Here is a 115,343-nt window from a genome sequence, read left to right as displayed (position 1 = left end):
AGGCTTTTAAAATCTCAACTCTTTGTTGTTGACCTACTGAAATATCCTCCACTTTTGCATTTGGATCTATCATTAGTCCATATTCTTCAGAAAGTTTTTCGATTTTTTCACGTGCAGTTTTTCTATCTAAAAATAGACCCGTATCCTCTTCGTAGCCTAATATAATATTTTCTGTGACTGTAAGAGGTTCTATTAGCATAAAGTGCTGGTGAACCATACCAATACCTGCGTCTATGGCCATTTTCGGAGTCATATTTGTATATGTTTTTCCATTTATATTTATACTTCCTTCACTTGGTGGAAACATTCCATATAAAATATTCATCAAGGTGGTTTTACCAGCACCATTTTCTCCTAATAAAGCATGTACTTCAGACTTATGCAAATCAAAATTTACATTTGATAATACTTTTTTATCTCCAAAGGACTTGCTAATATTTTTCATAGATACCACAGGATTTTCGTTTAAATACTTATCCATAATATCCTCGCTTTTTAGTGTATATACATAATAATATCATAAATGTAAGTTTTATAGTAGGATTTTTCGCAAATAAAAAGACCCCTATAAGAGGTCTTTAGTTTTTATATTATTTTTCAATCCATCCTTGTTCGATAGCTTGATCTTCGTTTTCTGGAACTTTGATTTTGCCATCTATGATGTCTTGTTTAATGTCTTCTACTTTGTCTTTAATCTCTTGGCTAACAATACCATTGTCTGCATAAGCAATTGTCACTGCATCCCCATCAGCTAGAGTAAATGTCTTATCTCCACCTTCAAAGTTGCCTTCATCATATTCATCAATAATTTGTCTTACTGCATCTCCAACGCCTTTTACAGTTGAAACTAGCATATTGTCTGGAGCTTCGTCTTGTTGGTCACGGTCTACACCGATAACCCATTTATCATTTTCTTTTGCTGATTCGATAACACCAATTCCTACTCCACCTGCTGCGTGGAAGATAACATCTGCACCCTCTTGATACATTCTATCAGCTATATTTTTACCTGCTGCTTGGTCATTAAAGCTATTTGCATATTGAACTTGAACTTTGATTGGTTCGCCTTTTTCGCGTGATGCTTGTTCAACACCTGCTCTAAATCCATATTCAAATCTATCAATGATTACACCTTTGATACCACCAACAAATCCTACATTGTTTGTTTCTGATTGCATACCTGCAATATATCCTGCTAAGAATGAGTTTTCGTGGTCAGCAAAGCTTACTCCTAGTAAGTTTTCTCTGTCATTTTCGTTTGCATTGTCGATAATCACATAGTTTTGTTCTGGATTTTCTTCTGCAGCTTCATCTGTAGCTGGGAATAATGCATATCCTACTGTAAGGATAAGGTCTGATTCTGAATCTAGAGCTGATTCTAGATTTGGTACAAAGTCTGCCTCTTTGTGACTTTCTATATAATCAAATTTTGCTGCTCCATCTTTGTCAGCTTTTTGTAATCCTTCATAAGCTGATTGGTTAAATGATTTATCATTTACTCCACCAAAGTCTGTTACCATAGTAACGCTAACTTCTTCTCCTGTTGGATTTGCAGCTTTTTCATCTTCATCCTTTTCTTCTTCTGGAGCATCAGCTGTATTATCATCCGTTTGGTCAGCATCTTCTTTTTCTTCCTTATCAGCTTTATCATCTACATTTTCTTCAACTTTTGTATCATTATCAGTCGAAGTATCTTTATTAGCATCATCTTTATTTGCTCCACATGAAGCTAATACTAATGAAAGTGATATTGCTGCTGCGATTGGCATAAAGTTTTTAATTTTCATCTCTTCCTCCCAAAAATTATACTCTATGCCTTAATTTTAATACACGAAAGCGATTTTGTCTATAAATAATATTTTTTTAACTTATTTCTTTATAGTTTTTAAGAATTGCATTGCTAATTTGCCATTAATATTCGCTAAAATAAAATCCAAAAAATCTTATAATAAACTATTGATAAAAACTGTCATACATGCTATACTTAATACAGAAAAGGTTTCCACAAATAAATATTTGGACGAGAGCGAGTTATTATTTTGCTCGCTTTTTGTGTTTAAAACTAGGAGGTTATTATGAGAGATATTTTTGTGGCAGAATTAGTTGGTACCTTCCTTCTAATCTTATTAGGTGATGGCGTTGTATCCAATGTACTAACTCGTAGATCAGGAATGTATAATGGTGGTCCTGTACAAATAACCCTGGGTTGGGGTTTGGCAGTTATGATTCCAGCAACTATTTTTGGAGCTATTAGTGGAGCCCACTTTAATCCAGCTTTAACTATTGCTCTTGCTTATAAAGGTGATATAGCTTGGAATACAGTAGGATATTATATCCTTGGACAAATGCTTGGTGCTATGCTTGGTGCTTTATTGCTTTACTTACTATTTAAAGATCACTATAATGATACTTGCGAAGTAGATCCAGCTATAGTACGTGGATGTTTTTGTACAGCTCCTTCTATTAAAAATACTTGGAGAAACTTCTTATCTGAAATGGTTGGTACTTTTGTTTTAGTATTTGCAATTCTTGGATTTGGCAATGTTGAAGGTGCTGCTAGCGTTGGAGTAAACTACTTATATGTAAATGGAATTATAATATCAATTGGTATGTCATTAGGTGGACTAACAGGTTATGCAATAAATCCTGCTCGTGATCTTGGACCAAGAATAATGTATCAAATCTTACCTTTTAAAGAAAAAGCTGATGTAATGTGGAATTACTCATGGATACCAGTTGTGGGACCTATAGTAGGCGGATTATTAGCAGTAGTTTTATTTAATGTGGTATTCTAAACAATAATTGATAATTTTTCTCACTTACGATATAATATTTTTGTAATAAATATCAGGTGAGAGCAAGGCAAGTATAACAATCTATACTTGCCTTTTGTATATTAGAAAGAAGGAAAGTATGTATGATGTTTTAGTAATAGGTGCAGGAGTTTCTGGTGCAGCCATTGCCCGTCGCCTATCGAGATATAAACTAGATATAGCTATAGTAGAAAAAGCAAATGATGTTAGTATGGGTGCCAGCAAAGCAAACTCAGCTATAGTTCATGGAGGATATGCTGAGCCTCACGATGAACTAAGAGGAAGGATTTGCTATCCAGGTCGTAGCCAATTTGAAGAACTAGAAAACGAATTACACTTTGGATTTGTTGCAAACGGTTCTCTAGTATTAGCCTTTGAAGAAGAAGAAATACCTACATTAGAAAAACTTTATGATATGGGTATAGAGAATGGTCTACCAGATATGGAAATTATCGACCAGGAAAAACTAAGAGAAATCGAACCAAATGTATCAGATGATGCCATTGCAGCTTTATGGTGCAAGGGAGCTGGAGTTTGCTCACCATATGAATATGTAATAGCTTTAGTAGAAAACGCTGTAGCAAACGGATCCGAACTTTTCCTTAACTCAAGAGTATTCGAAATTAAAAAAGATGGCGACCATTTCCTAGTAAAAACCGAAGATGGTAAAGAATTTGAAGCAAAATATGTAGTAAATGCCTCAGGACTAGAAGGTGCTATAGTATCAGAAATGATTGCAGACACCGATTTTGATATCCATCCTAGAAGTGGAGAATATCTAATATTCCAAAAAGGCACAGGAAAAAAATTAAACAATGTTTTATTCCAAGTGCCAACCGAAAAATCAAAAGGAATACTTGCAACAAGAACCTTCCATAATAACCTATTATTAGGTCCAGATGCAATTGATGAAGAAGAGATAGACCTATCAACTCACGAAGATAGACTGATGTATATCTACGAAGAAGCCCAAAAATCAGTAAAAGATGATGTAATAAATCTAAGAGAATTTATCAGATCATTTACAGGTCTACGTCCAGCAAGTTCAACCCATGATTTTATCATTGAAGAATCAAATGTTGCTGGCTTTATAAATGTAGTAGGTATCCAATCTCCAGGCCTAACATCATCCCCAGAAATAGCAAAAATTGTAGAAGGTATTTTAAAGAAAAGTGGATTAGAACTAGTAGATGATCCTAACTATAACCCAAACAGAGAACCAATTATCGAGTATAAAGAACTTGAAGATATGAATAAAATAAAGGACAAACTCGATTTGCCACTTGGAGATCCAGATAGGATTGTTTGTAGGTGTGAACAAGTCAGTGAAGCAACAATTAGAGACGCAATGAATCGTGGCATCCCAGTAGAAACCCTAGATGCAGTAAAAAGAAGAACAAGAGCAGGAATGGGCTTTTGCCAAGGCCAATTCTGCAAACCAAGAGTCCTAGAAGTAATGGAAGATGAACTAGGCAAAAAACCTCTAGATGATATGTACGATAGCGAAAGAAATGGTTTATCAAGACTTAACAAAAAAAGAATAAACGAACTAATAAAAGAAATGCAAGATACTTCCAGAAAAGAAATAGAAGAAAAAGAAGAAGAAGACTAATATATAATAAAAAACCTCCATATATGTGGAGGTTTTTATGATTTATCAAAGAAAAACTCGGGCTATAGCCCGAGTTTAACTAGTCATATAATATTGTACAATTCAGAAATTTACTTATTTATATTTAGCTTATAAAGTTAAATTAGTCTTCTTTCTTTTTTGTAGCAACAATACCTGCCATTGATACAGCTAGAGTGTTTGCTACTGCTGATAAACCTGCTAGACCTGTTTTTGGGTTGTTGTGAGCTGCAACTGCTTGAGCTGGAGCTTTAGCTTTATCACAATCTTTTATAACTTCTTTTACAACAACTTTTTCTTCACATGGTTAGCAATTACATTCTTTATCTTTTCCTGGTTTAGCATCAGTTTCTTCATCTTTATTTTCGTCAGATGGTTTTTTATTTTCATCTTCAATTATTGAAGAGTCAACTTTTTTTCATTTCTTCAAGGATTTCTGCATCTTTTTCGTCAATATCATTAATTAATTGATCAATTTCTTCACTAGTAATTAATGCTGTTTCATCTTTTTCTTCTTCATCTTTTGGTGCAGTAATAATAGGTACTATTATATGTGAATCATCTTCAATTGTTTTAGCAATATCTTCGATTTTAACCCACTCTTTAGATTCTTTTTCTTCTTTATCGCCGTCAGCTGGTTTTTCTTCTTCTTTGTCGCCGTCAGCGGTTGGTGGTGTTACTGGGTCTTTATCTTCTACTGATGTAGTATCATCTTCTACTGAAAATGCAACGTTATCTGTGTCAAGGGCAAATGCTCCAGTAAGTACTAGACTGCTGAAAGTGCGATTGCTAAAGCTTTATTATTTTTCATATTATTCTCATTACTAAATTATTATTAATAATATATCCGACTATCTAAATTATAGTATAAATGTAAACGATTTGCAATAAATATGTGATGATTTTGTATTAGAAAAATTGGTACCTTTGGGCTAAAAAACTAAAAAAAGGGGGCTGTTGCAAAAGTCCTAAGATAGAAAAAAGACGAGGAAACTGAAATCCTCGTCTTTTTCTGATAGAATGTATTTATGATAAACGTTAAAAACAATACATCATCATTAACTAATTTTACACTAGTTGATGATACAGTTCAATTAAAACTGAATTTTAACACAGAAATATACGTTTACGATGATGTTAAGTTAAGGCTTGTAAAAAATATAATCGAAAGGATAGACCTAACAGAACTAAAAAAAGTCTACTCATCATTAGGAAGAAAACCAACAGTAAACCCAGTAACAATGCTTCAGATAATAATATTCTGCTACTCAGAAGGAATATTCTCATCAAGAGCAATAGAAAAATCATGCTCATATGATTTAAGAATAAGATATCTTTTAGATGAACAGACCCCTCCAGACCATAGTACAATCAATAGGTTTAGACAAAAAATAGTAGAATTAGCTCCAGATTTACTAAATCAAATGTTGCAAATACTAATAGAAGAAAAACAAATAGACCTATCCAGTATATACATAGACGGAACAAAAATAGAAGCATATGCAAATAGATACAGCTTTGTGTGGCGAGGAAGCATTGAAAAATGGCAAGAGAAACTAAGAATAAAAATAATAAAACACTTCAATTTAAACAAAGACCTAACTCCGATCCAAGTATTAGAAGTAGTAAAAATAGTATTTGATCAAGTTAGTCAAGAATGCATAGACAAGAAAATCAACTTTTTGTTTGGCCAAGGCAAAAGAAAACACCAACTCCAACGAGACTATGAAAAACTCAAAGAGTGGAAAAGCAAACTAGAAAGCTACCAAAAACACCTAGAAACAATGGGATATCATAGAAACTCCTACTCAAAAACAGACCATGATGCAACCTTCATGAGAATGAAAGAAGACCACATGAGAAATGGTCAATTAAAACCAGCATACAACATTCAGCTAGCAAGTGCATCAGGCTTCATCATAGGAGAAAATGTATCCCACCATCCATCCGACATGTACACCCTAAAACCATTTCTAAATAAACTACTAAAAAACTATCCAAACAAACTAAACAAAATAGTAGCAGATGCAGGATATGAAAGTGAAGAAAACTATGTATACCTTGCAGAAAACAAGCTAACATCATATATAAAACCATCAAACTACGAACAATTAAAAACTAGAAAGTATAAAAAAGAAGACGAATTCAGAAAGAGCCTTAGATATGATAAAACATCAGACAAATACATATCAGAAGAAGGTAAGGAATTCATAAGGTGCACAGATAGGTACAGAGAAAGAAAAAGTGGATACACAACTACTACAAAAGTCTATAGATGTTTTGATTGGAACAAAGATGGACAAAAGACCAAAGGAATCTACATATCAGAAATATTCCAAAAATATAGGAAAGAATCCTTAGAAAACATAAGATCAGAGCAAGGAATAGAAGAAAGAATAAATAGGTCAATCCAAGCTGAAGGAGCTTTTTCAAAAATAAAGTCAGGACTAAACTACAATAGATTCCACCATAGAGGAAAAGAAAATATAATAAGTGAGATTTGCCTTTTATCAATGGCTTTAAACTTAAATAAATTAGCAACAAAAATAGAAAATAAGCAATTAGAAATCATAAAATACAAAGCTGCTTAAGAAAAAAAGATCGAAATAGCTAGCTCTATTAATTGAGCCCACTTTTAAGCAAACTATTTATAAAACAAAAACAGTTTAAGAAATAATCGTATTCTCAACTAGCTAAATATAGATAGTTAATAAAAAAGATGATGCGCAGGATAGATTTAACTATTCTGCAACATCACCTTTTCCTTATGCTCTCTCATCAGTTGCTACTATATTTACTCCTGTATCTAGGACATTTGCTATAACTACATCTCCAATATGGACTGGAGCTTTTATTTCTGCGTTGTTTATTTCTTTCATGCAGTCAAATATGAGTCCTTTTGGAATGGCTGTTTCTGTTTTTACTGGAACACTATAAGTTTTACCACCATCTACTTTTACAGTTGAGCAAACCATTCTCTTTGGATCTTTTACTTCATCTCTTACGTAGTTTTCGCCACGCTTACAGTTATTGCCTTCTATACTTGTTATTTCTTCTCCATCCATAGTTACTACTATTTGGCAACCCATTGGACAGTTTATGCAGGTAAATTGTTTTTTCATATCTCCTCCAATTTTACTGTGATTTGTTTTGTATTTGGATCTATGTCTTCTTTTTTAAGCTTCAATATCTCCATTTCCCCTGGAGCAAGCACTCTTTTTTTGCGTTCTAATATGCATTTGTCATCTGCATATATAGCAATTTTTCTAGATGGATATACATTATTAACTCTAAATTTGATTTTTACTGTATCATCCATATTATCATAATCTAAATATTGAGGCATGGTATATCCTATACCATCTCCAGCCACCATATCAATTTTCTTATCACCTATTTTTGTAAATTCACCTTTTATATATTGAGCCGCACTTACTGCTGCTTGTTCACTTTCTTCTGATACAAAGTCTACTAGGTCGTGAACGTGTAATACGTTTCCTGCTGCAAATATACCATCTACACTTGTCATTAGTTTGTCTGATACATAGGCACCTTTTGTTTTTGGGTCTAATTTTATATTTGCTTCTTTTGTAAGTTCATTTTCTGGCAATAGTCCTACTGATAGTAAAACTGTATCACATTCTACAAATTTTTCTGTGCCTTCGATGACTTTCATATGTTCATCTACTTTTGATAGATAAACTCCTTCTACCCTGTCTGTTCCTTTTATCCCAGAAATAGTTGTTGAGTAGTAAAGTGGTATATCATAGTCGTGGAGGCATTGGACTATATTTCTTTTTAGTCCTCCTGAAAATGGCATTATTTCTGCAACACATTCTACTTTTGCTCCCTCAAGAGTCATACGGCGGGCCATAATTAGACCTATATCACCTGATCCTAGGATAACTACTTTTTTGCCTGGTAAATATCCATCTATATTTACAAGTTTTTGTGCTGTTCCTGCACTATAAACTCCTGCTGGTCTACTACCTGGTGTATTTAAGGCTCCTCTTGGTCTTTCACGACAACCCATAGCAAGGATTACTGCTTTTGGTTTTATTTCAAACATGCCGTTTTCTTCGTTCATTAGTAAAACCGATTTGTCTTCACGAAGTTCTAGAACTATTGTATCCATCATGATATCTATATCACGAGCTTTAGCTTCTTTTATAAACCTTTGGGCATATTCTGGACCTGCTAATTCTTCTTTAAATCTTTGTAAACCAAATCCATTATGGATACATTGGTTTAATATCCCACCTAGTTTGTTATCACGTTCTACAACTAGGATATTTTTTACTCCTTCATCATAGGCTTTTACTGCTGCTGAAAGTCCTGCAGGACCTCCACCTATTATTACTAAATCATATTCGCGCATTTGTCTCTCCTTATTTAGCTCTTTTTTCAATGTAGAATGAATCGTTACCTTTTTTAGTAATTTCTTCTTCGTCTACGCCTAGTTCACGTGCCAAAATTTCAATTATTGATGGCAAGCAAAATCCACCTTGACATCTACCTGCTGTTGCACGAACGCGTCTTTTTACTCCATCTACTGTTGTTGCACCAAGTGGTCTATTGATTGCATCTACTATTTCACCTTCTGTTACTTTTTCGCATCTGCAGATGATTTTACCGTAGAGTGGATTTTCTTTGATAAGTTCGTTATGAGCTTCTGTGCTCATTTCACTTGTTTTTGGTATTGGGTTTCTACCAGCTTTAAATTCTTTATTTTCTGCTAAATCTAGAGATTCTTTTACTAAATTTGCCATATATTTACCTATGGCAGGAGCTGAAGTAAGTCCTGGAGATTCGATACCTACACAGTCAAAAAATCCTTTTTGTGTTTCTTCTAGGATAAAGTCTCCGCCTGATTCGTGGGCTCTGTTTCCAGAAAAAGATGTAATAACTTGTCTAACTGGCACATTCGTTACTGTATCTTCTACCTTTTCTATTACTTCTTCGATTCTTTCTTGAGTTGTAACCAAGTCTGATTTATCATCTACAAAGTCAGATGTAGGTCCTATTAGTGTATTGCCATCGATTGTTGGTGTAACTAGGATTCCTTTTCCTTTTTCTGTTGGGAGATTAAATAATACGTGATTTACAAATCCACGAGTTGCTTTATCTAATAATAAATATTCCCCACGGCGAGCTCTTACTTCAAATTTGTCATCATGCATTATTGCATCATGGATAGCATCTGAATATAGTCCCGCTGCATTTACAACTGCACGTGTTTCTATTTCTTGACCATCATTAGTAGTTAATTTGTAATGGTCATCCATTTTTTCTATTTTTGTAATTTCTGTATTAAATTTATAGTCTACTCCATTTAGGTTTGATCCTTCTGCATAGGCAATATTCATCATAAATGGATCTACAATTCCTGCTTCTTCACAAAGTAGGGCTGCATATACATCTTCTTCTACATTTGGTTCCATAGCTAGTATTTCTTCGTTATAAATGATTTTCATACCGCCAACGCCATTTTCTATACCCTGGTCATATAAAGCTTGTAATTTATCGAAATCTTCTTCTTTGTGGCATAGAACTAATGTACCGATTCTATCATATGGAAAATCTAATTCTTTTGAAAGCTCCTCCATCATATGATTGCCTTCTACATTCATTTTTGCTTTCATAGAGCCTGGCTCAGCATCGTAACCACCATGGCAGATACCAGAGTTTGCTTTACTTGTTTCTTCGCAAACATCTGAGTGTTTTTCTACTACTAGAAAATCACCATCGTATTTTGATAAATTGTAAGCTACAGATGTACCTGTAACACCTGCACCTATTATTACAACGTCTTTCATTATTTTCTCCTTTATGTACTAAATAACAAATAAAAAGAGCTACTTTTCTATCGGTCTTTTTGGGTAAAGATCACCTACATCTATCAAAGTAACTCTTCTCTCTAAAATATTTTGTTTTATATTATTATTCTACTTCAAATCCTTTGCCCAGTCCACTGATCTTGAAATTGCTTTTTGCCAGTTGTAATCTTTGGCATCTCTTTCTTCTTTGCTAATTTCTGGTTTGAAAACTTTATCTACTTGGCGGTTTTCTATAATTTCATCTAAGCTTGTGAAGTAATCAACTGCAAGTCCTGCTAAGTATGCAGCACCTAGAGCTGTTGTTTCTAATGTTTGTGGTCTTTCTACACTTGTTTGTATCATATCAGCTTGGAATTGCATCAAGAAATTATTTGCGCTAGCTCCACCATCTACTTTTAATTCTTTTAGCTCATTTCCTGAATCTATACTCATTGCTGCAAGTACATCATGAGTCAAATATGCAAGTGATTCTAGTGTTGCACGTACTATATGATATTTGCTAGTTCCTCTTGTAATACCAACTATTGTTCCACGAGCATATGGATCCCAGTATGGAGCACCTAGTCCTGTAAATGCTGGTACTACATAGCAACCATCTGTATCATCTACTTTTGTTGCTAGGTATTCTGTATCGTCTGATGCATCTACTATTCTTAGTTCATCTCTTAGCCATTGAATAGCAGAGCCTGCTACGAATATAGAACCTTCTAGGGCATAGTTTACTTTTCCTTCTTCTAGTCCCCAAGCAATTGTTGTAATTAGACCGTTATCACTTTTTACTGCTTCTTCACCAGTATTCATTAGTAGGAAAGCACCTGTTCCGTAAGTATTTTTTGCTTCTCCAGCATTAAAGCATGTTTGACCAAATAATGCTGCTTGTTGGTCACCTGCTATACCTGCTATAGGAATTGGAGCACCAAATAATTTTTCGCTAGTTTCCCCATATACATAAGATGATGGTTTTACTTCTGGAAGCATGCATTTTGGTATATTTAGCATTTCTAAAAGTTCGTCATCCCATTCTAGTGTATGGATATTATAAAGCATGGTTCTTGATGCATTTGTATAATCTGTTATGTGAACTTGTCCACGAGTTAAGTTATAAACTAACCATGTATCTACAGTACCAAATAATAATTCGCCATTTTCTGCTCTTTTTTGACCATTCTCAATATTATCTAAGATCCATCTAATCTTTGTACCTGAGAAATATGGGTCAACCACAAGACCAGTTTTCTCTTTAATCATTTTGCCATAGCCATCTTCTACAAGTTTATCAGCCATATCAGCAGTACGACGACATTGCCAAACGATTGCATTGTACACAGGTTGACCTGTTTTTTTTTCCCAAACTATAGTTGTTTCACGTTGGTTAGTAATACCGATACCTGCTATTTGAGATGCATCGATATTTTTCTTTGCCATAGCTTCTGTACAAACTCCAAGTTGTGTTGACCAGATTTCAGATGGGTCATGTTCTACCCAGCCTGGTTTTGGGAAATGTTGGGTAAATTCTTTTTGTGCAACAGATATAATTTCGCCTTTTTTGTTAAAAATAATCGCTCTATTGCTGGTTGTTCCAGCATCCAAGGCCATAATGTAATCTTTCATAAATATCCTCCTACATTTGCCATACATAATAGTTTGATGATGAGATTGCAAGCGCTCCAGAATTTATGGCAGCCATAACCTCATCTTTTGAAGTAATAAGACCACCAGCTACAATCGGAATATTTGTTCTTTTTTTTATATCTACTATTGTATTTGGCATAACACCCGGAAGTATCTCTATAATATCGCAGTTTATATCTTTTATGGTTTGCTTCATATTTTCATAACTCATACTATCAAATACAAAAAATCTTAGAACTGCAAAAAGCCCAAGTTTTCTAGCATAAATAACGTTTGCAGGCTTGGTAGAAATCACTCCATCAGCCTCTGTATATTTCTTTATAAAACTAGCAGCGAAAGTTGAGCTTGATAATCCTTCGATAAGATCTTCGTGAACTATTACAATCTTGCCATAGGCTTTAAGTTTTTTAACAATCATCGGTATAGTTTCAAGGTTTCCATATAATACAAATACAATTTTATTTTCACTATCCAAACACTTGTTAAAATCTTTATTATTTTTTATAGCCATTATGACAGGATTTGTATATAACTCTTCGAAAATACTTTCGTTTGTCATAAATCCTCCTAATAATAGACAAACGAGCCCCTTAATAAATTGGTCGGCTCGTTCTCATCACGTATATTATTATATTATTACTTTATCATAATCTGCTGGTTATTGCAAATATTTTCCTTAAAACTTTAGCCTAAAAATTTTGCTTGCCTTCAGTAACACCATCACTTGATAAAACTTTAGGAATAGTTTTTAAAAATATCTTTAAATCGTTGATAAATGTAATATCCTTGGCATATATGCCATCTGTTTCCGCTTTTGTTTTTGGGGGTAGATTATCCCTACCAGATATTTGCGAAAGTCCTGTAATGCCTGGTTTTGCAATATACGCTCCATTTTTTTCTCTTAAATCTAAAAGTTCATGTTCTTTTAATATAACTGGTCTTGGCCCTATAAATGACATCTCACCTCTAAGAATATTTATCAGCTGGGGAAGCTCATCCAGGGAAGTTTTTCTTAAAAATTTGCCAAGGGGAGTTATAAATTGTTCTGGATTTTCTAGCTCCCATGTGGAAGCGTTTTTTGGGGCAGACATTTTCATAGATCTAAATTTAAAACACAAAAACGGCTTGTTATAGACCCCTGCTCTTTCTTGCTTAAAATACACAGTTCCGTCAGGTTCTTCTATTTTTGAAATAATTGCTATTATCAAAAATAAAGGACTAAGAAGGATTAGTAGTATTAAAGCAAATAAAAAATCCAATATATTTTTTATATATTTTCGATACATATAATCCTCCTTTTTATGTATCTTAGTTAATAAAAAGTGCTAGCTCCTCATCATGTAGCTCTCTATAAGATCCTTCTTGTAAAAATGGATCTAGTTTTAAATCTCCTATAGCAATGCGTTTTAAGCTAACTACTTCATTACCTAGGTTTGAAAATAATCTTTTTACTAGGTGAAATTTGCCCTCACTTACCTTTACTATAGCTTTTTTATCGTCTATTATTTCAAGCTTGGCTGGACGAGCTATATAATCTTCTTCTTTTATTTCTACACCATTTTTAAATTCTTCGATAAATAAAGGATTTATAGGATCCCTGGTTCCAACTTCATAAGTTTTTTCTATATTTGAATTTGGACTGGTAATAGTGTGAACAAATTTGCCATCAGTTGATAAAAGCAATAAACCTGTAGTATCCTTATCAAGTCTACCTGCTATTGATAAGTCTAATACTTGATAAAAATCATCTAATAAATCTATTACTGTTTCATCCTCATCCATAGTAGCAGATAAAACCCCTTGTGGTTTGTTCATCATTATATAAATATTTTCAAAATATTCTACATATTGACCAAGGTAGTAAACCTCATCCATATTTGGGTCAACTTGAGTGGATGTATCTTTTACAATATCACCATTTATTACTAAGGCACCTTTTTTTGCATTTCTTTTTATATTTCGCCTAGTATCTAGTTTGGCATTGCCTATCATTTTATCTACTCTCATTTGTTCCCCTTTTCTATCACCTTATAAACTGCTTGGTTAAGTTCATTGTAGTTTTCGTAAAAATCGGTCAAATATTCTCTACCCTTTGCTGTAATATAATAATACTTTCTTTTGGGACCTATTTCCGATTTTTTATAGCCACCTAATATATAACCTTTTTTTGTAAGTCTGGTCAAAATTGGATATACTGTTCCCTCAGTCATAGTATAAAAACCGCTGCGTTTAAGTTCCTCTACAATTTCGTATCCATAGGTTTCGTTATTTTTTATAATATGAAGGATCACTCCTTCTATAACGCCTTTTAACATTTGAGATTCTATCATAAATATCACCTAGCTATATTGTATTACATAGTAGAAATTAATCAATATCTGTCACAATAATATTTCATAGGGCAATACTTGCACTTACTTGTATCCGTAGTTTTTCTGTAGATATCGGCATTTATAATATTTTTTGCAATATCATCTATAAAATCAATGTCAAAGTAACTTGGTTTTACTTCTAATAATTCATCTTTATTTATAAAATAAATAAACATTTGTTTTATATTTTCCTTATTATACTCCATTAAATACTTGTAGGTAAGAAGCTGATTTTCATAGCTCTCTAAAATTTTCTGATCATAGGAACCAGTTTTTATATCCAAAATAGAATTGTCAACTAAAACAATATCTATATTCCCTTGGAGTATATAAAAATTCCTATCCGCCTTATAGTTTACCTCGCTTGCTTTTAAATTGAAACTTCTATTTTTAAAATTTTCTAAAGGTAATTTATAATTAGGATTTGTTTTAAATAACTTTTGAAAAAAATCATCATCCAAGTCTCTATTAGGGTTTTTCGCTATGTATTCACTAAGATTATGAATATTTGTACCAAATTCTAAACTTTTACTTAGAGGAAGTCTAAATGAAAGTTTCCTTAAAAATTTATATTTTAATGGACAAGTACTGTATATTTCTATATCAGTGGTATAAGCAAGGATCGGTTTTTCTTTTTTAGGTATCTCTTTTTTAAAATCAATAGTTTTTAAAGCTGAACTATCTGCTAGAGTATTGGCAAAGTTACTTAGCCTATAATCTCTAGAATTATCCAAGATAACCAAAAGTTTTTTGGCACGGGTAAAGGCAGTATAGTATTTTCTATAAAAATCGCGCTCTGCCCCATCATCTGTGCTTATTTTTTCAAAGTCTGATAGGAAAGTTTTTTTATCAGCACGTGGATAATCATTTAATCCTGATACAAAAACAACATCAAACTCAAGACCCTTGGCATTGTGAATGGTCATAAAGTTTATAGCTTCATTTTCTTCTGGTAAGTCCTCAGCTTCTTTTATAGCCTTGGTCTTATAAAGGTAAAATAAATATCCGTAGATAAATTCTATATAGTAGTTTTTATTTTTTTTATCAAAAAGCTCCTCATATTCACTTACTTTTTGTGTAAAAATCGCTATATTATTTAAAGCTTTTTGATTCTTAAGAGTATCTAATTTTTCTTTTAATATATCCTTTAAAATGGGCAGATTAAATGACTTATATAAGACTTCACTTAGGCTTATATTTTTAGTATTTTGAAATCCATCTATAAATTTATCCATCTCCATAGATTTAAATGACTGATCATCAAATATATTTGCTATATATCTTCTAAAATAAAGCTTATCTAGCTCATCTTTGGATAATCCATCTTGGTAGCCTATATTCGAAGGATAAGATGTAAAAATTTTGGCAAAAATATAAATCAATACTTTTATTTCATAAGCATCAAAAAACTTTGTACTAGCCTTATTTAAAACTGGCAGATCTTGACTTTCTAAGTAACTTTGCAAGTTTTTAGCATAATCATTATTTAAAGTTGGAAATAAAAAGGCTATTTGATTTAAATTTATTTCTTTATTTAATAGTTTTATTATCTTTGCTAGATTTTCAAAGTTGCCGGCCTTTGCCCTTACTATGGTATTTTGATTAAATTCGCTATCATTGGCAAGCAATTTTTTTGAAAATTCATCTGATTTTTTTTGAAAATTTATAAATTTTTGAGATAGATCAATTATAGCTTGGTTGGACCTATAATTTATATTTAGCTTATAGAAATTAGCAGGAGTATCTAATTTTTGCCTGCAAACTTTATCAAATTCTAATAAATTTTTAGGATCTGCCCCTCTAAATCTATAAAGAGCTTGGTCATCATCGCCAAAAACCATAATATTTTTATTTTTTAATAGTTTAAAGGCGATTTCTTGCTGGATATAATTGGTATCCTGGTACTCATCGATAATAACATAGTCTATATTTTCACGAATCTCTTCTCCTATAATAGGATCTGCCAACAAATCATAAAAGTTTTTTAAAAGTAGCTGAAAATTTAACAACTGATTTTCTTCTAAAATATTTAGCTGAGTCTTATAAATTTCATAAGAAAGTTTTTCTTCGATATTATCAGAATTTTCAAGAATATTTACATCTATAAGATTGTTTGTAATCTTGGCAAAAATATTTTGAATGGCATAAATCTCATATTCTTTTATATTTTCCTTAAATCCTTGTATTTGATAAAATCTATCTATATTTTTTTCTAGCAAATAACCTTCTGTTTGAGTATCTATAACTTTATTATAGAAGAATTTATCATCTAGCTTTTTATAATCTGCCAGAAAAATATTTGCCAAATTATGAAAATTACCTATTTTTAAATCTGCAAGATCTGTATTTATCCCTTCTTTATTAAACTCACTTATAATTCTAGTATTTAATTCTGCTGCCGCTTTCTTGGTAAAGGTAGTTATCAAAATTTTATTAGCAGGAATATTATGGTTTTTTACTAAATCTACTACTTTTTTTACAATTGTAAAAGTTTTGCCAGTACCTGGTCCTGCAATAACTGCTGCTGGGGTTTTGCCTTCTTGTATTATTAACTTTTGAGATTCATTTATCATAGCATTAATTCATAGGCAATACGTGCTTTGGTCAATCCATTATCTCTAATGTAGATTTGTCCTAATTCTTTGAAACCTAATTTTTTAATAAGTCCACGCATTTTAAAATTATCCTCGTGGGTATCAATTCTCAGCGAATCTTTACCATTTTCCCTTGCATAATCTATTATTTCTTCAAAAAATAAACTAGCAACTCCTTTGCCTTTGGCATGGTTTGCTACACAAAAAGTATGAATGGTGTATGCATCTACTCCTTTAACGATATTCATCACAGCTACATAAGTAGGTTCGTATTCATCTGAAAGATAAGCATAGGCTAAAATTTCTTCATCTTCTACAATTATATAAGAATTACCAGAAGAAATTTGCCTGCCAATAAGTATAGTATCTGGGCTACCATTTTGCCACTGGTCTACACCATCATCTTTTAGAGATTCTTTTGCTTGATCAACTATATTAATTATATTTTTTAAATCACTTAATTTTGCTTTTTTCATACCTATACTATACCTTTTTATTAAAATATAAATTTCCTAGTAAATAGGGTATGTATTAGATATATGATATATGAATTTTTAGAGGGGATTAATTATGTATGATTATTTAATTATAGGCAATGGTATAGCAGGTCTTTCTGCTACAGAAGAAATAAGAAAAAAAGATAAAGATGCTACAATATTAATAGTATCAGAAGAAAAATCTAGTACTTATTGGAGAACTAGACTTTCTCATTTGATTAGCCAAGAATTTGAAAAAGATGATTTATTTGTAAAAAAACAACCTTGGTATGATGAAAGAAAAATAGATGAGAAATTAGAATCATGTATAGAAAAAATTGATTTTGATAAAAACGTTGCCATCCTATGTGATGGAGAAGAAATCGAATACGGTAAGCTTCTTTTAGCTACAGGGGCAAGACCATTTGTACCACCAATTACAAATATAAATAGTAAAGGTGTTTTTGCTATAAGAACCATCACTGACTTAATGAACTTTAAAGATTATGTCAAAGATAAGAAAAAAGTTGTTGTAATTGGAGGAGGTATATTAGGTCTTGAAGCAGCTCATTCTGCCTTGCTTTTAGGAAAAGATGTGACAGTTATAGAAAGTTTTGATTACCTACTATCTCGCCAATTAGATAGAGAATCATCAGAAAAGTTAGAAAAAGAATTAAACGATATGGGTATAAAAACTTTCACTGGTAAATTTACAGAAGAAATCCTTGCAGAAAACGGCATTGTAAAAGGTGTAAAACTAGCTGATGGCACAGAAACAGCTGCCGATGCAATAATGGTACAAGCTGGTATCCGTTCAAATATAGATCTTGCAAAAAATAGCGGACTTGATACAGAGCGAGGAATAATTGTAGATGATAGTTTAAAAACTAAGTATGACAATGTTTATGCTGCCGGTGACTGTGCACAAATAGGTGATTTTACTATAGGTCTTTGGACAAGCAGCCAAGAAATGGGTAAAATCGCTGGAAATAATATGGCTGGTGACAAGCAAATGTATGAAAAACCAAAGCCTTTTTCTACACTCACAATTGGCGATATAAAAATATTCTCAGCAGGAATGAACTCAGGAGAAGGTGTAGAAGAAGTAAAATCAGAAAAAGATGGCAATATATACAAATTATTTAAACTAAATGATAAATATGTAGGCGGCATCCTTTGGGGAGATATAAAATACCAAAATGATATTAAAGATATAGTTTTCTTTGGCAAAGATTTGCAAGAAACTAAGCTTGGAGAAATTTTTGAATAGTTAAAAATTTTGTTAAATACTAATATTTACACTTACATTTCATTATGTAAGAAAGAATTTTTATAGCAATTAATTACTTCGGATATTAGAGGCTAGTTTTGAGAATTTTGATTCCTGTTTTAAAGCTTAATCCAAGCTAAAGTACAAAAAACCGAAATGGATTGCCATTTCGGTTTTTAAATTACAATTTCATTGAATTTTGTCTTCTTCTTAGTCTTGTTACTGTTGCTCTATCGTCTACTTCTACCATTGTCATATCTATAAGGCTATCTTTTGGAATATCAACAGTTGCTATTGTTTTTTCTGTGATCATTCCTATTGGTAATAGATCTTCTTTCATTGATCTTGTGTGGCTAGTTATTTTTCCATAAACTTTTTCGCTACCTATACCATCTAAAGTTTCACCTTTTTTAATATCTCTTTTTGCAATAGTCACTGTATCTGCCACTTGACCTTGGATTGGTGCAATTGTAGCTTCATTTTCTACTACTGCTTTATAAATAGTAATTGGTGCTTCTAGACTTGTTAAGTGATATGGTCTATACATTAGATAGTTTGGACCATCTCCAAATCCTAAAAATTTCATAAGATCACGAACATCTTCTTTATCACTTGTTACTATGATAAATACTCCTGGCGCCATGCCTTTTGAAAATTCTACAACCTTGTAATTATCTAGATTCCCACCATCTTGCTTTAATTTAAAATCTTCAACAGCACTTTCTGGCGAACTTGCTATACCATGACAGCCAAAGGTATCTGGTAAAAATCCTAAGGCATTGCAAACACTCGTTAGCTCAATCATAGTATTTGTACCATCGACAAAACTTGTTAGCATTTTGGCAGATAGTTTTTTTTCTTTTGCTTCTTCTTTTAAATCTTCTGGTGTAACGTACTCATCAAGTCTATTATTTTTACCCTTACCAGCAACTAATACATCTAGTCCCATTCCGAAGGCATTCTCACAAAGATCGATAATTGCACCAGGCTCATCTCCTAAAATTCCTGTATAAACTACACCAGCTTTTTTTGCCATATCATTTAATACTGGACCAACTGTTGCTTCACATTCTACATTAAAGGAAATCATGTGTTTATGGTATTGGATAGTTTTTCTAGCTATTACTGCACCAAAGGAAGGATTGCCTGTACAATCTACAACCGCATTTATTTGTAAAAGCTTGTAGCATAGTCTATAGTTTGTTGACACACAAACATATCCTTTTTCTAAAACTTCATAGCCTTCATTATAGTCATCAGTATAAATAATTTTATCTTCAGCAACACCAGCTTTTTTTAAAGCTTCGATTGCTTTTTGAGGAGTTCTATCAAATACAAGTTTTACTTCCATAGCATCCATATTAGATAATTGTGAAATAAGGCTTGTACCCATTTTTCCTGCACCCATAATTGCAAGTTTTATAGAATCTCCGTTATATTTCATTTCATTAAGATCTCTACTAATTTTAAACATCTAAGCTCCTTAAATAATCGCTGGCTACTTTTGCACTAGAGGCTGCCCAAGATATATTATATCCTCCACAATCGCCAGCTACGTCTTGGCATTCTCCTATAAAAAATACATCTTTTACTTTTGTAGATTCCATAGTTGCGGGATTTATAAAGTTACTATCTACCCCACCCAGTGTGACTTGGGCATTTTCCTTATCATGGATTTTTGAAATTTTAAAGCTCAAAGATTTTAAACTATTTACTAAGTTTTTAAAATCCTTGTCATTTATTTCAAAGCCTCTTTTATCTGGCTTTATATGTGATATTTTTAGTATATCTTCTAGTAACTTTTCATTTATCACACCAATTAATATATCTTTTATAGACCTTTTGGCAAATCTTGTTAAAAGACTTTCTAAGTATTTTTCAAAATCTTTTTTGGAAAATTCAGGAAAAAAATCTATATATATATATGAAGATCTTTTCTTAACCAAAGACTCAGATAAATCATTAGATATATCTAAAATAGCAGTGCCAGTTAAGCCATAATCTTGGAAAATCACATCATCTATTGAAGATTTTATGAAGTTGCCATCAACGATTAAGCTAGCTTTTGCAGTTACTTTTGTTCCCTTTGCTTTTTTTGAAAGCTTTTGTTCTGTTTCATAATTTGTAATGGCATAGGTCATTTTTGTAAGTGGGATATCATTTTTTATCAAATCAAAAATCTTGCCATCGGATCCAGAATTTTTTAAGGTAATCCCACCTGTTGCTATAACTAATTTGTCATAAATATAAGTATCTGATTTAGTTTTTACTTTTTTATTTTTAAAGTCTATACTAATTACTTCTTCATTAAAAATAAAATCAGCATTTTCTTTTGCTTGTAAAAACAAGGCATTTCTAACAGTTTTTGAACTCATAGTTTTAGGATAACATCTACCAGATGCTAGATTTGTGGTAGCTATGCCAATCTCATTTAAATATTTTATTAAGTCTTTGTTAGTAAAATATTCTATAGGATATTGTATAAAATATTTGTTGTTTGCCTTAAAATTTTTAGCTGAGAAGTTTAAATTTGTAAAGTTGCAACGTCCATTGCCTGTGGCCAAAAGTTTTCTTCCTGCAAATTCATTTTTTTCTATAAGTCTTACATCATGCTTATCCATAAAAGAAGCAAAAAATAAACCTGCAGCTCCTGCTCCTATTACTAAAATATTCATTGGGCGTCTATAGCCTTAAGAACTGTTTCCATTTCATTGTAAGGAGTTTTTTCGTTGCCATGCAATTTTATAAAATGTTCTTCACCTTTACCAAGCATTAGAATATAATCTCCAGGATTCGCTTTTTTAATTGCATATGTCATAGCCTTCAAACGATCTTCTATTCTTTCGTATTGACCACCAATTTCATCAATACCCGCTACAATTTCATCTGATATATGATCATAAGTATCAAATTTTGGGTCATCGGTTGTTATTACTGCAAATACATCATTTTTTGCACAAGCATTTCCTATAAGCCTTCTAAATTCTGTATTTCTGTCTCCTTGGATTCCAAATACAGCGTAAGTTTTAACATTTTTTGGTATAGATTCGAAAATCGCTTCAAAAGCTCTTGGCGTATGGGCAAAGTCTATGATAATATTTTTTCCTAAATCATTTTCTACATATTGAAATCTAGATGGTAATCCATTAAACTTTTTAAGTTTTTCTGAAATTTCTTCTAGAGATGCCCCCATATTATTTAACGTAGCTATGGCTGCAAGCTTATTATAGATTTCATAGTCTGCTATGGAATTTATAGTAAAATCTACTCCATTTACCTTAAAATCAGTGGTTTTTTCGTTTTTAACTATTTCAGTAGCCCTATAATCTGCCTCTTCACTTTTACCATATGTTATAGCATCTTTAAATCTTTCTTTGGCTTTTTTACCATATGGATCATCTATATTTACAATTTTATTTTTAGAATTTTCAAAAAGTATCATCTTTGCTGCAAAGTAATTATCCATTGTTTTATGGTAGTCAAGATGCTCTGTAGAAAGATTTGTAAATATACCATAATCAAAGTCAATCCCATTTAATCTATTTTGCACTAGACCATGGCTAGATGCTTCTAAAACTACATGGTCTATATTTTTTTCTAAACTCTCATTAAATATTCTATTTAAAAGATAACTATCTGGGGTAGTATTTGATGTTTCTGAATGTTCATCACCTATAAATGTTCCATCGGTGCCTATATTAGTAGCATTGCCATAGATTTCTCTCATCAAATAATAAATAGTAGTTGCAGTTGTTGTTTTTCCATTAGTTCCTGTAACACCCACTACTGTCATTTTTTTTGATGGAAAATCTTCTAAGACATTTGAAATTTGTGATAAAGCAAGTCTAGTATCTTTTACTTTTATATAGTTTATCCCTTCTTCAATATCTATATCATTTTGATAAACTACAGTACTTGCTCCATTTTTTATAGCATCATCTATATATTTGTGACCATCGCTTAGTTTTCCTACAATAGCTACAAAAACATCTCCATTTTCTATATCTTTTGAATTATTTGTAACATTTTTTAATTCTTGGTCATTTTCTTTTTTTATATCTATATAGTCAATTTCTTCAACTAAAGTTTCAAAGGTCAATGTATTATATATCCTTTCTTAGCTATAACATCACGGATTTTTTTGACATGGTCAGGTCCGTTTGTTTCTAAGGTGATTGATACATTTATATTTTTAAATCTGCTGGCTTCTTTCAAGCTATCATGGTCAATTGATATGATATTTGCTTTTGTATAAGCAATATCTGCTAATAAATCTTGAAGTTTGCCTGGTATATTTGGTACTTCCACATTTATTCTAGTTATACGGCCTGTTTCAAATAATCCACGATTGATAAGTTGGGAAATAAAACTCATATCGATATTGCCCCCACTTATGATTGAAACTACATTTTTGTTATAAAAATTTAGTTTATCAAGGGCTGCCAAAGATAAAGCACCTGATGGTTCTGCAACTAATTTATGCTTTTCCATAAGATTTATAAAAGCCATCAGTACTTCCTCATCAGTTACTGTTATCCAATCATCTACATAGTCTTTGGCAATGTCATATGTGTAGCTTCCAACTTCTGCAACGGCTGTACCATCGGCAATTGTATCAACACCTTCTAATTTAATTATTTTACCTTTTCTAATAGACTCTTGCATTGAGCGAGCTGAGTATGGTTCAACCCCTATTACTTTTATAAGAGGACTAATTTCCTTTATACATTTGGCAATACCAGCTATAAGTCCACCACCACCAACTGGAACTATAACATAATCTACATATTCAAGTTCATCTACTATTTCAAGACCTATAGTTCCTTGACCTTCTATTACATCCAAATCATCAAATGGAGGTATAAATGTATAACCATTTTCCTCGGCAAGTTTTATGGCATGTTCTTTGCAAGCATCAAAATTATCTCCATGCAAAACAACATTTGCTCCATATTTTAAAGTACCATCTACTTTTATCATAGGAGTTTGTTCTGGCATACAAATTGTCGCATCTATTCCTAATTTATTTGCAGAATATGCCACCCCTTGGGCGTGGTTACCAGCAGAAGCTGTAATAATCCCTACATCCTTAGAAGCATCATCGAGCTTTGATAACTTGTTGTAGGCTCCTCTAATCTTAAATGATCCAGTTTTTTGTAAATTTTCTGGCTTTATGTAAACGTTATTTGAAGCAATATCAGAAAAAAATTCTGAATAAAACAAGTGTGTTGGTGTTATAACCTCATCTAATCTATTTTTTGCATTATTAAAATCAAACATAATATCCATCCTTTCTATAAATGATTATAACAATTAATTGACAAATATAAAACAGTTTTATAATTATCCTAATTTTGATAAAATAGAAATTATGAAAGGTGTAGATATGAAAGTACTTTTGATAATATTTATGGTCCTGTCTCTAAGCTCCTGCCAAGATGCCCAAGACTTTATGTATGAAAATTTTTCTTTACAAAAAAACATAGATAAGGCCGATGAAAATAGCAGAAAAAATATAGAGGGCGATTTTAAACTAGATGAATTTGGATATGTATTCCCACCAAATATAAGTCGCTTTATAGAAAATGGATTTACTTACTCAGCTTCCTTAGAAGGAGAAGCAAAAAAAGAAAATTTACAAACAATTCCAGATGGCAAGACTGCAGACATTTACTTAAAAAAAGATGATAATCAAATATTTGTAAAAACAACAAATAACAGCAGATCTGATATAAATATTTTAGATGCTCCTATAAATTATATTGAAATCTCAAATTTTGAGCTAAGCAATATGGATTTTAGCCTAGGAAATATAAAATTTGGCGATGCTCTTTATGAAATGGAAACAAAAGTTCCAGATAAGGAAATCATAGAATTAAGACAAAATACAAAAGATGCCCAAAACGACCAATACTACATGTATTTAAACGGAAAATATGTGGCAATTTTTACCATGTATCAAGGAAAACTTGCAGAAGTCGAAATTATTCCAAATGACGACTTATATAAGTATGAACAAAATCTATAACGAAATAAAAGGCTATGAGCTTTAATGCTCATAGCCTTATTTGTTATCTTTTTTTCAAGTATAAACATATCTACTCTAAACTTCTTATTCTAGAAACAAGACTATTACAACTGTGCTTTTCATAAAATTTGCTAGTAAACAATATTCCTATTATTATATTTGCTAAATTTACGATAAGAAGCGGTGTAATTATGAAACTAAATGTTGTCCACTTAGTCTCTGCCATAAAATCTATCAGTATAAATTTATCTATAAGTAGCATCACTATAAAAGAAAATACTAAGCTTGAAATTGAATAGATTAAATTCTTTTTAACTAAATATTTCTTAATATTTTTCTTTGTCATCCCGATAGCTTCAAGGATTGATAGATTAACCATGTTTCTTATAATTTCTGTAGCAATAATATTTATAAAGTTTAGTACAGAAATTAAAAACAAGACTATAGATAAACTATAACCTACAAACTCTATTAAATTTTTAAAATCTTTAAAAGACTTTATCTGAAGACCTCTGGAATCATAGGAAAAGTCTGGGTCATTTTCAAAAGATTTTAATAACTTATCAAAATTTTCCTTTTCACTATCTTCTACATCAAATCCATAGGACATTATACTATTATCGCCTGTGAGTTCTTCGTACAAATTAGGATTTAAATAAAGATATTCTTTATCTAACTCAGGGCTAGACTCATCAAATTGATTTTCCTGGATAATAGGATAATATCTCAATCCATCGGAAAAATTATAATTAATTTTTCCCATAATTTGGACTTCTTTAATGCTATCTTTTACCTTAATCTTTATTTTATCGCCTGCTTTAAACGAAGATTTCTTATCACTATCTTCACCTACAATGGCATACGATCCATTATCCCATTTATCTTTATTAAATTCTCCTTCTAAAAACTTCTGTTTATTTATTAAATAATCATCTACACCAAGTAAGAGTGGGGCAATCTTTTTTCCTTCGACTGTTATGTCTGGATAGCGGTATTCATCACCATAATAGTATAAAGCTCCACCATCTTTAAATCCTTTATGTTCTCTTACCTGATCAATAAATGTCTTTTTAAGTCTATCTTCTTTATCGTAATACCTATATCTAAAATACTTAGGACTTGCAATATTATAATCAGTTACTATTACATCTGATAGTCCTTTCTCCAAATCTATATTACTTGTATAAGTCAAAACACCATTTAAAATAACGGCTGATAGACTCATAGAGAGAACAATTGAAGCAAATCTAAATTTATTTGAAAAAACCTGTCTTTTTGCAAGCTTTCCTAAAGAAATATTATCACTTTTATATTTCTTTTTTATCTCGGTTTCGTTATATTTACTAGCATCTATCGGTGAAATTTTAGCTGCATATCTTGCCGGACTCATAACTGATAAAAAAACAGTTAATAAAGTAAATATGGTAGAGAATAGTATAGCTAATAATATTAAAACTAATGATAGATTTATATTTGCTAATACCATATTAGTAGAAAATATTTTATTTAAAATTATTTTCCCAATAGAAATTCCTATTATATTGCCCATTATTATAGATGGAATTGCTATTATAAAAGACTCTAAATGAACAAGCTTTCTTATTTGTACCTTTGTCATACCTATAGTTTTAAGTAATCCAAGTAAGTTTATATCTTCATTTACAGATATTTTAAATATATTGTTTATAATTAAAAATCCTGCTACCATTACTAAAATTAATAAGAGCAATGCGGGTAAAAAAATCATAAAGTCTGTGTTAGCAGCTCCGGATAAAATATAGGCGAAATTAACTCCAATTCTTAATTCCTTATCAAATAAATTTCCAGGACTATCTACTACTCTATATCCATTTCTCTCAGCAATTTTTAAAAGTTTATCCTTTATCATAAAGGAATTTTTTAACATTACTTCCAAATCACTACTAGCTTCTGGAAGTGATAATTTATCTATATAGGCTTTTGATAAGTATATTTGTCCTACACCAACATTGGAATCTATTGGACTTTGATATGTTCCAGATATAACAAAATCTCCGATTTTCTTTTCTATGAGTTCTCCTGTGTAAGGTTTTTCTATCTTAAATGGTACTTTTATTTTTTCTCCAATTTCGCCTTTATAGCCTAGTTTCTTTGCAGTTGCTATATCTATAAATACTTCGTTTTCTTTTTCAGGATATTTTCCACGAACATTGTCAAATAATGACCAGTCAAATCCATTTTTATCACTATAAGATAGTTCTGCTCTTATTTTATCATCATCTAGAATACCAATGTGTTTTATTAATGAATATTTCTTTATATCTTTATCCTTGGATAAAACTTCTATATCTTTGTTAGAAAGCTCTTTAAATGATCCGTGACTGATTGTGCCAACAGATTTCATTGTCTGAACTTCCATACTTTTCCCAAGTCCCAACACTACTGAAAATAGACTTGTAAATAATATAGATGTTAAGGCAATGGCTAATAAGAGAATATTTCTTCTACTTTTATTCACATTTAAAATATTTTTTGCAAGACGTCTTATATAAGCTTTATTTTTTACTTTCATTATTTCCTACCAGCCTTCCATCTTCTATTCTTAAAGTTTTTTCTGCCGCTTGTGCAACAGCATCATCGTGAGTAATCATAAGAATAGTATTTCCAAGTTCTTTATTAATCTTTTTTAATAAATAGACAACTTGAGATGATGATTTTGAATCCAGATTACCGGTAGGTTCATCAGCTAAAATTATAGATGGTTTGGTAACTAAAGCTCTTGCTATGGCAACTCTTTGCTGTTGACCACCAGATAATTCGTTTGGCATCTTATTTTTTTGATCGCTTATCTCTAGAATGTCTATTACAAAATCAACATATTTTTTATCTACAGTATCCCCATCAAGACCAAAGGGAATAATTATATTTTCATATACATTTAGCATTGGCAAAAGATTATATGCTTGAAAGACAAATCCAATATTTCTTCTTCTAAAAATGGTTCTCTCATCATCTTTTAAAGCATAAATATCAGTATCATCAATAATTACTTTTCCACTTGTAGGATAATCAAGTCCACCTAGTAGATGTAATAGGGTAGATTTACCAGATCCAGATGCTCCAATTATAGAAATAAATTCTCCCTTTTTTACTTCGAAAGATACTCCGTCAAGAGCTCTTACTTCCACATCATTTGTTTTATAATATCTTTTTAAATTTTCTACTTTTAACATATCTATCACCTCTTTATATTTAATATAACATTCATATCTTACAAAGTGCTTACAAGACTTCTTACAGTTTTGTAAGAAAAAAGACTTCTCACAAGGGGAAGTCTACTGAAAATTTTATTCTGTTTTCGTACAAAGATGCTTTTATATTTCCGCCATGTTTTTCTATAATTTCTCTGGCTATAAATAGACCTAAACCCAAACCGTCCTTGGAAACCGAATTTTTTCCTCTATAAAATCTTTCAAATATTTTCGGCAAAGTTTCTTCTGATAAGTCTTTGCACTCATTTTCTATGTCTAAATTATAATTTAGGTAAGATTTATAGATTGAAATATTAATAGTAGAACTATTTGGCGAGTATTTTATAGCATTATCTACTAGATTGTGGATAGCTTCTTTAAGCCATCTTTCGTCTAAATCGAAAAATAAGTCTTTGTCTTTTAAATTTATGCTTATATCTTTTTCATCTAATATGACTTTGAATTCTCCTAAAACATCTTCTACTAGGTCTTTTAAATTTGCTTGATTTTTTTGTAGTCCTATAATATCAGCTTCAAGTCTAGAAGATTTTACGAGAGTTTGTATTAAAAATTTTAATTTATTAAGTTCATATTTTATAATTTCAATATACTCATCTTTTGGCTCATCTTCTAAGAGACTAATGTATAAAGAGAGATTGGTAATTGGAGTTTTGGTTTGATGAGATATATCTGCTATCAAGTCTTTTGTTTTATGTTTTTCCGTATTAATTTTTGCTTCTTTTACTTGGCTTGCATATAAAAATTTAATAAGTTTTGACTTTATTTTAGAAAGTTCTTTTTCATCAAATTCAGTAATTTCTAAATTTCCATCCAAAGCCTTGTCAATATAATCTGAAAATTCACGCATCTCATTACTCAAAGTTATATACTTGTATGAAAGTATTCCTATTATAATAAGTAAAAAGCCTACTAATAATTCCATTTATAACCAGCTCCAAAGACTGTTTCTATAGGGTCATAGGGTTTTAATTTATTTCTTATTCTAGAAATATTGACACTAAGAGTATTTTTATCTATAAACTCATCATCTATTCCCCAAACAAAATTAAATAGTAATTCCTTAGTTATAACTTGAGATTTGTTTTCTATAAGATAATATAAAATTTTCGTCTCTGTTCTAGTGAGGTCAATATTTTTGTTATCCACATAGAAAGTATTTGTATTAAAATTAAAGTCTAGACCATCTTGTTTATAAAGACTTAAATCATTAGAAGCTACCTTTTCAAAAACTCTTTTAATCTTAGCTTCTAGAATCCCTAGAGAAAACGGCTTGGTTAAATAGTCATCTGCGCCTAAATTTATGGATGAAATTATATACGCTTCTAAATCTATAGCCGATAAAACTATGATAGGTACCGATGAAATTAATCTTGCGTATTCTATTATTTCAAGTCCATCTCCATCAGGAAGATTCATATCTAGCAAAATTAGATCAACTTTATCAATATATTTTTTTGATTCACTGATTGTATTTAGAGAAATAATTTCATACTTTTTATTCAAAGCTATGCTTAGACCCTTATTTAAATTTTTATCATCTTCAATTATAAGTATTTTTTTCATATGTATTTCCACTCTTAGTATAAAAACAAAGCTATAAATATATTAAACGCTAACATTATATATCATTCATTTTTAAACTCCAATATTTATTTTTTATCTATCAACTTATTTAACTAAAAAATCAGATTAATTTGAGTCTTATAAAAAAGTGTAAAAATAAAAATCGGCACAAAGACTATTGCCTTCATGCCAATCAAAATTCAGGTTTCAAATTCCTAATAAAAACCTTTACAAACCAAGCTTTGCTTCAATAGCTGGTTTATCAAATCCTACGATGTCTTCGCCATCAATATTGATAACAGGAACTCCTCTGTATCCTTTAGATACTAGATATTCTACTGCATCTGGATTTTCATCTATGTTCATTTCTGTAAATTCAATATTGTTGTCGTTAAAATATTGTTTAGCTGCTTTACAGAAAACACATGTATTTGATGTATAAATTTTAATATCTGCCATCTTAAACTCCTTAACTATTACTTTACTTATAACTTTATACCCATTTAGGACAGTTCATTAGTTAAATTTATAAAATCATCTATAGAAAGATTTTCTGCCCTTAGATTTTCTTTAAGGTCTACTTTTGCAAAAGCTTCTTTTAACTTATCTTTTTCCACTACATCAAACATAGAATTTAATATAGTCTTACGTCTTTTATTAAAGCCTGCTCTTATTAACTTAAAGAGCAAATCTTGATTTACATTTTCATCATAAATCCTAAGCTTTAAATTTAATATAGTTGAATCTATCTTTGGTTGGGGTATAAATACTGATTTAGGCAAATTTGCTATAACTTTTGCTTCAGTATAAAATTTTATAAACACTGAAAGTGAACTATACTCTTTATCAGATTCGCTTGCAACCATACGTTCTGCCACTTCTTTTTGTACCATAATGGTCATATCATCGCAAGGTAAGCCTGTTGTAATTAGCATTTCTATAATTGGTGTTGTAATGTAATAAGGCAGATTTGATACCACCTTAAAACTTTCTCCATTAAATTCATTATCAACTAATCCCTTTAAATCAGTTTTTAAAATATCCTGCTTAATTACTTTTGCGTTTTCAAATTCTGATAAATTCTCTTCTAAAATAGGTATTAGTGTTTGATCTATTTCTATGGCTACTACTTTTTTAGCAATCTTAGCCATTTCATAAGTTATAGTTCCTATCCCCGGTCCTATTTCCAAGACATTTTGATCTTTTATATCTGCTGCGTCTACTATTTTATCTACAAAATTTTTATCAATTAAAAAATTTTGTCCAAGGGACTTTTTAAAATTAAAATCATAAAGATCTATTATTTCTTTAACTACCTTTGGAGAATAAAGCTTTTTCATAATTTTTCTACCGCCTTTTCAAACTCTTCACGGCTGATACCAAAAGAATTTAGCTTGCTTAAAAGTTGTTTAGAATTGTAGTAACCTATGCCTAAAATATTTCCAAGTTTTTCCCTATTCTCTTTTGCACCCTTGCCAACAGAAAGTCCATTATTTACTAAATCTGCCATTACAAATTCATCTCTTTTTTCAACTGTCTCTGCCTTGGCATTATTTAGGGCGTCTATGATAACTTCTGGGTCTGCATTTTCCACACCCAAATCTCCCTTTTTTATGGCAAGTTTGCGATCAATATAGGCATGCTTTGAATCTGGAATATGTCTTGCAATTTTTTCTCTTATCTTTTTGCCTGCATGATCGGGATCTGTCAAAATTATTATGCCTGTGCGATCATTTATTTTTTCTAAACGCCCAATCAAATCCTTGCCAAAAGCAAGACCGTTGGTTGCAATTATTTCGCAATCTACTGCACGTTTTACATTGGCTATATCATCTTTTCCTTCAACAACTATTGTTTCTTTTATCATAAGCTAAAAAACTCCTTGCTATTGTTGTAGGTTCTTTTGGCAAGTTTGTCTATTTTCATATCACGCAATTCCGCTACTTTCCTAGCAACTTCGACTACTCGTCTAGGATCATTGCGAAGACCACGAAATGGTTCAGGGGTAAGATATGGGCTGTCCGTTTCTAGCATAAGTCTTTCAATTGGTACATTCCTTGCAGCATTTTGCTCATTTGTACCATTAGAAAAAGTAACTACACCACCAATTGAAATATAAAAACCCATCTCCATATATTTTTCTAAGGTTTCTAGGTCATCTGAAAAACAGTGGATTTGAATTTTTAAATCTTGGTAGTCTTTTAAAATTTCAATAATATCGTCTTTTGCATCTCTAACGTGAATTACGGCTGGCTTATCGATTTTTCTTGCTAATTCTAATTGATGGATAAATATCTTCTTTTGATCGTCTTTATTATTATCTTTCCAATAATAATCTAGTCCTATTTCTCCAATTGCTACAACATTTGGATCTTTAGCTAGATTTTCTAGCTCTTCTAAGTCTTTTTCACAAATCTCTTCTATATCTTCTGGATGAATGCCTGCCATAGCATAAAAATTATCGTATTTTTTTGCAAGTTCTATTGCCTTTTTTGTATCATCTAGATTTGTTGCAGGATTTATAATGGCTTTTATAGCAAAATTAGACAGGTCATTTAAAATAAATAACCTGTCATCATCAAAAGCTTCGTCTACTAAGTGGCAGTGCGAATCTATTAGTCTCATTAACTAACCTTACTTCCTGGTTTCATATCTTTAAGGGTTGTTAAAAGAGATAGTTCATCATCAAAATCACTTGCTAAGATCATGCCTTGGGACTCTATGCCACGCATTTTTCTTGGTGCAAGGTTTTTAACAACTATTACATTTTTGCCAACTAAATCACTTGGCTCATACCACTTTTTGATCCCAGATATGATTGTGCGAGGACTTTCTTCTCCAATGTCAACCCTAAATACTAAAAGTTTGTCTGCATCTGGGTGTTCTTTGGCTTCTAATATTTTTCCTACAACCATTTCTACCTTTGTGAAGTCATCAAAAGTTATTTCCACCTTACTTTCTTCCTCTTCTTTTTTATCATCGCTATTTTTTAGTCTTTGGGCGATCAATTCATTATTACGATCGTGAAGTTTTTTAAGTTCCACTTCTAAATCTAGTCTATCAAATAGATTTGCTCCCTTAGTAACCCTTGCTCCTTCTTCTAAAAGACCGAATTCTCCAGCAGATGCAAATCCTTTATTTTCTGTACCAAGTTTTTTAAGAATTTCTTTGCTAGTATTTTTCATAACTGGCTCGATTAATTGAGCAACTATTCTTAGAGACTCTGCTAGGTTGTATAAAACTGTATTTAATCTTTCTTTTTTGCTTTCATCACGACCCAAAATCCATGGTTCAGTTTCATCTACATATTTATTAGCTCGTCTTATAAATGTCCAAACTGATTGTAGGGCGTCATTAAATTTAAAATCGTCCATTTGGCTTACAAAGTCAGTATATGTTGTCTTTGCAAGCTCTTTTAATTCTTCATCGTAAGAATCACTTTCACTTCCCTTAGCAACTAGACCACCATTATATTTATCAATCATTGATGTAGTTCTTGAAACTAAGTTTCCAAGATCATTTACTAGATCAGAATTATATCTTTCCATAAATTTTTGGCTAGAGAAGTTTCCATCTGATCCAAAGTGGAACTCACGAAGGACAAAATATTTTAAGGCATCCACACCGTAAAGTTCTACAAGTGGTTCTGGATACATAATATTTCCCTTAGACTTACTCATCTTATCATTGTCAAATAATATCCAACCATGAGCAAAAACTTTTTTAGGAAGTGGTAAATCAAGTGCCATTAAAAGTGCTGGCCAAATAATAGTGTGGAATCTCACTATATCTTTTCCTATCAAATGAACACTTGCTGGCCAATATTTTTCAAACTTCTTAGGATTATCACCATAGCCAATAGCTGTTAGATAACAAGATAAAGCATCTATCCATACATAAACCACATGTTCATTATCAAAAGGAACATCTACCCCCCAATCAAAGGTATTTCTGGTAACCGAAAGGTCAGAAAGTCCTTTATCAATAAAGTTATTTAACATCTCTTTTTGACGGAATTGTGGTTCAAGGAAATCTGGATGGTCTTTAAATAATTCTTTTAGCTTATCTTCATATTTTGATAATCTAAAGAAATAGGATTCTTCCTCTTGGTATTCTACATCGCGACCACAGTCTGGACATTTACCATCTACCAGTTGACCTTCAGACCAAAAAGTTTCGCAAGGGGTGCAATAATATCCCTTATATTCACCTTTATAAATATCCCCTTGGTCATAAAGTTTTGTAAAAATATTTTTTACATCTTCCTCATGTTGTGCTTCTGTTGATCTAATAAATGTATCGTAGTCAATTTCAAGTTTTTTCCAAAGTTCTTTTGTTTCATCAGCTATAATATCGACAAATTTTTGAGGGCTAGTACCATGGGCAATAGCAGATCTCATTATTTTTTGTCCGTGCTCATCCGTTCCTGTTACTAGATATGTATCATAGCCTTGTAAAGTTTTATATCTTTTTAAAACATCAGCAATAATTGATGTATAAGTATTTCCAATATGTAGGTTACTATTAGGATAGTATATTGGAGTTGTTATATAATAAGGTTTTTTTTCTGTCATAAGCTATCCTTTCTTTAAGAAATCATATAGATATATCATACTTCAAAACTACCAATCTACCTAACCAAATATAAATCTAAAGCTAATTCAATATTTTTGTTTTATTATTATCAAATTATATTTACTTATAATCATATGAAATCCTACCTATAATAAAATAAACAATTTTATATCTAACTATATTTTTATTATTAGAAATATAGCTAAAAAATGACACATACTTTATTTAAAAATAAATAAGAAAATAGACTTTAATAAATGAAGCAAGACTTTTATTTTTTTCTATACTGAGTATACCGCTCGTCCAAGTCCGGAAAAAATCGATTTTAAAGATTCATGGATAAAATCTACTGATAAAAGAAAGATTTGATAGCCTTGATAAGGGCATGATAGTCATAATAATCTAATGAAATATGATAGCACCTATTCAAGGCTTTATAATTCGCAAGCAAAATACTATCACATTTAGAATATTAAATTGCAAATAATAAATAATTAAAGCTTTCTAGTTTTCCATAATGTATTTATTTATTAGTGGTGGTATTTTTATGTAATCAAAATGAAATGACGTTATAAATTAATCTATATTTGCACATTATAATTAATTAGTATTATAATTGATTATGAAAGGAGAACTTATGGCAAAGTATGATCCAAAAAGCTCAGATCCATCTGAGTTTATAAATAACGAAGAAATTTTAGAAACTATTGAATATGGAAGAGCGAACGCTCATAATAAACCACTGATCATAGAGATATTAGAAAAGGCAAAAAAAGCTAAGGGCCTATCTCATAGAGAAGCTTTTGTACTCCTATCATGTGATGAAGATGATTTAAATCAGGAAATCTTAAAAACCGCGAAAGAGCTTAAACTCAAATTCTATGCCAACAGAATAGTATTATTTGCTCCCCTATATTTATCAAACTATTGTGTAAACGGTTGTACATACTGCCCTTACCATGGACAAAATAAACACATACCTCGTAAAAAACTTTCTCAAGAGGAAATCCGTGAACAAGTGATAGCCTTACAAGATATGGGGCATAAAAGACTTGCTCTTGAAACAGGTGAAGACCCTATCAATAATCCAATAGAATATATCCTAGAATCTATAGATACAATCTATAATATTCACCATAAAAACGGTTCAATCAGAAGAGTGAATGTAAATATTGCTGCTACAACAGTTGAAAACTATAAAAAACTTCATGATGCAGAAATAGGGACATATATACTCTTTCAAGAAACATACAATAAAGAAAAATATGAAAACTTACACGCTTATGGACCAAAATCAAACTATGATTACCACACCACAGCCCACGACAGAGCTATGGAAGGCGGAATAGATGATTTAGGGCTTGGAGTACTATACGGATTAGACTCCTACGAATACGAATTTATAGGTCAATTGATGCACGCAGAACATCTAGAAGCAAAATATAACGTTGGTCCACACACCATATCTGTTCCTCGCATACAACCAGCAGATGATATAGACCCAAATGAATTCGACAATTCCTTATCTGATGAAATGTTCGAAAAATTAGTAGCTTGTATAAGAATTGCCGCTCCATATACTGGGATGATAGTATCAACTCGTGAAAGCGAAAAGGTAAGAGGAAGGCTACTTGAACTAGGAATAAGTCAAATTTCTGGTGGTTCCAAAACTGCTGTAGGTGGCTACACTGAAAATGTAACAAGAGGTAGCGATCAATTTGAACTATCAGACAACAGGACCCTAGATGAAGTAGTTGACTGGCTAATAGAAAAAAATCATATTCCATCATTCTGCACTGCCTGCTACAGAAAAGGTAGGACGGGTGAAGTATTTATGGGCATGGTTAAATCCCAAGGCATAGGCAATATCTGCCACCCTAATGCCCTAACAACTTTAGAAGAATATGCACTAGATTATGCAAGTCCAAAAACCAAAGCTGATATAGAAAAACTAATCAATAAAGAAATAAATAATATCCCAAACAAAGAAGTTCAAGAGCAAACAAGAAAAAATCTTATCGCTGTAACAAATGGACAAAGAGATCTTTATATATGAAAGCATCAAAAGGTGAAAGAATTCACATTGCAATATTTGGAAACACAAACTCTGGAAAATCGACTCTTTTAAATTATCTAACAGGAGAAGACTTTGCAATAGTATCAGATACCCATGGTACAACCACCGATCCTGTAAATAAAGCTATGGAAATCCATGGCCTAGGAGCGGTTAATTTTATAGATACTGCAGGTATAAATGATAATACAAATTTATCCGATAAGCGCACACAAAAGTCTATGAAAATAATAGATAAAGCAGATATATTTTTATATCTATTAAGTTTGGAAGATGATTTATCCTTTGTAGAAAATTTAAAGAAAACTCATAAGCCCATAATATTTATAGCACCTAAGCAAGACCTAGATTGTGGAAAGAAAATCCTAGAAAAATTTAAAGATCTTAGCCCTCTTGCTATTAATAATAAGACAGATGATAAGTATGAACTTTTTGAAGAACTAAAATATATTTATAATATAGATAAATCTACAATTAAAAAAACATCTATCACTGGAAACTTAGTATGTGAAGGTGATGTAGTAATACTTGTAATGCCTCAAGATAAGGCGGCTCCTAAAGATAGGCTTATAAAGCCACAAGTAATGACTATAAGAGAGCTTATAGATAAAAACTCTACTTGTATATCAACTAGCCTAGAAAACCTTGAAAACACATTAACTTGTCTAAAAAATCCACCAAGCTTAATAATAACAGATTCACAAATTTTTGGAGAAGTCTATAAGCTAAAACCGAAAGAAAGTAGACTGACAAGCTTTTCGGTCTTAATGAGTGCTTATAAGGGAGATATAGATTATTTTATAAAATCAGTTAAAACATTAGAAAAGAAAATAGATAATATTTTGATAGCAGAAATTTGTACTCACCCACCTATAGAAGAAGATATAGGAACAGTCAAAATTCCAAAAATGCTAAGAGATAAATATCCTAATGTAAATATAGATTTTGCAAGGGGTGAAGATTTTAAAGACTTTGAAAAATATGATCTAATCATAGAATGTGGCTCCTGTATGTTTAACAGAGCAAGTGTTATAAGTAGAGTAGAAAAATGCAAAGAAAAATCCATACCTATGACTAATTATGGAATATTAATAGCATATCTTAAAGGAATACTAGATAAAATAGACTATAAGGCTTAGCCCTATAGTCTATTTTAAAATCTATTATTAATCAATCTAAAAATCTTTTTGCCTAGTTATTACATCTCCCTTATCACATACAATTTTATAGCCTGATTTATCTACCCTTAGACTAAGGCAAGCCTTGCACTCAGCAGCCTCATCACCTGTACATATTTTATTATCATATAGTTGGTAGTCTTTTCTATACATAATTGGAGAAAGATTGGGCATCAAAACATTTGCCCCAGCCTTTAGACCCATTTCCCTACCTAATGGATTAATAGTTCCAAGAGCTGTTGTCGCAGGAATCAATGCATAGGGAAATAAAATCCTAAGTATTGATACTAATCTTAGAGTTTTTTTAAAAGAACCATCAGGGAAATTACTAAAAGGAGTATCCTTACTAGTTAGGTAAGGTCCTATGCCAATCATATCAGGTTCTAGTTCTTGCAAAAATCTTAAATCTTCAATAAGATTTTCTGTGCTTTGGTATGGACTATCCACCATAAATCCTCCACCTACCTGGTAACCTATCTCCTTTAATTGCCACAAAGATTCTCTTCTATTATCAAAGCTCATAAATGATGGATGAAGCTTATTATAATGCTCTCTATCAGATGTCTCCTCTCTTAACAAATATCTATCAGCCCCCGCCTCATAAAATCTTTTATAAGATTCATAAGATTTTTCGCCCATAGATAGAGTAATAGCTGTATCAGGATGCTTATTTTTTACAGTTTCTATAATCTTTACAATCATATCATCCCTATAATAAGTATCCTCACCACTTTGCATTACGTAGGTTCTAAATCCAAGCTTATAACCTATATCTGTACATTCTAAGATTTCTTTAGGAGTGAGCCTATACCTTTTTACATTCTTGTTAGATTTTCTAATTCCACAATAAAAGCAGTCATTTTTACAGTAATTAGAAAATTCTATCAAGCCCCTAATATAAACATCATCACCATATATATTGCGGCGTATGGCATCTGCTTTAGTTGCCAAAGTTTCATTTAATGACTCATTTTCTATCCAATTTTTTAGTTGATTATCTGAATAATATACAGTATTTCTTAACTTTTCCATATATATATATTATAGCAAGTCAGTAATTATTTTTCTAATAACAATAGTGTCCGTATTATTATGTAAAAAGAAAAAAGTCATTTTGAAATCTTAACTAGTATATTAATTTTTAACCAAAGTCTCTAATAAACTTATAAAGAAAAATAGACTGGATAACATATTCATATTAAACTATAATAGAAAATATTGTACCAGTTGAATTTACACAATATTATGGGCTGAACGTGATAACATATATTCTAGACTTTATAATTCGCAAGCATAGTATTATAGGAAAAATAAAATACGCATCTAATTGTAATAATGTTTAGATACGTATTTTTAGCCTTAAAAATCACCATTAATTATATTTATTATTTATTTAAACTATCAACAAAAGTTTTAAGTTCTTCGTCACTAATATCCTTTTTTAAAATTTGACCTTCTTTAAAATGTGCTCCTTTTGCAGAAGATTTTAACTCTTCAGTAGACTTGCCCATTTCACTGGAAGCTGAAGTTGCAAATGTTATGATATCCTTTCCATCAAGGTCATATTTTTCCAAGAATGTATTTACAATTGTTGGAGCTACACCCCACCAAATTGGGTATCCTAGATAGATAGTATCATAGCTATCCATATTATCTACTTGATCAGATATTTCTGGTCTATATGACTTATCATTCATCTCCTTAGTAGTACGACTTTGTTTATCTTTCCAGTTTAAATCATTTGAAGTATAAGCATCCTTTGGAACAATCTCATGCAAGTTCCCAGAAATCACTTTAGAGAGTTTGCTTGCTACCTGTTTAGTATTACCTGTTGCGCTAAAATACGCTACTAATGCTTTATGCATAATTACCTCCATTATTAGGCTTATATAAAAAAACAATGATTATTATATATTTAATTGCAATATAAATATACATCAAAATTAATTGCGATCAATAGTTGAAAAGGATTCTTTAATATATTAGTATCAATTAACTATAGTTTAATAATTCAAAACTATCAATATATTGCAAATATGATTATAGAAAGTATACTATAAATAATTAAATAAAACTCCATAATGAAAACCTAGTAAGGATTTATCTCCCGAATTACACTTTCATTGAGTTTAGCACTATTCTTTGTGTAAAAGAAGTCGAGTATAAAAAGAGGTGGTACCGCAGTTTTTGCCCTCTTATACTCTTTTTTTATGCTTATTTTTAGGAGGAAATTATGATATACACTTACGATAAAGAATACAATAATGTTTTTGATGAATTAGTAGAACGTGGCTACTTTGAATCTGCAACTGATGAAGATGAATTAAAAGAAAAGCTTAAAAATGAATCTATGACTTTCTACTGTGGTTTCGATGCTACTGCTGATTCACTAACAGTTGGTCATCTTATTCAAATTATGGTTATGATTCGCATGCAAAATTATGGTCACAAACCAATTGCCCTTTTAGGTGGTGGTACAACTCTAATCGGTGACCCATCCGGTCGTTCTGACATGAGAAAGGTCATGACAGAAGAAACAATCGATAACAATGCAGAAAGGTTTTACTCTCAATTCCAAAGATTTTTAGAATTTGGAGAAGATGCAGCCATAGTAGAAAATAATAAAAAATGGCTTACAGAACTAAAATTCCTAGAATTCTTACGTGATGTGGGCAACGAATTTTTAGTAGGAGAAATGCTTAAAAAAGACGCCTACAAAAACCGTATGGCAGCTGGTGGATTAACATTTTTTGAATTTTCCTACATGCTTTTACAATCCTATGACTTTTTAGAACTTTACCGCCGCCACAATTGTACCCTAGAAATCGGTGGATCTGACCAATGGTCAAATATCATTGGTGGAGTAGACCTAGTTCGCAAAAAAGAAAATGACAAGGCCTACGGTATGACCTTCTCCCTACTTACAACTGCAGATGGTGTAAAAATGGGTAAATCTCAAAAAGGTGCAGTGTGGCTAGATGAAGAAAAAACAAGCCCATACGAACTTTTCCAATATATGAGAAATGTTGATGATAGGGATGTCACAAAATTCTTACTACAACTTACCTTCCTACCAACAGAAGAATGTAAAAAACTAGGCTCTGCAACTGATGCAGCAGATATAAACCATGCCAAAGAAGTACTAGCCTTTGAAGTTACAAAACTAATCCACGGTGAAGAAAAAGCCAAAGAAGCCTTAGATGCAGCAAAAGCCCTATTTGCAGGTGCTGGTAATGAAGATGCTATGCCAACAACAGAAATCTCAAAAGCTGATTTACCAATTGGTTTATTACAACTAATGACAGATGTAGGACTTACTCAGTCAAACGGTGAGGCTCGTAGACTTATAAAACAAGGCGGAGTATCAATCGATGATGAAAAAGTATCTGACCCAAGCATTGAAGTTACAGAGGATCTATTTACAGATGATAAAATAATAATCAAAAAAGGAAAGAAAAATTTCCACAGAATACTTTTAGGATAAAAATATAGGGGCAAGCTAGCCCCTTTTTTGTTTGAAATTTATTCATATATGAGGTAATTGTGAAACACAAAAGTTATAAGAGCTAAATTTATCCCATCTACTGTCGGACTTGCTGTAAGGTAAGTTATATTATGACTATCTCTAAAAATAACTGACCCTGATAAAATTACTAATAGCAGAAACAAAAATATGTTACCATTTTTCTTCATCTTTAACTTATCATTATAATATAATCCTGCCCCAAGTATTATCAGTAATGGGATGGTGTTTTTAAAAACTATCTGACTTTGATAAAATAAAAAATATAGCAATATTCCAAATGCGAAAATAAGTGCATACTGAGCTTTCTTTGCCATATAAACCTTCCTTTCTATATCTTCATAATATTTTATACCGCATGTATTATACAAAAAAACTTCTAAATAAGATTTTAAAGTCTCACTTAGAAGCTTTTAATAATTATTTATCTTTTTATCACTCTAGCTGGTGCACCTACTGCGGTTGAATTGCTTTCTACATTCTCTAGGACTACAGCGTTGGCTCCTATTTTTACATTATCTCCTACTTTTATATCACCCAATAAGACTGATCCTGCTCCTAGCATTACATTGTTTCCGACACTTGGGTGTCTTTTTCCTTTTTTATTTGCTAATGCACCTAGGGTTACTCCATGGTATAACAAGCAGTCTTCTCCAATTTCTGCAGTTTCTCCTATTACTATTCCCATGCCATGGTCTATAAAAGTTCTTCTACCAATTTTTGCTCCAGGGTGGATTTCTATTCCTGTTTCCATCCTTGATTTAAATGCAATTTCATCAGCCTCGTAGTAATCTCCTTCAATCCACAATTCATGAGCTCGGTAGTGGCTAAGCAGAGCCTTTATTCCTGGAGAATAAAGTACTGCTTCTTCTTTACTTTTTAAAGAAGGATCTTTTTTCATGGCTGCTTCTAAAAGTTCCTCTTTATAATCTTGATAACTAATCATTTGGATACAACTCTGTAGATAAGTACCTTTCACCAGTATCTGGTAATACCGTTACAACTGACTTTCCTTCTCCAAGTTTATCTGCAATTTCAATTGCTCCAACTACATTGGCACCTGAAGATATGCCTACTGCTAGGGCCTCGTCTTTTGCTAGCTGCCTACTCATTTTTATAGCATCATCGCTTGCTACACTTACTATATCATCTACTACATCAAAATCTAAGTTTTTAGGAATAAAGTTTCCACCTATACCTTGGATTTTGTGACCTGCAGCTTTTCCGCCAGATAAAAGTGGACTTTCTGTTGGCTGGATGGCATAAACTTTGATACCTTTATCTTTTTCTTTTAATCTTTTACCAACGCCAGTTACTGTTCCACCAGTGCCAACTCCTGCTATAAAGGCATCTGGAGTAAGTTCTGCTAATATTTCTGGTCCTGTTGTTTCGTAGTGTGCCTTTATATTTGCAGGATTAGAAAATTGATCTGGGAAGAAATATCCTTTACTTTCTGCAAGTTCTTTTGCTTTATCAACAGATCCTTGTAGGGCATTTTCTGTAGTTCTTATAACTTCTGCACCATAAGCTTTGGCTAATTTTTCTCTTTCTTCACTCATAGATGCAGGCATTGTCAAGATTAGTTTGTATCCTTTGGCTGCACATAGAGCTGCTAGAGCTACACCAGTATTACCACTTGTTGGTTCTACAATAGTATCTCCTGCTTTGATTTTGCCTTCTTTTTCCGCTTCCTCTATCATATATAAGGCAATTCTATCTTTAATAGATCCAGCTACATTATTTTTTTCTACTTTTACATAAATATCAGCTCTTCCTTCTTTTTTTAAAGAATTTAGCTTAAGTAGAGGAGTATTTCCTATTAATTCTTTTGCATTATTTTTAATTGCCATAATTTTCTCCTTTTATAAAAAAAACTTCGCGAAAATATATATAAATTTTCTATGTGTCGCTTTTGTATAGTATTATACAAAATCATTTTTATTATTCAAGTAATTTTCTTACGTTTTTTATATTATTTCCAAATAAAAAAACAACCTTAGCTAGTTTATCTAGCTTAAAGTTGCTTTTGAGTAATTATAACATTACATTGATATGTTTACGCATTAGTCTACCAAGCCTATAGTGTTTAGGAGATCTTGCATGAACTCAGTAGATTTTTTAATAATTGTAAAAATTATAACTTTTTTATGAAAGACTATGCTCAACTAATTTTATAAACTCACTTTCGTTATCTTTAGCTAAAGCATATATTCTTCTATTTTCATTATATAAATTAAATAATTTGCACCTCTCTTCTATATTTTCATAAACTTTCCAATAACCCTTATAAAGATAATTTTGACCCTTATTTTCAATAAAGCCAATTACATCTTCATAAGGATAACCTAGTATCACGCCTATCTCATGAGGAAACTCATTTTTTAAAATCCTTTTCATTAAGCAATTAATACAAGTATCTGCATTATCTGTATTATATCCACATGATTCTAAAAAACAATTGTTGTTATTAGTGCTAATGCAATCTGTCAGTAAATCTTTTTTAAAGCAAATAACCGAAGAAGAATTTTTCCTTTTTACTAGTACTTTAAAATAGATATCGTATTTATTAAAATCTTTATTCCATGCTTCTATCAAGTTATCTACATTATAAAGGGTATTTGATATACTAAATAAATTTGAGGGTTTTATGTTTGCTAAAACTGGACTACAATATTGGGCTAATAATTCATTCCCCATATTTATAAGTTTTTTATTAAATCATCTGCCAAGTCCTGGCAAGATTCTATATCGTCATCTTCTGGAGAACTATAAACAGCAAGACCATCACTAGCTAAATTTATATTGCTATTTTTGCATCTTTCTTGCCAGTTTAGCATCCATTGTCCATCATTCCATTCATATGAACCAAATATTACTACTGGCTTACTATCTAATTTGCTTTCTACCGATTCAAACATAGGTTCAAATTCACCATCTTCTAATGATTCATCTCCCATAGCTGGGCAACCAAAGGCAAATCCATCGTAATCAGCTAGCTTTGAAGCATCAAATCCACTTGCTTGATATATATCTATATCAATTTCTTTTTCTTTTAGTCTATCTGCTATAGCATTTGCCATTTCTTCTGTGTTACCTGTTCCTGACCAATAAATTACTGCTACTTTTGACATATTATTTCTCCTTTTCTTTTTTTATTATCAAACTATACAATAGTGATAATCAATATCATAAATTAATTAAAATTTTTTGAAAGCCCGTAATAATTTATACGAGCTTTCATATATTTTCTAGAAACTCTTATATTTTATTTTTATTAAATCCTTTTTTAGGATTGTGACCTGGACAATCTTTGCAGCCACCAGGTTCATCATTTTGAATAAATCTTTTATATACTATAAAAGAACAAATGGCTAATATTATTATTAAAAGTATCCATGATTGTGTGTTCATAATCACCCCCTAACTTTTTGCAAAATTTGTATTATACTGTTTAGTTTCTTTTATTTGTCTAGAAGGTCTAAATATTAGATATAATAAACCAATTAGACAAATACCGGCTATTACTGTGCTTGTACCTCTTCTTCCATAAGCTATTAAATTAGCAAATTGATAGAAGATAAAACTAATTATCCATGCAAAACCCATTTGATAAGCTACTGTTAGTAGAGTCCATTTACTATCTCCCATTTCGGTTTTAATAGCTCCAACAGCTGCAAAACAAGGCATACAAAGCATATTAAATAGTAAAAATGAATATCCACCAACAGGTGTTCCTATTGCACTACCAAATGCTCTTAAAAGTTCTGCACTTTCTTCTGTAACATCACTACCAATTCCTAAAACAACTCCCATAGTTGAAACAACATTTTCTTTTGCAATAAAGCCTGAAACAGTTGCAACAACAGCTTGCCATGTTCCAAATCCAAGTGGCTTAAATATAACCGCTAAGTATGACCCTATAACTCCAAGTATAGAATTAGATGCATCCTCTTCTACCAAATTAAATTTATAATCGAAGTTTGTCAATACCCATATCAAAGTAGCTGAAAGTATAATGATTGTTCCAGCTCTTCTTGCATATGATTTTGACTTATTCCATACATCTTGAAGTACAGATTTTAATCTAGGTGCATGATATGGAGGCAGCTCCATAATAAACGGTGCTGGATCAGATGCAAATTTTTTAAATTTCTTTAAAATAACACCTGAGATTATTATTGCTGCTATACCTATAAAGTAAAAACTTACGGTAATCAATGCCCTATGATTTGGAAAAAATGCACCTGCAATTAAGGCTATTACGGGTAGTTTTGCAGAACAAGGCATAAATGACGTTGTCATTATAGTTATTCTACGGTCTCTATCAGTTTCTATGGTTCTACTTGCTTGGATACCTGGAACTGCACATCCAGTTGAAATCATAGCAGGAATAAAAGATTTTCCAGATAAACCAAATCTTCTAAATAGTCTATCCATAATAAAAGCAACTCTAGACATATATCCTATATCTTCAAGGATTGATAATAGTGCAAATAATACCATCATTTGTGGTAAAAAACCTATTACAGCTCCAAAACCCGTTAGCATACCATCGCAAACAAGACCTATCAACACTTCATTTATATCTATAGATTCAAAAAACGCTGCAGTTGCTGGTATGAGATTATCCTCAAAAAAACCATTTACAGCATCTGTTAGTAAGGTACCTGGAGAGTATTTAAAAACAGATAATGAATAAACTATAAACATAACAAGAGCAAAAATTGGAATTCCCCAAGCTCTAGATGTTACTACATTATCAATCTTATCAGTAGTTGAAAGTTTTGGTTCAGCCTTTTTTAGCACCCTTTCACTTAAAGTTTCAAGCCTTTCATACCTTTCACTAGTGATAATTGATTCTGCATCATCATCAAAAAATTCTTCACACTTTTTACGAATATCAGAAATTTTTCTACTATCTTCAGTTGTTAGCTCAATTTTTTCTATCATTTCCTCATCATTTTCAAAGGCTTTGATAGTATAAAATCTTCTTAAATCATCTTCAACATATGGATCTACTATGTTTCTTATATCTGCTAATTTATTTTCTAAATCATATGAAAATTCTAAAGGAAGTGGCAAATATTCCCTATTTTCAGAATCTACTATTTCACTAATCAAGAGATCAATTCCAGATTCTCTACTGGCAACAATTTCTACTACTGGACAGCCTAATAACTTAGATAGAGCATCTTTATCTATTTCATCTCCCCTATCTCTTACAATATCCATCATATTTATAGCTAGAATTGTCGGAATACCTAGTTCTATTAATTGACTTGTTAAATATAAATTTCTAATTAAATTTGATCCATCTACTAAATTTACAAGTAAGTCTGGTCTCTCGTCTACTAGATAAGTTCTAGCAACTTTCTCCTCTAAAGTATAAGGAGAAAGTGAATATATTCCAGGCAAATCCTGAAGAATAATATCATTATGTCCTTTTAAATTTCCTTCTTTTTTATCAACCGTTACCCCAGGCCAGTTTCCCACTCTTTGATTTGATCCTGTAAGAGCATTAAAAAGTGTTGTTTTACCACTATTGGGGTTGCCCGCTAAAGCTACTTTTAAGCTCATACTTCCTCCACCATTATATTTTCAGCATCATGTTTTCTAATTGTAAGTTCATAACCCCTTAAATTTATTTGAATAGGATCACCAAGTGGAGCTACTTTTCTAACCAAAATTTCTGTACCTTTGGTAATACCCATATCCATAATTCTTCTCTTGGTTGGACCATCACCTAATATTTTTGCAATCCTTAAAGTTTCTCCAACTTCTGCATCTCTTAAAGTTTTCACTATGCAATCTCCTCTACCATTATTCTTTTTGCTATATCTTTTGATAATGCAAGCCTATTGCCATCTACTAAAAATATATAATTATTTCCATCAAATCTTTGGACAATCATTTCTCTACCTTTAGTAATACCGAGGTTAGATAAGTGTTTTCTTACCTCATCATTCCCTTTTAAGCTTATAACGCGGACTTTATCTCCTTGATTAAAAAAAGTAATTGGCATATAAACTCCTTTTCTAATGAATATTAAACACTCTTTTTTATAGTTTATTTTAATATTTCTACAAAACAAGTGTTTAATAACTGTAGTATTAGTATAACATATTAAGTAATGATAATCAATATCAAATTTTATAATTTTTTTCGTCTTTAAAGGTCTAATTTTCAACCTTTTAAGATAAATCAACTAATAGTAATTAGTATTTTTTCAATGTTTTATATCAAATTTAATTATGGAAGTAAATTTTTCAAGTAAATATTAATGATAAATCTGTCTATTTTTGAATAATATTTTGTTATAATTATTATATATAGTTATATAGGAGATTAAAATGGATAATAAAAAGTTTACTTCTTATATGGGCATAGGTCTTGCTATTTTAATGGTCATATCTTTAATTTATTTTATTTCAAATAGCAAAGGTAAAGATGTAGTAGATTATAAAATAGATGAAAATACCTATTACACAGGAACTATTTCTAAAAATAAATTAGAAGGCCGAGGCATCTTAAAAAGTCCATATGGAATTTATAAGGGAAATTTTAAAAAATCCCGTTTTGACGGACCTGGTAATTTTTCTAACGAAGATTTTACCTATAGTGCAAAATTTAATAATGAGTCTGGTAATAGTCAGATAAAAATAAAATTAAAAAACGGAAAAATTTATAAAAAAACTAGTAATGGTTTTGTCGAGGTAGAAGAAAATGAAAATTAAAGGTTTGGATTTTTTAAGAGTTTATGCAATTATTTTAGTTATATGCTACCATTACTTCCCATCTTCTATGTCTGGTGGATTTTTAGGTGTAAATATTTTATTTGTCATTTCAGGCTTTTTAATAAGCTATCATCTTATAAATGAATTATTTGAAAATGGCAAAATTGATTACAAAAAGTTTTATCGCAAAAGATTTTTAAGAATCTTTCCTGCTTTGCTGTTAATGATATTTCTATCAACGTTATTTATTGCAAGTATAGATAATGATTACAGTGTAAGATTTTTTGACCAATTTTTAGCAGCCTTTACTTTTAACTATAATATTTTTGAAATACTACGTGGTGGTTCTTATGAAGGGCAATTTATAAGAGGGATTTTTATGCATACCTGGTCACTTGCCATAGAAATCCATTTTTATATAATATGGCCTTGGATTATAGGGTATATGTACAAAAAATCTAGTAAAAAAAGAGCTATAAAGCGTAGATTTTCCGATTTATTTTTACAAAGTACTTTTTACCTAGCTATATTTAGCTTTGTTCTAATGGTCATTTTAACTATTATAAAAAAAGTAGATACAGGTTTTGTTTATTTCTTCGACCTAACTCGCATGGGATCATTTATGGTCGGTAGTTTTTTAGCAAGCTTTGTAAAAAGATTTTCTTTTAGAAAAATACCCTATAACAAGGCAACTATTATAGGAATAATTCTTATATTTATTATGGCTTTAGCCATGTCCTATGATAGCAAAATCACTTATTTTATAGGATTTTTACTAACAGACCTTATAAGCGGATTTTTAATCTTAGTTGCATATGCTAATCCAAATTTAAATGAAGATAAAATCATCAGTAGACTTGCTGATTATTCTTATAGTTTTTATATCTTCCATTGGCCAGTTTGGACTATAGCAAAAAATGTTGATCCTACTAGCAAGGGTTTAATCATAGCAATAATCATAACTTGCCTTTTAGTTTTATTTAATCACCATATATTCGAGCCTATATTTAAAGAAAAAGATCTAATAGCTCTTAGCAGTAAAAGAACAGCACAAAAAATAAATTATCCAAGGTATGCTTATCTTATCCAAGTTGGTATACTACTTATGCTTATAACTAGCTTTTCATTAAGCTATGCCATATCAAATAATGCAGATGATATGATGAGCTTAGAAAAACAAATACTAAAAGAATCTGTAAATCAAGATATAGAAAAAATTAATTTAGATAAAAAAAATCTAGATAATTTTGTAGACAAAAAAAATAATAAATTTATAAAAGATGCAAAAAAAGATACATCAATTACCTTAATAGGCGATAGTGTTATGCTAGGACCTCGCCAATACTTGGCAGATAATATTTCAAATTTATATATAAATGCTGAGGGCAACAGGCCTCTTGATGATGGAGCAAATATTATTAGTGAAATGAATAGCACTGGTAATCTTGGAGATATAGTTATTCTAGCTCTGGGTACAAATGCAGAAAAAGATCCTACGAAAAGCTTGAACAAACTTGTAAAAGACTTTCCAGATGGTAAAAAACTTATACTTGTAACTTGCTATGACAATAGATACCCTCAACCTCATCCAGTAAGTACTGCAATGAAAAAAATCAGCAAAAAATATGATTTTATAACTATTATGAACTGGGAAGATTATGCAATAAAACATCCTGATTTTTATAAAGCTACAGATGGAGTCCATTTTTATGGTCACACAAAAGCCTATAAAGCTTATCTAAAATTACTAGATGAATCAATTGATAAGTCACTTTTAACAAAAGCAAAAGGAGAATAAAAACCTAGGTCCATGGACTTGATAAAAATAGTAAAAATGAAATGAATTTGATAAAAATATATGTTTGTAACCATCTATAAAACTTAGTAGCAATTATTTTTAAGGATTTTAAAAATAAGATAATAATAAAAAACCCTAAGGGATTTTCCTTTAGGGTTAATTTTTTAATTTATTAATTTATTTTGTTTTTTTAGCAACATCTTCAGCTGCATCATGTACTTTTTCTTTAGCATCATCTTTGATATCTTTGCCTTTATCTGCTACATCATCAGCTATATCTTCTCCTTTTTTCTTTGCATCGTGAGCAAATCTCTCACCTTTTTTCTTTGCTTCTTTGCTTTTATCTTTTATATCGTCAGCCATATCTTCTCCCTTTTCTTTAGCATCTTCTGCGATATCTTTGCCAGCTTCTAGTATATCTTCACCTGTTCTTCTTGCATCTCTAGCTATTTTTCTAGAATTATATTTAGTATCATCAGCAAATTCAGATGATTTACTACGATTTTTAGAAATTAGATAAGCACCTGTACCAATTACAGCTGCTACAAGGATAGCATTTCTTCTTTGTTCTTTTTCTATTTCATCTCTTTCCCAAAAATCTAACTCAAAGTCTGGTAAGTGATCAGTCGGGCTAAAATTTTTAACTTTGTAAGCTGTACTTGCAAGACTTACAACATCTCCTGCATCTAAAAGACCAAGTTTGTGATTAAGTTTAGCTAAATTTGTAATTGTTTTAAATTTTCCCATAATAATCTCCTTTATTTTTCATATATACCCACTTTATCTATAAATTTGACATTCTTCGCAATCCTCATCATCATCTTCTGGTATATAAGTAAATGATGAGTTGATTCTTTTGGCTTTTGGTATCTCACGAGATTGTGCCAAAGACTCTCCATAAAATATTTCCTGGTCTGAGTTTTTATCAGGAAACATCATACAAGAGCTAAGACTAAGACACATAAGAACTATTAATAAAAATTTTTTCATATCATCCCCAGTTCATATTTTAAAATATGTATTAGCTGATTTTTTCAATATAATTATTATTCTACTTAATAAGTAGATACCCTATCTTGCCCTTAATTTGTCATATATTTATGCGTGAGGGTTCTCTCTTAGACATATAAATAATTTTGTATTCCCTATAGAATTATTTTCTTCATCATATTGGTAAAATTCAATATCCGGTCCTAAACCGTGAAAATATTTTTTATTTGGAAAATAATCTTCATAAGTGTAACGGTAGGCTTCCTTTATGCCACCATCTGTATCAACTGGCACTTCTAGATAAGTTGACTCTGGAATTTCATTAATTATGAAATTATTATTTTCAATCAAATCTGGATCACATATTTCAAATCCAATAAAATAGTTATAATTCTGATCTATAGCATTATATTCCATAAGTCCAAAGGCAGATCCAAAGCTTTTTATAAGCTCTTCATATTCTTTTAAAAATTCTTTTTTAATATCTTCTGCATCTTCTCTACTTTTTATAGTAAAACTTTGACCTGCTATTTTAAAAGCTAATTTTTTATCAACATTAACTTGCATACTCTCTCCTTGTAACTTATACTTATATATTTATGATTATACCCAAGTCTTTAAAAGCTGACCTTATATAAGCATGATTTGCTAATATATTATATATATTATAATTATATTTACATAGTTATTCAAATAACAATGACTTTTATAAAAATAATGGAGGAAACATAATGAGCAAAAAATTTAATATTGCAACCCTTATGCTTGCTACATCTCTAGCATTTGTAGCTTGTTCAAATAAAAATTCAGAAGATACTGATACAAAGGAAAATACAGCAGTAGAAGAAAAAGCAGATGAAACAAAAGATACTGCTGAAAAGTCTAAAGAAGATAAAAAAACAGAAGTTGAAGAAACTACTGATGACGATAAAGATAAATTAGAAGAAAATAATATGGATGAAGAATCCGAAGAAAAAGATAAAGAAGAAATAGACGATTCTGATGAAAGCTCTATGGAGGGCAATGTAGTATTACACAGAGCTTATCCAGATGAAGCTTCAAGATCATTTACAAATGTAGTAGTAGCTACAAGCGGAGATAAAATTGTAAATGCATTTATAGATGAGTACCAATATTTTGACGAAGATGAAAACTATCAAGGAGTTCCAAACTCAGATAAAGAATTTGGTCAAGGAGCAAAAGAAGGTAAAGTTTTAGCATCAAAAATAGAAAATAAACAACCATACTCCGAAAGCATGAAACAAGCCGGCGGAAAAGCTTCTTTAATGGATAATTACAATGCAGTAACTGACTTTGTAAAAGGCAAAACAATCACTGAATTAGAAGAATTCTTAGACGAAAATGATGATGAAAAGATCATTGACTCTCTAAGTGGCGCTACATTTAAATCAACACCTAGCCTATTAAGATATGTTGTAGATGCATCCAAAGATGATAGCTATGTAATAGAAGGAAATGCAGATAATCCAGAAGATATAGAATTAAGATATGCACTAGGTGCTCCACACGGAGACAAATCATTTGCCAATGCAGTTATAGCTGTTGAAGGCGATAAAATAATTGCTGCAAGCATTGATGAATATCAATACATCGAAGAAGGAATAACAAAACAAGGTGAAGACAGTGACTTTGCAAAAGACTATGCTGATAGCAAAACAGTTTTAGCAAGTAAACTAGAAAATAACGACCTATATTCTGACCTAATGAAAGAAAAAGCAAAATCTACAACATCTATCAAAGACAACTTTGAAGCTATAGAAAACTTTGTAGCAGGTAAAACAATTTCAAATGCCAAAGAAGGTGAAGCTATAGAAACTGTTTCCGGAGCAACACTTGTAGATACAGCTGGCTACCTACAATTAATAGTAGATGCAGCTGAAAATGCAATAAATAAATAAAATACAAAATAAAAATGCTAGGAATCTTCCTAGCATTTTTTCTATTCAATTAAAGTAAATCTTAAAAGCAAGATAAGCATTACTACCATCAATACAATACCGAGTATTGTAAAGGCATCTATTCTTTTTTTAAGGGCCAATATTACCAGAGAAATGGAGAGTAAAAACATAAATAAATATATTTGCAAAAACATATATCCCTTACTATTTATAATAAAATAAATTAAGGTTGCTAAACCTAAAATATTAAAAATAATAGCACAATTTCTGCTAATTTTTTTTCGGTCTAGGATATAATCAAGCAAGCTTATAACCCCAATTGTTAAAAGTGCTGGCCATAGCATATTTCCAAATATTAATGAAGCTTCCATATTCTCCCCCTATTTTTATTTATTATAACATAAAAAAAATACTCCAGGAAAATTTCCCGGAGCTTTTATTTTGCGATTAATAAATCGCTTCTGATATATCCTGTTTGACCGTCAATACTTATTCTTGTCCAATTGTCAGATTCTCCTAATTTTAAAATATCATCACCGGCTTCTACAGTAGTCATCACATTTGAAGTTTCACTTGGTGCCACCCTAACATTTACAGTATTTTCTACTGTGTAATTTACTCCATCATCTGCTGCAGTATCACTTTCTTCTTGTGCTTGGTCTTGATTTTGATCTTGTGTTTGAGAGTTTTGACCATCAGCAGAATTATCTTCTTGATTTGCTGGCTCTTCCATATCTTGGTCAGTTACCTCTTGAGCTTCTCCTTCTGGATGTCTTTTTGATACATAGTTATCATCGCTACATCCTGTTAAGGCAAGAGTTAATGCCAAGGCTGCTACTACTTTTATTTTATTATTCATCGTCTCCTCCAAATAGCTCATCTAATTCATCTTCCGCATACAAATAATCTGTAATTATTATTCCTAGAATATTTGCATTTGCTTTTTCCAGTTGTTTTAAGCTATCACGAGTTACAGGATTATTGCTTAGATCATATGTTGAAAATACAACTGCTGCATCAGCATTTCCTGCAAACATATTTGCTTCTGGAATATCTATATTTGGTGAAATATCTATAAATACATAGTCAAATCTATCACGAATATCATTATAAAAATCTTTAATGATATTTGGTTCTAAAAATTTGTCAGCATAATCGGCAACTTCACCTGTAAATATATATGATAGGTCATCATAGCTATCATCATCAATAATAACATCATCTATAGAATAATCACCTAAGATAATATCGATAAATCCACGATCCTTACTTTTTTCGGTAATACCTGGTAAATGAGATTGTCTAAGATCTGCATCAATTATTAAAACCCTATCTCCATCTTCTGCTAAGTGCTTAGCTAAGTTTAAGATGTGCATTGTTTTATTTGTATCATCACTTGAAGCAGTAAAAGTAACCGTAACTAAATTTGTACCAAGTTTTTCTGTAAGTCTATCCTCTAAATTATAAAAAGATTGGAGGGCAATCTCCCTTTTTTCATTTGTTTTCTTTCTAAACATCTAAGTCTCCTTTATCATAAGAAGGAATTCTTCCTAAAACTTCGTATTTACTTGAAGAAGTTTCTTGTAAGTCAACTTGCCTATTTACTTCTTTGCTATCAACTACTTTTGTAGATCCACTTTCAAAAGCCATGCTATCTCTATCTACCTTGCTAGTTTTTCTTGTAGCTGATTTGCTAGCTGACTTTTCTTTCTTTTTAGCTGGTTTTTCTTTTACTTCTCTAACTTCTCTTACTTCTTTAGCTTCTTTGTTATTAGCATAATTTTTAGCAAGTTTGTTATTATAAGAGTTTATACTAATCATTTTAATAATGGTCCACAATACAAATCCAATACCACCAGTTATCAAAGCATATCTTAAAGTATTGTCAATTGCACTAGCTGAACCATAAGAATATTCCATAACTTTGGCACCAGAATTGTATATATTATTTATAACTCTTACTGTATAATCAGCGTATTGGTCAGCTATGTCTTCTGCACGAAGCTTATTTGTATCTGTAACCACAATATCAATTATAGAAGTATTTTCAATTGGTCTAATCTCAAGTTTTGAGTCTAGTTTGCCAACATTCCAATCAATACCTAAAGTTTCTAGAGTTTTTTGTTTGATTTTTGGACTATTAATTGTTGCAGCATATGTTGCAGCTGTGCCACTCGCCTCATCTAAGTTTTCTATATTTGTTGTTACTACTTTTGATTGAGCTTGGTATTCTTTATAACCTCCAAAATTTAGACCAAAGTAAGTAATCATACCAATAATTATTCCAGCAATAATTGCAGAAGGTATCGCTGAAAATAATGATTTTTTATTTTCCATTTTCTCCTCCAAAGTCTTTTGCCCCATCTAGCATAAGCTTGCGGGCAGTTTTAATGTTTATGTCTTTTGTCATTTCCTTGTGGCGTCTTAAAAATTGCTCTATATATAGTTTGTAGGTTTTTGGAAAAAGTGCTTTTGATAGTTTTCCCTTATCATAGAAAAACTTTCGATCAAAACCCTTAAACCATGTTGAATCGTCGTTATAAATCCTTGCTATAAGATTTTCACTAGTTCTAACTTTCATACCATCTCTTAAACAATCACTAATAAAAATACTATCCTCGCCAGATCCATTATTAGTTCCTGCTCCAAAATATGTAGAAATCCAAATATTTTTTCTTCTTTGACTTTCTCTTTTAAAAGCAAAGTGAACCGAACCATATCTTAGCGAATTATATATAGAAAGATTTTTTTCTTCTTTTACCTTAATTATTTCTTTGCCATCTTGATATATTATAGTTTTAAATACGAAAAAATCCACATCCGGATGTTTTGTAAAGTCAGATAAGATTATCTTATCATAGTCATCTTCAAAAACTTCATCATCATCACAAAAAACTACAATATCAGCATTTGAGTTTAGTAAGGCAAGATTTCTGCTTACTCCTAAACCCCTAGTATCTGTCGAAATCATTCTAATTTTATTGCCATCTACTGATATTTCTTCATAAGCATTGTGGTCAGTTTGGTTTATGATAAGAGCATCTGTTTTTAAATTAAAACGCTTATAACAGTCTATGGATTTTTCATTCATAGTTGAAATTAATACTTCAATATTCATCTTATATCCTAGTTGTTTCTGCCTTTTCCCAAGTTGGCTTGCTCTTTCCTGTAGCTTCATTAATAGCTCCTTTTATTTGAGCTAGCATCATCATAGTGTAGTATCTCGGGAAATAAAATATCTTTGTTTTTGATTCGCTAAATTTACCTATAGCGGCCAATGTGAAAAATATTACTTGTCCTATGAAAACAATCCTATAAAATAATCCATGATTTATTAAAGCTAAGTTTGAAATAAACAACATTATATGGTTAAAAGCTTGTAAAAATCTCAATGTTTTATGGTTAAAGTGAAAAAAACTAAACCAGCCGTAATTAAATATATTTAAGCGACGCAAATTTGTAAAAAGATTAGTAAGGATTCGTCTTTGCATCCTAACCTTTCTTTTAAATTCGTCTTTTGTAGTTGCACCTGCCTTTTCAACTGCAATAGCATCGGGATTATAAAGGGCTCTTTTGTGATTGAGTCCAGCTGCAAGAGGCATCTCATAATCATGACTGCTTACCAAATCATAATGCCTATAATCTTTTTTTCTTACTGCATAAATAGCTCCATTGCCAGCAGCTATGGTCGATATTTCCGATTCGATTTTTCTCATCAAAAGTTCTATATCCCAGTAAGAATTTTCAGCTACAACTGATGCTATATCATCATCTTTGCTATAAATTAATGATCCACATACATATTCTATATTCTCATCTGTAAAATAGCTAACAAGCTCGTCAATAGCATCATTTTTGAACATAGAATTTGCATCTGAAAATACAATTATTTCTCCATTTGCAACATCTACTGCCTCATCTTGGGCATTTGTTTTTCCCAAATGATTTTTAACTGTATTTAGCCTAATATTTTTATCTGGATGATTTTTAATAAATTCATTTACCAGTGGCACAGTCATATCATTTGATGCATCATTAGCAACTATGACCTCATAGTTTGGATATTTAGTTTCTATTATGTTTTCTAGCTTTTTTTCAATTACCTTTTCTTCGTTATATGCAGATATGATTACTGATACAAATGGTTTATAAGATAAATCCTTGTCATTTTTTCTTCTTAAAATTTTTTCTAAAATTAAAAGAGTGAATGGATAACCAATCATTGCATAAAAAATTGCAAAAGCTGCTATAAAAAATATTATTTTCATTTTTCCCTCTATTCTGTGACAATTATATAAAAAAACTAGGATTATAGCAATATTTCTTATATAATATAAGAACAATATATTTAAAACGAGGTAAATATGGAGATACAATTAGATATTTTACAATCTCTAGGTGTGGCAATTATCGCTTATATGCTTGGAGTATTTATTAAAAAAAAGGTAATGTTTTTTCAAAAGTTTTTTATACCCTCACCTGTAATAGGTGGCTTAATTATTAGCATAATAAATCTTATCTTAAAACAAAACGGACTTGGATTCTTTAAATTTGATGATATAATCCAAGATTTTTTTATGAACATATTTTTCACCTGCATAGGTCTAGCTTGTAGTTTTAAAGTGCTTAAAAAAAGTGGATGGCTTGGTATAAAACTTGCTATTGCTATTATTTTACTACTACCCTTACAAAATATACTAGCAGTTGGTCTGGCAAAAGCTATGGGCATAAATCCTCTACATGGAGTTGCTATGGGCTCTACATCAATGACAGGTGGAATAGGTTCTGCGGTAAGTTTCGGAAAGATTATGGAAGGATATGGAGCGACTAATAACACATCTATAGGTGTTGCCGCTGCAACTTTTGGTATGCTAATAGGATCTCTTGTTGGAGGTCCAGTTGCAAAGAGACTAATAAGAGTTCACAACTTAAAATCAACCGGTGCTCAAATTGCAAATATCAAGGAGAAAAATATAAATCAAATTAATCAAAAAAACTTGATGGATGCTATTGTAGTTATTGCCCTGGCTTCATTTTTGGGAACTTTTATAAATAAGCTTCTAGCTTTTACAAATCTAAACTTCCCTTACTACGTAGGTTGCCAATTTGGGGGACTTATTACAAGAAATATTTATGACCTACTTAAAAAAGATTCTCATATAGATAATATAGAAGTTTTAGGCAATATTTCCCTTAATTTATTTTTATCATTAGCTCTTATAAATCTAAATATAAGTGCTATGCTAGGTCTTGCCCTACCAATGTTTGTAATAATGATTGCTCAAGCAATATTTATAGCCATATATACAAGTCTTGTTACATTTAATTTAACCAGTCGCGATTACGATGCAGCAGTAATGGTTGCTGGCCACTGTGGAGTGGGACTTGGACAAACACCAAATGCCATTGCTAATATGGAAGCAATTATAGAAAAAGAGGGTCCTGCAGATGTTGCAATGTTTGTATTACCAATAGTTTTGGCTATAGCAGTTAATTTATTTAACCCTCTTGTTATTACATTTTTTATAAATTTCTTAAAATAAATTATTAGTATTTAGCAAATTAAACAATTGAATAAATAGTTTTAGAATATATAAATTAAGAAAGACTTTTGCATAGGAGAAATTATGAGCGAAAAGCTATTATTTAGAAGACAATTCTTAATGACTAATAGACATAATAAGTTAAAATCTTGGAAAGAAACTAATTTATTTGATGATTACAAGCTGTATACTCATCCTGACTTAAATATTGTTGATATAAGTTTAGATGCTGGCGAAAAAAGAGCTGTACTCCTTGGCTTTTTAATAGATCCTAATCATATTTCATATACTGACTATGACATTTTAAAGGATATGCTAGAAAAATCCAATAGTTTTGAAGATTTTCAAAAAAATTCTCTATCTTTATCAGGTAGGTGGATATTGATTTTCTTAACAGATGATGAAAAAAAGATCTTCAACGATCCGGCAACATCTAGACATATTTACTATTCTACTGGAGATGAGTTGATGCTTGCTTCTAACTCAAATACAATCAATTATTATATAAATCATCCAAAAAACTCAGATCCAGAATACCAGGAATATATTTCTTCTAAATTTTATAATATAAATGAAGGAGAATGGTACTCAGATGTGACGGGATATGAAAATATCTATAAACTTTTGCCAAACCATTACTATGATTTAGAAAACAAAAAAAGTCAAAAATTTTGGATAGATATTGATTACATAAACTACAATCAAGCCATAGATAGATCTATAGAAATCCTAGTAAATTCATTTAAAGCTGTAGATAAAAGAGATTATTATAAAATATTAGCTTTAACTTCTGGATTTGATTCTAGAGTTATATATGCAGCTAGTTCTTACGCAAATATAGATTGCAAGTATTTCTTATCAACTATGAATATCCTAAAATCAGATAACCCAGATCTGGTAATAGCAGAAAAGATATTAAATGATGATAACAAAGAGCTTATAATTTTAGATGATCTTGAAGAATTGACTGATGATTTTTTATACTATTACAAAGAAAATATAGAAAAAACTCAAATTTTACCAAAAAGTCTCACAGCTCAGCACCTATTACTCAGTCCAAACATTCCTAATAATACTCTCTACATAACTGGTAATAATTCAGCAGTATTCAAAGATTATTACAGAAAAAGAGAAGCTTCAAGTGGTAAGGAAATATCCAAACTTAGCGGCATTCCAAAAAAATATACAATTTTTGACAATAGTTTTGATAAGTGGATTCGAGAAAACAAATACCTTATAAAAAAATCCCATATTAATATGATGGATCTTTTTTATTGGGAACATAGATTGGCAAATTTTGGTGTTAAATACGTAGCTAACCAAGATATAGCAGTAGATGAATTTGCTGCCTTTAATAATAGGGAATTATTCTTATTACTTATGAAAGCGAAATACGAAAATAAGATTGACCACAACGAAATATTTAAAGATATAATAAATCAGCTAGATCCAAAACTAATGAACTACCCAATAAATCCAAGTACAGGAAAAAATAAAATAGCTAATTTTGTTAAAAAGAATGTTTCTAAAAGAACCTGGGAAAATATAAAATTAGTCTTAAAAAAATAAAAAATCAATATAAAAATACTTAAATTAAGCATAATTAAAGGACCTACTCATATTTTTATAGGTCCTTTAATCGCTTATCTACAAGTATTACTTATATAAAAGTACTTATTATTTTAGAAAGTTATGATACTTTCTTTTTTTTATTTTATAATCCCAAAGTATAAAAATACTATGATAGAAAGTATTATTCTATATATTCCAAAAGGAATAAAGTCGTTTTTGCTGATATACTCCATAAATTTCTTTATTACTACATAAGCTACTACAAAACTTAAAACCATACCTAGTAAAATTAGTAGCCATTGGCTTCCTGTAAAACCTTGGACATTTTTAACCACCTTTAGTAAGGTTGCTCCAAGCATAGTAGGAATTGCTAAAAAGAATGAAAATTCTGCTGCAGCTTCCCTAGATAAACCTAATATCATCGCTCCCATAATTGTGGCAGCTGATCTTGATGTGCCTGGTATCATTGCCAAAGCTTGGAAAAATCCTATTGCTAGTACAGTTTTATAGGAGACATTTATAATATTATCATTTATAAATCCATTTCTATTTTTATTTCTTTTTTCAACCAAAATAATTATAATACCCCAAACAAGCAGCATAGTTGCAACAACCATTGGGTTAAAGAAATGTGCATCTATATAATCATCAAATAACAAACCCAAAACACCAGCTGGGATAACACCAACTATTACTCTTTTCCAAAGTTCCATTGTTCTTTGATCTGGATGGGTTAACCTATAATAAAATCTAGATTGGCTATTTAATTTGTCATAATTTTTTGGATAGTATCTATAAGTTTTTTCATGATCCCAAGGATTTAGTTTTTTAAAATATAAAACTACAACTGCCATAATGGCACCTAGTTGGATGATGACATTAAAGGCATTTGAAAACTCAGCTGGCTCTAGCTTTACAAATTCATTTACTAATATAAGGTGACCAGTGGATGAAACAGGCAAAAATTCTGTAACACCCTCTACAATTGAGAGAATTAAAACTTTTATAAAATTAATCATCAAATTCCTCCAAGAAAGAGTGCTTTTCACCATGTAATTTATAGCCTACAAGCATATCACAATTTACATTTTCTCCAGATCTTAAAATAGACATTTCAACTTCAGGATTAGATTCTTTCATTTGTGCTATCATTTGTTTTATCATTTTTCTTGTATAGGCTTCTTGTGATTTTGTAACTGTGCATGCACAATTTAGGGCAAACAGTTCTATATAGTCACGCCATTTTATAATATCTTCTTCTTTCACATAGTAAAATGGGCGAATTAGTTCCATACCTTCAAAATTTTGTGCCTTTAATTTTGGTTTCATTGTATTAAATTTGCCTGCATAAAGGACATTTAGCATGATTGTTTCTATTACATCATTCATATGGTGACCTAGGGCAATTTTATTGCAGCCTAATTCTTCAGCTTTGGAATAAAGGCTACCCCTACGCATTCTTGCACACATATAGCAAGGATATTTTCCTTCAGAAACTTCCTCTGCTATTTTAAATACCTCTGTATCAAATATTTGACCATCTATGCCAAGATAATCCAAGTTTTTTTCTAGTTGTTGACGATTTCGGGGATCGTATCCTGGATCCATCGAAATGTAAGCTACATCAAATTTTACTTTGCTATGCTTATGAAGCTCTTCTATTACTTTTGCAAGTAATAGTGAATCCTTGCCCCCAGATATTGCAACAGCAACCTTGTCCCCATCATTTATTAGTTCAAACTCTTTAATTGCTTTTATGAATGGAGACCAAATTTGTTTTCTATATTTTTTTATAATTGATCTTTCAATATCTACTAATTCCATAATTTAACTTTCTATAATTCTACAATGCCAGATGGTGCGTACCTATCTGCTACTTCTAAAAGTATATCTTTTTTTGTATCTAGTCCAAGACTTGTTAGATAATTATCTACGGTAAGTCTTGATAATTCTGGTGTATTATTTGTTTCTGAAAGGTGACCTAAAAAAACTTTTTCTTCTTTGCCTTCTAGGGCATCTGCCAAAACTTCTGCTGATTGATCGTTTGACAAATGACCCATATTGCTCATCACTCTTAATTTTAGAGGATATGGGTAGGGACCACGTTTTAAGGCTTCCAAGTCGTGGTTGGCTTCCATATAATAAATATCAGATCCTTTTATTTCATAAGCCATATTTTCATCAACTATGCCAGTATCTGTCAAAATAGTAATTTTTTGATTGCCCAGATACAGAATATATCCAACGGGTTCATTGGCATCGTGGTGAGTTTTTATGGGCATAATATCCATAGATCCAAATGACAAAAATTTGTCACTATCAAAAACTCTTATATTTTCATCTTTCACCTTGCCAACATATTTTTCTATGCCCTTCCATGTACCGCCATTGGCAAATATAGGGATATTGTAACGGCGGGATAGAGTTCCAGCCCCTTTTGTGTGGTCGGCATGCTCGTGGGTTAAAAAAATGGCATCTAATTCGTTGGCATCTTTGCCTATTTCTTTTAATAAATTTTCTATTTTTCGTGCTGAAAATCCTGCATCCACCAAGATTTTACTGCCCTTATATTCGATAAATAAGCAGTTTCCTGACGATCCCGATGAAAGAATTGCAAATTTATCCATTAAAACCTCTAATTAAATAATTTTTCTAAAAATTCAGCTACTCCACCCTCATCATTTGAACTTGTTACATAATCTGCAGCTTCTTTGATTTCTTTACTTGCATTTGCCATGGCTATACCAAGACCTGCAATTTTTATAGATTCTATATCATTTGATCCATCACCAAAATAAGCTACATTTTCTAAATCTATATCTAAATACTCACAAAGTTTTTTAAGTCCATTGGATTTGCCAGAAGATTTTTTTAAAACCTCTAGGGCATAGCTCTCATTTCTCATAGTCATATAGTCTTTTTCTAAAGCTTCTTTATTTTCTTCATAAAATCTATCTAGCTTATCTTCATCACCCATAAAATTAATTCTAGCTACTTTTCCTTCTATATCATCATAGTCCTTAAATTTTAGGCGTGGAAGCTTCATTATTTCTTGATCTTTTCTGAAACCATCATTTACAACTTCTGCATTATTGTATAAGACATCTTTTGTAAAAATTCCAATTTGTAAATCATATTCTCCAAGGTATGACGAGATTTTTTCATAGTCTGATTTTTCCAAAGGATTTTCTATAATTGCTTTACCATCTGCATTACGTCTTACAAAAGCTCCTGTATTACAAATCGAATAATCATCAAAGCCTTCTAGACCAAGCTTTTGGCGTATCCACCAAAAACCATTAAAGCATCTACCAGTTGCGATAACAACTTCTATTCCTTTTTCATGTATTTTTTTGATTGCTTCTATATTTTTTTCTACTATTTTCTTATCAGTTGCCAAAAGAGTACCGTCAAGATCAATAGCAACTAACTTTATATCTTTATCCATAATTCCTCTTATATTTCACATACAAAAAAGACTGATTGTAATAATCAGTCCCTTAACTTTCTCTTTTATTTTACTTTTAAAAAGGTATTTTTCAATTAATTTAAAGTCTTTACCGCATCACTTACAGCTTTTGCAATTCCTTCTTCAAAGGCTGATGGTATGATGTATTCTTCGTTTAATTGTTCCTCTTTTACAAATGAAGCTAGAGCCTTAGCTGCTGTCATTTTCATTTGATCAGTGATTTGTGGAGCATGAGATTCTAAAGCTCCTTTAAAAATTCCTGGAAATGCTAGGACATTATTGATTTGATTTGGAAAATCTGAACGACCGGTTGCTACAATTCTTGCTCCAGCTTCTTTAGCTACATTGTAGTCAATTTCTGGCACAGGATTTGCCATAGCAAAAACAATGGCATTATCATTCATATTCTTAATATCTTCGCTAGTTAATACATCTGGTGCAGAAACTCCTACAAATACATCTGCCCCCTTTATTGCTTCAGAAATTGAGCCTTCGAAATCATCTGGATTAAACATTTCTGCAATTTGAGCTTTTACTGGGTTTCCAGAATTTAACATCATTTTATTAATTGCTCCGTGAGAGTCACATACTATAATGTTTTTTACACCCAAATCACTGATTAGTTTTGCACAAGAAAATCCAGCTGCTCCAGCTCCACTCATTACAAGTTTAATGTCTTCTGGCTTTTTATCCACTAATTTTAGGGCATTTATTAAAGCTGCAACCGTTACAATTGCTGTCCCGTGTTGGTCATCATGAAATACTGGTATATCTAGGATTTCTTTTAATTTATCTTCTATGTAAACACATCTTGGTGAAGAAATATCCTCTAAATTTATCCCTCCAAATCCTGGAGCGATATTTTTTACAGTTTCTATAATTTCATCTGGATCTTGAGTATCAAGCACTATCGGCACAGCATTAACTCCACCAAATTCTTTAAATAAAACAGCCTTACCTTCCATAACTGGCATAGCAGCTTTTGGACCGATATTTCCAAGTCCTAATACAGCAGATCCATCAGAAACTACTGCAATTGTATTTGCTTTTGATGTATACTCATAGGCTTTTGTTTCGTCTTTAGCAATTTCTCTGCATGGCTCAGCCACTCCTGGTGTGTAAGCAAAAGTTAAATCCTCTGCATTATTTACCTTTGCTTTTACATCAGTACCAATTTTTCCTTGCCAATCTCTATGCTTTTCTAAAGCTTTTTCATAAACGTCCATAATTATCTCCTTAAATATTAAAGCTTCCTTTTTTACGATTATAACACAAAAAAGCAGGTAAAATATTTATTTACCTGCTTTTTATTTACTTATTGTCTATTTCATCTAACCATTTGCATAAAACTTTAATATAATCATTATGTTCGTCTACAAATGGCATATGACGAGAATTTGGGAATAATTCCCATTTTGAGTTTTTGATATTATCATGCATAGCTTTGGCAATAACTGGTGAACATAAATCCTCAGCACCACTTGTAATTAAAGTTGGTATTTCTATCTCCTTTAATTTATCTGTGACTTCGTATCCTGCAAGGGTACCTGTTGGTGAAAATTCATTTTCTCCCCAGCCAACTACATAGGATTTTGAACCAGATTTTTTCTCACGTGTGAGACATTCTGGAGCATTTTCATCATAGGGACCAGCACAATATCTTTGCATAAATACTTCTAGGGCTTGTTGGTATTCTTTTGAAGAATAATTGCCTGTTTTTTCTGCATCTAGCAAAGGACTTTTGTATTCATCATCCATGTATGCTATTCTTCTAATTTGCTCACTTCTCCATAATTTTGCAGATGATAGAGTAGAAGATAAAATGATAGATTCTACTCCTTCCGGTTTTGTTAAAGCATAAAGTATTACAAGCATACCACCCCAAGATTGACCTAAGATATGAGCTTTATCTAGATCTAAATATTTTCTAAGCGAAATTAATTCTTCCATCCAAATATCAGCATTAAACAAATCTTTATCACCATCTACAAAAGAATTTCCACAGCCTATTTGGTCATACATAATTATTGGTCTATCATTTTCATAGGCAAATTCATCAAAAACTTCAAAATAATTATGGGTTGATCCTGGTCCACCATGGATTAAAATTAAGGGTGTTTTTTTTCCTTCTGGATTTACAATTCTATAATATGTTTTGTAATCCTTAAAAGGCATATATCCTTCATTAATCATCTAAATCTACCACGATTAAATCTTTGGTGTAGTTATTTATTACTTCGTTTCCATCTTCTGTAATGATTACAAGGTCTTCTACTCTTACACCGATGCCTTCATCCATTAGATATATACCTGGTTCTACTGAGAAAATTTGTCCCGGTTTGATAATGGCATCATTTACACTAGAAACATCCCCATATTCATGATCTTCAAGACCAATTGAGTGACCTGTTCTGTGTGTGAAATATTTTCCATAGCCTTTTTCTTCTATATAGTCACGGCATGCTTTATCCACATCACTCATCTTATTTCCTGGCTTTGCAGCTTCTATACCGCGAAGATTAGCTTCTTTTACTATTTCATAAACTTCACGTGCCTTATCAGATACTTCCCCAATAAATACTGTTCTTGTCATATCAGAAGCATAGCCTTTGTAAAAACCACCTATATCTAAAACTACGCTATCGCCTAACTTTCCTTTTGAATCGTCTGTCTCATGGTGAGGATCTGCTCCACCTTTACCATAAGCTGTGATTGGTTCAAATGAAACATCTTCTATACCATGTTTGGCATATATTTCTTTTACCTTATCTGATAGTTGTTTTTCTGTAAGTCCTTTTGTTACCCAAGGAATAACTTCATCCATAACTTCATCATTGATTCTAGAGGATTCTCTCATAAGATCAATTTCTTCATTATCTTTTATCATACGAACTTCATCGATTAAAAGGGATGAATTTACATATTTTTTGTCTGGGAATTTTTCTTGAAGTCTTAGTAAAAATCCTGATGGCCAAGTTTTATCAATGCCTATTTTGTCATAGTCTTTGATTTCTTTTGCCAAATATTCGATAGGATCTTCAATATCGTTATACCAGATTAAATCTACTCCAAGGTCGCCTTCTTGTGGGAAAAGTTCATTTATAACAAGTTTCCTATCTCCATCTGTATTTAGATAAAGAGCAAGCATTCTTTCGCCTGGGTTAATTTTTTTACCAATTAAATAATAAATCGCAATTGGATCTGTAACAATAATTTGCTTTAAGTCTTCTTCTTGCATCTTGTCTAAAACTCTTTTAAATCTATCAGTCATTTTATAACTCCTTAGTTATTTTCATCATCTGATTCAAAGGTGATTGTTTCTTCAGTTTTAATATTTTCCTTATCTACTGTGTTTTCTGTTTTTTCTATATCTTCTGTCTTTTCTGTTTTGTGAAGTTTTTCATATTCTTTTTTATCAGCTGCATTTGGTTCTACAAGTCTTTGTAATTTACCACTAAAGATCCATAGAACAGCTGCAGATATAATTGCAATAGCAGCAATGGTAAACATTACCTTATCAAATGGGAATTGTTGAGTATAGTCATAAATTGCACCATAAGATTTTCCTGAGAAAAATACTGCTAGAACCCAAACACTCATCATTGTTGTAATAAGTTGAGAAGGTGCATATTTAGCTATAAATGAGTTACCAAGTGGTGAAAATACCATCTCACCAAGTGTTAAAAATATACCAAATATTATTATCCAAATTAATGAAGCTTGTCCATTACCACGAACTACTTCAGCAGTACCAAAAACAATATATGATAATCCTAATAAGAATATACCAAGAGCTGTTTTTTGGAACATATTAAAGTCTCCTTTTGGAGAATTAGCTTTTTTAGTCCAATATGAACCTAAGACTGGTCCAAGAATGATACATAAAATAGCATTTAATGAATCAAACCATGAAGTTGGCACTTCAAATGAACCTATAGTCCAGTTTGCTGCTGCAGTTTCTCCTGCCCAGTGGAATAATACTGGTAGAGATGCTAGATACCAAAATATCCAGAATATAATTGAGAATAGTGAAACTAGTATAATAGCAAAAATTCTATTTTTCTCAAGTTTTGTTAGTGGTACTTTTTCCTTATTTTTAACTTCATCTGGATCTGCATTTTCATTAATTTTAAATGGTTTTTTACCTACATTACCAAAGTTTTTATAATTTGCTATATACCATATAGCATCAATGAATACTATGATGGCACATATTAAAAAGCAGAATCTATAACCATGCTTAGCAGCTAAAATACCAATAACTGTTGTACCTATAAACGAACCAATATTTACAAAAGAATATTGGGTAGAATAGGCCTCATCTAGTTTGCTCTTGTCTGTAAAAAGTCTACCAATAATAGCATTATTTTGAGATTTAAATAGACCTGTACCAAGTGAAACCAAGATAACCATAACATTTATACCAGAAGCACTCTCTGCTTTCCAAGCTGCTAAAAATCCTGCACCCATCAAAATCAATCCAATTGGTATAAGATATCTAGCTCCCACTAAATAATCTGATATGTATGCTCCAAATAACGGCAACAAATAAGTGAATGCTACTAAGTTCGCACTCATTCTTGCAGCTTCTCCTGTACTTAATCCAAGACCGCCATCCATAATAGACGCAGCTACAAAAACGGTCATTAACCATTTTGCTGCATAAAAGGCAAAACGTTCAAAGGAAAAAGAAATACAAGCTGCATAAAACCCACGGGGTTTTTGATTAGAAACATTTTTTTCCATAATCTCCTCCTTATAAAGATTTATTTACCTATAAATAAAGCTGTAAAACGTTTATTTAAAAAAGTAAATAAGGTAGAGCGGCAAAGTATGATTTTAAGATACTTTTATAAAAATTTCCACTCTATATACCATTTTCATTATAGCATATTCGAAACAAATATAAAATATTAGTGCTTTATAAAATAGTTAAATTTAGGAAATATTAACTTATATATTATTAGACAAATAAAAAAACACTCTTTTAAAAAGAGCGTTTTTTTGATTTATTATTAAGTTTTTTTGATATATTTAAATTTTTCTGGATCTAATGGTTCATCGAACTTAGTGCAACATTTTTGATGACAAATAAATAGTGTTTGTCATAATTAACATAAGCTTTGCTTATTAAGATAAGTTACAAACCTTATTAAAGCTTTAGGAAGTATTTTCACTTCTTATAAACTTTCCATAGCGAATACTCTCTAGCAGGACAGAATTGTTTCTTGCTTCGCAAGACCACTCCGTGGAGGGTCCTCCGCTAGCCGGACAGGCTTGTCTATTGCTTCGCAAGACCATTCCGTGGAGAGCTTCTCAGATCACCGAGCAGGAGTGCTTTAATACATTCCAGGCATGCCTGCTGGCATTTCTGGTTCTTCTTTTGGTATATCTGCTACTGCTGCTTCTGTTGTAAGGATCATTCCTGATACGCTTACTGCGTTTTGTAAGGCACTTCTTGTTACTTTTGTTGGTTCTACTATGCCTTTTTCGAACATATTTACGTATTCGTCGTTATAAGCATCATAACCTTCATCTTTGCCGGATTCTTTTACATTTTGAACTATTACTGATCCGTCCATTCCAGCATTTTCTACTATTTGTCTTAGTGGTGCTTCTAGGGCTTTTTCTATAATTGCTGCACCTGTTTTTTCATCACCTTCTAGGCTTTCTTTAAGTTGTGAAACTTTTTCAATTGCCCCAATTAGAACTACTCCTCCACCTGCTACAATACCTTCTTCTACTGCTGCTCTTGTAGCTGATAGGGCGTCTTCTATACGATATTTTTTCTCTTGCATTTCTGTTTCTGTTGCTGCACCTACGTTAATTACTGCAACTCCACCTGCAAGTTTTGCCACTCTTTCTTGTAGCTTTTCTATTTCGTATGAGCTTTCTTCTGCTTCGATTTGTTGACGGATTAGATTTACTCTTTCTTCTAGGGTTTTTTTGTCACCTTTTCCTTCTACAATTGTTGTATTGTCTTTATCAACTTTTACTTTTTTAGCAGAACCTAGCATAGAAATTTCTGTATCTTTTAGATCCATGTTTAAATCTTCTGAGATCACTGTGGAACCAGTTAGGATTGCAATATCTTCTAGCATTGCTTTACGTCTATCTCCATATCCTGGAGCTTTTACTGCTACAACATTAAATGTTCCTCTTAATTTATTTAGAATAAGTGTTGTAAGTGCTTCTCCATCTACATCATCTGCAATGATTAATAATGGACGAGATTCTTGAACTATTTGTTCTAGTAATGGTAGTAGGTCTTGGATGTTTGAGATTTTCTTATCTGTTAATAGGATATATGGATCATCAAGTTCTGCAACCATTTTTTCATTATCTGTTGCCATGTATGGTGATAGATATCCCTTATCAAATTGCATACCTTCTACTACGTCTAGATAAGTATCGGTTGTTCTTGATTCTTCAACTGTAATTACTCCATCATTGCCTACTTTTTCCATAGCATCAGCAATAAATTTACCAATTTCTGGATCAGCAGATGATATTGTTCCTACGTTTTCGATAGCTTGTTTATCTACGATGTCACGGCTATTTTCTTTGATATAATCCACTGTAACGTCTGTTGCCTTTTTTAATCCTTTATTTAAAACAATTGGATTTGCACCAGCTGCAAGGTTTTTAAGCCCTTCTTTAATGATAGATTGAGCAAGCACTGTAGCTGTTGTTGTACCATCACCTGCTACATCATTTGTCTTTGTAGCGACTTCTTTTACAAGTTGAGCTCCCATATTTTCAAATCTATCTTCAAGTTCTATTTCTTGGGCAATTGTTACACCATCATTTGTAATTGTTGGTGCACCATAAGATTTATCCAAAACAACATTGCGTCCTTTTGGTCCAAGAGTAACTTTTACAGCATCTGCTAATTTATCAATACCACGTTCTAATCCATCGCGAGCATCTTTTCCATAATTTATTTCTTTTGCCATAATTATATCCTTTCTTTAAATGTCTTAAGTTATTTAACTACTGCTAAAATATCAACGTATTTTACAACTATATAGTCTGTATCTTCTAATTTCACTTCTGTTCCTGCATATTGAGAATAAATCACCTTATCTCCTACAGAAAGAGAACTTTTTTTCTTTTCATCATTTAAAATGTCATCACTGATAGCTACAACTTCTGCATATACTGGTTTTTCTTGTGCAGACTCTGGAAGAACTATTCCTGATTGTGTTGTTTTTTCTGCTTCAGCTTTTTTTATAACTACTCTATCTCCGATAGGTTTTAATTGCATTTTTTACTCCTTAGTCTAATATTTTTAGCACTCGATAGCGCTGATTGCTAATTACATTTATAATGTACTACCTTTAGTTAAAAAATCAAATCTATAAATTGAGGTAAAATATGATAAAGGAGAATAATATGTATAAAAAACCAAGCGATGAACAATTAAGAGAAACATTGAGTGATTTAGAATACCAAGTAACTCAAAATGCAGCTACAGAAAGACCATTTTCTTCAGAATATGATGATTTTTATGAAGAAGGAATATATGTAGACAAAGTATCCGGTGAAGTACTTTTTTCAAGCAAGGATAAATTTAATGCTGGATGTGGTTGGCCAAGTTTTTCAAAACCAGTAGATGGAATAGAAATAAAAGAAAAAGAAGATTTGTCCCATGGCATGGTAAGAACTGAAGTAAGAAGTAAGTGCGCAGATAGCCACTTAGGCCATGTTTTCCCAGATGGTCCACAAGAATTAGGCGGGCTAAGATATTGCATAAACGGTGCTGCCTTAAGATTTATTCCTAAAGAAGATTTGGAAAAAGAAGGATATGGGGAGTATTTAAGGATTTTTGAGTAGAAAAGGCAAAAAAAACTAGGAATAGCAAGTCCTAGTTTTTTTAATATGGTGATTTTCATTTTTTCTCGAAAATAGTATTTATTTGCTTGTTTCAGTTTGATAAACTGGTATTTATAAATTATTATCTAGCCATATTTTTAGTTCATCGAAGCTGTAATCTCCTTTTAACGCTATTCCATCTTTAATAATTGAATTTGTACATTCCTTTTTGTAATCTTCAATCATTCTTCCAAATCCTCCTCCGCCGTGTGTGCAAAAGGGAATGATTTTCTTTCCGCTTAAGTCAACTGTTCTTAAAAAAGACAGCACTGGTGGGGCAAAAGTCTTAAGCCAGTTAGGAGAACCAACAAAAACTACCTCTTCATTTTCAATCGCCTCCGCCCCTCGTATAAGAGGAGGGCAATATCCTCTTTCGATTTCTTCTCTCACTTCTTTTACAGCTGTATTATATGAGAATGAATAAGGCTTTTGTGGTTTCAGTTCTCTTAAATTTCCATCAGTAATCAACGCAATATCTTCTGCTAATCTTCTTGTTGTTCCTGAGTATGAATAATATACAACCAAAGGACTCATTAAAATCACCTCCTTAACTTATAATTTTTTTCTCTAATATATTAGGACATTATAATATTTTAAATGTATTTTCTAAATAAATGTGTAGCTTTTTATTTACTCTTCTTTTATATCCTCTCAGAGATGAAATATCTTTCACATTTTTCACCCACAGAAAAGGTAGTGCGCTCGGCTTTAGCCCTCGCTTAGTTCTGTGGACTCACTTGAAGCAAAGCTTCTGCGTTCATTTCGCAGATGACAGAGTCCAGGAGTTCGGACACAACTTCAATCGGCCACCCATGATTCTGTCCTCTCAGAAAGATTAAAATCTTTCTTCGCTTAGTTCTCTGGGCTCAGCTTCGCTTCGCCTCAGAGATGAAAAATCTTTCAGATTTTACACCCATGATGGTAATTCCTCTCGAAAACTCTTCTCGAGTTTTCTCGCTTAGTTCTGCGGACTCACTTGAAGCAAAGCTTCTGCGTTCATCTCGCAGATGGCCGATTATAAATCGGCCACCCATAATGGTGGGACTACTTATGATACGGATGTCCATTTATTATCCTAAATCCTCTATAAATCTGCTCAACTAGTACTACCCTCATCAATTGGTGGGGGAAGGTCATTTTTGAAAATGATAATTTATAGTTTGATCTTTGACTTACTTCTTTTGAAAGTCCATTTGACCCACCTATTACAAATACTAAGTTTCTGCCAAACCCTTCTTGCATTTCATTTTCTATAAAGTCTGCAAATTTTATGCTATCCATTTGCTTTCCTTCTATTTCTAGACTTACTACATAGTCGCTATCTTCTATTTTTCCTAGTATCCTTTCTCCTTCTTTTGCTTTTACTTGTTCTATTTCTTTTTCCGATAGATTTTCAGGGGCTTGTTCGTCAGCTACTTCTATTATTTCTATTTTATTATACCCTTGCATCCTTTTTAAGTACTCATCTATAGCTGCTTTATAGAATTTTTCTTTGATCTTTCCTACCGATATTATTTTTATATCCATTTTTTCTCCTTAAAAAAACTCAATCCATAGATTGAGTTTAGTTTTGTGCTTGTACATATGATACGTATGAATCGTATATTTGACTATATCCTTCACTTACTAGGGCATTTTTTACGTATTCTTTTATCTCGTCTGTTCTAAATACTTTTCTGTTCATCTCTTTCATACTTTTTTCAACATCTTTTATTAAAATTTTTACATCAGAGCTGTTAAGCTGCTTATCATTTCTATCTGCAGCATTTTTAATTGACCTTGCTATTTTTTCCGGGATGTATTCTTCTAGATTTCCGCTTCTTTTTATTACATAAATTTTGTCATCATCTGATTTTTTTAGAAAATCTCTTATTACTTCTACTTTTAGATTATCGATCTCTGCTGCTATTTCATTTATATCATAGCCTTGGCTTTCAAAGTATTTTAAAACTTCTCTACTTAGTTCACTCATTTTGATTCCTCCTTGGTTTTTGTAATTACTTTGCTTCCCCTGTTTTCAGCAATTTCTTCAGCTCTTTTCTTGGCATCTTTTTTACTATCATAGTATCCTTCTGCCTGAGTTGCTTTTTGGGACTTTACCTGCCATTTTTCCTTATCATAATTATAGGAAACTCCTACGTTTGCCTCTTGAAGCCTTGCTCCTGGTTTATTTTTACTTTTTTCATGATCTTTTAAATCTTTTTTGCGAATTTCTTTAAGCTCTGCTTTACTTGCATTATTTGCCCAATCTTTAGCTTGAGAAATAGCAATAGGTATAGCATTATCCTCATCATATCCTTCTTTAAGCATGGCATTTATTATATCAATTGCCTTATCACGGACTTCTTTGTCCAGATTTTTCATAGAGTTTGGGTAATTTCTTCTATCAAAGGGCATATTATCACCTCTTTTTATTTATTTTTATATTTCTACCCATTTTACATATTATATTGCCTGGCTGGTAGAGTTACTATTTCTGTAATATCACTTGGTAATCCTATATCTTGCTTAAGGGCAGCAAATGTTATAGACTTTTCACCATATTTTTTTCTAATATTATAAATAGCTGTATCTACATCTTCGTTTTTTTGAAATTTTTCGTGATTTAAAAATACATCAATTTGCTTACCTAGTCCTTCATTTCTTAAATTTATTGCCCTAATACCAACTGCACGAACTGGGAATGACCAATTATATTTTTCTTTAAAAACTTCTATAGCTTTTTTTACCACAATAATTGAACTTTGTGTTGGCATTTGTAAGTGACTTGCAAAATTAAAGCTCTGCAATTCATTATTTCTAACAAAAATTTCTACTCCACCTGCTTCTAATTTTGCTTCTCTTAGTCTTTTTGAAACAGAAAATGAAAGTTCTTGCATAATATTAAAAACTTCTTCATTTGTATATAAATCACGTTTACAAGTACAACTATTTCCTATGGATTCAATTGTCTGTTTATGATCTCTATCTACTACTTGACGTATATCCAAAGCATTTGCATATTGCCAAAGATAAACTCCATTTACTCCTAAAAGATTTTTTAATGTTCCTACTGGTGCACAGGCTAAGTCTCCTAGGCTAAAAACGCCTATTTTATTTAATTTTCTTTTTGTAGCTTTTCCTATGCCTACCATTTCACAAACTTCTAGTGGCCAAACTTTATCCTTAAAATTTTCCTCGTTTATAATCGTAATCGCATCTGGTTTTTTCATGTTCCTGCCAAGTTTTGCAAAAATTTTACAAAAGCTAACCCCAATGCTTACAGAAATGCCAATTTCTTCTTTCATACGTTTTCTAATTTCTTTTGCAATATTTTCTCCACCACCAAAAAGATGGGTAGAACCTGTGACATCTAGGTAGCATTCATCAAGACCAAAAGGTTCTACTTGGTTAGTATATTCATAATACAAATTACGAGCCATTTTTGAATGTTTTAATACTCTTCATAATGTGGCGGTACTAGTCTTATACCTGGACACTTTGCTTGAGCTTGCCAAATTGCTTCTCCCGTTTTAACTCCCATTCTTTTTGCCTCTTCACTTTTGGCAAGGATAATTCCGTGGCGGTTTTGAGGATTGCCTACAACTGCAATAGGGACTCCCTTAAGATGTGGATTTAATTTTGTTTCTATAGACGCATAGCAGGCGTTCATATCAGAATGTAGTATTACTCTTTTCATAAAAACTCCTATTGATTTTAGATGACTATTAATGTATAATTAAGACATTAAATGACTTTTGTAATATTATAAGACATTAATAGTCTTATGTCAAGAAAATTATAAAATTAACAGTCACTTGGTGACTACAAGGAGATATAATGGCATTTGCTAACAAATTAAGAGACCTAAGAGAGGCAAAAAATCTAACCCAAGAAGAACTTGCAAACATGTGTGATGTTTCACTAAAAACTATATCCCGCTACGAAGCTGGTCAATCTAAACCTAGATATAGAAAAACTTACGATGCCCTAGCAGAAGCACTCGATACTAGCCACGATTATTTAGTAACTGATGAAGAAGACTTTGTTTTATCAGCTAGGGAAAGATATGGAAATGCTGCTGGTCGCGATGCTGAAGAGTTAGTCCAAGGTGTTATAGGTCTTATGGCTGGTGGAGACTTACCAGAAAAGGATAAAAAAGCAATCCTTGATGCTATTAGCGAAGCTTACTATATAGCAAAAAATGAAAATAAAAAGTATGGAGCAGGTAAGAGAAAATAATGTTATCTTCTTATGATAAAATCTATGCAGATAGTCAAAATTTGATAGAAAAATACAAAACTCGTGATCCTAAGGAAATATTAGAAGGTCGTGGTGTTTTTATAATTCCTTTCACATCCCCTACAACTATATTAGGTATGTATAAGATAATTATGAGAAATCGCTTTGTATTTTATAATCCTTTTGTAGATGAAAGAATAATAAATATGGTCCTAGCCCATGAGCTTGGTCATGATATTTACCACAAAAAAGAAGCAAAAGATGGTGTTGCTGAATATGAACTTTTTGATATAAATACTGAAATGGAAATTGAGGCAAATATTTTTGCTGCCCATTTGCTTTTAGATGAAAATAAATTAATGGATGATATTAAAGAAGGTTACACCTACCAGCAATTAGCAAGCTTATATGATGTAAATGTAAATCTGATGATTTTTAAGCTAAATGAAATGCACAGAATGGGACTTCCAGTAAATAAAAATATTGCAGATTCCAAATTTTTTAATAAAATTGATGGTAGAGATGAATTTTACGGGAACTTAGAATGATAGATCACGCAACACATATAGTAAAAGAATTAATCTTAAGAGACGAAAATATAAATATAGCAGTTGATATGACGGCAGGAAATGGCAATGATTCTAAATTTATTTTGGAAAATACAAAAGCTAATAAGGTTTTTGCTTTTGATATCCAAGAATTAGCTAGGAAAAATACACTAGATTTGATAGGAGATAATTCAAAGTTTAACTTTATCTTAGACAGTCATGCAAATATTGATAAGTATATTAATGAAAAAGTTGATTTATTTATATTTAATCTAGGATATTTGCCCAAGGGAGATAAAAATATTACTACTAATTGGCAATCTAGTATTATTTCAATAAAAAAATCCCTAGAACTTTTAAGTCCTAGGGGCAAAATCATTATTACAATCTATCCAGGTCATCCTGCAGGTCAAATCGAATCCGAAAAAATCAATGAATTTTTAAGGAATTTAAATTATAAAAAATATACGGTCTTATCACTTGCTTTTACAAATAAAATAAATAATCCACCCTATGTAATGCTTATAGGCCACAAAATTTAATTTGTGGATTTTTTTAATATTTACTTGCTCCAGATTTTGTGGCAACTACTATTGAGTCATTTTCAAAGTGTATACCCACCACATCATCAACTTCATTTACTTTTTCTCTGCTTCTTTTTTCTATAAAGGTAATTTTCATAGTCCCATCAGGATTTTTATCTATACCAATTACAGTTGTTGGTTTAAAATAATTTGCCTGATGCTTATCCCAAGAGTCTTCTTTTGAATAAATCTTGTTATTATCAGAAGCATACAGATTCATAATTTCTTTTTCATTTTCTAAGTCTTTTGATAAAAAAAGCTCTGGTGCTTCATAACCTACACTAATTAATTCTGGTGCTTCACCTTTCTTGCCCTCTTCGATAGATTTTCTATGAAGTTCATAATAATTATTTTCATTATTAAAAACTGTGTAATAAATATTATTTGGACTGACAATGCCATCTGTCAAAAGTCCATTTACGCTTTCAATATCTGTAATGTTAAATTCCTCTAGATCAATTAAACTAATGGTACGTTTATTTTTATCCTCTCCATTTTCATTATAAAAACTATGGATAAAATAAATATTTCCTGCATTATAACCTATAGGAAAAATTTCTTCTCCTTGCTTAAATTCGTGGAGAGTTTCTATTTGATCTCCCTTGATTTCTACTAATTTGTACTTATGATTTAAACTATCTCCTATAATAAAAAGATTATCGGCATTATTTATATCATAGGCAAAATCACTTTCATTAGCATTAATTACTTGACTTTGGTTGCCATTCGGATTAAATTTTACTAATTTTTTATCGATTGGGTCATAGTATATTTGCTCCTTATTTGTATCTATAGGATCTCCTGTAAGGGTTGCACTTGGAGTATGATTTTGACAAGCTACAAGGAAAACAAATAAAAATCCCAATAAAATCTTAAACTTTTTCATAATTTCATTATACTATGAAAAATAAAAAAAGAACCACAATTGTGGTCCTAATTTTTATTATAATTAAAGTTCTACGTCTATTGACTCTAATTCATTATCTGTAGTTAGGTAATAAAGTTTACCATCAGAAATTTTCATTCCCCTAATTTGAGTATCTAAGACTGTCTCACCCGTAGACATATTTATTATTTTTATTGGTCTAGACAATCTATCATTAACTTCTTCACTATCAAAGTAGAATATATTGTTTCCTATGATTTCTTGGAAGCCTTGCTCTGCCCATAGGAATGGGAATTCTTGGTCATTGGCATAGATATGGTCATTATCTGCCCTATATACCTTCCAAACTGGATTACCATTTTCAAATCTTTTTTGTCCAAATAAGTATTGTAGGTCAAAGTCTTTTTCTAGTAATTCTGCTTGTTGGTCAGTTCCTTTTGATAAATCCAATTTATATAAATCAAAGTTATAGGCATTTTGTTCGCTATTGTCTCCTGGTTTGGTAAATTGTAATTCACCATCAATTACCACAGCTCCTCCAGTTAATTCTTCAGCTGTTGCATCAAAATCGTGAATTTCTCCACTAGCTAGATCAACATATCCAATTGCTGATTTGTCAGTATTTAAAGATGGTGTGCCATTAACTTCAGCTTTTGATTTTTCTTCGTGGAAACCATAAATCTTATCTCCAATCATACCAAGGGGTCTAAACTCATCAGCTTCTGGAAATTCAAATAGAGTTTCAATATTTTTATCATTCATTCTTACAATTGAAACTGTATCATATAGATCATTTTTCATTTTTACAAAAACATTATTGGTATATTTTACATAATCATAATGATTTGAATCTGTACCTGTTAAGACATTTCCATTTTCATCGACTAATTCGCCATTTTCATTTACGCTTGTAAATGGTCCATTTGGTGTGAAAAACAAATCATCCTTACTAATTTCTTTATTATCAGATTCTTCATTTTCCTCATTATCATCTTCTTGGTCTTTTTCTAGATGTTCGTCATCATTGTTATCTTCTTTATATGATGAATCTTCTTCATTTTCTTTATTTTGTTCAGCTTTGCTAGCTTCTTCTTTATTTTCTAGGTTATCTTCTGCTTTTTTTACTTCAATAACTTGTTTATCGTCAGTTTGTTCACTTTCTTGGGCTTGATTATTATTTGCTTCATTTTTTGGGGTACCTTGATTCGTACACCCTACTAAAGCAAATGAAATAAGCATTACTGGTATAATTTTTTTCATAATATCCTCCTTAGTTTGCTCTAAGAGCATCAATTGCAGATAATTTTGTAGCACGTCTAGCTGGTAAATATCCTGCTAGAACTCCAACCAAAGCAGAAAATCCAACTCCTACTAGGGCTAGCCAAGTTGGTATAATTATTATCTTATCTACCCCAACCATACCCTCATTTAAACCTGTAAATACATTATTTATTAATTTTCCTGCCAATAGTGATATTAAAAGTCCAAGAACTCCTCCAAAAAATCCTATAAAACCAGATTCTATCAAAAACATTGTCTGTATATCTGATACAGATGCTCCTATTACTTTCATAACTCCGATTTCCTTTTGGCGTTCATAAATACTCATTAGCATTGTATTTATAATTCCAATTGCAGATACTATAAAAGCTATGGATCCTATTCCTCCTAAAATCAGCATAATGGTTCTAGTTTGGCTTTCTATTTCTTTGCTAGCTTCTGCCATAGAATTTGTTTGATATCCAAGTTTTCTAATTGCCTGTTCAACATCTTTTACATTTTCTGCTTTATCTACTACTACTTGGAGATTATCATATTTTATCTCTTTATCATTTGACTTTATAGGATTGCCTTGTTCATCAAAATCTTGGTTTAAAGTAGGGAAAGCTAATTTGTCGTCTTCTTCTTTTAATTTTTTATAAGTAGACTCAGATATATAAGAACCCCAGCCGTTTAAAAATGATGTATTATTTAATTTTCCAGCTACTTTTATAGGTATGTCAACTGTTTGAGGCTTATTTGTTTCCTTGCCTTCACTGTCTAAAGGATTTTCTTCCTTGCCAAAATTTACACCATCATCTTCACTTTCGTCTTTATATCCTAGACGTATAAAATATTCATGGCTTGCAAAGTCAAAGTTTTCATCAGGTTCCATGTAATATCCACCATCACCTGTATCAGTAGTTTTATTAGCTGCTGTATTCGGACCTAGAAGTATGCTGTCAGTATCAGATGGATTGGGAATACTTCCCATATCTAACATATCATCTGTAAGTAAGGAAAACATATTATCTGGAATGACATTTATAGATCCATCTATTTCGTATTCATCATTATCTACTATTTTAAAATCTGCATAAATATTTTTACTAGGAACAACTGCTCTTACATTATCAATATTTTTTAGCTTATTTATAACTGAATCATTTACATCTATACCCTCTCCATTTTCATCCATAATATTTATAGAAGTAAGTCCTTGAAAAGACTCTATCATTTCTTTTTGAGAATTAGAAATGCCTTGGGCAAAGGCTAGCATTAAAATAATAGATGTTGACCCAATTATAACTGATAAAATAGTAAGGATTGTTCTAGATTTTCTACGCCATAGATTTCTTAATGCCATTATAAATCTATCAGATATCCTCATCGTCGATTATTAGCTCCTCATTTTTCTTATTTTTTTTGCGTTTTCTAAGTAAAAGTCCAATAAGAATTAGAATAATAATTAATCCCATCCATAAAAATGGCGATTTTAAAAGGCTAGATCCTGAATTTTGATCCATACCATTATCAACAGGTATCATTTCTCCAGTTTCTGGATCTTTCGTCATTTGCCCATCAACATCTTCTGCTCCCATATTGCTAGCATCTGCAGAAAAATCTTTTGTTGTTGTGTGCATAATATTTCCAGCTGAGTCTTCATAGCTTAGCATGATCTTGCCTTCGACTTCACCCTCTCGTTCTGGAGTTATATTAAAGGTAAAAGTTTCTGTAGTTCCTGAATTAAAATTACCTATGAACTTTCTATCATTGTCAATGCTAAAGCCCTTACCTATTACATCACACATAAAGGTATTTAAATTATCTTTACCAGTATTATAAATATTTACACTTACTTGGGTCTGATTTCCTACACTTAGTTCTTCGTGCTTCACTTCTCCAATTGTTACATTTGCTCTTTGGACTACTGGTATACCAATAGATTCTTTAGTTTGATATTGGTTGCCTAGATAATCCTCGTATTCTAAAGTAAGCCCAATTACATAGTTTCCTGCAACTGCATTTGGATTTACTTTCATATTTAAGTACTTAGTTGTTGTATTCCAAGGATAAAGAGCAGAAACATAAAAACTATTTGATGTATTTACAGGAGAAAAAACTGAACCGTCACTTATAAGTGCTTCATTTTCACCACTTGCTTGTGGTTGAGATTGCAGTTGTTGGTCAATACTTACCTTTAAGTTATAAATAGTATTTTTGTTATTAGTATTATATAGAGTAAAAGCTAGGCTAAAGTCTTCACCAGCCTCTACGGTTTTTGGATTAATATCATAATTTGAAATTATTAACTTAGGTTGATTTTTCATTTGAACAGGTGCATCATTTACATCGTTACTAGTATCTAAGCTTGTGTTTTGATCACCATTATTTGTTTGTTGGTAGTATGTCATCTTCTAAAACCTCATCAATAGTTAAATTTTTGTGTATATTCTCTATTTTTCCATCTCTCATAAAAAGCGTTCTATCAGCAAATTCTGTCATTTCATCATCGTGAGTTACCATGATAAAAGTTTGCATATTTTCTCTTGTAATATCTTTTATTAATTGCATAACCTCAAAACTAGTTTTAGTGTCGAGATTTCCTGTTGGTTCGTCGGCAAAAATTATTTTTGGTGTACCTACAAAAGCACGAGCTATAGATACTCTTTGCTGTTGGCCACCAGATAATTCATTGGGCCTATTATTCATCCTATTTCCAAGACCAACTTGTTTTAAGATCTTATAAGCCTCTGCTTTTCTTTCTTCTACACTAATTCCCTTAAAAGTTAAAGGAAGGGATACATTCTCCCAAGCTGTAAGATATGGCAAGAGATTGTATGATTGAAAAACAAAACCAATATTTAAATTACGAAATTTTGTAATATCAGTTTCTTTTAGCTCATTTAAGATAATATTACCATATTTTATACTACCTTTTGTTGGATATTCTAAACCTGCAAGCATATTTAAAAGAGTAGATTTACCAGACCCACTTGTACCAAGTAAAGCTATAAATTCTCCTTTTTCTATGTCAAGATTTATCCCATCCAGAGCCTTTATAATATTATCTCCCACCTTATAATATTTTTTTAAATTACGTACTTCTATAAGTGCCATCTTATCTCCATAATTTTATGTATATTGTTAAATAGAAAAATAAACATGAACTAGTGTTATGGCATTCGCCACACACTGTTTTTAGGATTATATCATCTCAAGCATATTATTGCAATTTAGCTTATATTCTATATATATTAATTTATAAAATAAAAAAGCAGATAAAAATCTGCTTTAAAATCACTTTATTTAATATATGATATTTCTTCAGTATTTATATTCCAAAATATTTCTCGATATTCTCCTTCATATATTTTTAAAATTTTATCCATGGATAAGCTCATACCATCCATTTTTTTAAATTCTTCATAGTCTATCCAAGCTAGATGTCCTTCACGATTTTCCGGGATTAATTTTCCAGTGTAATCACTTGTTTCATAAAGCAATCCCAAGTCTTTATATTCTTTACCAAGCCAAGTAATAAATCCTATAAATTTCAAATTTTTTATATCAAGTCCTGTTTCTTCTTTAGCTTCACGAATAGCAGCAGCTTCTAAACTCTCATTTATTTCTACCTTGCCACCTGGAAAAGTTAATCCTTCCCATCCTTCTTTTTTTACCTTATCCAAAATTACAACTTTATTTGTAGATGGATTTTTTATTTTTATCATATTCATTAATCTAGTTTTCATTATATTCCCTTTACTATTTATATTTTTCTGGGTCTATAAATACTTTATCTTTAAAATAAAAAAATTCGACTTTAAAAAAAGAAAAAGCTGGCTATCTGCTGCCAGCTTTTTTATTTTTATATTATTTTTTCTTATTTTGTGATGCAGATTTTTCTTTTTCTTCTTTACGTTTTTTAATAGAATCTTGGATTCCTTCTACTATAGCATCCATATCTGGTTCTTTCATTGCTTTTAATGAGCTTACCATGTTTAATTGCTCTGGAAGAACATCCATGAGTTTCATTTCTTCATCTAGATATTTTTCCATTTTTTCTCCTGCTTGTGGAGCCCATGAACCATTATCTATAATAGATACAGCTCTATTTTGAACATTTAAAGCTTTCATATCTTCGATGAAATTTTGCATTGGTGGATAAACACCTAAGTTATATGTCACTGATGCCAGTACTATATTTGAATACTTGAAAGCTTCTGCTATTAGAACTGAAACGTGAGTATTGGATACATCTCTTAGGCTGATATTTGTAATACCTGCTTCACATAGTTTTGCTGCTAGAGCTTGAGCTGCAAATTCTGTATTACCATACATAGAAGCATAGACAATTAATACACCATCTTCTTCTGGTTCATATGTTGCCCAGTGTGTATATTTATCTAAGATATATCCAAAATTATCTCTCCATACAAGTCCGTGAAGTGGGCAGATATATTTTATATCTAATCCACCAGCTTTTTCCAAAGCTTTTTGTACAAATGTACCGTATTTTCCTACGATATTCGTGTAATAGCGACGTGCTTCATCTAGATAATCACGATCCCAATCAACTTCATCGGCAAACAATCTACCATTATTCGCTATAAATGAACCAAAGGCATCTGCTGAGAATAATACTCCATCAGTTGTATCATAAGTCATTAGTACTTCTGGCCAGTGAACCATTGGTGCTTCTACAAAAGCTAAGGTATGTTTACCAAAGTTCATGGTATCGCCTTCTTTTACTTCTATATATCTATCATCTACGTGATAGCCAAATTGTCTCATGAAAAGTATAGCTTTTTCACTTGAGATAATTTTTAGGTTTGGATATCTTTGTAGCATTAGCTCGATTGATGAACAATGGTCTGGTTCCATGTGATTTACTATAAGATAATCTAATTCACGTCCATCTAATACACGGTCAACATTTAATATATATTCACGTGTAATTGCCCAGTCTACTGCGTCTACTAAAACTGTTTTTTCATCCATTAGTAGGTAGGAGTTATATGATACACCTTCAGGAATTGGGAATATATTTTCAAATAAAGCTAATCTTCTATCATCCCCACCTACATAATATAAGTCATCTGTTACTTTTCTAACTGTATACATACTTGCCTACTTTCTATCCTCTGGGAATTCAACTTTAATGAATTCTTCTTTTGCTTCACCTGATACTGGTGATACCCAAGAATCTGGTAATTTATCAAATGGTGTACCTGCTTCTATACCTTGAGTTGGATCTCCAACTTCTGGATCATATTCATAACCTGAACCTAAATCTACATATAAATCTTCTTTTGGTGCCATTTTACGTGGTTTGCTTCTTTTTACCTTTTTCATTGGTGGAGCTGGTTTCTTTTCCTCACCATTGTCTAATTCTTTTATTAATAATGGTAATACTTCTTTAAAGTCTCCAACTATACCATAATCAGCATTTGCAAATATTGGAGCGTTTTTGCTATTATTAATTGCAACTATTGTAGATGCATCACGGATACCTTTTAAGTGTTGACCTGCTCCTGATACTCCTACACCGATATATAAGTTGTTTTTGAAATTTTGTCCACTCATACCTACATATCTATCAAGTGGTACGTATTTAAGTGTTTCTGCTACTGGTCTAGATGAAGATATAGCAGCTCCTGCTTGGTAAGCAAGTTCTTCTATAAGTTTCATATTTTCTTTATCGCCTATACCACGACCTGCTACTACTATTCTTTCAGCTTCTGTAACTGGTGTCCATGGGTCGATACCTACTGTAAAGTCGTATCCGTCTTTTTTAAGAGCGGCTACTAAATTCTTAACAGCTTCTTTAGGATCTCCCTCAAAGATTTCGCCTTTTCTAACTCCTGCGATTGGGCCTTGTTTAGATTTTCCTCCAACTGTTTTAACTCTGGGAGGACGACCTACTGTGTTAGCTCCAACTACAACTCTCATAATTTCGTTGGTTCCTTCATAGATTTGAGTGATTTTTGCATCTCTAAAGAATCTTTCTACATCAACACCCTTAATAAATCCTGAACCACCATAAAGTTGGATAGCTTCTGTAGTTATTTGCATAGCTAAGTCTGATGCAACTTGTTTAGCCATAGCAGCTTCCGCAGAGTATCTTTCATGATGAGTTTTTAGATCTGCTGCATGATAAATCATAAGTCTTGCACCATGTAAATATGTTGCCATATCTGCAAGTTTAAATGTATTTCTTTGTAAGTGAGCTATTGGCATACCAAATTGTTCACGTTCTTTTGCATAAGCTAGAGCTGATTCATAAGCGCCTTGACCTATACCTAAAGCTTGACTTGCTATACCTATTCTACCACCGTCAAGTGTTTCCATAGCAATCTTAAAGCCTTGACCTTCTTTACCTAATAAGTTTTCTTTAGGAACTTTTACATTATCAAAATGTAACTCAGCTGTAGAAGATGATCTTATACCTAATTTGTCATAATGATCAGAGAAGGTAAATCCTTCAAATTCTTTTTCTACTATAAAAGCTGAGATTCCATGTGTTCCTATACCTGGTGTAGTTACTGCAAATACAACATAAGTATCAGCTTTTGGAGCATTTGTAATAAATATTTTTTTACCATTTAATATGTAATGATCTCCGTCAAGTTCTGCAGTAGTTTCTGTTCCACCTGCATCTGAACCTGCGTTTTCTTCTGTAAGGCCAAATCCACCTAGTTTTTTACCGCTAGCTAGAGGAGTGAGATATTTTTTCTTTTGTTCTTCTGTACCATAAGCAAATATTGGCCAGCTACCTAATGATGTGTGTGCTGAGCAAATTACACCAACACCACCATCAACTCTAGATAATTCTTCTACTGTTATAGCATAAGAAATTGCATCTAAGCCTTGACCACCGTATTCTTTTGGATATGGGATGCCCATAAATCCTAGTTCGCCCATTTCTTTTACAATGTCATCTGGAAATTCATTTTTTTGATCGAGATCAAAGGCAATTGGTTTTACCTTTTCTTCAGCAAAAGCTCTAACTTTTTTACGTAAAGCTTCATGCTCGTCAGTTGTTCTAAATAGCATTCAAACCTCCTTATGCATCACTACTATTTTACTATAGTATAGAACGAAGAAAACGTTTTGTCAATAGTTTTAAAGAAATTTTAAAATATTTTTTTATTATTGCAAAATTTAATTTATTAAATTTAATTAAAGAAAAAAGACTGAGAAAAAGTTTCTTTAACTTTCATCTAGTCTTTTTTCTTAAACAATTAAATTCTTTCTATTTTCATAGCAATAGTTTTATCATTTAACTCTATTTTTTCTTCTTTAAGTGTAGATCTCTTTAGATTGTCTGCCAGAGTTTCACTTTTAATTTCATCTACGAATTTTTCTAGAGAATTATTTAGCTTATCATCAGTATCATAAAAAATATTTATTCTATCTGTAACTTCAAATCCACTATCTTTCCTTAGATTTTGTATTTTTGAAATAAACTCTCTTGCATATCCTTCATCTAGTAAGTCTTCTGTAATTTCTGTATCTAAGACTACAAATACATTGCCATCTATTTCTACATCAAATCCTTCTTTGGCAGAAATTCTAATATCTAGATAATCTTTTGTAACTTCGTATTTTTCTCCGCCCAAATCTATTTCTATTGGATTCTTCTCAACTTTGCTTATAAAATCTTTTGCATCCACGTTTGCCAAGTACTTGCCAAAATCATTTACTTTTGATTGGAAAATACGTCCTACAACTCTGAAGTCTGGTTTTAGGAAGTAGTCCATAAATTCTGAAAGGTCAGCTGCAAATTCGATTTCTTTTACATTTAGTTCTTCTTTTATAAGACCTGTTAGGTCCGAAATTTTGTCTTGATATTGTCCATCAACTATAATTTTAGCTAATGGTTGACGTACTTTTATAGATTCTTTTTCACGAGATGCACGACCTAGGTTTACAATTTTTCTTACAAGTTCCATATCAGCTTCTAGATTTTCGTCTATCATATCTTCGTCTATTTCTGGAAGTAATTCTGTGTGGACAGTTTTTGCACCAGTTAAGCTTCTATAAACTTCTTCTGCAATAAATGGTGTAATTGGTGCTATTAATTTTGTAAGAGTTGTTAGTGCATCATAAGTTGTTTTATAAACTGCTTTTTTAGATTCTGTAAGTCCAGTATTCCAAAATCTCTTTCTATTACGACGGATATACCAATTTGATAAATCTTCTACAACAAAATCAGAAATCATATGAACAACCTTATTGTATTCAAATATTTCCATTTCTTCGTAGTAGTTTTTAATTAAGCTATTTAATCTTGAATATAACCATTTATCTATTTTTTCAAGTTTTACATCGCCTAAATTTTGCAATTCTTCTACTGAAAGCTCATCTGTATTTGCATAAAGAGTAAAGAAGTTATATACATTTTCATATGTTCTAAAGAAATTATTTTTAACCTCTAGAAGACCTTGTTCGTCAAATTTTGTTTGCAACCAAGCTGGTGATACGTATAGAGAATAAAATCTAACTGCATCCGCCCCATATTTATCAAATAATTCAAATGGATCAAGGGTATTGCCACGAGATTTACTCATTTTTTGACCATTTTTATCTACTACTAGGTCATTTACAAGGACATTTTTATAAGGTGCTTTTCCTAAAGTAATAGTTGAAATAGCCATTAATGAGTAAAACCAACCTCTAGTTTGGTCTATACCTTCACAGATAAAATCAGCTGGATAATAATTTTCAAATAAGTCCTTATTTTCAAATGGATAATGAAGTTGGGCAAAGGGCATAGCTCCTGAGTCAAACCAAACGTCTATTACATCTGGAACTCTGTGCATAGTGCCTCCGCATTTTTCACATTTTATAGATACATTATCTACATATGGACGGTGTAGCTCAATATTTTCATCAATATCTTCTATGGCTAATTCTGCTAATTCCTTGCGAGATCCAACTGTACGAGTGTGATCACAATCATCACATTTCCAGATATTTAAAGGGGTTCCCCAGTAACGGCTTCTTGAAATTGCCCAGTCTTTTACATTTTCAATCCAATTTCCAAAACGTTTCTCACCTATTGTTTCTGGAAACCAATTTACTTCATTATTATTTTTAACCATGGCATCTGAAAACTTGCTCATTTCAATATACCAAGATGGTTTTGCATAGTAAACTAATGGAGTTTTACATCTCCAACAGTGTGGGTAATTGTGTTCTATAGTTTGTTTCTTGAAAACTTTGCCCTCATTTACTAAATGATGCCAAATATCTTCATTAGAATCAAAAATAAATTGGCCTTTCCAAGGAGTTTCTGTAAAATTACCATCTAAATCAACTGGTTGGATAAACGCTAAATCATATTTACGTCCAATTTGATAGTCGTCCTCCCCAAAGGCTGGAGCTGAGTGAACTATACCTGTACCATCTTCTGCTGAAACATAATCTGCTAAGGTGATTATAAAGGCATGGTCAGAATCTACATCTACATATGGAAGTAATTGCTCATATTTCATATATTCCATATCAGCACCTTTTAGAGTTTCTACTACTTCATAGTCGTGGTTTTCCATAAGTTTTTCGCAAAGTGATTTTGCCATATAATAATAGCAATCATCAGTTTTATCAAAAACTTTTACATAGTCAAGGTCTGGATTTACAGATAAAGCAACGTTTGATGGAAGTGTCCATGGTGTTGTTGTCCATGCTAGGAAGTATTCGTTGTCTGTGTCTTTTTTCTTAAACTTAACTGTAAGTGTAATGGTTTTATCCATTTGGTAACCTTGAGCTACCTCGTGGCTTGCAAGTCCTGTACCACATCTTGGGCAATATGGCATAACTTTTGCACCTTCGTAAATGTATCCATTTTTAAAGGCATTGTCTAATAAGTGCCATTCTGTTTCAATATAATCATTATCCATAGTGATATATGGGTGATCCATATCATATAAGTATCCCATACGATCTGACATATCTCGCCACATATCAGAATATGTCCAAACCGACTCTTTACAAAGCTTATTAAACTTTTCTATACCAAATTCTTCGATATCATTTTTATCGTGAAAGTCTAATTTTTTTTCTACTTCGATTTCTACTGGAAGACCGTGTGTATCCCATCCAGCTTTTTTCAAAACTTTATAGCCTTTCATATTTTTATAACGGCTTGTCATATCTTTTAAAGTTCTGGCTATTACATGGTGGATACCTGGTTTTCCATTTGCTGTTGGAGGTCCATCATATATTATATATTCCTTGGCATTTTCACGAGATTTAAAAGTTTCATTTAAAAGGTCAATCTCTTGCCAATATTTTTCTACTTCTGCCTCACGAGCACGAGTATCATTAATATTTAAAGATTTTAACTTACTCATTTTCTTCTCCTTACTAAAAAAGAACCGTCCATACAGACGGTCCACTTATTTCCAAAATTACTCTTAACGATTGGTTTTCGTAATAAACTACTTGATTTCACTTATTAAACTAAAAGATGATATTCACTTTTATTTTCACTAGCACATCTCACCAACCGTGCCTCTCTAAAGCTTCCATAAAAGCTACTGATCTTTATAACATTTGTATAATATTTCTATTTTTATAATACTTATTAAAACTTCTAAGTCAAGCTATAGATGTTTATTAACCTTAAATTTCTCCATAGTAAAAACATCGTGGCTATCTACATTTGCTATTTTTATAGCATCTTCAAACATATTATAGTCTGATTCGTAGTCGTTTCTAAATACCATGGCACTGTTATTATTGTATTTTAAAAGCAAACCATGATACATTCCAAATTCTTCCATATATTGGATTTGTTTTATTTTTGTAATCTCATAGACAGATAAATATAAATCATCAATGTCTATATCTGATAAGTCAATTGCATTATTAAATACAGTTACATTTACTGCTTCATGGATAGTATCTAGTCCTATGTCTGACCTAGTTGGATATATGGATCCACTTTTTTCAGTTTTACCATCTTTATTTACAATTACTATAACACCGTTGTTATTATTTTTTAATTCTTCATCATATTCTGTTAGGTATTTGCCAGTTTCCAAGTAATATTTTATGGACTCTTTGGCAAGTTTTACTAAATCACTCATTTATATTCGCCTGCTTCTTTTTTAATATTTTCCAAATAAGAAGTAGCCATAGCTACTTTTATAATTTACACTATGACTACTATACGAGATTTTTATAACATTTAAAGAACTTTACCAAACCGGAATTGATGATCCTTTGGATACTTCATTTATAATTTTTTTGGTGGCATCTTGGTGGTAATAATTATCTATAAGGTCTTTTAATACTTTGCTGTTTTCATTTTCTTTTGTTGTTGCTATTACGTTTACATATATTTGTTTGTTAGGGTCATTGTGATCTTCTAAATATATTGCATATTCTGTCGGAACAAATCCCGCATCTACAGCCATGCCTGAGTTTACACAAGCTATGTCTACATCATCAAGACTTCTTGCAGTTTGAGACGCTGATAATTCTACTATTTCGAAGTTTCTAGGATTTGCAGTTATTTCATCAACTGTTATTGGATCTCCATCCTTACCTTCTACTTCTATAAGTTCTGCTGATTGTAATAAAAATAATGAGCGCGCTCCATTTGTTGGATCATCTGGAATGGCAATTCTTGCTCCATCTTCTAAATCTGCTAGATCATCTATTTTTGAAGAATAAATTCCAAGTGGTGCTATGGATGTATCAGCTATATCTACAATATCTGATCCACTTTCTTCATTAAATTGACTCAAGAATTTCTTGTGTTGGAAGGCATTAATATCTATGTCACCTGAAAGTAGAGCTTCGTTTGGTTCTCTATAGTCACTAAAAGCTACAATTTCTATAGTTTTACCTGTTCCTTGCTTGTATCTTTTTGCAACATCATCCCAATCTTCGTTGTTTTCACCGACCACACCCAATTTTATAACATCTTTATCTACTAGTGGATCTGTACTTGCATGTTCTATTTGGTTTTTATTTTCTGAACTATCATTAGCACTTTTCTCATTATTTGCTCCACATGAGCTAAGTCCCAAAATTAGAGCAAAGACTAAGCTAATTGATTTTAAATTATTCAACTTATTACTCCTTTATTTTTACCAAGATGCTATCCAAGCACCATTTGTGTATTTATCATAATCTTTTTTTGTCTCATCTGTTTGATAATATTTTACAAGTTCTTTGTATGCTTCATTGTCTTTATCTTCAGCTCTTGCAGCAATAACATTTACATAAATCTTAGCATCTGGATCTTCTGGGTCTTCTAGATAAATAGCATCTTCTTTTGGACTTAAACCAGAATCTAGGGCGAAGTTATCATTTATGGCAGCTGCTACCACATCATCTAAGCTTCTTGCCGTTTGAGCCGGATCCATTTCTATAAATTCTAAGTTCTTTGGATTTTCTGTTATATCATCTAGGGTAATTGATTCTCCTGGTTCGCCCTTTACTTTTATAATTCCTGCACTTTGTAAGAGGAATAAGGCTCTTGGACCATTGGATGGGTCATTTGAAATAGCTATTCTATCTCCATCTTTTAAATCATCTAAGCTTTTTATTTGATTTGAATAAAATCCTAATGGAGCAAGCATTGTATCACCAATTGAAACTACTTTTTCCTCGCCTTGTTCATCATTGAATTCATTTAGAAATTTATAATGTTGATAGCTATTTACATCTATGTCTCCACTTATAAGCGCTTCATTTGGTTGAGCATAATCAGAGAATTTAACTAGTTCCGCTTTTTTGCCTGTTCCTTCTTCATATCTTTTGATAACTTCATCCCAAACTTCATTTTTTTCACCTACAACACCAATTTTAATTGTGTCGCTTACTTCTGTTTGAGCTTTATCTTCTGTACCTTTGTTTGTACTTTCATTTGCATCATTTGATCCACATGCGCTTAATCCTAATGCTAGAGCTAATCCTAAAGTTAATTTTCCTAATTTGTTCATTACTTTCCTCCTTAATGACTTGTTTTTCTAATTAGTAAATTTGCAACGGCCTGAATAATAAATACGACTACTAATATCAAAATAACACTTACTACTACAACGTCGTCTTTGTAGCGTTGATAACCTACAGCTATGGCTAAATCACCTATTCCTCCACCACCTATAAGTCCCGCCATAGCAGTTAAACTTAAAAGTGATATGAGAGTAATGGATGAAGCTCTTATTATACTTGGAAGTCCTTCTCTTAAATAAACACTAGTTATAATCTGAAATGGAGAAGCTCCCATAGATTCTGCAGCTTCAATCTTACCTGGATCTACATCTGCTAAAGCCTGCTCAACTTGTCTTGCAAAAAATGGTACACAAGAAAATACTAGGGGTACTATAGCAGCCTTTGGGCCAATTCTGGTATTAACAATATTTTTTGTAATAGGAGCTACAAGAGCCACTAAGATTACAAAAGGAATAGATCTAAAGATATTTGTCAGCTTATCCAGTATGCTATACACAACTTTATTTTCCAAGATCCTATCCCTGTCAGTAACAACCATTATTACCCCAAGGATTAAACCAAATATTCCTGCAAATATTGCTGAGAAAAATAACATATATAAGGTTGTCTTAAAGTCCTGGGCTATCCTATCTCTTATGGAGTAGGAATAATCAAAAAATCCCATCTTTACCTCCTAAAACTTCTACATCAACATTTCTTTCTTCTAAATAATCTCCTATCTTACCTAAATTCTCTCTATCCCCTGAAAGACTTACTATAAGATTTCCTACTGGAATTCCTGTTATAAACTCTATATTTCCTGCAAGTACATTGGTCTTTACTCCAAACTTATCATAAAGGTCATTTATAAGAGGTTCTGTAGTAGATTCTCCTATGTAATTTAGCTTTACAAGTAACTCATTATCCTTAAGAATTCCAATATTTTGCTTAACTTCTTCTATAGTTTCAGCTACATTTGTAGAAGTTTCTACAAATTCTCTAGTTAATGGCTCTTTAGGCTTTGCAAAAATTTCTATAGTTGGTCCTGCTTCTATGATCTTGCCTGCTTGCATTACCGCACACTTATTACATAGGTCTTTTACTACTTCCATTTGATGTGTAATTATTACTATTGTAAGACCAAGCTTCGCATTAAGATCTTTTAAAAGTTTTAATATTTGCTTAGTAGTTTTGGGATCTAGGGCACTTGTTGCTTCATCACAAAGTAAGATTTCTGGATCAGATGCTAAAGCTCTTGCTATAGCACATCTTTGTTGTTGTCCTCCTGATAATTCTCTTGGGTAATTATCAGCCTTATCTCCTATACCAACTACTTTTAAAAGATCCTTAGCTTTTTTAACCTTTTCTTCCTTAGGAATTTTTAATTTTCTTATAGGGTAGATCACATTATCTAGGACTGTAATATTATTTAAGAGATTAAAATGTTGAAAGATCATTCCTATGTTCTTTCTCCTTGCTCTAAGTTCTTTCTTAGGTAAATCTAAAATATTTTCTCCATTTATAAGGACTTCACCAGATGTAGGTCTTTGAAGAAGATTTATAGTTCTGACAAGTGTTGATTTCCCAGCTCCAGAAAATCCTACTATTCCATATATATCATTTTTTTCTACCTTTAGATTTACATTATCTACAGCCTTAAAGCCATCGAAGTCTACTATTATATTTTTTAAATCAATCATCAAAAGCTCCTTTTAGGAAGTCTAGTGCAAATTTTACTTGTAGTCCTACAGCGTATTTGATCCCTTCTGGATTTATATCAAATTCCGATGTATGAGATCCTGCTGAAATTCCATTTTTCTCATCTCTTACTCCAAACTTGGTATAAACTGATGGACAAAGTTTAGAATATCCAAAAAATGATTCTGAGCCATAAGTGGGATTACCATCTAAGAAGGATGTTGGATAAATATCATTAAGAGATGTTATAACTTTTTCCGCAAGATCTGGATCATTGATAGTTGGATAAGCAACTATTCTTGTATAATCAGAAAATTGCACATAGCATTTATGAGCCCTAGCAGTAGTATTTACTACCTCTTTTAAAACTTCGAGAGCATCTTCCCCAGCTTTATCATCAAAAAATCTCAATGTCCCTTTTACATTACATCTATCAGGAATAACATTTGAAGCAGATCCACCATTTATAGAGCCAAGTCCAAAAGTTACTGTCTTACTTACATCAAGTTGGTTAACCCAAGCTGTTGTAAGAGCAGTAACAATATTTGCAGTAGCTGTAAGAGGATTGATGCACTTATCTGGTCTTGAACCGTGACCTCCTTTACCAATAACATCAAATTCTACTCCAGCACATCCTGCATGAGATGGGCCTTTTAAGACTTTTATTTGTCCTACTTCTAAAAATGGTGATTGATGGTTACCATAGCAAGCATCTAAATCTTTATCTTTTAAGTGCTCAACCATTGCATCGATCCCACCGCCAGTTTCTTCACCTTCTTCAAAGATAAAGTAAATTTTTCCACTTAGTTCATCTTTAAAATCAGTTAGAATCTTTGCTGTTGTTAAAAGTGTAGCCATATGTGAATCATGTCCACAAGCATGACTTACTCCCTTATTTTTTGAAACTACAGTCTTTTTATTTTTTAAATTGTTCTCACTTTCTAGTATAGGAAGTGCATCTATATCAGTTCTAATTCCTAAAGTATTACCAGTTTTTCCTGTATCAAGCAAGGCTGTAAATCCAGTAGTATTTTTTGCATCTTCTACTAAAAGACCGAGCCTTTCACATTCTTTTTTTAGATATTCTGCTGTCTTATATTCTTTATCACTTACTTCTGGATTCTCGTGTAAATAAGTTCTCCAAGCAACCGTCCTGTCAAAATATTCATCGATTTTTGCTTTTATTACTTCATTGTTAGTCATTGCCAGTCCTTTCATAAAGTTAGTCATAAAAAAACGCCCTTAAATTCTATTTCTAGAATCTAAGGACGATATTATTCGCGTTACCACCTTAATTTATGTATGCTCACGCATACATACTCTCATCAAGTACCATCATACTCTACTCCTATAACGGGAAGACCCGTGTGAATCTAACTATCGACTCACCCCAAGAAAAGGCCATCTTCATTTAGATTTTTACTCACCCATCTCACCAATACTGGGTTCTCTGTAGAATGTCCATCTAAACTACTCTTCTTTTCATATGGTTTTGTAAAACTATTTGATAAGTAAATATTACCATGTCCATTAAAGCTTGTCAAATATTTTTTTAAATTTATAGAAAAAAATGAATTATATACAATATAAAGACAAAAAAAGTTGGAGGCTAGCTTGCCTCCAACGGGTGGTAAAATAAATTCACTTATAATATACACTCTGAGTATCTTATTGCAAGTTTACTTGCCACTTTCCCTAAAAAGATTATAAGGAAATTTGTACCATCTTGAATTTGGTAAATATTTTTTTACTGGTTTTTCTAATTTTCTTGTAAAATAATCTTCCAATTCATAAAGCTTTTCTTTTCTTTCGTCAAAATATGGATTATATCCATGATTTTTTAAGACACCTGCCGCACGTTTTTCTATGCCCAAGTATTCCGTTTTTATAATCCCATCCAAATACTGGATCAATAAATCATAGTCATTATATTCATTATATTTTAAAAAGTCAGCCACAAATGCTTTCCTATCATCAGATATATTCCAAGCTCCTACATAGGCATCTACACTTTTTATTTGAAAACTATGGCTTAGGGCAATACGTGCTGGAAAGAAATATGAATCAGCTCTTAATATTTTATAACTCTCATAAAAATGTTCAGCATTCTTTGCACCAGTTGATTTTCCAATATCATGCAAGGCTCCACAAGCAAAGGCAATATCTGGATCCAGTCCAAGATCTTTTGCCATTCTTTGAGCAGTTTTTCCTATAGTCCACAAGTGCAAAACCCATTTTCCTGGATTGTTTTTATATCCTTCTTCTAAATATGAAATTATTTTATCTTTATTTGGTATGTTTCCAAAATTTTCCTTATACATTTTTTATAATCTTTCCATAGGTATAAATTGTTTTATCATCTGTTGATCTTAGCCTATAGTCTATTTCTCTATTAAGCTTTTTATACTCACCTATAAGAACTTTCTTGTTTCTAATTTCATTTTTATAGACTATATTAAAAAATTTAATATCTTTTATATCGAACTTACATAAATCATTAATGTAGTCAAAATATACAGCGTTATTTACATGAAAATTGCTATCAATATCTGTATACCTTACAATGATTTCTTTAGATTCATCAAAATCTTTTATGTAAGTTATGGATGGTTTTTCATAAATTTTTTCATCTCTTTTATAGGTTTCTATAAGCTCTGGCATCATTTTTACAGGGCGCATCCTATCTATATCTATTAGCAAAAATACACCATATGCTTTTACAATTATTTCTCCATCTCTTTTTATACTAAAATTTCTGTGAGCATAAAATTTATTCATACCAACAACATGGGTGCTCACTTCTATCCGATCATTTTCCCTTATAGCATTTATAATTTCCACATCCCATGAATATACTATCCATCTATACTTTGCCATATCCATGTCTTTTTCAAGTATATAGGAATGGTTGAGTGATATATCTGCCATAATGCTAATCAAATTTCTAATAGATAAATTTTTATATCTATCACATAGCATATATGGAACTTTGATTTTTTTACTATATGACATACAATCCTTCTTTCTATAATGATTATATTTTAAAGCTATTTTTTTGCAAAATATTAAAAAAATAACACTTATTTTACTAATGCTTATTATATTATTCTTATAGGAACAAAAAAAGAACCACTAAAAAGTGGTTTATTTTTTATCTTATTTAAAGTCCTGGTATCATTAGTCTTGCTACGTTGAAGTAAACTATTAATGATAATGAGTCTACTATTGTTGATATTAATGGACTTGCCATTATGGCTGGATCCGCTCCAAATTTTTCTGCGACTATTGGTAAAAGCGAGCCTACTGTTTTAGCTATTACTACTATACCAACTATAGTTAATCCCACTATAAATGAAACTTGCATGCCTACTTTATCGAAGAAATAACATTTTAAAAATGCAACTATTCCTAAGGCTAAGCCACATATTAATCCTACTGTAATCTCTTTTAATACTACCTTAGCCCAATCACTTGTTTCTATATCATGTGTTGCCATGGCACGGATAACAAGGGTTGAAGCTTGGCTACCAGCATTACCACCTGAGTCCGTTAACATTGGTATAAACATATTTAGAGCAATGACTGCTTGGACTACATATTCATAGCCTCTTAAAATGGTTGATGTAAATGTAGCTGAAATCATCAAAAACATTAACCATGGTATTCTATTTTTTGCAAGATCCCAAGGCCTTGTTTTTGAATAGGCTTCCTCATCTGGTGTTGTACCTGCTAAAAGTTGGAAGTCTTCTGTTGCCTCTTGTTCGATAATCCACATAATATCATCTACTGTAATTAGTCCTACTAGTCGATCTGTTTTATCTACTACTGGCAAGGCTGTAAAACCGTATTTTTGGAAGGTAAGGGCAACATCTTCTTGGTCATCTGTTGTGTGTACATATATTACATCTTGGTACATTAAATCATCTATTAATGTATCTGGCTTATTAGTTACAATTGACCTAAGAGAAACATAACCTAGGATCTCCTTGGTAGGGCTTGTAACATAACAAGTATAAAGAGTAACCATATCGTGACCTACTTTTTTTATGTGAGCTAGAGCTTCTTTAACTGTCATGTATGGCTTTAGCTCTACAAATTCTGTTGTCATAAGCCTTCCGGCAGAATATTCAGGGAAGCTTAGATATTCGTTTACTAAAGCTCTTGTTTGTTTATCTGATGACTTTAATATTCTTTGAACCATAGCTGCTGGCATCTCTTCCAAAGTATCTATCATATCATCAAAGTTAAGGTCTCTTAGAAGTTCTTTAAATTCTCGTTCTTGTAAACCTGCTTGGAGCTTTTCTTTTTCTTCGCTTTCAAGTTCAGCAAAAACTTCTACTGCATCATCTTTTTTTAATAATCTAAAGACAACTAGAGCTTCTTCTGCTGATAATTCTTCTATAAATTCTACTATATCAACAGGGTTAGTACGTCTTAAAAGTTCTGATAGTTCATTTGGTCTTTTTTTATCTAAAAGATATTTAAGCTCTACTAGCCTATCTTCACTAGATTTGTAAGTATACATATTTTTGCCTCCCTTCTTATATACCAAGCCCTGGTAAAATAGCTTGGGCAATATTAAAGTAAACTATTAATCCAAGTGAGTCTACAATAGTTGTAATAAGTGGACTTGCCATAATTGCTGGATCTGCCCCAAATTTTTCTGCAACTATAGGTAATAAAGAACCTATAGCCTTGGCTATAACTACTATAGCTAGGATTGTAAGTGATACAACTAACGCCACATTTATGGCTACCTTATCAAAGAAATAGCATTTTAAAAATGCCACAATAGCTAAAGCAGCACCACAAATAAGTCCTACTGTGACTTCTTTTAAAACAACTTTTACCCAATCACTTGGTTGTATATCATGAGTTGCCATAGCACGAATAACAAGGGTAGATGCTTGGCTACCAGCATTACCACCTGAACCAGTTAGCATTGGTATAAACATATTTAGGGCAATTACTGTTTGTATAACATCCTCATATCTTTTTAGTATTGTCGATGTAAAAGCTCCTGAAATCATCAGAAACATCAGCCATGGTATCCTGTTTTTTGCAAGCGACCAAGCAGACATTCTTGAATAATCTTCTTCTTCTGGAGTAGTACCAGCCATACGTTGGAAGTCTTCTGTTGCCTCTTGTTCAATAATCCAAATAATATCATCAACAGTAATTATTCCTACCAATCGATTTGTATTATCTACAACAGGTAAGGCTGTAAAACCATATTTTTGAAAGGTGTGGGCTACATCTTCTTGGTCATCTGTAGTATAAACATATATTACATCTTCATATAAAAGCTCAGATAATTTTGTATCTGGCTCTCGTGTTACTACCATCCTTAATGATACATATCCCAAAAGCTTGTGGGTAGGGTCTGTTACATAACAAGTATAGACTGTTACCTTATCCTTACCAACATCTTCAAGCAAGGCTAAGGTTTCTTCTACTGTCATATCTGCTGAAACTTCTACAAACTCTGTTGTCATTAAAGAACCAGCAGAGTCTTCTGGAAATTGCAAATATTCATTTACAAGATCTCTTGTTTGACTATCAGAAGATTTTAAGATTTGTTGGACCATTGTTGCAGGCATCTCTTCTAAAGTATCGATCATATCATCGAAGTTTAGATCTTCTAATAGGTCTCTAAATTCATCGTCATTTAGGACTTCTTGAAGTTTTTCCTTATCAGTTTGGTTAAGCTGAGCAAAAACTTCTGCTGCATCTTCTTTTTTTAAAAGTCTAAATAAAACAAGGGCTTCTTCTGCTGATAAATCCTCAAAGCATTCAACAATATCTATGGGATTTGTTCTGCTTAGCAGGTCGGATAGTTCGCTTATTTTCTTGTTTTCTAATAGGTAATTTAGTTCATCCACCCTATCTGCATTTGATTTATTTTGGTCCATAAATCACCTCCTTATTTTATTTCTTTTAATAGCTCATTTAGACCGGTTACAAATTGTTTATCATTTTTATAGTCCTTCTTGCTTAGGTCAAGGTCTTCATCACTTTCTACTTTTATATCAGGTGTAACGCCCACCTTATTTATTTGTGTACCATTTGGTGTGAAATATTCGCTAATAGTAATTTTTGCACCAGCTCCATCTTCTAAGTTAAATACTTTTTGAACAACGCCCTTACCAAAAGATTGGGTGCCAATAACTTTTGCTCGTCCACGATCTTTCATAGCTCCAGCTAAAATTTCACTAGCAGATGCTGAATTTTCGTTTTGTAAAACAACCATAGGTATATCACTAGCATTTGCATCAGATTTTTCTGTTGCAACATTGCCTTTTTTATCTTTTGTAGTTACTATTACACCTTCATCTAAGAAGTTATCAGCTATATTTATAACTACATCTAAGGCTCCACCTGGATTATTTCTAACATCTAAAATAAGACCATCTATATCTTGAGCCATAAGTTTACTGTAGCTATCTGAAAAGTCTTTCCATGTTATATCATCAAAGGCTTTAATGTGGATATATCCTATTTTTTTGCCGCGTACTTCTAAGATATCATCATCTATTGTATCTACATTTACATCAGCACGTGTTACTTTCACATCAAATTCTTTGCTATTTGTTGTTCCTTCTTCTGTTCTTAATATAGTAAGAGTTACATCACTACCAGGCTCTCCTTTGATTTCTGCAACTGCTTCTTCAAGTTGATTAGGTCCAAAGGCTTTGCCATTTACTTTTGTAATATAGTCTCCAGATTCTATACCAGCTTCTTTTGCAGGAGAATCGTCAAAAACTGATACTGCTTTAATATATCCTTCTTTACTGGCTTGAACAGATAGTCCAATACCTGAATAGCGTCCATTTAAAGACTCCATAAGTTTTTTAAATTCATCTGGTGTGTAATAAGCAGTATATGGGTCACCTAGATTTGCAAACATTCCTTTTAGTGAACCCTCATAAATTTGCTCATCATCATAATCAAAAAGAAAATTCTGATCTAAAAGACTTTTTAGTCCCTCCATTTGTGCAATATGTTCAGCATCACGAGTACTTGAACTTTTAGAAACGCTAGAATTTTGTCCTAGAGTAAAACCAGTAAATCCTACACCTGCTACTAAAATAAGAGCAAGTATAAATTTGCCAAATTTTTTCATAAACCCTCCTTGGTTTTTTATAGAAATCATTACTTAAAAAAGACAATAATAATAAAATTATACTATTTTTCACCTGCAACTAAAAGCTTTTTGCCATTTACTTTTTACCCTTATTGCAAGCTTATTCAAAATCTAATTATACATATTTTTCCTACCTATTCATCCCTTTAGCCAATTAAACTTTTTTTAAAGAATGTTTTATCATAACAATGTCGACAAAATAAAATAATAAGCGCGCGCTTTGAAAGGATTTATTGTGAAGATAAATATAGAAAATTCAAAGCAAATAATGGATGCTTATATGCCACTAATAATAGCCAATGCTAGAAATTTTTCTGCCTTTGAGTACGAAGAAGCAGTTGATCAGTCAAAAATGATTTTATTAGATGCAATTTTGGAATATGAAAAAGAAAAAGGAAGTTTTGGCAATTTTTTAAAGCAAAAACTATACTTTTATTTTTTAGATGAATGCAAAAAAGGAAATATAAAATCACTAGATGAACTTGATAATGATGGGATTTCACTCATAAACTCAATAAGAGATGATTATGATTTGGAAAAAGATTTGGAAAATAAGCAAAAGTACAAAAACTTATACAAGGCTATAAATACGCTACCAGCTGATTTAAAGTCAATAATTGTAGGCAAATATTTTTTAGATATGACAAATGATGATCTTGCTAAAAAAATGAATTTAACTTATAAAACTATTGCTAATAAGTCTAGTATAGCTCTTAAACTTTTAAGAAAGACTTTAGAAATTTGAATCTAAATTATAAAAAAATAACCCCAAAATCCAACAAATAGATTTTGGGGTTTACATTTATCCTAGACTATTTCTAGTACTCTTTTTGTTATAGTCTCAAGCTCTGCCTTATCTTTTAATGTAACAGTACCGAACTTTGTAGTAAGTACATTTGAAGCAAGCATCCTATCCATAGCTGATCTTAACTCATCTGGTGTATAGTCAGTTTTTGGATAGTCCACTGAGATTGATTTTTGATTTTGAGATGCATCCTTAAAGTATAATTTTAATTTTCTATTATCCATCTATATTCTCCTTAAAGCTGTTCTAATTTAACAAGATAGATTTCAACATCGCTTGCTTCTATTAATGAAGTATAAGCAAGTGCAAAATCTTTTAATTGTTCTTCTGCAGCTGCTGCATTGATATTTGAAAAAGTTTTAGTAACATTTTTATTAGATCCATCAGCAGATCTTACCTTAAATTTGATTTGTAATTTCATATATCCTCCATATATTTTTTCTTTGTGTAGTGGCGCCCTACACTTATATATAGAAAAAATCGGTCTTCTTTCCCGAAGAAATTTCAAATAAAGATATTTATGCTAATTATTAAAGCTATTTTCATAGTTTATAAGCTCAGAAATTAAATAAAGTGACCCACACCATAATATCAAATCACCTTTCCTACTCATTTCTTTAGAATACTCATAAGCTTTTATACTATCCTCTATAGCTACAACATCTTCTCTCTTAGCCTCTACAATTTTACTAAGACTATCAAAATCAAAGGCTCTAGGATTATTAATATTTGTAACTATTAAGTAATCAGCTATTTTGCTTAGCTGTTTTATAATGTAGTTATAGTCTTTATCTTTTAAAACTGAAAATCCAACAATCAACCTATCGTAAGAAAAATATTTGAGAGTTTCTATAAGTGCATCTATTGATTCTTCATTATGGCTACCATCAACTAGCACCCTTGGACTTTTACATATATAAGTAATCCTACCAGGGTTATCTGCTTTTGATAATGATTGCTTAATATCATTTTCATCTAAGCACAATTCGTCTTTAAAATAGTCTATAACCATCAAAGCTAGACAAGCATTATATATTTGATGAATACCTAGTAACTGTAAATTCACATCTTTATAATTTCTAAAATCAAATACATTGGCGTTTTCATCTGCTTTCTTTATATTGATTTCATTTTTAGTAAAGCTATATAACTTACTATTAGTTTCTAAAGTCTTTTTTAAAAATACATTCATTACCTCATCTTTTTGCGGATATATGAAGACTGGCACATTTTCTTTTATAATGCCTGCTTTTTGATAAGCTATCTGTCTTATATCATTTCCTAATATATTTGTATGATCCATAGAAATAGTTGTGATAACTGAAGCTATAGGTTTCTTTATAATATTTGTGCAATCTAATAGTCCACCCAAACCAGTTTCAACAATAGCAACATCTACACTTTGCTCATAAAAGTATATATACATAATTGCAGTAATAATTTCAAAATAACTTAAATAGTAACCTTCTTTATCTAATGTTTTTATGGGTTGCTCTAGCCTTTGAACCAAATTTGATAACTGCTCATCACTTATCTCTTTTCCATCTATTGAAATATTTTCATTTATTCTTGCTATATATGGGGAAGTAAAACTTCCAGTTTTATAATTTCTTGAAAATACGCTAGCTAAAAACCTAGTTGTTGATCCTTTGCCATTAGTCCCAGCTATATGAATAATTCTTATCTTATCTTGTGGATTATCAAAAAAATCCAATAATTTTTCAATCTTTTCAAGAGTATGATCTCCCTTAGAGACCGGTCTATTATTTATAAAATTAACCGCATCAAAATATTTCATTTATCTCCTATTACTCCTTATAAATTTATTAAATAATTTATTTTTATAATACTATATTAAATATTATCTGCCTTTTTCATAAATCTACATTAGATATCTTATATTAATTTATTAAGAATAAAAATATGATAATAGGAATAAAAAACAAAATCAGCTCTGAAACTTAAATACTATAAGATAATAAAAGTACCAATAAGCCATTTACTCCGAAAATACACAGCCTACTAAAATGAAAAATCTAGTCAACAACTGAAGTTTTCTTAGAATTACAACAAGTTTATATAATAAAAACTTGATGATTATAAATAACTTTAAATCCTATAAATTAATTTTTAGTGTAACTTCAAATACTTTAAGCTTTTAAGATAATCAAATCGAATTCAAATAAGTAATATAAAATATTCATAAGTCATTCTGATACAAAGAAATAAATATGGACAAAAGAAAAACACCCTAAAAAGGATGTTAGTATGGTGGGCCTCCAGGGACTCGAACCCTGGACCTACCGGTTATGAGCCGGGCGCTCTAACCGACTGAGCTAGAGGCCCCCAATATAATATATAATTATAATATAAGTATTTCATCGCTTGCTTGCATAATTAAAATGCAGCTTTCAAACGAAACGACGTTTTATCGCCTATAAATTTCTTTTACAAAATATAGATAGAACATTATGGTGGACCTGAGTAGACTCGAACTACCGACCTCACGCTTATCAGGCGTGCGCTCTAACCACCTGAGCTACAGGTCCATAAAATCATCATATAATAATATCAAATTATTTTTTACTATCCTAAAATTTATATTGGCAGGGGAGACAGGACTTGAACCCGCGACATCCGGTTTTGGAGACCGACGTTCTACCAACTGAACTACTCCCCTATATTTTTTAAAAAAATAAGACCCCATAGAGGGTCCTCAGTCCATTAGGACCTTCGGTTATTTCGTGCTGATACACGAGTCCTCCTTAAGCCGGACAGGCTAATTTCGCTTACGGTTACTATTTAATGGAATGAACTCCATGAACCGCACTGATTTTATTGGTGCCCAGAGGCGGAATCGAACCACCGACACGAGGATTTTCAGTCCTCTGCTCTACCGACTGAGCTATCTGGGCAAACTATTAATTTGGCGGAGAAGGAGGGATTTGAACCCTCGCATCCCTTTTGAAAGGATCTACTCCCTTAGCAGGGGAGCCTCTTCAGCCACTTGAGTACTTCTCCATTTTGAGTTTTCGCTCAGCGACCAATTATTGGTCACATAATTAAAGAATAGATTATTCTTTAATAGCCGCTTTTGCTATTTGGCGGAGAGGAAGGGATTCGAACCCTTGTGAGCCGAAAGACTCTAACGGTTTTCAAGACCGCCCCGTTATGACCGCTTCGGTACCTCTCCATATGTACTTATATGTATAAGATTTAAATATTATATTGTAAGTAATCAAATGGCTAAGAATCTAAAAGCCAATTCAATTGACTTTCGCCTATTAATTTGTATTAGATTAGCCTATCTCAAAAGAAATAGGCTTTTCTAATTTGGTGACCCATCGGAGATTCGAACTCCGGACACCCTGATTAAAAGTCAGGTGCTCTACCGGCTGAGCTAATGGATCATATTGGCTGGGATAGCAGGACTCGAACCTACGCATACCAGAGTCAAAGTCTGGTGCCTTACCGACTTGGCTATATCCCAATAGTAATTGTTTTGTGCAGTAACAAGATATATTATACCACACTTTTATAAAATAACCAAATTTTTTTGTAAGGTTTTTTAATAAATCTTTTAATAAGATTCATTTGTGGCGCGCCCTCCAGGATTCGAACCTGGGGCACACGGATTAGAAGTCCGTTGCTCTATCCAGCTGAGCTAAGGGCGCATGGAGCGGGTGAAGGGAATCGAACCCTCGCAACCAGCTTGGAAGGCTGGGGCTCTACCACTGAGCTACACCCGCATTATGCGGATCATAATGGTAAAATTTATCTAGTATGTAATCCCAAAATTTAAATGGTGGGGATGAGCGGATTCGAACCACTGAAAGCAAAGCTAACGGATTTACAGTCCGTCCCATTTGGCCAACTCTGGAACATCCCCATATTTTTTTATTTAAAAGCTATTATTACTTATATAATAAGCTTAATTGGAGCTGATGATAGGACTTGAACCTACAACCTATTGATTACAAATCAATTGCTCTGCCAATTGAGCTACATCAGCATATTGGATCACTATCGCAATCCAAATGGCGACTTGGATGGGATTCGAACCCACGACCTCCGCCGTGACAGGGCGGCATTCTAACCAGCTGAACTACCAAGCCATAAAAATAATTTCATTTATATAATAGCAAGCTTTAAATGGTGGAAGTAACAGGGCTCGAACCTGTGACCCCCTGCTTGTAAGGCAGATGCTCTCCCAACTGAGCTATACTTCCATATAGACAATACTCACAGAACTTTTTGTAGTCCTCGGACTTCGTCCTGCGGTATTTCGTGCTGTTGCACGACTCCTCCATGAATCGGAGGGACTTGCTTTGTGGTGACCCTACCGGGATTCGAACCCGGGATACCACCGTGAAAGGGTGGTGTCTTAACCGCTTGACCATAGGGCCTTATTGAAACGACTTAACAAGTATATCATAAATCAAACTTTAATGCAAGCCTTTTTTAAAAAAATATTGGTTGCGGGAGCAGGATTTGAACCTACGACCTTCGGGTTATGAGCCCGACGAGCTACCAAACTGCTCCATCCCGCGATATACAGTTTATAACCGAATAAGTTGGTGCCGAGGACCGGAATCGAACCGGTACGATGTTTGACCATCGCAGGATTTTAAGTCCTGTGCGTCTGCCAGTTCCGCCACCCCGGCATAAATATTATATATCTACCTGGCATATTAGTGCTTAAATTTTATTATAGAATAATTACATTAATTGTAAAATATCCAGCTATTTAAGTTCTAATTTGGCGCTCAGGGTGGGACTCGAACCCACAACCTACCGGTTAACAGCCGGGTGCTCCACCATTGAGCTACCTAAGCATATTAATACTTCTTAACTTACTTAAAATACATTTAATAGCTTGCTAGCCAATGTGGCTAGCAGTTATTAGATGTTTGGCGATTTCTTACTCTACCGGGAGGTCACCCTCCGAGTACCATCAGCGTAATGAGGCTTAACTTCTGTGTTCGGTATGGGAACAGGTGTATCACTCATGCCATTATCACCATATTCTATTTTGAACCTATAAATAGCAGACAATATTTCCAGTCAAGATTTAAAGTTTAGTATCCATTAGCTTAATGCATTACTGCACTTACACCTTGGACCTATCTAACGTATTTTCTTTACGTACTTTTAGAAATCTTATCTTGAGGGTTGTTTCGTACTTAGATGCTTTCAGTACTTATCAATTCCATACTTAGCTACCCAGCTATGCTCCTGGCGGAACAACTGGTACACCAGTGGTATGTCCATCCCGGTCCTCTCGTACTAAGGACAGGTCCTCGCAAATTTCTTACGCCCACGCTGGATAGGGACCGAACTGTCTCACGACGTTCTGAACCCAGCTCGCGTGCCTCTTTAATGGGCGAACAGCCCAACCCTTGGGACCTACTTCAGCCCCAGGATGAGACGAGCCGACATCGAGGTGCCAAACCTCCCCGTCGATGTGGACTCTTGGGGGAGATAAGCCTGTTATCCCCGGGGTAGCTTTTATCCGTTGAGCGATGGCCCTTCCATGCGGTGCCACCGGATCACTAAGTCCGTATTTCTACTCTGCTTGAGCTGTTTCTCTCGCAGTTAAGCTCGCTTATGCCTTTGTACTCTGCGAATGGTTTCCGTCCATTCTGAGCGAACCTTTGAACGCCTCCGTTACTTTTTGGGAGGCGACCGCCCCAGTCAAACTGCCCAACTGACAATGTCCTTTGCCCTGATTAAGGGTCAATGTTAGAATTTTGATATTAGAGGGTTGGTATCCCAAGCTTGGCTCCTCGCACACTGGCGTGCACGGATCAATGCCTCCCAACTATCCTGTACATCTAATCTCAAAATCCAATATCAGCCTACAGTAAAGCTCCACGGGGTCTTTCCGTCCTAGCGTGGGTAAGTCGCATCTTCACGACTACTACAATTTCACCGGATCCTTTGTTGAGACAGTGCCCAAATCGTTACACCTTTCGTGCGGGTCGGAACTTACCCGACAAGGAATTTCGCTACCTTAGGACCGTTATAGTTACGGCCGCCGTTTACTGGGGCTTAAGTTCTAGCCTTCGCGTTTGCTAAGCCTTCCCCTTAACCTTCCAGCACCGGGCAGGTGTCAGCTCCTATACTTCATCTTACGATTTTGCAGAAACTTGTGTTTTTGGTAAACAGTCGCTTGGGCCTGGTTTCTGTGGCCAGATCGCTCTGGCTCCCCTTCTCCCGAAGTTACGGGGACATTTTGCCGAGTTCCTTAACAAAGGTTCTTCCGCGCGTCTTGGTATTCTCTACCTCCCTACCTGTGTCGGTTTTGGTACGGGCGCTTTGGTCATTGATAGTGACTTTTCTTGGCAATTTGAAATCGGCTACTTCTCTACTCATGTTTTCGATACCTATCACACATCAGCTTTATGATTAGCGGATTTGCCTACTAATCGGCCTTTGTGCTTAGACTGCCTTCCATCGGGCAGCTTAGCTTATCCTCTTGCGTCATCACTTCTCTATAGCGACTTTAAGCGGTACAGGAATATAGACCTGTTATCCATCGGCTACGTCTTTTGGCCTCGCCTTAGGTCCCGACTTTCCCTGAGGGGACGAGCCTTGCTCAGGAGTCCTTAGGGTTTCGACGGGAGTGATTCTCACACTCCTTCTCGCTACTCATGCCAGCATTCTCTCTTGTATTAAGTCCACGCCTGCTTTCGCTTGGGCTTCTTCCCTAATACAATGCTCCTCTACCACTGATAGAGTATTTAAAATTGCTGGTAAATACTTTGACGTTTTCTTGACCTAACTCAAATCTTTGATTTGTTAGTAGGTCAAATGTCGCACTGTTTCAAATCTTAGATTTGTCAAAGTGCCGACTATATTTTAAACCAGTTACATATATTAATATATGCGATTGTTTTCGGTGATAATCGTAGTTATTTACAACTTACCTTTATCTTAGTGTTTGATATTTGCGTAAATTTTGAATAACTCGTTTTATCTTGATTGTATTGTAATATTTCCGTCTAAGTTTTACCTTTTCTTCTCTTTATGTTTGTTCTAGAGTTGATTGAGCAATTTTAAATTCTCTATCAATCCGAAGCTTCGGTACTGAATTTTAGCCCCGTTTATTTTCGGCGCAAACCCACTTGACCAGTGAGCTATTACGCATTCTTTAAATGTATGGCTGCTTCTAAGCCAACGTCCTGGTTGTCTTAGTAGGTTCACATCCTTTTCCACTTAATTCAGATTTTGGGACCTTAGCTGTCGGTCTGGGCTGTTTCCCTTTCGACTTAGGAGCTTATCCCTCTAAGTCTGACTCCATGACTTGATTTTTTGGCATTCGGAGTTTGATAGGCTTTGGTACGGTTAGCCGCCCTAGGCCAGTCAGTGCTCTACCTCCTTAAATCTTTGGTCATAGGCTAGCCCTAAAGCTATTTCGAGGAGAACCAGCTATCTCCGGGTTCGTTTGGTTTTTCGCCCCTATCCACAGTTCATCCGATGCGTTTTAAACCGCACCCGGTTCGAGCCTCCAGTGAATTTTACTTCACCTTCACTCTGACCATGGATAGATCACCCGGTTTCGGGTCTATCATATCTAACTTTCGCCCTATTAAGACTCGCTTTCGCTAAGGCTTCATCTCTTAAAGATTTAACCTTGCTATATATGATAACTCGCTGGCCCATTCTACAAAAGGTACGACATCAGGCTCTTGCCCTCTGTCTGCTTGTAGGCTCAAGGTTTCAGGTTCTTTTTCACTCCCCTTTCGGGGTTCTTTTCACCTTTCCCTCACGGTACTTGTTCGCTATCGGTCACATGTTAGTATTTAGCCTTAGGGGATGGTCCCCCTATCTTCACAGCAAATTTCTCGTGTTCACTGCTACTTGCCCCCACAATATATTTTCTTTTGTTTACAAGACTGTCACTTTCTTTGGTTCATCTTCCCAAATGATTTAACTAAAAAATATATTTCTTACTGGGTTGGGCTGTTTTCTGTTCGCTCGCCGCTACTTGGAAAATCGAGTTTTCTTTCTTTTCCTCCTGCTACTTAGATGTTTCAGTTCGCAGGGTCTTACTTCATAAAGCTATGTATTTACTTTATGATGACTGTGTCTTCCACAGCCGGGTTTCCCCATTCGGAGACCTAGGGGTCATTGCTTTTTGTGAGCTTGCCCTAGTTTTCGTTCACTTACGTCCTTCTTAGTCTTCATGTGCCAAGGCATCCACCTTGTGCCCTTTTCTTCTTGACTGGAAATATTGTTTGCTATTTAATTTTCAGCTTATACTGAGTGAGTTCGAAATCTTTGATTTCGAATTATTTTGAATTCTGTCATTTTTAATGGCAGAGACAAAATAACGCTAGTACTTGTTTGTACTATTTTGCTTCAGTTTAAGTGGTTCATTTTTTTTCTAATATACGGATTAATCATCCATACTATTAGCGTCGTAGATTTCGTAAGTTTATTTGTAAAGCTTAGAAACTACTATATTAATGACCATATCTTTCAGCCAAACTCGTCGGCTTGCTGACAAAGTTGTAAACAACTTTAAAGCGCCGCGACGTCTGACCTTCATTCCATTTGATTTGCAAATGGTGATAGGTCATTATGGTGGAGATAAAGAGATTCGAACTCTTGACCCCCTGCGTGCAAGGCAGGTGCTCTCCCAACTGAGCTATATCCCCATATTTACTATTTATATTATTTTATATTATATAGTGGATTATTGAAATTTAATTTATATCAATGATTATGTCTGTATTTCTAACAAGAACTTTTAAATGTTCTTCGTTGAGGAAACGACGTGTCGTTTCCTCAATCCTTAGAAAGGAGGTGATCCAGCCGCACCTTCCGATACGGCTACCTTGTTACGACTTCACCCCAGTTACTGACCCTACCTTCGACTGCTGCGTCCTTAATGGTTCGCTCACAGGCTTCGGGTATTGCCAACTTCCATGGTGTGACGGGCGGTGTGTACAAGACCCGGGAACGCATTCACCGTGGCATTCTGATCCACGATTACTAGCAACTCCAACTTCATGCACTCGAGTTGCAGAGTGCAATCCGAACTGGGACAGGCTTTTTGAGTTTTGCTTAACATCGCTGTCTTGCTGCCCTCTGTACCTGCCATTGTAGCACGTGTGTAGCCCAAGTCATAAAGGGCATGATGATTTGACGTCATCCCCACCTTCCTCCGGTTTGTCACCGGCAGTATTGCTAGAGTCCCCAACTTAATGATGGTAACTAGCCATAGGGGTTGCGCTCGTTATGGGACTTAACCCAACATCTCACGACACGAGCTGACGACAACCATGCACCACCTGTATTTCAGTTATCCGAAGATATAGGCACTTATCTCTAAGTGTTTCCAAAATATGTCAAGACTTGGTAAGGTTCTTCGCGTTGCTTCGAATTAAACCACATGCTCCGCTGCTTGTGCGGGTCCCCGTCAATTCCTTTGAGTTTCACACTTGCGTGCGTACTCCCCAGGCGGAGTGTTTAATGCGTTAGCTGCGGCACCCAGATTTACTCCAGACACCTAACACTCATCGTTTACGGCGTGGACTACCAGGGTATCTAATCCTGTTTGCTACCCACGCTTTCGTACCTCAGCGTCAGTTAATGGCCAGAAAGTCGCCTTCGCCACCGGTATTCCTCCTAATATCTGCGCATTCCACCGCTACACTAGGAATTCCACTTTCCCTTCCATTACTCAAGGTCTCCAGTTTTAGAAGCTTACTATAGTTGAGCTATAGCCTTTGACTTCTAACTTAATGACCCGCCTACGTACCCTTTACGCCCAATGATTCCGGACAACGCTCGGTCCTTACGTATTACCGCGGCTGCTGGCACGTAATTAGCCGGACCTTATTCGTATAGTACTGTCATTTTCTTCCTATACAAAAGATTTTTACAACCCGAAGGCCTTCTAAATCACGCGGCGTCGCTGCATCAGGGTTTCCCCCATTGTGCAAAATTCCCCACTGCTGCCTCCCGTAGGAGTCTGGGCCGTGTCTCAGTCCCAATGTGGCCGTACACTCTCTCAAGCCGGCTACTGATCGTTGCCTTGGTGGGCTTTTTTCTCACCAACTAGCTAATCAGACGCAAGTCCATCTTACACCGCTAACACTTTGACTATCGCTTCATGCGAAGTGATAGTTTCATAGGGTATTATTCGTCGTTTCCAACGGCTATCCCCTTGTGTAAGGCAGGTTACTCACGCGTTACTCACCCGTCCGCCACTAATCCACTTAAGTTCATTCCGAAGAAATCATTTAAGTTTCATCGTTCGACTTGCATGTGTTATGCACGCCGCCAGCGTTAATCCTGAGCCAGGATCAAACTCTCATGAAAAATATTTTTCTACATTTTACTAATGTAGTTTATCTTTTGTTCATAAAAGCTTTTTGATTCAAGCTCTTTTCATTTACACTGATCTTAATAATCAATGCGTGATTTATTTCTCGGCCGTTCCGTCCTGCGACCACTCCGTGGAGGGTCCTCTTCTGGCCGGACTGGCCTATTAATCATCCTTAAAGAAATCAACTTGGTTAAAGTTGTCAATAACTTATTAGTTATTTATTGATAGGTTGATTATGTTTTTTGTTTACATAATCATTGATATTAAATTTCATTTTAGATGTTTGCTTTAAACATCTGGTTCATTGTGTCGTTTGTTTGTAACGACTTTTATAGTCTACCACTTAATTTTCGCTTTGTCAAATCTTTTTATAAGTTTTTTACAAAAAGTTTACTCGGCATTTACAAATTAACTGTATCGACTTTATATAGTCTATCACCTTTTTGATTGCTTGTCAAGAGTTTTTTTATTTTATTTTAATTTTTCTTGACCACTCTTGGTGCTGACTTTTTCTATTATACATAAGATAAAAATATTGTCAATACTTTTTTTAATTTTTTTCTTCTTCTGGATCATAGTTTACTATTGAAACCATTTTTCCATCTTTGTTTTGTATTTTTCTTATCTTTTTATCAAAGTCTATGCGTTTTAGCCAGATTGACTTGCCACAACCTAAACACTTTATTTTCATATCTGCACCCATACGTTCTATTTCCCATTTATTTTCTCCACATGGATGTCCCTTTTTAAGGCTTATTATGTCTGATTTTTTATATTTCTTCATTTACTTCCTTTCCATTGCTTAGTGATACCACTTGTATACTTGGGCTTAGACCTCTTTTGTATATTTCATCTATTATCAGTTTTCTTTCTCTTCTAGCTAGAGCCCATTGGTGACCTGGTACTGCAACAGCTGTAGTTCTTGCTAGATAGGATGTTTCTTTTATTTCCATTATTCCAAACAAACTTACATCTTCTATAATATATTTGCTTAAGTCTTTTTCTTCTTTTAGTCTTTTTGATACTGAGTCTACTATATCAAGTACTTCTTCAAATTTTACTTCATAGGATAAATATATATCACAATCAAATTTGATAGGACCACTATTTAAATTTTGTACTGTGCTTATTTGAGAGTTTGGAATGGTATGTAGGGATCCATCATAATCTCTGATTTTTGTATGACGCATACCTAGTGTTTCTACTGTACCCTCAACACCACCTGCTATTATCCAATCCCCTACTCTAAAGGTATCATCTACTATGATTATTATTCCAGTAACTATATCCTTTACCAAAGTTTGAGCACCAAAGGCAATGGCAACACCACCTATCCCTGCAGTAGCTATGATTGACCTTGTATTTATTCCTATCATATCTAGGATAATCATTACTATAATAAATCCTACTATAAAGCGAATAACTGTATATAAATTTTTGCTTAAGGTTTCTATTCTTACTTTTCTATATCCGTCTTCATCCATCTTATCAGAAAATGCTTTGCTTATAAAATGGGACATAGCTTCTAGTAATATTTTGCTAAGAACCAAAATTATTAATATTATTATAATATCTTTCAATATATTGGTCTTTGTTAACTGGTTTACATTAATATCCGGCATTATTCCTCCTTTTTTTGTTTATACCATATATTTTATAATGGATTTTATTTTTTTCCATCAAAAAACACAAGAATTATAGTTCTTGTGTTTTAAATAGCTTGTAATATTTCATCAGCTAACTTTTTATGAAAATCCTGCCTCATGTGAAGACCGTCTATATATGACGGTTCAATTTTTCTTGCATCCACTATTGACACATCTAAGCTTTTTATTAAATATCCCAGTTCATTAATTGTTCTATTGTTTATTTCATACCTTGGGTAAGCCGATTCCAATTCCATCAACGGAGGAATTATAACTATATTTTTTTCCCCTAAAGACTTACTTAAAATTTCTTTTATATTAGCAAAAATATTTTCTGGACTTATATTATCAAAAGTATCATTGCTTCCACCAAATATTATTTGCACATCACAAACTTCTGGGACAAATCTTTCTAACATACCACTAGTTCTATCACCATTTATACCTAAATTTATTACTTGATGACCTGCATCTTTTAAATATTCTGTATACCCCTTATCTACTAAGTATCCTTCAGTAAAGGAGTCTCCCAAGCAAATTATTTTCATAAATTATCACACTTTTCTAAAGCTAGGGCAGTTCTTGCTGGAATATAGATTTTTATACCATCATAGTCAGTGCCAGCTAATCTTTCTGTATTGTAAATATATTCGTGAGAAATACGTCCCTTGCCACCAAATTTTACTTCATCTGTATCCATAACCACCTTAAATTTACCCATGTCATGGATAGGTACTGCAAATGAATCATAAGAATTTGTAGGATGGAAATTGTAAATATAAACTATATCTTTGTTTCTATAGGCAATTACTTTCCTATCATTATCTATCCAAAGTCTAAAAATCATATTGCCCAATTGCTTATATTTTTCTATAAAACCAAGCATTTCCTTATCGAAATTTGCTAAATATTCATATTTAAGATTGTTGTTATCCAAAAGTGACCATTGACGTTTGGCATAATCAAATGAATATCCATTGCCTTCACGAGGAAAATCTATCCATTCTGGATGACCAAATTCATTGCCCATAAAGTTCAAATATCCATCAGAACCCATAGTAATTGTAATCCATCGTATCATTTTATGAAGGGCAATTGCTCTTTCTACAATATAATTGTCATCATCTTTATTCATATGCCAGTACATTTCTTGGTCAGCCAAGGTGAAAATAATAGTTTTTGAACCTACTAAAGCCTGATCGTGGCTTTCTACATAGGCAATACGTCTTTCTTCTGGGCGGTGGGTGGATAATTCATACCACATATTTGATAAATCCCAGTCTTCGTCACGTTTTTTTAAAGTACGTTCCCAAAAATCTGGCATACCCATAGCTAAACGATAGTCAAAACCAATGCCACCTTTGGAAATTGGAAGGCACATACCAGGCATTGCTGACATATCTTCTGCAATGGTAATTACATCCTCTTTTACCTCACGAGCGAGCTCGTTAGCCATTTGCAAATAATTTATAGCTTCTATATCAGTATTCATAGAAAAATATTTATCGTAATGATCAAAACTTATTCCTCGACCGTGATTTTTGTAAATCATTGATGTAACCCCATCAAATCTAAAGCCATCAAAGTGAAATTCTTCTAGCCAATATTTTACATTTGAAAGTAAAAAGTGAGCAACTCCAGGTTTTGCATAGTCAAATAACTTGCTATCCCAATCTGGATGATTGCCATTTTCTCCTTGATGGAAAAATTGGTAATCCGTGCCATCAAATTCATTGATGCCCTCAATAGTATTTTTTACAGCATGGGAATGAACTAAGTCCATAATTACATTTAACCCCATCTCGTGAGCAGTATTTACCAATGATTTTAAATCGTTGATTTCTCCATACCAAGAACTAGGTGCATAAAAGTTGCTTACTTGGTAGCCAAAAGACCCATAGTATGGGTGCTCGGCTATGGCCATTAATTGAACAGTATTATATCCCGCTTTTTTTATCCTTGGCAAAATATTTTTTTCAAATTCTCTATAAGTAGAAACCTTGCCCTCTTCTCCTGCCATGCCTATGTGAGCTTCATATACTAATAAATCGTCATTTTTAATTTTAAAGTCAGCATCACTCCATTTAAATTTAGAGCGAGGATTGTACATAACAGCTGCAAAGTCTCCATTTTCATCTCTTTCCACCCTTTTAGCAAAAAGAGGTATTCTATCAGAAATCTTGCCATTGGCATCTACTAAAACTTTTAAGCGAGACCCGTGCGGAATGGTTTTAATACCTTTTATAGATATTTCCCAGTCTTCATCATTTATTTTTTTCATAGGGTGGGCATGCCTATCCCAATCGTTAAAGTCACCGATTAGGTAAAGACCATCTGCAGTTGGTGCCCACTCTCTGTAAATCCAGCCCGTTTTAGTTTTATGAAAGCCATAGTAATGGTGGGCATTGGCAAAGTCAGAGAGAGTTTGACCCTCTCCTATGAGTCTATTTTTCGCTTTTTCATACTCGCTCATTCTTAGATTTATATCATCTTCATAGTCTTTTATCCAAGGGTCAATGTTTAATATCTCCCACTTTGCCAT

107 protein-coding genes, 19 tRNA genes, 3 rRNA genes and 1 other annotated feature (1 of these 130 running past the window's edge) are annotated in these 115,343 nt (G+C 32.4%); of the genes, 18 read left to right on the top strand and 111 right to left on the bottom strand.

The features are described 5' to 3' along the window. Both DY249_RS00695 and DY249_RS00690 read right to left on the bottom strand, forming a co-directional pair. Window positions 1–481: the 5' end (the start) of an ABC transporter ATP-binding protein gene (locus tag DY249_RS00695; RefSeq protein WP_115594833.1), read on the bottom strand. Its footprint begins 1,043 nt before the window's first position; the window shows 481 of its 1,524 coding nt (coding positions 1–481); its start codon is at window positions 479–481; its stop codon lies beyond the left edge, outside the window. A gap of 109 nt (window positions 482–590) precedes the next feature. Further along, window positions 591–1,787 carry a BMP family lipoprotein gene (locus tag DY249_RS00690; protein WP_115594832.1) on the bottom strand — a complete coding sequence of 399 codons (1,197 nt, stop codon included), beginning with the start codon at window positions 1,785–1,787 and terminating at the stop codon, window positions 591–593. 288 nt (window positions 1,788–2,075) lie between these two features. On the opposite strand from DY249_RS00690, the gene DY249_RS00685 reads away from it, so the two are divergent. Both DY249_RS00685 and DY249_RS00680 read left to right on the top strand, forming a co-directional pair. Then, window positions 2,076–2,795: an MIP/aquaporin family protein gene (locus DY249_RS00685; protein WP_115594831.1), complete on the top strand. Its 720-nt coding sequence runs from the start codon at window positions 2,076–2,078 to the stop codon at window positions 2,793–2,795. Between the two features lie 118 nt (window positions 2,796–2,913). Further along, a complete protein-coding gene (locus tag DY249_RS00680) occupies window positions 2,914–4,425 on the top strand; it encodes an NAD(P)/FAD-dependent oxidoreductase (protein WP_115594830.1) in 1,512 nt (503 codons plus the stop codon). A 142-nt stretch (window positions 4,426–4,567) separates the two neighbouring features. Here the strand turns inward: DY249_RS00680 and DY249_RS09475 are convergent, their stop codons facing one another. Beyond that, a complete protein-coding gene (locus DY249_RS09475) occupies window positions 4,568–4,717 on the bottom strand; it encodes an NPXTG-anchored protein (RefSeq protein WP_147291912.1) in 150 nt (49 codons plus the stop codon). A 754-nt stretch (window positions 4,718–5,471) separates the two neighbouring features. Between DY249_RS09475 and DY249_RS00675 the strand changes: the two genes are divergently transcribed. Then, a complete protein-coding gene (locus DY249_RS00675) occupies window positions 5,472–7,034 on the top strand; it encodes an IS1182 family transposase (RefSeq protein ID WP_115594829.1) in 1,563 nt (520 codons plus the stop codon). Window positions 7,035–7,208: 174 nt separating this feature from the next. Here DY249_RS00675 and DY249_RS00670 read toward each other — a convergent pair whose 3' ends face one another. The 10 genes from DY249_RS00670 to DY249_RS00625 all read right to left on the bottom strand — a co-directional run bounded on the left by DY249_RS00670 (window position 7,209) and on the right by DY249_RS00625 (window position 17,354). After that, a complete protein-coding gene (locus DY249_RS00670; RefSeq protein ID WP_101540284.1) occupies window positions 7,209–7,565 on the bottom strand; it encodes a DUF1667 domain-containing protein in 357 nt (118 codons plus the stop codon). Then, window positions 7,562–8,821 carry an NAD(P)/FAD-dependent oxidoreductase gene (locus DY249_RS00665; RefSeq protein ID WP_101540285.1) on the bottom strand — a complete coding sequence of 420 codons (1,260 nt, stop codon included), beginning with the start codon at window positions 8,819–8,821 and terminating at the stop codon, window positions 7,562–7,564. The genes DY249_RS00670 and DY249_RS00665 overlap by 4 nt, the downstream gene beginning before the upstream one ends. A gap of 10 nt (window positions 8,822–8,831) precedes the next feature. Next, on the bottom strand, window positions 8,832–10,259 hold the full coding sequence (locus tag DY249_RS00660) for an NAD(P)/FAD-dependent oxidoreductase (RefSeq protein WP_115594828.1): 1,428 nt from the start codon (window positions 10,257–10,259) through the stop codon (window positions 8,832–8,834). A gap of 129 nt (window positions 10,260–10,388) precedes the next feature. Continuing rightward, a complete protein-coding gene (gene glpK, locus DY249_RS00655; protein ID WP_115594827.1) occupies window positions 10,389–11,891 on the bottom strand; it encodes a glycerol kinase GlpK in 1,503 nt (500 codons plus the stop codon). 10 nt (window positions 11,892–11,901) lie between these two features. Continuing rightward, window positions 11,902–12,471 carry a glycerol-3-phosphate responsive antiterminator gene (locus tag DY249_RS00650; RefSeq protein WP_115594826.1) on the bottom strand — a complete coding sequence of 190 codons (570 nt, stop codon included), beginning with the start codon at window positions 12,469–12,471 and terminating at the stop codon, window positions 11,902–11,904. A 130-nt stretch (window positions 12,472–12,601) separates the two neighbouring features. Further along, complete coding sequence (locus DY249_RS00645; protein WP_101540289.1) at window positions 12,602–13,198, bottom strand: sugar transferase; 597 nt, start codon at window positions 13,196–13,198, stop codon at window positions 12,602–12,604. A gap of 22 nt (window positions 13,199–13,220) precedes the next feature. Further along, window positions 13,221–13,919 carry a 16S rRNA pseudouridine(516) synthase gene (locus DY249_RS00640; RefSeq protein ID WP_115594825.1) on the bottom strand — a complete coding sequence of 233 codons (699 nt, stop codon included), beginning with the start codon at window positions 13,917–13,919 and terminating at the stop codon, window positions 13,221–13,223. Beyond that, window positions 13,916–14,242 (bottom strand): PadR family transcriptional regulator, encoded by a 327-nt coding sequence (locus DY249_RS00635; RefSeq protein WP_172540039.1) that lies wholly within the window; start codon window positions 14,240–14,242, stop codon window positions 13,916–13,918. Before DY249_RS00635 ends, DY249_RS00640 begins: the two co-directional genes overlap by 4 nt. Before the next feature lie 41 nt (window positions 14,243–14,283). Next, the gene (locus DY249_RS00630) at window positions 14,284–16,857 is read right to left on the bottom strand and encodes an ATP-dependent DNA helicase (protein WP_115594824.1); all 2,574 of its coding nucleotides are present in this window, start codon (window positions 16,855–16,857) and stop codon (window positions 14,284–14,286) included. Continuing rightward, complete coding sequence (locus DY249_RS00625) at window positions 16,854–17,354, bottom strand: GNAT family N-acetyltransferase (RefSeq protein WP_115594823.1); 501 nt, start codon at window positions 17,352–17,354, stop codon at window positions 16,854–16,856. Before DY249_RS00625 ends, DY249_RS00630 begins: the two co-directional genes overlap by 4 nt. A gap of 94 nt (window positions 17,355–17,448) precedes the next feature. Here DY249_RS00625 and DY249_RS00620 point away from each other — a divergent pair, with 94 nt between their 5' ends. Then, window positions 17,449–18,624, top strand: a complete 1,176-nt coding sequence (locus DY249_RS00620; RefSeq protein WP_115594822.1) for an NAD(P)/FAD-dependent oxidoreductase — start codon at window positions 17,449–17,451, stop codon at window positions 18,622–18,624. Between the two features lie 181 nt (window positions 18,625–18,805). Here DY249_RS00620 and DY249_RS00615 read toward each other — a convergent pair whose 3' ends face one another. From DY249_RS00615 to ilvA, 4 genes are read right to left on the bottom strand one after another with little or no spacing between them, the layout of a single operon-like run. Continuing rightward, entirely contained in the window at window positions 18,806–20,098 is a 1,293-nt protein-coding gene (locus DY249_RS00615) for an NAD(P)H-dependent oxidoreductase (protein ID WP_101540294.1), read from the bottom strand. Further along, on the bottom strand, window positions 20,091–21,299 hold the full coding sequence (locus DY249_RS00610; RefSeq protein WP_115594821.1) for an aminoacetone oxidase family FAD-binding enzyme: 1,209 nt from the start codon (window positions 21,297–21,299) through the stop codon (window positions 20,091–20,093). Before DY249_RS00610 ends, DY249_RS00615 begins: the two co-directional genes overlap by 8 nt. Beyond that, complete coding sequence (locus DY249_RS00605; RefSeq protein ID WP_115594820.1) at window positions 21,296–22,723, bottom strand: UDP-N-acetylmuramoyl-L-alanyl-D-glutamate--2,6-diaminopimelate ligase; 1,428 nt, start codon at window positions 22,721–22,723, stop codon at window positions 21,296–21,298. Before DY249_RS00605 ends, DY249_RS00610 begins: the two co-directional genes overlap by 4 nt. Further along, the gene (gene ilvA, locus DY249_RS00600) at window positions 22,720–23,904 is read right to left on the bottom strand and encodes a threonine ammonia-lyase (RefSeq protein WP_101540297.1); all 1,185 of its coding nucleotides are present in this window, start codon (window positions 23,902–23,904) and stop codon (window positions 22,720–22,722) included. Before ilvA ends, DY249_RS00605 begins: the two co-directional genes overlap by 4 nt. Before the next feature lie 106 nt (window positions 23,905–24,010). Between ilvA and DY249_RS00595 the strand changes: the two genes are divergently transcribed. Beyond that, window positions 24,011–24,652, top strand: coding sequence for a hypothetical protein (locus DY249_RS00595; RefSeq protein ID WP_101540298.1), 642 nt, complete (start codon window positions 24,011–24,013; stop codon window positions 24,650–24,652). A gap of 70 nt (window positions 24,653–24,722) precedes the next feature. On the opposite strand, the gene DY249_RS00590 is transcribed toward DY249_RS00595, so the two are convergent. From DY249_RS00590 to metG, 9 genes are all read right to left on the bottom strand, one after another. Beyond that, window positions 24,723–27,203 (bottom strand): ABC transporter permease, encoded by a 2,481-nt coding sequence (locus DY249_RS00590; RefSeq protein WP_115594819.1) that lies wholly within the window; start codon window positions 27,201–27,203, stop codon window positions 24,723–24,725. After that, window positions 27,187–27,864 (bottom strand): ABC transporter ATP-binding protein, encoded by a 678-nt coding sequence (locus DY249_RS00585; protein ID WP_115594818.1) that lies wholly within the window; start codon window positions 27,862–27,864, stop codon window positions 27,187–27,189. Before DY249_RS00585 ends, DY249_RS00590 begins: the two co-directional genes overlap by 17 nt. An 88-nt stretch (window positions 27,865–27,952) precedes the next feature. After that, on the bottom strand, window positions 27,953–28,825 hold the full coding sequence (locus DY249_RS00580) for a sensor histidine kinase (protein WP_115594817.1): 873 nt from the start codon (window positions 28,823–28,825) through the stop codon (window positions 27,953–27,955). Further along, window positions 28,813–29,466, bottom strand: a complete 654-nt coding sequence (locus DY249_RS00575) for a response regulator transcription factor (RefSeq protein WP_115594816.1) — start codon at window positions 29,464–29,466, stop codon at window positions 28,813–28,815. Before DY249_RS00575 ends, DY249_RS00580 begins: the two co-directional genes overlap by 13 nt. Before the next feature lie 228 nt (window positions 29,467–29,694). Next, window positions 29,695–29,925, bottom strand: a complete 231-nt coding sequence (locus DY249_RS00570; RefSeq protein WP_115594815.1) for a glutaredoxin family protein — start codon at window positions 29,923–29,925, stop codon at window positions 29,695–29,697. 44 nt (window positions 29,926–29,969) lie between these two features. Next, window positions 29,970–30,806: a 16S rRNA (adenine(1518)-N(6)/adenine(1519)-N(6))-dimethyltransferase RsmA gene (gene rsmA / locus DY249_RS00565; RefSeq protein ID WP_115594814.1), complete on the bottom strand. Its 837-nt coding sequence runs from the start codon at window positions 30,804–30,806 to the stop codon at window positions 29,970–29,972. After that, window positions 30,803–31,333 (bottom strand): ribonuclease M5, encoded by a 531-nt coding sequence (rnmV, locus tag DY249_RS00560; protein ID WP_115594813.1) that lies wholly within the window; start codon window positions 31,331–31,333, stop codon window positions 30,803–30,805. Before rnmV ends, rsmA begins: the two co-directional genes overlap by 4 nt. Beyond that, window positions 31,330–32,091, bottom strand: a complete 762-nt coding sequence (locus tag DY249_RS00555; RefSeq protein WP_115594812.1) for a TatD family hydrolase — start codon at window positions 32,089–32,091, stop codon at window positions 31,330–31,332. The genes rnmV and DY249_RS00555 overlap by 4 nt, the downstream gene beginning before the upstream one ends. Then, the gene (gene metG / locus DY249_RS00550) at window positions 32,091–34,040 is read right to left on the bottom strand and encodes a methionine--tRNA ligase (RefSeq protein WP_115594811.1); all 1,950 of its coding nucleotides are present in this window, start codon (window positions 34,038–34,040) and stop codon (window positions 32,091–32,093) included. Before metG ends, DY249_RS00555 begins: the two co-directional genes overlap by 1 nt. A 638-nt stretch (window positions 34,041–34,678) precedes the next feature. Here metG and hydG point away from each other — a divergent pair. Together hydG and hydF are read left to right on the top strand one after the other, a co-directional pair. After that, window positions 34,679–36,097 (top strand): [FeFe] hydrogenase H-cluster radical SAM maturase HydG, encoded by a 1,419-nt coding sequence (gene hydG, locus DY249_RS00545; protein ID WP_115594810.1) that lies wholly within the window; start codon window positions 34,679–34,681, stop codon window positions 36,095–36,097. Beyond that, window positions 36,094–37,254: a [FeFe] hydrogenase H-cluster maturation GTPase HydF gene (hydF, locus tag DY249_RS00540; RefSeq protein ID WP_101540309.1), complete on the top strand. Its 1,161-nt coding sequence runs from the start codon at window positions 36,094–36,096 to the stop codon at window positions 37,252–37,254. The genes hydG and hydF overlap by 4 nt, the downstream gene beginning before the upstream one ends. A 36-nt stretch (window positions 37,255–37,290) precedes the next feature. On the opposite strand, the gene hydE is transcribed toward hydF, so the two are convergent. Together hydE and DY249_RS00530 are read right to left on the bottom strand one after the other, a co-directional pair. Then, the gene (gene hydE / locus DY249_RS00535) at window positions 37,291–38,325 is read right to left on the bottom strand and encodes a [FeFe] hydrogenase H-cluster radical SAM maturase HydE (RefSeq protein WP_101540310.1); all 1,035 of its coding nucleotides are present in this window, start codon (window positions 38,323–38,325) and stop codon (window positions 37,291–37,293) included. 353 nt (window positions 38,326–38,678) lie between these two features. Then, window positions 38,679–39,158 (bottom strand): flavodoxin, encoded by a 480-nt coding sequence (locus tag DY249_RS00530; protein ID WP_115594809.1) that lies wholly within the window; start codon window positions 39,156–39,158, stop codon window positions 38,679–38,681. A 368-nt stretch (window positions 39,159–39,526) separates the two neighbouring features. Between DY249_RS00530 and tyrS the strand changes: the two genes are divergently transcribed. After that, window positions 39,527–40,777, top strand: coding sequence for a tyrosine--tRNA ligase (gene tyrS / locus DY249_RS00525; protein ID WP_115594808.1), 1,251 nt, complete (start codon window positions 39,527–39,529; stop codon window positions 40,775–40,777). A gap of 38 nt (window positions 40,778–40,815) precedes the next feature. On the opposite strand, the gene DY249_RS00520 is transcribed toward tyrS, so the two are convergent. From DY249_RS00520 to DY249_RS00480, 9 genes are all read right to left on the bottom strand, one after another. Continuing rightward, the gene (locus DY249_RS00520; protein ID WP_115594807.1) at window positions 40,816–41,133 is read right to left on the bottom strand and encodes a hypothetical protein; all 318 of its coding nucleotides are present in this window, start codon (window positions 41,131–41,133) and stop codon (window positions 40,816–40,818) included. A gap of 107 nt (window positions 41,134–41,240) precedes the next feature. Then, a complete protein-coding gene (gene epsC / locus DY249_RS00515) occupies window positions 41,241–41,762 on the bottom strand; it encodes a serine O-acetyltransferase EpsC (RefSeq protein ID WP_172540038.1) in 522 nt (173 codons plus the stop codon). Next, window positions 41,755–42,666, bottom strand: a complete 912-nt coding sequence (gene cysK, locus DY249_RS00510; RefSeq protein WP_115594806.1) for a cysteine synthase A — start codon at window positions 42,664–42,666, stop codon at window positions 41,755–41,757. The genes epsC and cysK overlap by 8 nt, the downstream gene beginning before the upstream one ends. A 295-nt stretch (window positions 42,667–42,961) precedes the next feature. Beyond that, the gene (locus DY249_RS00505; RefSeq protein ID WP_115594805.1) at window positions 42,962–43,513 is read right to left on the bottom strand and encodes a DUF3793 family protein; all 552 of its coding nucleotides are present in this window, start codon (window positions 43,511–43,513) and stop codon (window positions 42,962–42,964) included. Window positions 43,514–43,515: 2 nt separating this feature from the next. Next, window positions 43,516–43,947 (bottom strand): flavodoxin, encoded by a 432-nt coding sequence (locus tag DY249_RS00500; protein WP_101540316.1) that lies wholly within the window; start codon window positions 43,945–43,947, stop codon window positions 43,516–43,518. A gap of 127 nt (window positions 43,948–44,074) precedes the next feature. Then, the gene (locus tag DY249_RS00495; protein WP_115594804.1) at window positions 44,075–44,227 is read right to left on the bottom strand and encodes a FeoB-associated Cys-rich membrane protein; all 153 of its coding nucleotides are present in this window, start codon (window positions 44,225–44,227) and stop codon (window positions 44,075–44,077) included. Between the two features lie 9 nt (window positions 44,228–44,236). Then, a complete protein-coding gene (gene feoB / locus DY249_RS00490; RefSeq protein WP_115594803.1) occupies window positions 44,237–46,393 on the bottom strand; it encodes a ferrous iron transport protein B in 2,157 nt (718 codons plus the stop codon). Further along, complete coding sequence (locus DY249_RS00485) at window positions 46,390–46,617, bottom strand: FeoA family protein (protein ID WP_115594802.1); 228 nt, start codon at window positions 46,615–46,617, stop codon at window positions 46,390–46,392. The genes feoB and DY249_RS00485 overlap by 4 nt, the downstream gene beginning before the upstream one ends. Beyond that, window positions 46,617–46,838: a FeoA family protein gene (locus tag DY249_RS00480; RefSeq protein ID WP_115594801.1), complete on the bottom strand. Its 222-nt coding sequence runs from the start codon at window positions 46,836–46,838 to the stop codon at window positions 46,617–46,619. The genes DY249_RS00485 and DY249_RS00480 overlap by 1 nt, the downstream gene beginning before the upstream one ends. Window positions 46,839–47,166: 328 nt before the next feature. Here DY249_RS00480 and DY249_RS00475 point away from each other — a divergent pair, with 328 nt between their 5' ends. Both DY249_RS00475 and DY249_RS00470 read left to right on the top strand, forming a co-directional pair. Then, window positions 47,167–47,550, top strand: coding sequence for an MORN repeat-containing protein (locus DY249_RS00475; protein ID WP_115594800.1), 384 nt, complete (start codon window positions 47,167–47,169; stop codon window positions 47,548–47,550). After that, on the top strand, window positions 47,540–49,348 hold the full coding sequence (locus DY249_RS00470) for an acyltransferase family protein (RefSeq protein WP_115594799.1): 1,809 nt from the start codon (window positions 47,540–47,542) through the stop codon (window positions 49,346–49,348). Before DY249_RS00475 ends, DY249_RS00470 begins: the two co-directional genes overlap by 11 nt. 177 nt (window positions 49,349–49,525) lie before the next feature. Here DY249_RS00470 and DY249_RS00465 read toward each other — a convergent pair whose 3' ends face one another. The 3 genes from DY249_RS00465 to DY249_RS00455 all read right to left on the bottom strand — a co-directional run bounded on the left by DY249_RS00465 (window position 49,526) and on the right by DY249_RS00455 (window position 50,905). Beyond that, window positions 49,526–50,095, bottom strand: a complete 570-nt coding sequence (locus DY249_RS00465) for a hypothetical protein (RefSeq protein ID WP_115594798.1) — start codon at window positions 50,093–50,095, stop codon at window positions 49,526–49,528. Window positions 50,096–50,128: 33 nt separating this feature from the next. Then, on the bottom strand, window positions 50,129–50,338 hold the full coding sequence (locus DY249_RS00460) for a hypothetical protein (RefSeq protein WP_115594797.1): 210 nt from the start codon (window positions 50,336–50,338) through the stop codon (window positions 50,129–50,131). Between the two features lie 108 nt (window positions 50,339–50,446). After that, complete coding sequence (locus DY249_RS00455) at window positions 50,447–50,905, bottom strand: GyrI-like domain-containing protein (protein WP_115594796.1); 459 nt, start codon at window positions 50,903–50,905, stop codon at window positions 50,447–50,449. 164 nt (window positions 50,906–51,069) lie between these two features. On the opposite strand from DY249_RS00455, the gene DY249_RS00450 reads away from it, so the two are divergent. Further along, window positions 51,070–52,257, top strand: coding sequence for a peptidoglycan-binding protein (locus tag DY249_RS00450; protein ID WP_115594795.1), 1,188 nt, complete (start codon window positions 51,070–51,072; stop codon window positions 52,255–52,257). A 41-nt stretch (window positions 52,258–52,298) separates the two neighbouring features. On the opposite strand, the gene DY249_RS00445 is transcribed toward DY249_RS00450, so the two are convergent. From DY249_RS00445 to DY249_RS00420, 6 genes are all read right to left on the bottom strand, one after another. Beyond that, entirely contained in the window at window positions 52,299–52,628 is a 330-nt protein-coding gene (locus DY249_RS00445; protein WP_115594794.1) for a hypothetical protein, read from the bottom strand. Between the two features lie 65 nt (window positions 52,629–52,693). Continuing rightward, the gene (locus DY249_RS00440) at window positions 52,694–53,116 is read right to left on the bottom strand and encodes an SH3 domain-containing protein (RefSeq protein WP_172540037.1); all 423 of its coding nucleotides are present in this window, start codon (window positions 53,114–53,116) and stop codon (window positions 52,694–52,696) included. Continuing rightward, the gene (locus DY249_RS00435) at window positions 53,109–53,774 is read right to left on the bottom strand and encodes an AAA family ATPase (RefSeq protein WP_115594792.1); all 666 of its coding nucleotides are present in this window, start codon (window positions 53,772–53,774) and stop codon (window positions 53,109–53,111) included. Before DY249_RS00435 ends, DY249_RS00440 begins: the two co-directional genes overlap by 8 nt. Then, window positions 53,767–54,594, bottom strand: a complete 828-nt coding sequence (locus DY249_RS00430; protein WP_101540329.1) for a YveK family protein — start codon at window positions 54,592–54,594, stop codon at window positions 53,767–53,769. The genes DY249_RS00435 and DY249_RS00430 overlap by 8 nt, the downstream gene beginning before the upstream one ends. Then, window positions 54,584–55,435: a glycosyltransferase family 2 protein gene (locus DY249_RS00425; protein WP_245943472.1), complete on the bottom strand. Its 852-nt coding sequence runs from the start codon at window positions 55,433–55,435 to the stop codon at window positions 54,584–54,586. The genes DY249_RS00430 and DY249_RS00425 overlap by 11 nt, the downstream gene beginning before the upstream one ends. After that, window positions 55,377–56,525, bottom strand: a complete 1,149-nt coding sequence (locus DY249_RS00420) for a glycosyltransferase (protein ID WP_115594790.1) — start codon at window positions 56,523–56,525, stop codon at window positions 55,377–55,379. The genes DY249_RS00425 and DY249_RS00420 overlap by 59 nt, the downstream gene beginning before the upstream one ends. A 96-nt stretch (window positions 56,526–56,621) precedes the next feature. Between DY249_RS00420 and DY249_RS00415 the strand changes: the two genes are divergently transcribed. Both DY249_RS00415 and DY249_RS00410 read left to right on the top strand, forming a co-directional pair. After that, window positions 56,622–57,800 (top strand): sodium/glutamate symporter, encoded by a 1,179-nt coding sequence (locus tag DY249_RS00415; RefSeq protein ID WP_115594789.1) that lies wholly within the window; start codon window positions 56,622–56,624, stop codon window positions 57,798–57,800. 84 nt (window positions 57,801–57,884) lie between these two features. Further along, on the top strand, window positions 57,885–59,369 hold the full coding sequence (locus tag DY249_RS00410) for a hypothetical protein (protein WP_115594788.1): 1,485 nt from the start codon (window positions 57,885–57,887) through the stop codon (window positions 59,367–59,369). A gap of 140 nt (window positions 59,370–59,509) precedes the next feature. Here DY249_RS00410 and DY249_RS00405 read toward each other — a convergent pair whose 3' ends face one another. The 10 genes from DY249_RS00405 to DY249_RS00360 all read right to left on the bottom strand — a co-directional run bounded on the left by DY249_RS00405 (window position 59,510) and on the right by DY249_RS00360 (window position 70,108). Further along, complete coding sequence (locus tag DY249_RS00405) at window positions 59,510–60,391, bottom strand: undecaprenyl-diphosphate phosphatase (RefSeq protein WP_372650568.1); 882 nt, start codon at window positions 60,389–60,391, stop codon at window positions 59,510–59,512. Then, window positions 60,384–61,196 carry a tRNA 2-thiocytidine biosynthesis TtcA family protein gene (locus DY249_RS00400; RefSeq protein WP_115594787.1) on the bottom strand — a complete coding sequence of 271 codons (813 nt, stop codon included), beginning with the start codon at window positions 61,194–61,196 and terminating at the stop codon, window positions 60,384–60,386. The genes DY249_RS00405 and DY249_RS00400 overlap by 8 nt, the downstream gene beginning before the upstream one ends. 11 nt (window positions 61,197–61,207) lie before the next feature. Continuing rightward, window positions 61,208–61,999 carry an MBL fold metallo-hydrolase gene (locus DY249_RS00395; protein WP_115594786.1) on the bottom strand — a complete coding sequence of 264 codons (792 nt, stop codon included), beginning with the start codon at window positions 61,997–61,999 and terminating at the stop codon, window positions 61,208–61,210. Between the two features lie 8 nt (window positions 62,000–62,007). After that, window positions 62,008–62,820, bottom strand: coding sequence for a Cof-type HAD-IIB family hydrolase (locus DY249_RS00390; protein ID WP_101540337.1), 813 nt, complete (start codon window positions 62,818–62,820; stop codon window positions 62,008–62,010). Window positions 62,821–62,915: 95 nt separating this feature from the next. Further along, entirely contained in the window at window positions 62,916–64,067 is a 1,152-nt protein-coding gene (locus tag DY249_RS00385) for an NAD(P)-dependent malic enzyme (protein WP_115594785.1), read from the bottom strand. Window positions 64,068–64,152: 85 nt separating this feature from the next. Next, a complete protein-coding gene (gene pepI / locus DY249_RS00380) occupies window positions 64,153–65,034 on the bottom strand; it encodes a proline iminopeptidase (RefSeq protein ID WP_115594784.1) in 882 nt (293 codons plus the stop codon). Beyond that, the gene (locus DY249_RS00375) at window positions 65,027–66,112 is read right to left on the bottom strand and encodes a M24 family metallopeptidase (protein ID WP_101540340.1); all 1,086 of its coding nucleotides are present in this window, start codon (window positions 66,110–66,112) and stop codon (window positions 65,027–65,029) included. Before DY249_RS00375 ends, pepI begins: the two co-directional genes overlap by 8 nt. Before the next feature lie 11 nt (window positions 66,113–66,123). Next, window positions 66,124–67,587, bottom strand: a complete 1,464-nt coding sequence (locus tag DY249_RS00370; protein WP_115594783.1) for a peptide MFS transporter — start codon at window positions 67,585–67,587, stop codon at window positions 66,124–66,126. 593 nt (window positions 67,588–68,180) lie between these two features. Further along, a complete protein-coding gene (groL, locus tag DY249_RS00365; RefSeq protein ID WP_115594782.1) occupies window positions 68,181–69,797 on the bottom strand; it encodes a chaperonin GroEL in 1,617 nt (538 codons plus the stop codon). Between the two features lie 29 nt (window positions 69,798–69,826). Beyond that, window positions 69,827–70,108, bottom strand: coding sequence for a co-chaperone GroES (locus DY249_RS00360; RefSeq protein ID WP_115594781.1), 282 nt, complete (start codon window positions 70,106–70,108; stop codon window positions 69,827–69,829). Window positions 70,109–70,236: 128 nt separating this feature from the next. Between DY249_RS00360 and msrB the strand changes: the two genes are divergently transcribed. Continuing rightward, a complete protein-coding gene (gene msrB / locus DY249_RS00355) occupies window positions 70,237–70,677 on the top strand; it encodes a peptide-methionine (R)-S-oxide reductase MsrB (RefSeq protein ID WP_245943471.1) in 441 nt (146 codons plus the stop codon). 111 nt (window positions 70,678–70,788) lie between these two features. Here msrB and DY249_RS00350 read toward each other — a convergent pair whose 3' ends face one another. The 6 genes from DY249_RS00350 to DY249_RS09390 form a co-directional block, all read right to left on the bottom strand. After that, complete coding sequence (locus DY249_RS00350; RefSeq protein WP_115594779.1) at window positions 70,789–71,250, bottom strand: flavodoxin; 462 nt, start codon at window positions 71,248–71,250, stop codon at window positions 70,789–70,791. 510 nt (window positions 71,251–71,760) lie between these two features. Then, entirely contained in the window at window positions 71,761–72,243 is a 483-nt protein-coding gene (rlmH, locus tag DY249_RS00345) for a 23S rRNA (pseudouridine(1915)-N(3))-methyltransferase RlmH (protein WP_101540346.1), read from the bottom strand. A gap of 37 nt (window positions 72,244–72,280) precedes the next feature. Further along, a complete protein-coding gene (locus tag DY249_RS00340; protein ID WP_101540347.1) occupies window positions 72,281–72,688 on the bottom strand; it encodes an ATP cone domain-containing protein in 408 nt (135 codons plus the stop codon). After that, window positions 72,685–73,113, bottom strand: coding sequence for a DUF2188 domain-containing protein (locus DY249_RS00335; protein ID WP_101540348.1), 429 nt, complete (start codon window positions 73,111–73,113; stop codon window positions 72,685–72,687). The genes DY249_RS00340 and DY249_RS00335 overlap by 4 nt, the downstream gene beginning before the upstream one ends. A 41-nt stretch (window positions 73,114–73,154) precedes the next feature. After that, a complete protein-coding gene (locus DY249_RS09285) occupies window positions 73,155–74,138 on the bottom strand; it encodes a DNA polymerase Y family protein (protein ID WP_281269039.1) in 984 nt (327 codons plus the stop codon). Between the two features lie 11 nt (window positions 74,139–74,149). Continuing rightward, entirely contained in the window at window positions 74,150–74,395 is a 246-nt protein-coding gene (locus DY249_RS09390) for a Y-family DNA polymerase (protein WP_281269038.1), read from the bottom strand. Between the two features lie 140 nt (window positions 74,396–74,535). Here DY249_RS09390 and DY249_RS00325 point away from each other — a divergent pair, with 140 nt between their 5' ends. Genes DY249_RS00325 through mnmM form a run of 3 tightly spaced genes read left to right on the top strand, consistent with a single transcriptional unit; the run spans window position 74,536 to window position 76,027 of the window. Then, window positions 74,536–74,937, top strand: coding sequence for a helix-turn-helix domain-containing protein (locus DY249_RS00325; RefSeq protein WP_115594778.1), 402 nt, complete (start codon window positions 74,536–74,538; stop codon window positions 74,935–74,937). After that, window positions 74,937–75,485, top strand: a complete 549-nt coding sequence (locus tag DY249_RS00320) for an ImmA/IrrE family metallo-endopeptidase (protein WP_115594777.1) — start codon at window positions 74,937–74,939, stop codon at window positions 75,483–75,485. Before DY249_RS00325 ends, DY249_RS00320 begins: the two co-directional genes overlap by 1 nt. Continuing rightward, window positions 75,482–76,027, top strand: coding sequence for a tRNA 5-(aminomethyl)-2-thiouridylate-methyltransferase MnmM (gene mnmM / locus DY249_RS00315; protein ID WP_115594776.1), 546 nt, complete (start codon window positions 75,482–75,484; stop codon window positions 76,025–76,027). The genes DY249_RS00320 and mnmM overlap by 4 nt, the downstream gene beginning before the upstream one ends. 13 nt (window positions 76,028–76,040) lie before the next feature. Here mnmM and DY249_RS00310 read toward each other — a convergent pair whose 3' ends face one another. The 20 genes from DY249_RS00310 to DY249_RS00210 all read right to left on the bottom strand — a co-directional run bounded on the left by DY249_RS00310 (window position 76,041) and on the right by DY249_RS00210 (window position 99,990). Beyond that, window positions 76,041–76,955, bottom strand: coding sequence for a hypothetical protein (locus DY249_RS00310; protein ID WP_115594775.1), 915 nt, complete (start codon window positions 76,953–76,955; stop codon window positions 76,041–76,043). A gap of 63 nt (window positions 76,956–77,018) precedes the next feature. Beyond that, complete coding sequence (locus DY249_RS00305) at window positions 77,019–78,215, bottom strand: hypothetical protein (RefSeq protein WP_115594774.1); 1,197 nt, start codon at window positions 78,213–78,215, stop codon at window positions 77,019–77,021. Window positions 78,216–78,225: 10 nt separating this feature from the next. Further along, window positions 78,226–79,605: an ABC transporter permease gene (locus DY249_RS00300; RefSeq protein WP_115594773.1), complete on the bottom strand. Its 1,380-nt coding sequence runs from the start codon at window positions 79,603–79,605 to the stop codon at window positions 78,226–78,228. Further along, window positions 79,592–80,629: a COG1361 S-layer family protein gene (locus DY249_RS00295; RefSeq protein WP_115594772.1), complete on the bottom strand. Its 1,038-nt coding sequence runs from the start codon at window positions 80,627–80,629 to the stop codon at window positions 79,592–79,594. The genes DY249_RS00300 and DY249_RS00295 overlap by 14 nt, the downstream gene beginning before the upstream one ends. Next, a complete protein-coding gene (locus tag DY249_RS00290; protein ID WP_101540357.1) occupies window positions 80,604–81,335 on the bottom strand; it encodes an ABC transporter ATP-binding protein in 732 nt (243 codons plus the stop codon). The genes DY249_RS00295 and DY249_RS00290 overlap by 26 nt, the downstream gene beginning before the upstream one ends. Window positions 81,336–81,520: 185 nt before the next feature. Continuing rightward, the gene (locus DY249_RS00285) at window positions 81,521–81,967 is read right to left on the bottom strand and encodes an 8-oxo-dGTP diphosphatase (RefSeq protein WP_115594771.1); all 447 of its coding nucleotides are present in this window, start codon (window positions 81,965–81,967) and stop codon (window positions 81,521–81,523) included. Between the two features lie 121 nt (window positions 81,968–82,088). Next, on the bottom strand, window positions 82,089–83,339 hold the full coding sequence (locus DY249_RS00280; RefSeq protein WP_115594770.1) for an FprA family A-type flavoprotein: 1,251 nt from the start codon (window positions 83,337–83,339) through the stop codon (window positions 82,089–82,091). Between the two features lie 6 nt (window positions 83,340–83,345). Continuing rightward, complete coding sequence (locus DY249_RS00275; RefSeq protein WP_115594769.1) at window positions 83,346–85,271, bottom strand: acyl-CoA dehydrogenase family protein; 1,926 nt, start codon at window positions 85,269–85,271, stop codon at window positions 83,346–83,348. A 188-nt stretch (window positions 85,272–85,459) separates the two neighbouring features. After that, on the bottom strand, window positions 85,460–88,573 hold the full coding sequence (ileS, locus tag DY249_RS00270) for an isoleucine--tRNA ligase (protein WP_101540361.1): 3,114 nt from the start codon (window positions 88,571–88,573) through the stop codon (window positions 85,460–85,462). Window positions 88,574–88,825: 252 nt separating this feature from the next. Beyond that, window positions 88,826–89,311, bottom strand: coding sequence for a hypothetical protein (locus DY249_RS00265; RefSeq protein WP_101540362.1), 486 nt, complete (start codon window positions 89,309–89,311; stop codon window positions 88,826–88,828). A 111-nt stretch (window positions 89,312–89,422) separates the two neighbouring features. Continuing rightward, window positions 89,423–90,301: a MetQ/NlpA family ABC transporter substrate-binding protein gene (locus tag DY249_RS00260; protein ID WP_115594768.1), complete on the bottom strand. Its 879-nt coding sequence runs from the start codon at window positions 90,299–90,301 to the stop codon at window positions 89,423–89,425. A gap of 18 nt (window positions 90,302–90,319) precedes the next feature. Next, window positions 90,320–91,177 (bottom strand): MetQ/NlpA family ABC transporter substrate-binding protein, encoded by an 858-nt coding sequence (locus DY249_RS00255; RefSeq protein ID WP_101540364.1) that lies wholly within the window; start codon window positions 91,175–91,177, stop codon window positions 90,320–90,322. 11 nt (window positions 91,178–91,188) lie between these two features. Next, window positions 91,189–91,854 (bottom strand): methionine ABC transporter permease, encoded by a 666-nt coding sequence (locus DY249_RS00250; protein WP_115594767.1) that lies wholly within the window; start codon window positions 91,852–91,854, stop codon window positions 91,189–91,191. Continuing rightward, window positions 91,841–92,869, bottom strand: coding sequence for a methionine ABC transporter ATP-binding protein (locus DY249_RS00245; RefSeq protein WP_115594766.1), 1,029 nt, complete (start codon window positions 92,867–92,869; stop codon window positions 91,841–91,843). Before DY249_RS00245 ends, DY249_RS00250 begins: the two co-directional genes overlap by 14 nt. Beyond that, on the bottom strand, window positions 92,862–94,097 hold the full coding sequence (locus DY249_RS00240; RefSeq protein ID WP_245943470.1) for a M20 metallopeptidase family protein: 1,236 nt from the start codon (window positions 94,095–94,097) through the stop codon (window positions 92,862–92,864). Before DY249_RS00240 ends, DY249_RS00245 begins: the two co-directional genes overlap by 8 nt. A 31-nt stretch (window positions 94,098–94,128) precedes the next feature. After that, window positions 94,129–94,362, bottom strand: a binding site (T-box leader). A 184-nt stretch (window positions 94,363–94,546) separates the two neighbouring features. Continuing rightward, window positions 94,547–95,188, bottom strand: a complete 642-nt coding sequence (locus DY249_RS00230) for an HD domain-containing protein (RefSeq protein WP_115594765.1) — start codon at window positions 95,186–95,188, stop codon at window positions 94,547–94,549. Continuing rightward, on the bottom strand, window positions 95,181–95,879 hold the full coding sequence (locus DY249_RS00225; RefSeq protein ID WP_115594764.1) for an acyl-[acyl-carrier-protein] thioesterase: 699 nt from the start codon (window positions 95,877–95,879) through the stop codon (window positions 95,181–95,183). The genes DY249_RS00230 and DY249_RS00225 overlap by 8 nt, the downstream gene beginning before the upstream one ends. 148 nt (window positions 95,880–96,027) lie before the next feature. Continuing rightward, window positions 96,028–97,392 carry a magnesium transporter gene (mgtE, locus tag DY249_RS00220; RefSeq protein WP_101540370.1) on the bottom strand — a complete coding sequence of 455 codons (1,365 nt, stop codon included), beginning with the start codon at window positions 97,390–97,392 and terminating at the stop codon, window positions 96,028–96,030. A gap of 16 nt (window positions 97,393–97,408) precedes the next feature. After that, entirely contained in the window at window positions 97,409–98,779 is a 1,371-nt protein-coding gene (gene mgtE, locus DY249_RS00215) for a magnesium transporter (RefSeq protein WP_101540371.1), read from the bottom strand. Window positions 98,780–98,790: 11 nt separating this feature from the next. Next, window positions 98,791–99,990 carry a S41 family peptidase gene (locus DY249_RS00210; RefSeq protein WP_101540372.1) on the bottom strand — a complete coding sequence of 400 codons (1,200 nt, stop codon included), beginning with the start codon at window positions 99,988–99,990 and terminating at the stop codon, window positions 98,791–98,793. A 256-nt stretch (window positions 99,991–100,246) separates the two neighbouring features. Between DY249_RS00210 and DY249_RS00205 the strand changes: the two genes are divergently transcribed. Beyond that, window positions 100,247–100,756 (top strand): sigma-70 family RNA polymerase sigma factor, encoded by a 510-nt coding sequence (locus DY249_RS00205; RefSeq protein ID WP_101540373.1) that lies wholly within the window; start codon window positions 100,247–100,249, stop codon window positions 100,754–100,756. Between the two features lie 62 nt (window positions 100,757–100,818). Here DY249_RS00205 and DY249_RS00200 read toward each other — a convergent pair whose 3' ends face one another. The 29 genes from DY249_RS00200 to DY249_RS00060 form a co-directional block, all read right to left on the bottom strand. Further along, window positions 100,819–101,040: a DUF2922 domain-containing protein gene (locus tag DY249_RS00200; RefSeq protein ID WP_101540374.1), complete on the bottom strand. Its 222-nt coding sequence runs from the start codon at window positions 101,038–101,040 to the stop codon at window positions 100,819–100,821. Window positions 101,041–101,051: 11 nt separating this feature from the next. After that, window positions 101,052–101,237, bottom strand: coding sequence for a DUF1659 domain-containing protein (locus tag DY249_RS00195; RefSeq protein WP_115594763.1), 186 nt, complete (start codon window positions 101,235–101,237; stop codon window positions 101,052–101,054). Window positions 101,238–101,339: 102 nt separating this feature from the next. Next, a complete protein-coding gene (locus tag DY249_RS00190) occupies window positions 101,340–102,614 on the bottom strand; it encodes a bifunctional folylpolyglutamate synthase/dihydrofolate synthase (RefSeq protein WP_115594762.1) in 1,275 nt (424 codons plus the stop codon). 471 nt (window positions 102,615–103,085) lie between these two features. Further along, window positions 103,086–103,162 (bottom strand) — tRNA-Ile (locus DY249_RS00185). A 126-nt stretch (window positions 103,163–103,288) separates the two neighbouring features. Then, window positions 103,289–103,365, bottom strand: a tRNA-Ile gene (locus tag DY249_RS00180). Between the two features lie 55 nt (window positions 103,366–103,420). Beyond that, a tRNA-Trp gene (locus tag DY249_RS00175) sits at window positions 103,421–103,496 on the bottom strand. A gap of 159 nt (window positions 103,497–103,655) precedes the next feature. Then, a tRNA-Phe gene (locus DY249_RS00170) sits at window positions 103,656–103,731 on the bottom strand. A 12-nt stretch (window positions 103,732–103,743) separates the two neighbouring features. Continuing rightward, window positions 103,744–103,837 (bottom strand) — tRNA-Ser (locus DY249_RS00165). Window positions 103,838–103,918: 81 nt separating this feature from the next. Next, window positions 103,919–104,009, bottom strand: a tRNA-Ser gene (locus DY249_RS00160). Between the two features lie 141 nt (window positions 104,010–104,150). Further along, window positions 104,151–104,226, bottom strand: a tRNA-Lys gene (locus DY249_RS00155). 4 nt (window positions 104,227–104,230) lie between these two features. Continuing rightward, window positions 104,231–104,306: transfer RNA gene (locus tag DY249_RS00150), tRNA-Gln, on the bottom strand. A 107-nt stretch (window positions 104,307–104,413) separates the two neighbouring features. Further along, a tRNA-Arg gene (locus tag DY249_RS00145) sits at window positions 104,414–104,490 on the bottom strand. A 1-nt stretch (window position 104,491) separates the two neighbouring features. Continuing rightward, window positions 104,492–104,565: transfer RNA gene (locus tag DY249_RS00140), tRNA-Gly, on the bottom strand. 54 nt (window positions 104,566–104,619) lie between these two features. Beyond that, window positions 104,620–104,705, bottom strand: a tRNA-Tyr gene (locus tag DY249_RS00135). Between the two features lie 47 nt (window positions 104,706–104,752). Then, window positions 104,753–104,828, bottom strand: a tRNA-Thr gene (locus DY249_RS00130). A gap of 26 nt (window positions 104,829–104,854) precedes the next feature. Continuing rightward, a tRNA-Asp gene (locus DY249_RS00125) sits at window positions 104,855–104,931 on the bottom strand. Window positions 104,932–104,969: 38 nt separating this feature from the next. Further along, window positions 104,970–105,045 (bottom strand) — tRNA-Val (locus DY249_RS00120). A gap of 102 nt (window positions 105,046–105,147) precedes the next feature. Next, window positions 105,148–105,222 (bottom strand) — tRNA-Glu (locus DY249_RS00115). Window positions 105,223–105,289: 67 nt separating this feature from the next. Further along, window positions 105,290–105,366, bottom strand: a tRNA-Met gene (locus DY249_RS00110). A gap of 25 nt (window positions 105,367–105,391) precedes the next feature. Continuing rightward, window positions 105,392–105,480: transfer RNA gene (locus DY249_RS00105), tRNA-Leu, on the bottom strand. 96 nt (window positions 105,481–105,576) lie between these two features. Further along, a tRNA-Asn gene (locus DY249_RS00100) sits at window positions 105,577–105,651 on the bottom strand. A 73-nt stretch (window positions 105,652–105,724) separates the two neighbouring features. Further along, window positions 105,725–105,841, bottom strand: a 5S ribosomal RNA gene (rrf, locus tag DY249_RS00095). Between the two features lie 35 nt (window positions 105,842–105,876). Continuing rightward, window positions 105,877–109,045: ribosomal RNA gene (locus DY249_RS00090) — 23S ribosomal RNA — on the bottom strand. Between the two features lie 358 nt (window positions 109,046–109,403). Next, window positions 109,404–109,479 (bottom strand) — tRNA-Ala (locus DY249_RS00085). A 141-nt stretch (window positions 109,480–109,620) separates the two neighbouring features. Continuing rightward, window positions 109,621–111,148, bottom strand: a 16S ribosomal RNA gene (locus DY249_RS00080). Together the 16S, 23S and 5S rRNA genes with 19 tRNA genes alongside form the textbook arrangement of a ribosomal RNA operon. 557 nt (window positions 111,149–111,705) lie before the next feature. Next, complete coding sequence (locus DY249_RS00075) at window positions 111,706–111,939, bottom strand: DUF951 domain-containing protein (protein ID WP_101541046.1); 234 nt, start codon at window positions 111,937–111,939, stop codon at window positions 111,706–111,708. Further along, on the bottom strand, window positions 111,926–112,777 hold the full coding sequence (locus DY249_RS00070; protein WP_115594761.1) for a mechanosensitive ion channel family protein: 852 nt from the start codon (window positions 112,775–112,777) through the stop codon (window positions 111,926–111,928). Before DY249_RS00070 ends, DY249_RS00075 begins: the two co-directional genes overlap by 14 nt. Window positions 112,778–112,866: 89 nt before the next feature. Next, complete coding sequence (locus tag DY249_RS00065) at window positions 112,867–113,349, bottom strand: GDSL-type esterase/lipase family protein (RefSeq protein WP_101541044.1); 483 nt, start codon at window positions 113,347–113,349, stop codon at window positions 112,867–112,869. Further along, window positions 113,346–115,343: alpha-amylase family glycosyl hydrolase (locus DY249_RS00060; RefSeq protein WP_101541043.1), on the bottom strand; the 1,998-nt coding region annotated here is incomplete at its 5' end. The genes DY249_RS00065 and DY249_RS00060, both read right to left, overlap by 4 nt.

It is taken from the genome of Anaerococcus octavius, assembly GCF_900445265.1.
GTDB classification, from domain to species: domain Bacteria; phylum Bacillota; class Clostridia; order Tissierellales; family Peptoniphilaceae; genus Anaerococcus; species Anaerococcus octavius.
The sequence above is the reverse complement of the archived record's forward strand: the minus strand, read 5'-3'. Positions and strand labels throughout refer to the sequence as shown.

What these genes read in the sequence shown, in the direction of transcription:
- DY249_RS00405 (WP_372650568.1), bottom strand. Translation starts at nt 60,391, where the DNA reads ATGATTAATTTTATAAAAGTTTTAATTCTCTCAATTGTAGAGGGTGTT.
- DY249_RS00350 (WP_115594779.1), bottom strand. Translation starts at nt 71,250, where the DNA reads ATGAGTCCTTTGGTTGTATATTATTCATACTCAGGAACAACAAGAAGA.
- DY249_RS00195 (WP_115594763.1), bottom strand. Translation starts at nt 101,237, where the DNA reads ATGAAATTACAAATCAAATTTAAGGTAAGATCTGCTGATGGATCTAAT.
- groL (WP_115594782.1), bottom strand. Translation starts at nt 69,797, where the DNA reads ATGGCAAAAGAAATAAATTATGGAAAAGATGCTCGCGATGGATTAGAA.
- DY249_RS00340 (WP_101540347.1), bottom strand. Translation starts at nt 72,688, where the DNA reads ATGAGTGAACTAAGTAGAGAAGTTTTAAAATACTTTGAAAGCCAAGGC.
- rsmA (WP_115594814.1), bottom strand. Translation starts at nt 30,806, where the DNA reads ATGAAAAAGCTTTATTCTCCAAAGGTAGTTAAAGAAATAATAGATCTT.
- DY249_RS00190 (WP_115594762.1), bottom strand. Translation starts at nt 102,614, where the DNA reads ATGAAATATTTTGATGCGGTTAATTTTATAAATAATAGACCGGTCTCT.
- DY249_RS00615 (WP_101540294.1), bottom strand. Translation starts at nt 20,098, where the DNA reads ATGTTTAAAATTAGTAGAGATCTTAATGAAATGAAATATAACGGAGAT.
- DY249_RS00445 (WP_115594794.1), bottom strand. Translation starts at nt 52,628, where the DNA reads ATGGAAGCTTCATTAATATTTGGAAATATGCTATGGCCAGCACTTTTA.
- DY249_RS00575 (WP_115594816.1), bottom strand. Translation starts at nt 29,466, where the DNA reads ATGAAAAAAATACTTATAATTGAAGATGATAAAAATTTAAATAAGGGT.
- DY249_RS00335 (WP_101540348.1), bottom strand. Translation starts at nt 73,113, where the DNA reads ATGCCCTTTGATAGAAGAAATTACCCAAACTCTATGAAAAATCTGGAC.
- DY249_RS00595 (WP_101540298.1), top strand. Translation starts at nt 24,011, where the DNA reads ATGAAAGTACTTTTGATAATATTTATGGTCCTGTCTCTAAGCTCCTGC.
- DY249_RS00415 (WP_115594789.1), top strand. Translation starts at nt 56,622, where the DNA reads ATGGAGATACAATTAGATATTTTACAATCTCTAGGTGTGGCAATTATC.
- DY249_RS00665 (WP_101540285.1), bottom strand. Translation starts at nt 8,821, where the DNA reads ATGCGCGAATATGATTTAGTAATAATAGGTGGAGGTCCTGCAGGACTT.
- DY249_RS00675 (WP_115594829.1), top strand. Translation starts at nt 5,472, where the DNA reads ATGATAAACGTTAAAAACAATACATCATCATTAACTAATTTTACACTA.
- rlmH (WP_101540346.1), bottom strand. Translation starts at nt 72,243, where the DNA reads ATGGATATAAAAATAATATCGGTAGGAAAGATCAAAGAAAAATTCTAT.
- DY249_RS00245 (WP_115594766.1), bottom strand. Translation starts at nt 92,869, where the DNA reads ATGATTGATTTAAAAAATATAATAGTAGACTTCGATGGCTTTAAGGCT.
- metG (WP_115594811.1), bottom strand. Translation starts at nt 34,040, where the DNA reads ATGACAGAAAAAAAACCTTATTATATAACAACTCCAATATACTATCCT.
- DY249_RS00300 (WP_115594773.1), bottom strand. Translation starts at nt 79,605, where the DNA reads ATGAGGATATCTGATAGATTTATAATGGCATTAAGAAATCTATGGCGT.
- DY249_RS00360 (WP_115594781.1), bottom strand. Translation starts at nt 70,108, where the DNA reads ATGCAATTAAAACCTATCGGAGATAGAGTAGTTATAAAAAAAGCTGAA.
- DY249_RS00630 (WP_115594824.1), bottom strand. Translation starts at nt 16,857, where the DNA reads ATGATAAATGAATCTCAAAAGTTAATAATACAAGAAGGCAAAACCCCA.
- DY249_RS00305 (WP_115594774.1), bottom strand. Translation starts at nt 78,215, where the DNA reads ATGAAAAAAATTATACCAGTAATGCTTATTTCATTTGCTTTAGTAGGG.
- DY249_RS00200 (WP_101540374.1), bottom strand. Translation starts at nt 101,040, where the DNA reads ATGGATAATAGAAAATTAAAATTATACTTTAAGGATGCATCTCAAAAT.
- DY249_RS00210 (WP_101540372.1), bottom strand. Translation starts at nt 99,990, where the DNA reads ATGAAAAAATTTGGCAAATTTATACTTGCTCTTATTTTAGTAGCAGGT.
- DY249_RS00375 (WP_101540340.1), bottom strand. Translation starts at nt 66,112, where the DNA reads ATGACTGATAGATTTAAAAGAGTTTTAGACAAGATGCAAGAAGAAGAC.
- DY249_RS00230 (WP_115594765.1), bottom strand. Translation starts at nt 95,188, where the DNA reads ATGTATAAGGAAAATTTTGGAAACATACCAAATAAAGATAAAATAATT.
- DY249_RS00645 (WP_101540289.1), bottom strand. Translation starts at nt 13,198, where the DNA reads ATGTATCGAAAATATATAAAAAATATATTGGATTTTTTATTTGCTTTA.
- glpK (WP_115594827.1), bottom strand. Translation starts at nt 11,891, where the DNA reads ATGAAAGATTACATTATGGCCTTGGATGCTGGAACAACCAGCAATAGA.
- DY249_RS00570 (WP_115594815.1), bottom strand. Translation starts at nt 29,925, where the DNA reads ATGGCAGATATTAAAATTTATACATCAAATACATGTGTTTTCTGTAAA.
- DY249_RS00280 (WP_115594770.1), bottom strand. Translation starts at nt 83,339, where the DNA reads ATGTATACAGTTAGAAAAGTAACAGATGACTTATATTATGTAGGTGGG.
- DY249_RS00585 (WP_115594818.1), bottom strand. Translation starts at nt 27,864, where the DNA reads ATGTTAAAAGTAGAAAATTTAAAAAGATATTATAAAACAAATGATGTG.
- DY249_RS00325 (WP_115594778.1), top strand. Translation starts at nt 74,536, where the DNA reads ATGGCATTTGCTAACAAATTAAGAGACCTAAGAGAGGCAAAAAATCTA.
- feoB (WP_115594803.1), bottom strand. Translation starts at nt 46,393, where the DNA reads ATGAGCTTAAAAGTAGCTTTAGCGGGCAACCCCAATAGTGGTAAAACA.
- mgtE (WP_101540371.1), bottom strand. Translation starts at nt 98,779, where the DNA reads ATGGACCAAAATAAATCAAATGCAGATAGGGTGGATGAACTAAATTAC.
- DY249_RS00295 (WP_115594772.1), bottom strand. Translation starts at nt 80,629, where the DNA reads ATGACATACTACCAACAAACAAATAATGGTGATCAAAACACAAGCTTA.
- DY249_RS00390 (WP_101540337.1), bottom strand. Translation starts at nt 62,820, where the DNA reads ATGGATAAAGATATAAAGTTAGTTGCTATTGATCTTGACGGTACTCTT.
- DY249_RS00450 (WP_115594795.1), top strand. Translation starts at nt 51,070, where the DNA reads ATGAGCAAAAAATTTAATATTGCAACCCTTATGCTTGCTACATCTCTA.
- DY249_RS00660 (WP_115594828.1), bottom strand. Translation starts at nt 10,259, where the DNA reads ATGAAAGACGTTGTAATAATAGGTGCAGGTGTTACAGGTACATCTGTA.
- DY249_RS00555 (WP_115594812.1), bottom strand. Translation starts at nt 32,091, where the DNA reads ATGAGACTAATAGATTCGCACTGCCACTTAGTAGACGAAGCTTTTGAT.
- DY249_RS00670 (WP_101540284.1), bottom strand. Translation starts at nt 7,565, where the DNA reads ATGAAAAAACAATTTACCTGCATAAACTGTCCAATGGGTTGCCAAATA.
- mgtE (WP_101540370.1), bottom strand. Translation starts at nt 97,392, where the DNA reads ATGTATACTTACAAATCTAGTGAAGATAGGCTAGTAGAGCTTAAATAT.
- DY249_RS00370 (WP_115594783.1), bottom strand. Translation starts at nt 67,587, where the DNA reads ATGGAAAAAAATGTTTCTAATCAAAAACCCCGTGGGTTTTATGCAGCT.
- DY249_RS00425 (WP_245943472.1), bottom strand. Translation starts at nt 55,435, where the DNA reads ATGAAGCTACAGGAAAGAGCAAGCCAACTTGGGAAAAGGCAGAAACAA.
- DY249_RS00475 (WP_115594800.1), top strand. Translation starts at nt 47,167, where the DNA reads ATGGATAATAAAAAGTTTACTTCTTATATGGGCATAGGTCTTGCTATT.
- epsC (WP_172540038.1), bottom strand. Translation starts at nt 41,762, where the DNA reads ATGATTAGTTATCAAGATTATAAAGAGGAACTTTTAGAAGCAGCCATG.
- DY249_RS00505 (WP_115594805.1), bottom strand. Translation starts at nt 43,513, where the DNA reads ATGGGGAATGAATTATTAGCCCAATATTGTAGTCCAGTTTTAGCAAAC.
- cysK (WP_115594806.1), bottom strand. Translation starts at nt 42,666, where the DNA reads ATGGCAATTAAAAATAATGCAAAAGAATTAATAGGAAATACTCCTCTA.
- DY249_RS00065 (WP_101541044.1), bottom strand. Translation starts at nt 113,349, where the DNA reads ATGAAAATAATTTGCTTGGGAGACTCCTTTACTGAAGGATACTTAGTA.
- DY249_RS00635 (WP_172540039.1), bottom strand. Translation starts at nt 14,242, where the DNA reads ATGATAGAATCTCAAATGTTAAAAGGCGTTATAGAAGGAGTGATCCTT.
- DY249_RS00250 (WP_115594767.1), bottom strand. Translation starts at nt 91,854, where the DNA reads ATGGGATTTTTTGATTATTCCTACTCCATAAGAGATAGGATAGCCCAG.
- msrB (WP_245943471.1), top strand. Translation starts at nt 70,237, where the DNA reads ATGTATAAAAAACCAAGCGATGAACAATTAAGAGAAACATTGAGTGAT.
- tyrS (WP_115594808.1), top strand. Translation starts at nt 39,527, where the DNA reads ATGATATACACTTACGATAAAGAATACAATAATGTTTTTGATGAATTA.
- DY249_RS00320 (WP_115594777.1), top strand. Translation starts at nt 74,937, where the DNA reads ATGTTATCTTCTTATGATAAAATCTATGCAGATAGTCAAAATTTGATA.
- DY249_RS00075 (WP_101541046.1), bottom strand. Translation starts at nt 111,939, where the DNA reads ATGAAGAAATATAAAAAATCAGACATAATAAGCCTTAAAAAGGGACAT.
- ilvA (WP_101540297.1), bottom strand. Translation starts at nt 23,904, where the DNA reads ATGTTTGATTTTAATAATGCAAAAAATAGATTAGATGAGGTTATAACA.
- DY249_RS00680 (WP_115594830.1), top strand. Translation starts at nt 2,914, where the DNA reads ATGTATGATGTTTTAGTAATAGGTGCAGGAGTTTCTGGTGCAGCCATT.
- mnmM (WP_115594776.1), top strand. Translation starts at nt 75,482, where the DNA reads ATGATAGATCACGCAACACATATAGTAAAAGAATTAATCTTAAGAGAC.
- DY249_RS00530 (WP_115594809.1), bottom strand. Translation starts at nt 39,158, where the DNA reads ATGCATAAAGCATTAGTAGCGTATTTTAGCGCAACAGGTAATACTAAA.
- rnmV (WP_115594813.1), bottom strand. Translation starts at nt 31,333, where the DNA reads ATGATAAAAGAAACAATAGTTGTTGAAGGAAAAGATGATATAGCCAAT.
- DY249_RS00430 (WP_101540329.1), bottom strand. Translation starts at nt 54,594, where the DNA reads ATGGAAAATAAAAAATCATTATTTTCAGCGATACCTTCTGCAATTATT.
- hydG (WP_115594810.1), top strand. Translation starts at nt 34,679, where the DNA reads ATGGCAAAGTATGATCCAAAAAGCTCAGATCCATCTGAGTTTATAAAT.
- hydF (WP_101540309.1), top strand. Translation starts at nt 36,094, where the DNA reads ATGAAAGCATCAAAAGGTGAAAGAATTCACATTGCAATATTTGGAAAC.
- DY249_RS00440 (WP_172540037.1), bottom strand. Translation starts at nt 53,116, where the DNA reads ATGAATAATAAAATAAAAGTAGTAGCAGCCTTGGCATTAACTCTTGCC.
- DY249_RS00640 (WP_115594825.1), bottom strand. Translation starts at nt 13,919, where the DNA reads ATGAGAGTAGATAAAATGATAGGCAATGCCAAACTAGATACTAGGCGA.
- DY249_RS00265 (WP_101540362.1), bottom strand. Translation starts at nt 89,311, where the DNA reads ATGAGTGATTTAGTAAAACTTGCCAAAGAGTCCATAAAATATTACTTG.
- DY249_RS00610 (WP_115594821.1), bottom strand. Translation starts at nt 21,299, where the DNA reads ATGAATATTTTAGTAATAGGAGCAGGAGCTGCAGGTTTATTTTTTGCT.
- DY249_RS00395 (WP_115594786.1), bottom strand. Translation starts at nt 61,999, where the DNA reads ATGGATAAATTTGCAATTCTTTCATCGGGATCGTCAGGAAACTGCTTA.
- DY249_RS00500 (WP_101540316.1), bottom strand. Translation starts at nt 43,947, where the DNA reads ATGTCAAAAGTAGCAGTAATTTATTGGTCAGGAACAGGTAACACAGAA.
- pepI (WP_115594784.1), bottom strand. Translation starts at nt 65,034, where the DNA reads ATGATTAATGAAGGATATATGCCTTTTAAGGATTACAAAACATATTAT.
- DY249_RS00290 (WP_101540357.1), bottom strand. Translation starts at nt 81,335, where the DNA reads ATGGCACTTATAGAAGTACGTAATTTAAAAAAATATTATAAGGTGGGA.
- DY249_RS00310 (WP_115594775.1), bottom strand. Translation starts at nt 76,955, where the DNA reads ATGAAAAAGTTTAAGATTTTATTGGGATTTTTATTTGTTTTCCTTGTA.
- DY249_RS00625 (WP_115594823.1), bottom strand. Translation starts at nt 17,354, where the DNA reads ATGAAAAAAGCAAAATTAAGTGATTTAAAAAATATAATTAATATAGTT.
- DY249_RS00420 (WP_115594790.1), bottom strand. Translation starts at nt 56,525, where the DNA reads ATGAAAATAATATTTTTTATAGCAGCTTTTGCAATTTTTTATGCAATG.
- DY249_RS00385 (WP_115594785.1), bottom strand. Translation starts at nt 64,067, where the DNA reads ATGGACGTTTATGAAAAAGCTTTAGAAAAGCATAGAGATTGGCAAGGA.
- DY249_RS00590 (WP_115594819.1), bottom strand. Translation starts at nt 27,203, where the DNA reads ATGAAAGTAAAAAATAAAGCTTATATAAGACGTCTTGCAAAAAATATT.
- DY249_RS00455 (WP_115594796.1), bottom strand. Translation starts at nt 50,905, where the DNA reads ATGCAAGTTAATGTTGATAAAAAATTAGCTTTTAAAATAGCAGGTCAA.
- DY249_RS00650 (WP_115594826.1), bottom strand. Translation starts at nt 12,471, where the DNA reads ATGACAAACGAAAGTATTTTCGAAGAGTTATATACAAATCCTGTCATA.
- DY249_RS00520 (WP_115594807.1), bottom strand. Translation starts at nt 41,133, where the DNA reads ATGGCAAAGAAAGCTCAGTATGCACTTATTTTCGCATTTGGAATATTG.
- DY249_RS00285 (WP_115594771.1), bottom strand. Translation starts at nt 81,967, where the DNA reads ATGAAAACTAGATTAATGAATATGATAAAAATAAAAAATCCATCTACA.
- DY249_RS00470 (WP_115594799.1), top strand. Translation starts at nt 47,540, where the DNA reads ATGAAAATTAAAGGTTTGGATTTTTTAAGAGTTTATGCAATTATTTTA.
- DY249_RS00495 (WP_115594804.1), bottom strand. Translation starts at nt 44,227, where the DNA reads ATGAACACACAATCATGGATACTTTTAATAATAATATTAGCCATTTGT.
- DY249_RS00400 (WP_115594787.1), bottom strand. Translation starts at nt 61,196, where the DNA reads ATGGAATTAGTAGATATTGAAAGATCAATTATAAAAAAATATAGAAAA.
- DY249_RS00410 (WP_115594788.1), top strand. Translation starts at nt 57,885, where the DNA reads ATGAGCGAAAAGCTATTATTTAGAAGACAATTCTTAATGACTAATAGA.
- DY249_RS09390 (WP_281269038.1), bottom strand. Translation starts at nt 74,395, where the DNA reads ATGAAAAGAGTAATACTACATTCTGATATGAACGCCTGCTATGCGTCT.
- hydE (WP_101540310.1), bottom strand. Translation starts at nt 38,325, where the DNA reads ATGGAAAAGTTAAGAAATACTGTATATTATTCAGATAATCAACTAAAA.
- DY249_RS00460 (WP_115594797.1), bottom strand. Translation starts at nt 50,338, where the DNA reads ATGAAAAAATTTTTATTAATAGTTCTTATGTGTCTTAGTCTTAGCTCT.
- DY249_RS00070 (WP_115594761.1), bottom strand. Translation starts at nt 112,777, where the DNA reads ATGCCGGATATTAATGTAAACCAGTTAACAAAGACCAATATATTGAAA.
- DY249_RS00690 (WP_115594832.1), bottom strand. Translation starts at nt 1,787, where the DNA reads ATGAAAATTAAAAACTTTATGCCAATCGCAGCAGCAATATCACTTTCA.
- DY249_RS00620 (WP_115594822.1), top strand. Translation starts at nt 17,449, where the DNA reads ATGTATGATTATTTAATTATAGGCAATGGTATAGCAGGTCTTTCTGCT.
- DY249_RS00275 (WP_115594769.1), bottom strand. Translation starts at nt 85,271, where the DNA reads ATGCTATTTAGAACAACTGACGAGCATGAAGCTTTACGTAAAAAAGTT.
- DY249_RS00240 (WP_245943470.1), bottom strand. Translation starts at nt 94,097, where the DNA reads ATGACTAACTTTATGAAAGGACTGGCAATGACTAACAATGAAGTAATA.
- DY249_RS00580 (WP_115594817.1), bottom strand. Translation starts at nt 28,825, where the DNA reads ATGGAATTATTAGTAGGCTTTTTACTTATTATAATAGGAATACTTTCA.
- DY249_RS00225 (WP_115594764.1), bottom strand. Translation starts at nt 95,879, where the DNA reads ATGTCATATAGTAAAAAAATCAAAGTTCCATATATGCTATGTGATAGA.
- DY249_RS00255 (WP_101540364.1), bottom strand. Translation starts at nt 91,177, where the DNA reads ATGAACAAATTAGGAAAATTAACTTTAGGATTAGCTCTAGCATTAGGA.
- DY249_RS00685 (WP_115594831.1), top strand. Translation starts at nt 2,076, where the DNA reads ATGAGAGATATTTTTGTGGCAGAATTAGTTGGTACCTTCCTTCTAATC.
- DY249_RS00435 (WP_115594792.1), bottom strand. Translation starts at nt 53,774, where the DNA reads ATGTTTAGAAAGAAAACAAATGAAAAAAGGGAGATTGCCCTCCAATCT.
- ileS (WP_101540361.1), bottom strand. Translation starts at nt 88,573, where the DNA reads ATGAGTAAGTTAAAATCTTTAAATATTAATGATACTCGTGCTCGTGAG.
- DY249_RS00480 (WP_115594801.1), bottom strand. Translation starts at nt 46,838, where the DNA reads ATGCCAATTACTTTTTTTAATCAAGGAGATAAAGTCCGCGTTATAAGC.
- DY249_RS00465 (WP_115594798.1), bottom strand. Translation starts at nt 50,095, where the DNA reads ATGGGAAAATTTAAAACAATTACAAATTTAGCTAAACTTAATCACAAA.
- DY249_RS09285 (WP_281269039.1), bottom strand. Translation starts at nt 74,138, where the DNA reads ATGGCTCGTAATTTGTATTATGAATATACTAACCAAGTAGAACCTTTT.